At 56.8% G+C, this 115,343-nt stretch carries 103 protein-coding genes, 1 tRNA gene, 1 other RNA gene and 1 riboswitch (1 of these 106 running past the window's edge); of the genes, 50 read left to right on the top strand and 55 right to left on the bottom strand.

Annotation, left to right across the window (positions count from 1 at the left end):
* On the bottom strand, positions 1-1,135 hold the 5' portion of the coding sequence (gene degQ, locus H5P17_RS07685; RefSeq protein WP_182822168.1) for a serine endoprotease DegQ. Its footprint begins 236 nt before the window's first position; only the first 1,135 of its 1,371 coding nucleotides appear in the window; its start codon is at positions 1,133-1,135; the stop codon falls past the left edge of the window.
* 195 nt (positions 1,136-1,330) lie between these two features.
* Positions 1,331-1,732, bottom strand: coding sequence for a Z-ring associated protein ZapG (gene zapG, locus H5P17_RS07680; RefSeq protein WP_020831844.1), 402 nt, complete (start codon positions 1,730-1,732; stop codon positions 1,331-1,333).
* Between the two features lie 231 nt (positions 1,733-1,963).
* Between zapG and zapE the strand changes: the two genes are divergently transcribed.
* The 5 genes from zapE (at position 1,964) to sspB (ending at position 5,683) form a co-directional block, all read left to right on the top strand.
* Complete coding sequence (gene zapE / locus H5P17_RS07675; RefSeq protein ID WP_182822167.1) at positions 1,964-3,091, top strand: cell division protein ZapE; 1,128 nt, start codon at positions 1,964-1,966, stop codon at positions 3,089-3,091.
* Between the two features lie 274 nt (positions 3,092-3,365).
* Positions 3,366-3,794 (top strand): 50S ribosomal protein L13, encoded by a 429-nt coding sequence (gene rplM / locus H5P17_RS07670; protein WP_020831840.1) that lies wholly within the window; start codon positions 3,366-3,368, stop codon positions 3,792-3,794.
* A gap of 15 nt (positions 3,795-3,809) precedes the next feature.
* Positions 3,810-4,202 (top strand): 30S ribosomal protein S9, encoded by a 393-nt coding sequence (gene rpsI / locus H5P17_RS07665; RefSeq protein ID WP_020831838.1) that lies wholly within the window; start codon positions 3,810-3,812, stop codon positions 4,200-4,202.
* A gap of 336 nt (positions 4,203-4,538) precedes the next feature.
* Positions 4,539-5,180, top strand: a complete 642-nt coding sequence (gene sspA / locus H5P17_RS07660; RefSeq protein ID WP_012147043.1) for a stringent starvation protein SspA — start codon at positions 4,539-4,541, stop codon at positions 5,178-5,180.
* Between the two features lie 5 nt (positions 5,181-5,185).
* Positions 5,186-5,683: a ClpXP protease specificity-enhancing factor gene (gene sspB / locus H5P17_RS07655; RefSeq protein WP_044553654.1), complete on the top strand. Its 498-nt coding sequence runs from the start codon at positions 5,186-5,188 to the stop codon at positions 5,681-5,683.
* 66 nt (positions 5,684-5,749) lie between these two features.
* On the opposite strand, the gene H5P17_RS07650 is transcribed toward sspB, so the two are convergent.
* From H5P17_RS07650 to gltB, 3 genes are all read right to left on the bottom strand, one after another.
* Positions 5,750-6,229, bottom strand: a complete 480-nt coding sequence (locus H5P17_RS07650) for a hypothetical protein (protein ID WP_044553652.1) — start codon at positions 6,227-6,229, stop codon at positions 5,750-5,752.
* A 171-nt stretch (positions 6,230-6,400) separates the two neighbouring features.
* On the bottom strand, positions 6,401-7,819 hold the full coding sequence (locus tag H5P17_RS07645) for a glutamate synthase small subunit (protein ID WP_044553650.1): 1,419 nt from the start codon (positions 7,817-7,819) through the stop codon (positions 6,401-6,403).
* A gap of 11 nt (positions 7,820-7,830) precedes the next feature.
* A complete protein-coding gene (gene gltB / locus H5P17_RS07640; protein ID WP_182822166.1) occupies positions 7,831-12,291 on the bottom strand; it encodes a glutamate synthase large subunit in 4,461 nt (1,486 codons plus the stop codon).
* 695 nt (positions 12,292-12,986) lie between these two features.
* On the opposite strand from gltB, the gene H5P17_RS07635 reads away from it, so the two are divergent.
* The 4 genes from H5P17_RS07635 (at position 12,987) to mtgA (ending at position 17,976) form a co-directional block, all read left to right on the top strand.
* Positions 12,987-13,913 (top strand): TIGR01212 family radical SAM protein, encoded by a 927-nt coding sequence (locus H5P17_RS07635; protein WP_182822240.1) that lies wholly within the window; start codon positions 12,987-12,989, stop codon positions 13,911-13,913.
* A gap of 104 nt (positions 13,914-14,017) precedes the next feature.
* Positions 14,018-16,357 (top strand): aerobic respiration two-component sensor histidine kinase ArcB, encoded by a 2,340-nt coding sequence (gene arcB / locus H5P17_RS07630; RefSeq protein ID WP_182822165.1) that lies wholly within the window; start codon positions 14,018-14,020, stop codon positions 16,355-16,357.
* A gap of 237 nt (positions 16,358-16,594) precedes the next feature.
* Positions 16,595-17,248, top strand: coding sequence for an isoprenoid biosynthesis glyoxalase ElbB (gene elbB, locus H5P17_RS07625; RefSeq protein ID WP_182822238.1), 654 nt, complete (start codon positions 16,595-16,597; stop codon positions 17,246-17,248).
* Positions 17,245-17,976: a monofunctional biosynthetic peptidoglycan transglycosylase gene (gene mtgA / locus H5P17_RS07620; protein WP_044553640.1), complete on the top strand. Its 732-nt coding sequence runs from the start codon at positions 17,245-17,247 to the stop codon at positions 17,974-17,976. Before elbB ends, mtgA begins: the two co-directional genes overlap by 4 nt.
* A gap of 56 nt (positions 17,977-18,032) precedes the next feature.
* Here the strand turns inward: mtgA and H5P17_RS07615 are convergent, their stop codons facing one another.
* The 5 genes from H5P17_RS07615 to H5P17_RS07595 form a co-directional block, all read right to left on the bottom strand.
* A complete protein-coding gene (locus H5P17_RS07615; protein ID WP_220496741.1) occupies positions 18,033-19,595 on the bottom strand; it encodes a S10 family peptidase in 1,563 nt (520 codons plus the stop codon).
* 116 nt (positions 19,596-19,711) lie between these two features.
* Positions 19,712-20,287, bottom strand: coding sequence for a division/outer membrane stress-associated lipid-binding lipoprotein (gene dolP, locus H5P17_RS07610; RefSeq protein WP_020831822.1), 576 nt, complete (start codon positions 20,285-20,287; stop codon positions 19,712-19,714).
* Positions 20,288-20,296: 9 nt separating this feature from the next.
* Positions 20,297-20,887, bottom strand: coding sequence for a DnaA initiator-associating protein DiaA (gene diaA, locus H5P17_RS07605; RefSeq protein WP_020831820.1), 591 nt, complete (start codon positions 20,885-20,887; stop codon positions 20,297-20,299).
* Positions 20,888-20,938: 51 nt separating this feature from the next.
* Positions 20,939-21,292 carry a YraN family protein gene (locus tag H5P17_RS07600; protein WP_156033860.1) on the bottom strand — a complete coding sequence of 118 codons (354 nt, stop codon included), beginning with the start codon at positions 21,290-21,292 and terminating at the stop codon, positions 20,939-20,941.
* Entirely contained in the window at positions 21,289-23,319 is a 2,031-nt protein-coding gene (locus H5P17_RS07595; RefSeq protein WP_182822164.1) for a penicillin-binding protein activator, read from the bottom strand. Before H5P17_RS07595 ends, H5P17_RS07600 begins: the two co-directional genes overlap by 4 nt.
* Positions 23,320-23,381: 62 nt before the next feature.
* Here H5P17_RS07595 and rsmI point away from each other — a divergent pair, with 62 nt between their 5' ends.
* Together rsmI and rnpB are read left to right on the top strand one after the other, a co-directional pair.
* A complete protein-coding gene (gene rsmI / locus H5P17_RS07590) occupies positions 23,382-24,245 on the top strand; it encodes a 16S rRNA (cytidine(1402)-2'-O)-methyltransferase (RefSeq protein WP_044553632.1) in 864 nt (287 codons plus the stop codon).
* Between the two features lie 41 nt (positions 24,246-24,286).
* An RNA gene (gene rnpB / locus H5P17_RS07585) (RNase P RNA component class A) lies at positions 24,287-24,665 on the top strand.
* A gap of 58 nt (positions 24,666-24,723) precedes the next feature.
* Here rnpB and H5P17_RS07580 read toward each other — a convergent pair.
* Positions 24,724-25,425, bottom strand: a complete 702-nt coding sequence (locus H5P17_RS07580; RefSeq protein ID WP_044553631.1) for a pirin family protein — start codon at positions 25,423-25,425, stop codon at positions 24,724-24,726.
* Between the two features lie 107 nt (positions 25,426-25,532).
* Here H5P17_RS07580 and H5P17_RS07575 point away from each other — a divergent pair, with 107 nt between their 5' ends.
* Positions 25,533-26,438, top strand: coding sequence for a LysR family transcriptional regulator (locus H5P17_RS07575; protein ID WP_041414994.1), 906 nt, complete (start codon positions 25,533-25,535; stop codon positions 26,436-26,438).
* 36 nt (positions 26,439-26,474) lie between these two features.
* Here the strand turns inward: H5P17_RS07575 and H5P17_RS07570 are convergent, their stop codons facing one another.
* From H5P17_RS07570 to H5P17_RS07520, 11 genes are all read right to left on the bottom strand, one after another.
* Positions 26,475-27,461, bottom strand: coding sequence for a glutathione S-transferase family protein (locus tag H5P17_RS07570; protein ID WP_122080287.1), 987 nt, complete (start codon positions 27,459-27,461; stop codon positions 26,475-26,477).
* A 74-nt stretch (positions 27,462-27,535) separates the two neighbouring features.
* Entirely contained in the window at positions 27,536-27,931 is a 396-nt protein-coding gene (locus H5P17_RS07565) for a DoxX family protein (protein WP_044553627.1), read from the bottom strand.
* Positions 27,932-28,225: 294 nt separating this feature from the next.
* Complete coding sequence (locus H5P17_RS07560; RefSeq protein WP_044553626.1) at positions 28,226-28,513, bottom strand: YqjK-like family protein; 288 nt, start codon at positions 28,511-28,513, stop codon at positions 28,226-28,228.
* Complete coding sequence (locus H5P17_RS07555) at positions 28,510-28,914, bottom strand: phage holin family protein (RefSeq protein ID WP_044553624.1); 405 nt, start codon at positions 28,912-28,914, stop codon at positions 28,510-28,512. The genes H5P17_RS07560 and H5P17_RS07555 overlap by 4 nt, the downstream gene beginning before the upstream one ends.
* A gap of 2 nt (positions 28,915-28,916) precedes the next feature.
* Positions 28,917-29,222 (bottom strand): YqjD family protein, encoded by a 306-nt coding sequence (locus H5P17_RS07550; RefSeq protein ID WP_020831805.1) that lies wholly within the window; start codon positions 29,220-29,222, stop codon positions 28,917-28,919.
* Between the two features lie 164 nt (positions 29,223-29,386).
* Positions 29,387-29,758, bottom strand: a complete 372-nt coding sequence (locus tag H5P17_RS07545; RefSeq protein ID WP_044553622.1) for a DUF1090 domain-containing protein — start codon at positions 29,756-29,758, stop codon at positions 29,387-29,389.
* Between the two features lie 220 nt (positions 29,759-29,978).
* Positions 29,979-30,350 (bottom strand): EnvZ/OmpR regulon moderator MzrA, encoded by a 372-nt coding sequence (gene mzrA, locus H5P17_RS07540; protein ID WP_020831802.1) that lies wholly within the window; start codon positions 30,348-30,350, stop codon positions 29,979-29,981.
* Entirely contained in the window at positions 30,350-31,030 is a 681-nt protein-coding gene (locus H5P17_RS07535; RefSeq protein WP_020831800.1) for a DedA family protein, read from the bottom strand. The genes mzrA and H5P17_RS07535 overlap by 1 nt, the downstream gene beginning before the upstream one ends.
* A 140-nt stretch (positions 31,031-31,170) precedes the next feature.
* Entirely contained in the window at positions 31,171-31,617 is a 447-nt protein-coding gene (locus tag H5P17_RS07530; RefSeq protein WP_020831799.1) for a hypothetical protein, read from the bottom strand.
* Positions 31,618-31,802: 185 nt separating this feature from the next.
* A complete protein-coding gene (exuR, locus tag H5P17_RS07525; protein ID WP_182822163.1) occupies positions 31,803-32,579 on the bottom strand; it encodes a transcriptional regulator ExuR in 777 nt (258 codons plus the stop codon).
* Positions 32,580-32,695: 116 nt separating this feature from the next.
* Positions 32,696-33,994 carry an MFS transporter gene (locus tag H5P17_RS07520; RefSeq protein ID WP_182822161.1) on the bottom strand — a complete coding sequence of 433 codons (1,299 nt, stop codon included), beginning with the start codon at positions 33,992-33,994 and terminating at the stop codon, positions 32,696-32,698.
* A 388-nt stretch (positions 33,995-34,382) separates the two neighbouring features.
* Here H5P17_RS07520 and uxaC point away from each other — a divergent pair, with 388 nt between their 5' ends.
* Positions 34,383-35,795 carry a glucuronate isomerase gene (uxaC, locus tag H5P17_RS07515; RefSeq protein ID WP_182822159.1) on the top strand — a complete coding sequence of 471 codons (1,413 nt, stop codon included), beginning with the start codon at positions 34,383-34,385 and terminating at the stop codon, positions 35,793-35,795.
* Between the two features lie 20 nt (positions 35,796-35,815).
* Complete coding sequence (locus tag H5P17_RS07510; RefSeq protein ID WP_182822157.1) at positions 35,816-37,306, top strand: UxaA family hydrolase; 1,491 nt, start codon at positions 35,816-35,818, stop codon at positions 37,304-37,306.
* A gap of 58 nt (positions 37,307-37,364) precedes the next feature.
* Here H5P17_RS07510 and sstT read toward each other — a convergent pair whose 3' ends face one another.
* The 7 genes from sstT to H5P17_RS07475 all read right to left on the bottom strand — a co-directional run bounded on the left by sstT (position 37,365) and on the right by H5P17_RS07475 (position 43,058).
* Positions 37,365-38,600, bottom strand: coding sequence for a serine/threonine transporter SstT (sstT, locus tag H5P17_RS07505; RefSeq protein ID WP_182822156.1), 1,236 nt, complete (start codon positions 38,598-38,600; stop codon positions 37,365-37,367).
* Positions 38,601-38,868: 268 nt separating this feature from the next.
* Positions 38,869-39,846 (bottom strand): TerC family protein, encoded by a 978-nt coding sequence (locus H5P17_RS07500; protein ID WP_304621577.1) that lies wholly within the window; start codon positions 39,844-39,846, stop codon positions 38,869-38,871.
* Positions 39,847-40,104: 258 nt separating this feature from the next.
* The gene (locus tag H5P17_RS07495; RefSeq protein WP_044553609.1) at positions 40,105-40,836 is read right to left on the bottom strand and encodes a glutamine amidotransferase; all 732 of its coding nucleotides are present in this window, start codon (positions 40,834-40,836) and stop codon (positions 40,105-40,107) included.
* A 1-nt stretch (position 40,837) separates the two neighbouring features.
* Complete coding sequence (locus H5P17_RS07490; protein WP_182822154.1) at positions 40,838-41,818, bottom strand: Gfo/Idh/MocA family protein; 981 nt, start codon at positions 41,816-41,818, stop codon at positions 40,838-40,840.
* A 100-nt stretch (positions 41,819-41,918) separates the two neighbouring features.
* Entirely contained in the window at positions 41,919-42,431 is a 513-nt protein-coding gene (locus tag H5P17_RS07485) for a M48 family metallopeptidase (RefSeq protein WP_044553605.1), read from the bottom strand.
* Positions 42,424-42,747, bottom strand: coding sequence for a HigA family addiction module antitoxin (locus H5P17_RS07480; RefSeq protein ID WP_041414990.1), 324 nt, complete (start codon positions 42,745-42,747; stop codon positions 42,424-42,426). The genes H5P17_RS07485 and H5P17_RS07480 overlap by 8 nt, the downstream gene beginning before the upstream one ends.
* 14 nt (positions 42,748-42,761) lie before the next feature.
* Positions 42,762-43,058, bottom strand: coding sequence for a type II toxin-antitoxin system RelE/ParE family toxin (locus H5P17_RS07475; protein WP_255477866.1), 297 nt, complete (start codon positions 43,056-43,058; stop codon positions 42,762-42,764).
* A 224-nt stretch (positions 43,059-43,282) separates the two neighbouring features.
* Here H5P17_RS07475 and rlmG point away from each other — a divergent pair, with 224 nt between their 5' ends.
* A complete protein-coding gene (gene rlmG, locus H5P17_RS07470) occupies positions 43,283-44,422 on the top strand; it encodes a 23S rRNA (guanine(1835)-N(2))-methyltransferase RlmG (protein ID WP_182822152.1) in 1,140 nt (379 codons plus the stop codon).
* Here the strand turns inward: rlmG and H5P17_RS07465 are convergent.
* The 3 genes from H5P17_RS07465 to H5P17_RS07455 all read right to left on the bottom strand — a co-directional run bounded on the left by H5P17_RS07465 (position 44,416) and on the right by H5P17_RS07455 (position 48,047).
* Positions 44,416-45,672, bottom strand: a complete 1,257-nt coding sequence (locus tag H5P17_RS07465; protein WP_182822150.1) for a type II toxin-antitoxin system HipA family toxin — start codon at positions 45,670-45,672, stop codon at positions 44,416-44,418. The genes rlmG and H5P17_RS07465 overlap by 7 nt on opposite strands.
* Entirely contained in the window at positions 45,665-45,937 is a 273-nt protein-coding gene (locus H5P17_RS07460; RefSeq protein WP_182822149.1) for a helix-turn-helix domain-containing protein, read from the bottom strand. The genes H5P17_RS07465 and H5P17_RS07460 overlap by 8 nt, the downstream gene beginning before the upstream one ends.
* A gap of 88 nt (positions 45,938-46,025) precedes the next feature.
* The gene (locus H5P17_RS07455; protein WP_182822148.1) at positions 46,026-48,047 is read right to left on the bottom strand and encodes an FAD-dependent oxidoreductase; all 2,022 of its coding nucleotides are present in this window, start codon (positions 48,045-48,047) and stop codon (positions 46,026-46,028) included.
* Positions 48,048-48,348: 301 nt separating this feature from the next.
* Here H5P17_RS07455 and H5P17_RS07450 point away from each other — a divergent pair, with 301 nt between their 5' ends.
* Entirely contained in the window at positions 48,349-49,968 is a 1,620-nt protein-coding gene (locus H5P17_RS07450) for an ABC-F family ATP-binding cassette domain-containing protein (RefSeq protein WP_182822147.1), read from the top strand.
* Positions 49,969-50,002: 34 nt separating this feature from the next.
* Here the strand turns inward: H5P17_RS07450 and H5P17_RS07445 are convergent, their stop codons facing one another.
* Positions 50,003-51,469: a PLP-dependent aminotransferase family protein gene (locus H5P17_RS07445; protein ID WP_182822146.1), complete on the bottom strand. Its 1,467-nt coding sequence runs from the start codon at positions 51,467-51,469 to the stop codon at positions 50,003-50,005.
* Between the two features lie 128 nt (positions 51,470-51,597).
* On the opposite strand from H5P17_RS07445, the gene H5P17_RS07440 reads away from it, so the two are divergent.
* The 3 genes from H5P17_RS07440 to H5P17_RS07430 are packed head-to-tail and all read left to right on the top strand — an operon-like array spanning position 51,598 to position 55,633.
* Positions 51,598-52,863, top strand: coding sequence for a 4-aminobutyrate--2-oxoglutarate transaminase (locus H5P17_RS07440; RefSeq protein WP_182822145.1), 1,266 nt, complete (start codon positions 51,598-51,600; stop codon positions 52,861-52,863).
* A 12-nt stretch (positions 52,864-52,875) separates the two neighbouring features.
* Positions 52,876-54,330 carry an NAD-dependent succinate-semialdehyde dehydrogenase gene (locus H5P17_RS07435; RefSeq protein ID WP_182822144.1) on the top strand — a complete coding sequence of 485 codons (1,455 nt, stop codon included), beginning with the start codon at positions 52,876-52,878 and terminating at the stop codon, positions 54,328-54,330.
* A 58-nt stretch (positions 54,331-54,388) separates the two neighbouring features.
* Complete coding sequence (locus H5P17_RS07430) at positions 54,389-55,633, top strand: amino acid permease (protein ID WP_182822143.1); 1,245 nt, start codon at positions 54,389-54,391, stop codon at positions 55,631-55,633.
* A gap of 70 nt (positions 55,634-55,703) precedes the next feature.
* Here the strand turns inward: H5P17_RS07430 and yfcF are convergent, their stop codons facing one another.
* A complete protein-coding gene (gene yfcF, locus H5P17_RS07425; protein WP_182822142.1) occupies positions 55,704-56,339 on the bottom strand; it encodes a glutathione transferase in 636 nt (211 codons plus the stop codon).
* Between the two features lie 172 nt (positions 56,340-56,511).
* Between yfcF and H5P17_RS07420 the strand changes: the two genes are divergently transcribed.
* Positions 56,512-57,228 (top strand): HPP family protein, encoded by a 717-nt coding sequence (locus tag H5P17_RS07420; RefSeq protein ID WP_182822141.1) that lies wholly within the window; start codon positions 56,512-56,514, stop codon positions 57,226-57,228.
* A gap of 73 nt (positions 57,229-57,301) precedes the next feature.
* Here the strand turns inward: H5P17_RS07420 and H5P17_RS07415 are convergent.
* Positions 57,302-57,378: transfer RNA gene (locus H5P17_RS07415), tRNA-Ile, on the bottom strand.
* 148 nt (positions 57,379-57,526) lie between these two features.
* On the opposite strand from H5P17_RS07415, the gene mug reads away from it, so the two are divergent.
* Both mug and H5P17_RS07405 read left to right on the top strand, forming a co-directional pair.
* Positions 57,527-58,015 (top strand): G/U mismatch-specific DNA glycosylase, encoded by a 489-nt coding sequence (gene mug, locus H5P17_RS07410; RefSeq protein ID WP_044553579.1) that lies wholly within the window; start codon positions 57,527-57,529, stop codon positions 58,013-58,015.
* Positions 58,016-58,043: 28 nt separating this feature from the next.
* Positions 58,044-58,487 carry a nuclear transport factor 2 family protein gene (locus tag H5P17_RS07405; RefSeq protein WP_182822230.1) on the top strand — a complete coding sequence of 148 codons (444 nt, stop codon included), beginning with the start codon at positions 58,044-58,046 and terminating at the stop codon, positions 58,485-58,487.
* A gap of 48 nt (positions 58,488-58,535) precedes the next feature.
* Here H5P17_RS07405 and rpoD read toward each other — a convergent pair whose 3' ends face one another.
* From rpoD to rpsU, 3 genes are all read right to left on the bottom strand, one after another.
* Positions 58,536-60,371, bottom strand: coding sequence for an RNA polymerase sigma factor RpoD (gene rpoD / locus H5P17_RS07400; protein ID WP_020831770.1), 1,836 nt, complete (start codon positions 60,369-60,371; stop codon positions 58,536-58,538).
* Between the two features lie 157 nt (positions 60,372-60,528).
* A complete protein-coding gene (gene dnaG / locus H5P17_RS07395; protein ID WP_044553570.1) occupies positions 60,529-62,277 on the bottom strand; it encodes a DNA primase in 1,749 nt (582 codons plus the stop codon).
* A 136-nt stretch (positions 62,278-62,413) separates the two neighbouring features.
* Positions 62,414-62,629, bottom strand: coding sequence for a 30S ribosomal protein S21 (gene rpsU, locus H5P17_RS07390; RefSeq protein WP_001144069.1), 216 nt, complete (start codon positions 62,627-62,629; stop codon positions 62,414-62,416).
* A gap of 327 nt (positions 62,630-62,956) precedes the next feature.
* Between rpsU and tsaD the strand changes: the two genes are divergently transcribed.
* Positions 62,957-63,970: a tRNA (adenosine(37)-N6)-threonylcarbamoyltransferase complex transferase subunit TsaD gene (gene tsaD, locus H5P17_RS07385; RefSeq protein ID WP_182822140.1), complete on the top strand. Its 1,014-nt coding sequence runs from the start codon at positions 62,957-62,959 to the stop codon at positions 63,968-63,970.
* 70 nt (positions 63,971-64,040) lie between these two features.
* Here tsaD and H5P17_RS07380 read toward each other — a convergent pair whose 3' ends face one another.
* From H5P17_RS07380 to plsY, 4 genes are all read right to left on the bottom strand, one after another.
* Complete coding sequence (locus tag H5P17_RS07380; protein ID WP_182822139.1) at positions 64,041-65,783, bottom strand: ABC transporter ATP-binding protein; 1,743 nt, start codon at positions 65,781-65,783, stop codon at positions 64,041-64,043.
* Positions 65,777-67,573, bottom strand: a complete 1,797-nt coding sequence (locus H5P17_RS07375) for an ABC transporter ATP-binding protein (protein ID WP_182822138.1) — start codon at positions 67,571-67,573, stop codon at positions 65,777-65,779. The genes H5P17_RS07380 and H5P17_RS07375 overlap by 7 nt, the downstream gene beginning before the upstream one ends.
* 142 nt (positions 67,574-67,715) lie before the next feature.
* Entirely contained in the window at positions 67,716-69,866 is a 2,151-nt protein-coding gene (gene fhuA, locus H5P17_RS07370) for a ferrichrome porin FhuA (RefSeq protein ID WP_255477865.1), read from the bottom strand.
* A 296-nt stretch (positions 69,867-70,162) separates the two neighbouring features.
* Positions 70,163-70,801 (bottom strand): glycerol-3-phosphate 1-O-acyltransferase PlsY, encoded by a 639-nt coding sequence (gene plsY / locus H5P17_RS07365; RefSeq protein WP_044553562.1) that lies wholly within the window; start codon positions 70,799-70,801, stop codon positions 70,163-70,165.
* 107 nt (positions 70,802-70,908) lie between these two features.
* On the opposite strand from plsY, the gene folB reads away from it, so the two are divergent.
* Together folB and bacA are read left to right on the top strand one after the other, a co-directional pair.
* Entirely contained in the window at positions 70,909-71,268 is a 360-nt protein-coding gene (gene folB / locus H5P17_RS07360) for a bifunctional dihydroneopterin aldolase/7,8-dihydroneopterin epimerase (protein WP_006320572.1), read from the top strand.
* 131 nt (positions 71,269-71,399) lie between these two features.
* Positions 71,400-72,224, top strand: a complete 825-nt coding sequence (gene bacA / locus H5P17_RS07355) for an undecaprenyl-diphosphate phosphatase (protein ID WP_004948342.1) — start codon at positions 71,400-71,402, stop codon at positions 72,222-72,224.
* A 39-nt stretch (positions 72,225-72,263) separates the two neighbouring features.
* Here bacA and H5P17_RS07350 read toward each other — a convergent pair whose 3' ends face one another.
* Positions 72,264-73,508 carry a multifunctional CCA addition/repair protein gene (locus tag H5P17_RS07350; protein ID WP_130016999.1) on the bottom strand — a complete coding sequence of 415 codons (1,245 nt, stop codon included), beginning with the start codon at positions 73,506-73,508 and terminating at the stop codon, positions 72,264-72,266.
* Between the two features lie 123 nt (positions 73,509-73,631).
* Entirely contained in the window at positions 73,632-74,252 is a 621-nt protein-coding gene (locus tag H5P17_RS07345) for a TIGR04211 family SH3 domain-containing protein (RefSeq protein ID WP_020828715.1), read from the bottom strand.
* A gap of 280 nt (positions 74,253-74,532) precedes the next feature.
* Here H5P17_RS07345 and H5P17_RS07340 point away from each other — a divergent pair, with 280 nt between their 5' ends.
* The 4 genes from H5P17_RS07340 to yjeH all read left to right on the top strand — a co-directional run bounded on the left by H5P17_RS07340 (position 74,533) and on the right by yjeH (position 81,649).
* A complete protein-coding gene (locus tag H5P17_RS07340) occupies positions 74,533-75,840 on the top strand; it encodes an inorganic triphosphatase (RefSeq protein WP_182822137.1) in 1,308 nt (435 codons plus the stop codon).
* A 45-nt stretch (positions 75,841-75,885) separates the two neighbouring features.
* Positions 75,886-78,723 (top strand): bifunctional [glutamate--ammonia ligase]-adenylyl-L-tyrosine phosphorylase/[glutamate--ammonia-ligase] adenylyltransferase, encoded by a 2,838-nt coding sequence (gene glnE / locus H5P17_RS07335; protein WP_128864542.1) that lies wholly within the window; start codon positions 75,886-75,888, stop codon positions 78,721-78,723.
* 93 nt (positions 78,724-78,816) lie between these two features.
* Complete coding sequence (gene hldE / locus H5P17_RS07330; protein WP_020828712.1) at positions 78,817-80,247, top strand: bifunctional D-glycero-beta-D-manno-heptose-7-phosphate kinase/D-glycero-beta-D-manno-heptose 1-phosphate adenylyltransferase HldE; 1,431 nt, start codon at positions 78,817-78,819, stop codon at positions 80,245-80,247.
* A gap of 148 nt (positions 80,248-80,395) precedes the next feature.
* Positions 80,396-81,649, top strand: coding sequence for an L-methionine/branched-chain amino acid transporter (gene yjeH / locus H5P17_RS07325; protein WP_182822226.1), 1,254 nt, complete (start codon positions 80,396-80,398; stop codon positions 81,647-81,649).
* Positions 81,650-81,677: 28 nt separating this feature from the next.
* Here the strand turns inward: yjeH and ubiK are convergent, their stop codons facing one another.
* On the bottom strand, positions 81,678-81,956 hold the full coding sequence (gene ubiK, locus H5P17_RS07320; protein ID WP_020828710.1) for a ubiquinone biosynthesis accessory factor UbiK: 279 nt from the start codon (positions 81,954-81,956) through the stop codon (positions 81,678-81,680).
* A 145-nt stretch (positions 81,957-82,101) separates the two neighbouring features.
* A riboswitch (FMN riboswitch) is annotated at positions 82,102-82,263 on the top strand.
* A 110-nt stretch (positions 82,264-82,373) separates the two neighbouring features.
* Here ubiK and ribB point away from each other — a divergent pair.
* Entirely contained in the window at positions 82,374-83,027 is a 654-nt protein-coding gene (ribB, locus tag H5P17_RS07315; protein ID WP_020828709.1) for a 3,4-dihydroxy-2-butanone-4-phosphate synthase, read from the top strand.
* Between the two features lie 66 nt (positions 83,028-83,093).
* On the opposite strand, the gene zupT is transcribed toward ribB, so the two are convergent.
* On the bottom strand, positions 83,094-83,861 hold the full coding sequence (gene zupT, locus H5P17_RS07310; RefSeq protein WP_182822136.1) for a zinc transporter ZupT: 768 nt from the start codon (positions 83,859-83,861) through the stop codon (positions 83,094-83,096).
* Positions 83,862-84,067: 206 nt separating this feature from the next.
* Here zupT and ygiD point away from each other — a divergent pair, with 206 nt between their 5' ends.
* Positions 84,068-84,850 (top strand): 4,5-DOPA dioxygenase extradiol, encoded by a 783-nt coding sequence (ygiD, locus tag H5P17_RS07305; RefSeq protein ID WP_174574801.1) that lies wholly within the window; start codon positions 84,068-84,070, stop codon positions 84,848-84,850.
* A 16-nt stretch (positions 84,851-84,866) separates the two neighbouring features.
* On the opposite strand, the gene H5P17_RS07300 is transcribed toward ygiD, so the two are convergent.
* A complete protein-coding gene (locus H5P17_RS07300; protein ID WP_020828706.1) occupies positions 84,867-85,892 on the bottom strand; it encodes a LacI family DNA-binding transcriptional regulator in 1,026 nt (341 codons plus the stop codon).
* A 215-nt stretch (positions 85,893-86,107) separates the two neighbouring features.
* Between H5P17_RS07300 and H5P17_RS07295 the strand changes: the two genes are divergently transcribed.
* The 5 genes from H5P17_RS07295 to H5P17_RS07275 are packed head-to-tail and all read left to right on the top strand — an operon-like array spanning position 86,108 to position 90,459.
* Complete coding sequence (locus H5P17_RS07295; RefSeq protein ID WP_182822135.1) at positions 86,108-87,877, top strand: class I mannose-6-phosphate isomerase; 1,770 nt, start codon at positions 86,108-86,110, stop codon at positions 87,875-87,877.
* A 5-nt stretch (positions 87,878-87,882) separates the two neighbouring features.
* The gene (locus H5P17_RS07290; RefSeq protein ID WP_182822134.1) at positions 87,883-88,311 is read left to right on the top strand and encodes a PTS sugar transporter subunit IIA; all 429 of its coding nucleotides are present in this window, start codon (positions 87,883-87,885) and stop codon (positions 88,309-88,311) included.
* Between the two features lie 9 nt (positions 88,312-88,320).
* Positions 88,321-88,815 (top strand): PTS sugar transporter subunit IIB, encoded by a 495-nt coding sequence (locus H5P17_RS07285; RefSeq protein ID WP_020828703.1) that lies wholly within the window; start codon positions 88,321-88,323, stop codon positions 88,813-88,815.
* Positions 88,816-88,837: 22 nt separating this feature from the next.
* Positions 88,838-89,638 carry a PTS sugar transporter subunit IIC gene (locus tag H5P17_RS07280; protein ID WP_182822133.1) on the top strand — a complete coding sequence of 267 codons (801 nt, stop codon included), beginning with the start codon at positions 88,838-88,840 and terminating at the stop codon, positions 89,636-89,638.
* Entirely contained in the window at positions 89,638-90,459 is an 822-nt protein-coding gene (locus H5P17_RS07275; RefSeq protein ID WP_182822131.1) for a PTS system mannose/fructose/sorbose family transporter subunit IID, read from the top strand. Before H5P17_RS07280 ends, H5P17_RS07275 begins: the two co-directional genes overlap by 1 nt.
* 56 nt (positions 90,460-90,515) lie before the next feature.
* Here the strand turns inward: H5P17_RS07275 and H5P17_RS07270 are convergent, their stop codons facing one another.
* From H5P17_RS07270 to H5P17_RS07255, 4 genes are all read right to left on the bottom strand, one after another.
* Positions 90,516-91,298: a glucose-6-phosphate isomerase family protein gene (locus H5P17_RS07270; RefSeq protein WP_182822130.1), complete on the bottom strand. Its 783-nt coding sequence runs from the start codon at positions 91,296-91,298 to the stop codon at positions 90,516-90,518.
* Complete coding sequence (locus H5P17_RS07265; protein ID WP_182822128.1) at positions 91,291-91,854, bottom strand: glucose-6-phosphate isomerase family protein; 564 nt, start codon at positions 91,852-91,854, stop codon at positions 91,291-91,293. The genes H5P17_RS07270 and H5P17_RS07265 overlap by 8 nt, the downstream gene beginning before the upstream one ends.
* 123 nt (positions 91,855-91,977) lie before the next feature.
* Complete coding sequence (locus tag H5P17_RS07260; RefSeq protein WP_020828698.1) at positions 91,978-93,138, bottom strand: glutathionylspermidine synthase family protein; 1,161 nt, start codon at positions 93,136-93,138, stop codon at positions 91,978-91,980.
* Between the two features lie 3 nt (positions 93,139-93,141).
* A complete protein-coding gene (locus H5P17_RS07255) occupies positions 93,142-93,810 on the bottom strand; it encodes a DUF1190 family protein (protein ID WP_020828697.1) in 669 nt (222 codons plus the stop codon).
* Positions 93,811-94,162: 352 nt separating this feature from the next.
* Here H5P17_RS07255 and H5P17_RS07250 point away from each other — a divergent pair, with 352 nt between their 5' ends.
* Genes H5P17_RS07250 through dhaM form a run of 4 tightly spaced genes read left to right on the top strand, consistent with a single transcriptional unit; the run spans position 94,163 to position 98,479 of the window.
* Entirely contained in the window at positions 94,163-95,269 is a 1,107-nt protein-coding gene (locus H5P17_RS07250) for a glycerol dehydrogenase (RefSeq protein WP_182822126.1), read from the top strand.
* A gap of 52 nt (positions 95,270-95,321) precedes the next feature.
* On the top strand, positions 95,322-96,392 hold the full coding sequence (dhaK, locus tag H5P17_RS07245; RefSeq protein ID WP_182822124.1) for a dihydroxyacetone kinase subunit DhaK: 1,071 nt from the start codon (positions 95,322-95,324) through the stop codon (positions 96,390-96,392).
* A gap of 9 nt (positions 96,393-96,401) precedes the next feature.
* On the top strand, positions 96,402-97,034 hold the full coding sequence (dhaL, locus tag H5P17_RS07240; RefSeq protein WP_182822123.1) for a dihydroxyacetone kinase subunit DhaL: 633 nt from the start codon (positions 96,402-96,404) through the stop codon (positions 97,032-97,034).
* Positions 97,035-97,045: 11 nt separating this feature from the next.
* Entirely contained in the window at positions 97,046-98,479 is a 1,434-nt protein-coding gene (dhaM, locus tag H5P17_RS07235) for a dihydroxyacetone kinase phosphoryl donor subunit DhaM (RefSeq protein WP_182822121.1), read from the top strand.
* A gap of 8 nt (positions 98,480-98,487) precedes the next feature.
* Here the strand turns inward: dhaM and dhaR are convergent, their stop codons facing one another.
* Entirely contained in the window at positions 98,488-100,434 is a 1,947-nt protein-coding gene (gene dhaR / locus H5P17_RS07230) for a dihydroxyacetone kinase operon transcriptional regulator DhaR (protein ID WP_182822120.1), read from the bottom strand.
* A gap of 232 nt (positions 100,435-100,666) precedes the next feature.
* Between dhaR and H5P17_RS07225 the strand changes: the two genes are divergently transcribed.
* A complete protein-coding gene (locus H5P17_RS07225; protein WP_182822224.1) occupies positions 100,667-101,728 on the top strand; it encodes a mannonate dehydratase in 1,062 nt (353 codons plus the stop codon).
* A 147-nt stretch (positions 101,729-101,875) separates the two neighbouring features.
* Here H5P17_RS07225 and tolC read toward each other — a convergent pair whose 3' ends face one another.
* On the bottom strand, positions 101,876-103,378 hold the full coding sequence (gene tolC, locus H5P17_RS07220; protein ID WP_182822118.1) for an outer membrane channel protein TolC: 1,503 nt from the start codon (positions 103,376-103,378) through the stop codon (positions 101,876-101,878).
* Positions 103,379-103,664: 286 nt separating this feature from the next.
* Between tolC and nudF the strand changes: the two genes are divergently transcribed.
* The 6 genes from nudF to H5P17_RS07190 all read left to right on the top strand — a co-directional run bounded on the left by nudF (position 103,665) and on the right by H5P17_RS07190 (position 109,078).
* Positions 103,665-104,297: an ADP-ribose diphosphatase gene (gene nudF, locus H5P17_RS07215; RefSeq protein ID WP_044553528.1), complete on the top strand. Its 633-nt coding sequence runs from the start codon at positions 103,665-103,667 to the stop codon at positions 104,295-104,297.
* Positions 104,297-104,722 (top strand): DUF1249 family protein, encoded by a 426-nt coding sequence (locus H5P17_RS07210; RefSeq protein ID WP_044553527.1) that lies wholly within the window; start codon positions 104,297-104,299, stop codon positions 104,720-104,722. Before nudF ends, H5P17_RS07210 begins: the two co-directional genes overlap by 1 nt.
* Positions 104,723-104,749: 27 nt before the next feature.
* On the top strand, positions 104,750-105,577 hold the full coding sequence (gene cpdA / locus H5P17_RS07205) for a 3',5'-cyclic-AMP phosphodiesterase (protein ID WP_044553525.1): 828 nt from the start codon (positions 104,750-104,752) through the stop codon (positions 105,575-105,577).
* Positions 105,577-106,161, top strand: a complete 585-nt coding sequence (yqiA, locus tag H5P17_RS07200) for an esterase YqiA (RefSeq protein WP_020828686.1) — start codon at positions 105,577-105,579, stop codon at positions 106,159-106,161. Before cpdA ends, yqiA begins: the two co-directional genes overlap by 1 nt.
* Positions 106,162-106,205: 44 nt before the next feature.
* Positions 106,206-108,101 (top strand): DNA topoisomerase IV subunit B, encoded by a 1,896-nt coding sequence (gene parE / locus H5P17_RS07195; protein WP_020828685.1) that lies wholly within the window; start codon positions 106,206-106,208, stop codon positions 108,099-108,101.
* 80 nt (positions 108,102-108,181) lie between these two features.
* A complete protein-coding gene (locus H5P17_RS07190) occupies positions 108,182-109,078 on the top strand; it encodes a LysR substrate-binding domain-containing protein (RefSeq protein WP_044553523.1) in 897 nt (298 codons plus the stop codon).
* A 26-nt stretch (positions 109,079-109,104) separates the two neighbouring features.
* On the opposite strand, the gene H5P17_RS07185 is transcribed toward H5P17_RS07190, so the two are convergent.
* Both H5P17_RS07185 and H5P17_RS07180 read right to left on the bottom strand, forming a co-directional pair.
* Positions 109,105-109,413, bottom strand: a complete 309-nt coding sequence (locus H5P17_RS07185) for a putative quinol monooxygenase (RefSeq protein WP_020828683.1) — start codon at positions 109,411-109,413, stop codon at positions 109,105-109,107.
* A 33-nt stretch (positions 109,414-109,446) separates the two neighbouring features.
* Positions 109,447-110,028, bottom strand: a complete 582-nt coding sequence (locus tag H5P17_RS07180; protein WP_044553522.1) for an NAD(P)H-dependent oxidoreductase — start codon at positions 110,026-110,028, stop codon at positions 109,447-109,449.
* Between the two features lie 315 nt (positions 110,029-110,343).
* Here H5P17_RS07180 and parC point away from each other — a divergent pair, with 315 nt between their 5' ends.
* The 3 genes from parC to ftsP all read left to right on the top strand — a co-directional run bounded on the left by parC (position 110,344) and on the right by ftsP (position 115,119).
* Positions 110,344-112,617 carry a DNA topoisomerase IV subunit A gene (parC, locus tag H5P17_RS07175; protein WP_044553520.1) on the top strand — a complete coding sequence of 758 codons (2,274 nt, stop codon included), beginning with the start codon at positions 110,344-110,346 and terminating at the stop codon, positions 112,615-112,617.
* 234 nt (positions 112,618-112,851) lie between these two features.
* Positions 112,852-113,586, top strand: coding sequence for a 1-acylglycerol-3-phosphate O-acyltransferase (locus H5P17_RS07170; protein ID WP_182822117.1), 735 nt, complete (start codon positions 112,852-112,854; stop codon positions 113,584-113,586).
* Positions 113,587-113,703: 117 nt separating this feature from the next.
* On the top strand, positions 113,704-115,119 hold the full coding sequence (gene ftsP / locus H5P17_RS07165) for a cell division protein FtsP (protein ID WP_182822115.1): 1,416 nt from the start codon (positions 113,704-113,706) through the stop codon (positions 115,117-115,119).
* The last annotated feature ends 224 nt before the right edge of the window (positions 115,120-115,343 follow it).

Genomic DNA, 115,343 nt, shown 5'->3' with positions numbered 1-115,343 from the left:
CCCCCTGCAGGGCTGGGGAAAGCGTTTCGGCATTGGTTGAGGCGCTTTCGCTGTTATCCAGCGTAACGGAAACTTCCTGCGGTTTGCCGTCGCGCAGCAGGCCGACCTTGATGGTTTTCCCCGGTGCGGTGGTACCGACCTTGGCGCGCAGTTCGGCGAAACTGCTGACGGGCTTGCCGTCGACCGAAACCAGGATGTCGCCGGCCTTGATACCCGCCTTGGCCGCGGCGGATTTCGGTAGCACCTCACTGACGAATGCCCCGCGTTGCGCGTCGGTATTAAAGGCTTTGGCCATATCAGCCGTCATTTCACTGCCTTTAATGCCCAGCAGCCCGCGTTTCACTTCGCCAAATTCTATCAACTGCTGGCTGAGGTTCTGCGCCATGTTGCTCGGAATGGCAAAACCGATACCGACGTTGCCGCCGCTTGGCGCCAAAATGGCGGTGTTGATGCCGATCAGCTCACCATTGAGGTTAACCAGTGCGCCACCGGAGTTACCGCGGTTGATGGACGCATCGGTCTGAATAAAGTTTTCCAACCCTTCCAGGTTCAGGCCGCTGCGGCCCAAGGCGGAAATGATGCCGGAAGTGGCGGTTTGGCCCAGGCCAAACGGGTTGCCGACGGCCACGGCGAAATCGCCGACCCGCAGTTTATCGGAGTCCGCTATTTTGATAGCGGTCAGGTTTTTCACGTCGTTGAGCTGCAGCAGGGCGATATCGGACTGTTCGTCACGGCCTACCAGCTTGGCATCTACTTCACGGCCATCGTTCAACTGCACGCTGATTTTGTCGGCATTGTTGATCACGTGGTTGTTGGTCAGCACATAACCCTTGGCGGCGTCGATGATGACGCCGGAACCCAAGCCTTCAAACGGGCGTGAGCTTTGTTGTTGCCCAGGGCCGCCTGGGCCAAAGAAGCGTCTGAACTCCTCCGGAACTTGCTGGCGCTGTACCTGGGTTCCTTCAACATGCACGCTGACCACTGCGGGCAAGACCTTCTCCAGCATCGGCGCCAGGCTTGGCAGCGGCTGCCCCTGAACGGCGACGGGCATCGCGGCGGTGGCAGCCGGTACGGAGGTCAGTGTGAGGCCAATACTCATTGCCAATGCACTAAGAATTAACGACTTTTTCTTCATTGATAATAGCTCTCTCAATACCTGCCGGTGGAATAGTGATGATAAAGCAGCAGCAATACCATAGTGAAGGGTAAGACCGTGAATTTGCGTGAAAAGTTCACTCAATCGTCAGCGTTAAGGATAGCTCAGTGCAGGGGAATAAGTATGAGGGGGATCAAAAACCCGTGGGGCTGGCCCACGGGCGAAGAACGGCTTTTAGTCGCGACGTGGACGTTCGCCACGCAGCAGGCCTGATGCACCTTCGGAGTAGTCGCGCGGCATTTCTACCGGCGCCTGGTCGTTATCCGCTTCGGCTTCGGTCAGGCGATAGCGGAACGGATTTTCCTGCATCGGCAGATCCGGCAGCAGGTTGTTGGAGCTTTTCGCCATATGCTGATACAACTGGCGATAATCGCGTGCCATGTTGTCCAGCAGCTCGGCGCTGCGGGCAAAGTGACCGACCAACTCCTGACGATACTCTTCCAGCTCGGTTTTGCTCTTATCCAACTCGTTCTGCAAAACTTGTTGTTGACGTAATTTACGGTTACCAAAACGCATCGCTACCGCACCAATGACGATACCGACCACCAAACCAATCAGCGCATACTCCCAGGTCATGATGACTCCTATTTTGACTTCGTTGTTCCGCAGGGATTTTTCACTTAATAATATCCACTATAACCGTTAACCTTGTCCGAGTGGAATCCTGATGAGCTTTGACCTGATTTTTGCAGGGTTTTCAGCGCCGCTCAGAGTGGGCATTTGTGGCGATATGAGGGCTAACCGGCCGTAATATGTCGCGAAAATGGGCTAAATAATTTCTAAGCGTTCTTAGGGAACATCGAACAGATGCAGGCACAATCACCGTTATCACGCTACCAGCGGCTGCTTGCTGCGGGGGAATACCAGGCCGATGAGGTTCAACGCCAGGCCGTGACTCAGCTGGATCATATTTATCAGGCCTTGCAGCAAATACCGGTTGCCAGTGCCCCGGTCGGCGGTCTGCGCGGCAAGCTGAGCCGTCTGCTGGGTAAAAGCAGCGAAACGGCAAAACAGCGCCCGGTACAGGGCTTATATATGTGGGGCGGGGTCGGGCGTGGCAAAACCTGGCTGATGGATATGTTCTTCCACAGCCTGCCGGGTGAGCGCAAGCTACGGCTGCATTTCCACCGATTCATGCTGCGGGTGCACGAAGAGCTGACCGAATTACAGGGGCAGGAAAACCCACTGGAAATCATCGCTGATGGGTTCAAGGCGCAAACCGATGTGCTGTGTTTCGACGAGTTCTTTGTTTCAGACATCACCGACGCCATGCTGCTGGCGACGCTGTTACAGGCGCTGTTTGCCCGTGGCATCACGCTGGTCGCTACCTCCAATATTCCGCCGGACGATTTGTATCGCAACGGTCTGCAGCGCGCGCGCTTCCTGCCGGCGATCGATTTGATTAACGAATATTGCGATGTGATGAACGTTGACGCCGGCATTGATTATCGTCTGCGCACCCTGACTCAGGCGCACCTGTATCTGACGCCGCTGGATGAACAAACCCGACAGGCCATGGACCAGATGTTCGTGAAACTGGCCGGCAAGAAAGGCGAAGCGGCACCGGTATTGCAGATCAATCACCGGCCGCTGCAGGTTATTCACGCGGTAGACGGCGTGCTGGCCGTAGATTTTCACACCTTGTGCGAGGAAGCACGCAGCCAGCTTGATTACATCGCCTTATCGCGCCTCTACCACAGCGTTATCCTGTATAATGTGCGCGTGATGGGGCCGCTAAAGGAAAATACCGCACGCCGCTTCCTGGCGTTGGTGGACGAATTTTACGAGCGCCACGTTAAGTTGGTGATCGCCGCCGAAGCCTCGATGTTCGAGATTTACCAGGGCGAGCGGCTGAAGTTCGAGTACCAGCGCTGCCTGTCACGCCTGCAGGAGATGCAAAGCGAGGAGTATCTCAAGTTGCCGCATCTGCCGTGATTGCCCGGGGGCGCTACTGCTGGCGCCCCGATTTTCCGCTGCTGGCGATTAATTGCGTTTCCATTCAAAAAGCGTTCGATCTTTGTGAGCTACTTCTCTATAATCTTGCGACCCCACGTTACAACAAAGTTTTTTTTCCCAAAAACTTTATAGTGCCGGCAATGGCTATTCGAAGGGGTAGGTTTGCTGGACTTGTATGGTCGTGTGAGCCTCAACTGTTTTCGAGCGTTTGGGTGTTCACCAACGTGTAACTAATTATTGGGTAAGCTTTCTAATGAAAACTTTTACAGCTAAACCAGAGAGCGTTCAACGCGACTGGTACGTTGTTGATGCAGATGGTAAAACTTTAGGCCGTCTCGCTACTGAACTGGCTCGTCGTCTGCGCGGCAAGCATAAAGCGGAATACACCCCGCACGTTGATACCGGTGACTACATCATCGTTCTGAACGCAGAAAAAGTTGCTGTAACCGGCAACAAGCGTACAGACAAGGTGTATTACCACCACACCGGCCACATCGGTGGTATCAAGCAAGCGACCTTTGAAGAGATGATTGCCCGCCGTCCTGAGCGCGTGATTGAAATCGCGGTTAAAGGCATGCTGCCAAAGGGTCCGTTGGGTCGTGCAATGTTCCGTAAACTGAAAGTTTACGCGGGCAACGAGCACACTCATGCGGCACAGCAACCGCAAGTTCTTGACATCTAATCGGGATTATAGGCAATGGCTGAAAATCAATACTACGGCACTGGTCGCCGCAAAAGCTCCGCCGCTCGCGTTTTCATCAAGCCGGGCAGTGGTAACATCGTAATTAACCAGCGCAGCCTGGAACAGTACTTCGGTCGCGAAACTGCCCGCATGGTAGTTCGTCAACCGCTGGAACTGACTGACATGGTTGGTAAATTTGACCTGTACATCACCGTTAAAGGTGGTGGTATCTCTGGTCAAGCTGGTGCTATCCGTCACGGTATCACCCGTGCACTGATGGAGTACGACGAGACTCTGCGTGCAGAATTGCGTAAAGCTGGCTTCGTCACTCGTGACGCCCGTCAGGTTGAACGTAAGAAAGTCGGTCTGCGTAAAGCACGTCGCCGTCCGCAGTTCTCCAAGCGTTAATTTTTTACTGCTACGGCAGTGGAATTTACGCCAAAAACCCGGTGCTTCACCGGGTTTTTTTATGCCTGAAAATCACGTTGCTGCTACTAAAATCTTTGGTATATCAGACAATTCAATACGAATTCGCCGCACAGCCCCCACAAAACAAGCAAAATCTGGTAAACTATCATCCACTTTTGCGCCTGTTCGCCATGCAGCAGTTATCAGTTTACCTCCGAGGCCGGTTTTATGACCTAAGGTTTAGCTGCGAGTTGCTGGCCTGCGGTCAAGATCATTCAGGATAGCAGCCTGTCAGTGGGCTATTCGCAGTATTTTCTAGATAACTTGGAGGTTTTCATGGCTGTCGCTGCCAACAAACGTTCGGTAATGACGCTGTTCTCTGGCCCGACCGACATTTTTAGCCATCAAGTACGTATCGTACTGGCGGAGAAAGGTGTCAGCGTCGAGATTGAGCAGGTTGAGTTGGATAACCTGCCGCAGGATCTGATTGACCTCAATCCGTACCAGACGGTGCCTACGCTGGTCGATCGCGAACTGACCCTGTATGAATCCCGTATCATCATGGAATACCTTGATGAGCGCTTCCCGCACCCGCCGTTGATGCCGGTTTATCCGGTCGCGCGTGGCGAGAGCCGCCTGATGATGCTGCGTATCGAGAAAAACTGGTATTCGCTGATGTACAAAATCGAGCAGAGCAACGGCCAGGAAGCTGAATCAGCTCGCCGGCAACTGCGCGAAGAGCTGCTGGCGATTGCCCCTATCTTTGGCCAGACGCCGTATTTCATGAGCGAAGAGTTCAGCCTGGTGGATTGCTACCTGGCGCCGCTGCTGTGGCGTTTGCCGCAGTTAGGCATTGAACTGAGCGGTGCTGGCTCCAAAGAGCTGAAAGGCTACATGACTCGCGTGTTCGAACGCGATGCCTTCCTGGCCTCCCTGACCGAAGCCGAGCGCGAAATGCGCCTGCAGACTCGGGGCTAAGCGTCATGGATATGTCTCAGATGACCCCACGCCGTCCGTACTTGCTGCGGGCGTTCTACGACTGGTTGCTGGACAATCAGCTAACACCGCACCTGGTGGTAGATGTGACGCGTCCTGATGTGCAAGTGCCGATGGAATTCGCCCGCGATGGACAGATTGTTCTGAACATTGCGCCGCGTGCGGTGGGCAATTTGGAACTGGGCAACGACGAAGTGCATTTCAACGCACGTTTCGGCGGTGTGCCGCGTCAGGTTTCCGTGCCAATGGCAGCCGTGCTGGCGATCTATGCGCGTGAGAACGGTGCAGGTACCATGTTTGAACCGGAAGCCGCTTATGAAGTGGAAGGCACGTTTGAAGGCCTGGACAATGAGACGATCCCATCGGAAAGCCTGATGTCGGTGATTGATGGCGATCGGCCGGATCTGAGTGAAGATAACGATTCGGACGATGAACCGCCTCCGCCGCCACGTGGTGGCCGCCCGGCACTGCGCGTGGTGAAATAACCCCGCGGTAGTGAGCATGAAAGGTCGCTTCGGCGACCTTTTTTATTGCCTGCGATCCAGCTTGGCTTAGCTTTTCAATGAGGCGATACAGGCGTCACGTGGTGCACTGAGGTCGCCGATACGCACGGTGGTGAGTGCATGGGTGGCGCGCTGCTTGAACGTGGTGATAGCGGTATCGCCTTGCACTTCCGGCGGCGCGGTACAGATATCGTTGATCGGTAAGTTGTTGCCTTTGTCGAGAGCATGCAGCACCGCCGCGGGGTTATAGACCAACGCGGAAGACAGGGCTGACTTCACGCCGGCGGTAAAGGAGGCATTGCCGCCGTTGGCCAGTTTAGGGGCCAACGCGATCCAGTTATCGTCGCCCAGTTTGATATTTTTTTCTACCGCGGCAAGCTGGCCTGCTTTAGCCAATTGAGCGACCACCGACGCCGCACCGCGTGCCTCAATGTTGTAACCCACTTCCTGAGAGTCGAGCGACATGGCCAGTGAATTGAAGCTGACAACCAGCAGTGCGCCGGTCAGTAAGGGAAAGGAGAATTTCATGGTTAGCTATCCTTATCAAGATATCAGACGCAGCAGCGCCCCTGAGTGATGCTAACTCAATACTATAGCGCGTTGGGTTAAAGGGGGTGTTACAAAGCGTGTGGGCAGCAGTGAAAAAACAAAGGCCCGGCAGTTTTGGCTGCGGGCCCTTGGGGGGAGGTCAGCGGAAGATTACACTTCCAGATAGCTCATGATGCCATCGGCGGCTTTACGCCCCTCGGCAATCGCCGTGACCACCAGGTCAGAACCGCGAACCGCATCGCCACCGGCGAAGATTTTCGGGTTGCTGGTTTGGAAGGCATTATCCGTGCTCTCCGGTGCCACGATGCGGCCTTGCTTGTCGAGTTCGACGTCGTGGGCAGCCAGCCAGTCCATCTGGTGCGGACGGAAACCAAACGCCATGACCACAGCATCGGCATCGATGACGTGCTCGGAGCCTGGCACCTGTTCTGCAACCTGACGACCATTGGCGTCTGGCGCACCCAGTTGGGTACGAACCATTTTCACACCGGCGACGCGGCCGGCGCTGTTCAGTTCGATGCTCAGCGGCTGCAGGTTGAATTTGAAATCAACCCCTTCCTCACGCGCGTTTTTCACTTCGCGCTTGGAGCCTGGCATGTTGGCTTCATCACGACGGTAGGCGCAGATAACCTCGGTGGCGCCCTGGCGGATAGAGGTGCGTACGCAGTCCATCGCGGTATCACCGCCGCCCAGCACCACGACGCGCTTGCCTTCCATGCTGACATACGGCTCATGCTGCTCGGCTTGATAACCCATCAGCTGCTTGGTGTTGGCAATCAGGAACGGCAATGCGTCGTAGACCCCCGGCGCGTCTTCATTCTCCAGGCCACCGCGCATCGACTGATAGGTACCGACACCAAGGAACACCGCGTCAAACTCACTCAGCAGCGTTTCCATGGCGATGTCTTTGCCCACTTCAGTGTTGAGCTGGAATTCAATGCCCATCTCGCTGAAGATGCCACGGCGCTTCACCATCACTTCTTTTTCCAGCTTGAAGGCCGGAATGCCGAAGGTCAGCAGGCCACCGATCTCGGGATGGCGATCGTAAACCACCGCTTTCACACCGTTACGGGTCAGCACATCGGCACAGGCCAAGCCGGCAGGACCGGCACCGATGACCGCCACCCGTTTGCCGGTAGGCAGCACATGGGACATGTCCGGTTTCCAGCCCATTTCGATCGCTTTATCGCTGATATAGCGCTCGATATTACCGATGGTCACCGCACCGAACTCATCGTTGAGGGTACAAGAGCCTTCACACAGGCGATCCTGTGGGCAAACGCGGCCGCAGACTTCCGGCAGGCTGTTGGTCTGGTGCGCCAGATCCGCCGCCTCCATGATGCGGCCTTCATTCGCCAGCTTCAGCCAGTTCGGAATGTAGTTATGAACCGGGCATTTCCATTCGCAATAAGGGTTACCGCAAGACAGGCAGCGGTCCGCCTGCGCTTTCGCCTGAGTTTCCGAAAACGGCTCGTAAATCTCTACAAACTCAATTTTACGGATCTTCAGCGGTTTCTTTGGCGGATCAACGCGCTGCAGGTCGATAAATTGATAAACATTCTGACTCATTTAATGACCTCTTACTGCGCCTGAACCCGCAGCTCGGCTGCGGAACGACTACGGTGACCCAACAATGCTTTGACATCACTGGACTTCGGCTTGACCAGAGCAAACTTCGGTGCCCATTCCGGCCAGTTGGCCAGGATCTCTTCCGCACGCGAAGAACCGGTCGCCTGCACGTGCTCGGTAATCAATCCGCGCAGGTGCTCTTCATGAATTGCCAGTTGGTCGACATCCAACACTTCCACCAGTTCTGGGTTCACACGTTTACGGAACTCGCCGTCTTCATCCAACACGTAGGCGAAGCCGCCGGTCATGCCCGCACCAAAGTTGATGCCGGTTTTGCCCAACACGCAGACGATGCCGCCGGTCATGTATTCACAACCGTTGTCGCCGATGCCTTCTACCACGGTGATGGCACCGGAGTTGCGTACGGCGAAGCGCTCACCCGCACGGCCCGCAGCGAACAGCTTGCCGCCGGTAGCGCCGTACAGGCAGGTGTTGCCGATGATGCTGGCTTCATGACTGCGGAACGCGGAGCCAATCGGTGGACGCACGGCGATACGGCCGCCGGCCATGCCTTTGCCGACGTAGTCGTTGGCGTCGCCGGTCAGGGTCAGTTCTACGCCGCCCGCATTCCATACGCCGAAGCTCTGGCCGGCGGTACCGGAGAAGTAGGCCTTGATCGGATCGGCCGCCATGCCCTGGTCGCCGTGCACGGTAGCGATGGCTCCGGACAGGGTAGCGCCGACAGAGCGGTCGGTGTTGCGGATATCGAAGTAGAAGGTTTTGCTGCTTTTCGCTTCAATATGCGGTTCCGCCTGCGCCAGCAGATCCTTGTTCATCAACCCTTGGTCGAACGGTGGGTTACTGCTTTCGGTGCAATGCAGCGCGTTGCCCGGATGCGGCGTGGCGGTTTTCAGCAACGGCGACAGATCCAGCTTGTTCTGCTTGGCGGAGATACCGTCCAGCTCGGTAAGGAAATCGGTACGACCAATCAGATCCACCAGTTGGCTGACCCCTAATTGCGCCATGATCTCGCGGGTTTCGCGCGCGATAAACTGGAAGTAATTGGTCACGCGTTCCGGCAGGCCGTGGTAATGATCGCGGCGCAGTTTTTCATCCTGAGTTGCCACGCCGGTTGCGCAGTTGTTCAGGTGGCAGATACGCAGGTACTTACAACCCAGCGCCACCATAGGACCGGTGCCGAAGCCGAAGCTTTCCGCACCCAGAATTGCCGCTTTAACGATATCCACGCCGGTTTTCAGGCCACCGTCCACCTGCAGGCGGATTTTATGGCGCAGGCCGTTGGCCACCAGCGCTTGCTGGGTTTCTACCAACCCCAATTCCCACGGGCAGCCGGCATATTTCACCGAAGAAAGTGGGCTGGCGCCGGTACCGCCGTCGTAGCCGGCAATGGTGATCAGATCCGCATAGGCTTTTGCCACGCCGGTCGCGATGGTGCCCACGCCCGGTTCGGAAACCAGCTTCACCGAAATCATGGCCTTCGGGTTGACCTGTTTCAGGTCGAAGATCAGCTGTGCCAGATCTTCAATCGAGTAGATGTCGTGGTGCGGTGGCGGCGAGATCAGCGTCACGCCCGGTACCGAATAACGCAGCTTGGCGATATAAGGGGTGACCTTATCCCCCGGCAACTGGCCACCTTCACCCGGCTTGGCTCCTTGCGCCACTTTAATTTGGATCACATCGGCATTCACCAGATAAGCCGGCGTCACGCCGAAACGGCCGGATGCCACCTGCTTGATGCGCGACACCTTATTGGTGCCGTAGCGGGCCGGATCTTCACCACCTTCGCCGGAGTTGGAGAAACCGCCGAGGCTGTTCATGGCAATGGCCAAGGACTCGTGCGCTTCAGGGCTCAGGGCACCGATGGACATCGCCGCGGTATCGAAACGTTTGAACAGCGACTCGGCAGGTTCAACCTGATCAACCGGAATTGGCGTGCCCTTCGGCGTGATGGCCAACAGGTCGCGCAGCATGGCCACCGGACGCTCGTTCACCAGCTTGGCATAAGTCTGATAGTCGCTGTACTTGCCGCTGTGCACTGCCGTTTGCAACGTGCTCACCACGTCAGGGTTGTACGCATGGTACTCGCCGTCGTGGACGAACTTCAGCAGGCCGCCCTGTTCCAGCGGTTTACGTTTCAACCACGCACGCTTGGACAGGTTCTGCAGATCCTGTTGGATGTCGCTGAAGCTGGCACCGCCGATGCGGCTGACCACGCCCTGGAAACACAAATCGGACAGATCGCGGTGCAGGCCGACGGCCTCGAACAGTTTGGCGCAGCGGTAAGAGGCGATAGTAGATATGCCCATTTTGGACATGATCTTGTACAAGCCTTTATTGATGCCGTTACGGTAGTTCAGCATCACTTCACGGTATTTCTTGTCGATTGCCTGGGTATCTACCAACTTGGCCAGCGTTTCGTAAGCCAGGTAAGGGTAGACCGCCGTCGCACCAAAGCCTAACAGTACGGCGAAATGGTGCGGATCGCGGGCACTGGCGGTTTCAACAATGATGTTGGCATCGCAGCGCAGGCTTTTCTCGACCAGACGGGTCTGGATCGCACCGACGGCCATTGGTGCAGGCACCGGCAGGCGTTGGGGGGTGATGGCACGGTCTGACAGCACCAGCAGCACGGCACCGTCGCGAACTTTACGTTCCGCTTCGTCGCACAGCGAACGGATGGTCTGTTCCAGATCCTGCTCCGCCGGATCAAAGGTCAGATCGAGCGTGTCGGCCCGATAGTATTCGCCTTCCAGCGTAGTGAGCTGTTTGAAATCGGAGTACAGCAGGATCGGCGATTTAAAGCTTAAACGGTGTGCCTGGCCTTCGGCCTCGCAAAACACGTTCATTTCACGGCCGATACTGGTGGCCAGCGACATGACGTGCGCTTCGCGCAGCGGATCGATAGGCGGGTTGGTCACCTGAGCGAACTGCTGACGGAAATAGTCATAGATGATGCGTGGGCGGCTGGACAGCACGGCAAAAGGGGTATCGTCACCCATTGAGCCGGTAGCTTCCTGGCCAATCTCGCCCAGCACACGGATCACCTGATCCAGTTCTTCGCTGCTGTAGCCGAACTGTTTCTGGTAAGTCTCGAGCTGCGAGTCGTCGAGCTCACGACTGCCGACCTGATCGGCCGGCAGGTCTTCGAACGGCACCAGCCGCTTGACGTTCTTTTCCATCCACTCCTTATACGGGTGGCGGCTTTTGAGATCGTCGTCGGTTTCGGCAGAGTGCAGGATCTTGCCGCTGCGGGTATCGATCACCATCAGCTCGCCAGGGCCCACGCGGCCTTTCTCTACCACTTCATCCGGCTGGTAATCCCAGATGCCGACTTCAGAGGCACAGGTAATCAGCTTGTCTTTGGTGATGACGTAGCGTGCCGGACGCAGACCGTTACGGTCCAGGTTACAGGCGGCGTAGCGGCCATCGGACATCACAATACCCGCAGGGCCGTCCCACGGCTCCATGTGCATCGAGTTGAAATCGAAGAAGGCGCGCAGATCGGTGTCCATATCTGGGTTGTTCTGCCAGGCCGGCGGAACCAGCAGGCGCATGGCGCGGATCAAATCCATACCGCCAGCCAGCAACAGCTCCAGCATGTTATCCAGCGAGCTGGAGTCGGAACCGGTTTCGTTAACGAACGGCGCTGCCGTTTGCAGATCCGGGATCAGCGGCGTCTGGAATTTATAAGTACGGGCGCGGGCCCATTGGCGGTTGCCGGTGATGGTGTTGATTTCGCCGTTGTGCGCCAGATAGCGGAACGGCTGCGCCAGCGGCCAGCGCGGTACGGTATTGGTGGAAAAACGCTGGTGGAACAGGCAGATGGCCGACTCCAGACGCAGGTCCGCCAAATCAAGATAGAAACGGGGCAGATCCGCAGGCATGCACAGGCCTTTATAGATCGTCACCAGATTCGAAAAGCTGCAAACATAGAAGCTGTCGTCCTGGACGCGCTTCTCGATACGGCGACGCGCGATAAACAGGCGGCGTTCCATATCGCGTGGACGCCAACCGGCCGGGGCGTTAACGAAAATCTGTTCAATACGCGGCAGGGAGGAGAGGGCGATTTCACCCAAAACGTCCGGGTTGGTCGGCACTTCACGCCAGCCAACAACCGACAGCGTTTCGTTCTGCAGCTCTTCTTCTACAATGCGGCGGCTGGCACGGGCTTCCTCTTCGTTCTGGCTGAGGAACATCATGCCAACGGCGTAGTTCTTGGCTAAGCGCCAGCTGCGCTCTTCCGCCACCATGCGGAAAAAGCGGTCGGGCTTTTGTAATAACAGGCCGCAACCGTCGCCAGTCTTGCCGTCAGCAAGGATTGCGCCACGGTGCTGCATGCGGGCCAGTGCGTGAATAGCGGTACGCACGACCTTATGGCTAGGTTCGCCTTCTATGTGGGCGATCAGGCCGAAACCACAGTTGTCCCGCTCTTGGGATTTATCGTACAACATATCAGTGAACCTCCCCAGGCTCTGCGTGACTCTCACAACCGACTCACGAGCGGGCTTCTCAACGTCAGGCAGAAGTCCAATCAGCAAGCTGAATATCGCCGATCTGCTTTTCCGCCCTCCGTCAATGGCCTCTCGTGATGGTGCTCACAAGTGGTAAATGACTTGTTTTAAGAGGGAGTCTTAAATTACTGCATAAATATGACGAGACGTTTGCCCGTCCAGAAAGCTTCCAGCGGACTTCCAACTTAGCGAGAAAGAATACGCAGGTCAAATATAGGCCTAAGGGGGTTTTCTAATGAAATAACTGCATTTAATTATTTGATATTCATTGTTTTTTGGCGTTTTTTGAGCTTGCGCAGAGGAGCGTCGCCCCCCGAAGAAATGTGAGCTGTCTCACTATAGTGCAACGCCTGAATCTCTGCACCATGCTAGTGCGGGTAGGAATGTCAGAGTTTTATTCTAATAACTTATTCTTTTTTGTTGTTTGCAACTATTTTTCATCGCAATGTCATACTGGCGTTAACGGTTGCGTAGAAATAAGAAAAATTCATCTCGGTCAGGATGATTTTATTTGCATTTATAGTGAATAGTTATGCTTGGTGAAGCCTTGCGGAGAAAGCGTTGATCTCTGTCATCGCGGGAAAAGCCGTTTTTTATTAGCATCACGGGCTTTGAGCACAGAGACCCCCAAGATTATGCAGTTGCCGCAATTAGTCAATATGTTTGGTGCCGACCTTCAGCGGCGATACGGCGAAAAGATCCATAAACTCACGTTGCACGGCGGGTTCAGTTGCCCGAACCGCGACGGCCAGCTTGGGCGCGGTGGCTGTACCTTCTGCAATGTCGCTTCATTTGCCGATGAACAGATGCAGCATCAAAGCATCGCCGAACAGTTGGCATTGCAGGCCGGCAGGGTGAATCGCGCAAAGCGCTACCTGGCCTATTTCCAGGCCTATACCAGTACTTATGCAGAAGTGAATCTGCTGGCGGAGATGTATCGCCAGGCGTTGGGGCAGGCAGATATGGTCGGCATTTGTGTCGGAACCCGGCCGGACTGCGTACCACCTGCCGCCCTGGATCTGCTGGCGAGTTACCGCGAAAAAGGCTACGAAGTGTGGCTGGAGCTCGGGTTGCAGACGGCGCACGATAAAACGCTAAAGCGCATCAACCGCGGCCATAATTTCTCCTGTTATCAGCACACCGCCCAACGGGCACGCGAGCGCGGGCTGAAGGTATGCAGCCATCTGATTGTCGGGCTGCCCGGGGAAACCGCAGCCGACCACTTGACCACCTTACAACGGGTGGTGGACAGCGGTGTGGATGGCATCAAGCTGCATCCGCTGCATATCGTGACCGGCAGCACGCTGGCGCGGGCCTGGCAGGCGGGCCGGCTGCCTGAACTGCCGCTTGAGGCCTATGCCGCCAGCGCCGGGGAGATGATCCGCCATACGCCGAAGGAGGTGGTGTATCACCGTATTTCCGCCAGCGCGCGGCGGCCGACGCTGTTGGCACCGTTATGGTGCGAAAACCGCTGGAACGGCATGCAGGCGGTCGGCGGCTATTTGCAACGCCATGGCGGGCAGGGCAGCCGATTGGATGAAAAGCAGCAATATCGCCCTTGATCGCTGTTTTGATTTGCAATCTTTCCCACACTTCGGCGTTTGCTTCCTTATCTCCTCGGTGTTTTACGGTATGATTTAGACGATTCTGTCTGATGGGAGCGGCTATGAAGCAAATCCGGGTGTTAGCCCAGTACTACGTTGATTTAATGGTAAAACTGGGGCTGGTACGCTTTTCGCTGCTGCTGGCGTCGGCGCTGGTGGTGCTGGCGATGGTGGTGCAGATGGCGGTGACCATGCTGCTGCGCGGCGAAGTGGAAAGCATCGACGTGGTGCGCTCAATCTTCTTCGGCCTGTTGATTACGCCCTGGGCAGTCTACTTTCTGTCGGTGGTGGTCGAACAGCTTGAAGAATCACGCCAGCGCCTGGCGCGGCTGGTGGATAAGCTGGAAGAAATGCGCCACCGCGACCTGGAGCTGAACCAGCAGCTTAAAGACAACATCAGCCAGCTGAATCAGGAAATTGCCGACCGTATCAAGGCGGAAGAAGAGCGCCAGCAGGTGATGGACAAGCTGACGGAAGAGATGGAACAGCGTGAACTGGCGCAAATCGAACTGGGCCAGCAGTCGGCGCTGTTGCGTTCTTTCCTCGATGCCTCACCGGACCTGGTGTATTACCGCAACGAAGACAAAGAATTCTCCGGCTGTAACCGGGCGATGGAGCTGCTGACCGGCAAAAGCGAAAAACAGCTGATTGGCCTGACGCCGTACGACGTTTACGGCCAGGAAATCGCCGAAAAGGTGATAGAAACCGATGAGAAAGTGTTCCGCCACAACGTTTCGCTGACCTATGAACAGTGGCTGGTCTATCCGGACGGGCGCAAGGCCTGTTTTGAGCTGCGCAAAGTGCCGTTTTACGACCGCGTTGGCAAACGGCATGGGCTGATGGGCTTTGGCCGCGATATAACCGAGCGTAAGCGCTATCAGGACGCGTTGGAGAACGCCAGCAGGGACAAGACCACCTTCATCTCCACGATCAGCCACGAGCTTCGTACGCCGCTTAACGGCATTGTCGGGCTGAGCCGCATTCTGCTCGATACCGAGTTAAACGACGAACAGCTGAAATACCTCAAAACCATCCATGTCAGCGCCATTACCCTGGGCAATATCTTCAACGACATTATCGAGATGGACAAGCTTGAGCGGCGCAAGGTGCAGCTCGACAATCAACCGGTAGATTTCACCGGCTTCCTGGCGGACCTGGAAAACCTCTCCGGCCTGTTGGCTCAGCCGAAAGGCCTGCAGTTTGTGATGGAGCCGCAGCCACCGCTGCCGCAGCAAATCATTACCGATGGTACTCGCCTGCGGCAGATCCTATGGAACCTGATCGGTAATGCGGTGAAATTCACACCGCAGGGGCAAATTGTGGTCCGCGTGCGGCGTGAGGAGCAGGATCGGCTGGTGTTTGAGGTGGAAGACTCCGGCATGGGCATTCCGCAGGATGAACAGGACAAGATCTTCGCCATGTATTATCAGGTCAAGGACCAGCACGGCGGTCGTCCGGCAACCGGCACCGGCATTGGGCTGGCGGTTTCCAAGCGCCTGGCGCAGAGCATGGGCGGCGATATCACCGTCAACAGCGTGCAAGGGCACGGTTCTTGCTTCACATTGACCATCCAGGCGCCGGCGGTGCAGGAAGCGGAAAGTGAAACGCAGGCGGAAGAGGCCTTGCCATTACCGGCGTTGCATATCCTGCTGGTCGAAGATATCGAGCTGAACGTGATTGTGGCGCGTTCGGTGCTGGAGAAGCTGGGCAACAGCGTCGAAGTGGCGATGAACGGCAAGGATGCGCTGGCGATGTTTGATCCGGACGAGTTCGATCTGGTGTTGCTGGATATCCAATTGCCGGATATGACCGGGCTGGATATCGCCCGGGTGCTGCGAGAGCGCTATGCCGGGCAGGCGTTGCCGCCGCTGGTTGCATTGACCGCCAACGTGCTGAAAGACAAAAAAGAGTATCTCGACGCGGGGATGGACGACGTGCTGAGCAAGCCGCTGTCGGTGCCGGCGCTGACCAAGGTGATTAAACATTACTGGGATCATCAACCCTCTCACACCACAAAGAAAATGGAGCAAAAGACGATGCAAATTAATGAGTCTTTACTGGATACCACCATGCTGGAACAGTACATGGACCTGGTGGGGCCGCAGTTGATCCATCAGAGCCTGGAGATGTTTGAGCAAATGATGCCGGGCTATCTGGCGGTGCTGGATTCCAATATGACCGCGCGCGACCAGAAAGGCATCACGGAAGAAGGGCACAAGATTAAAGGCGCTGCGGGTTCGGTGGGGCTGCGCCATCTGCAACAGCTGGCACAACAAATTCAAACCCCGACGTTGCCGGCATGGTGGGATAACGTGCAGGACTGGGTGGATGAGCTGAAGCAGGAGTGGCGTAACGATGTGCAGGTACTGCGAGCGTGGGTAGCGGAAGCTGAAAAAAAATGACCCCGACCTAGGCCGGGGTGCGCGAATATTGCGCCAACACCAGGGAAATTGTGAACCTGCGTATTGGATTTAGTGTTCTGGTCGAGCAGGTTGTAGAGAATTCCTAAACATCATACAGCCAACAACATACCAAATGTAAGCGCTCTTGTTAGAAGATTCATTAAAATGTGTGATGTAGATTAGTGTTTGTCTACTCCGAGCACTAACCAGTTGACAGTATCAACAGGAGGAAGGGTGATGAAAAACGTGGGCGTAGTGCTGAGCGGCTGTGGGGTTTATGACGGTACGGAGATCCATGAGGCCGTCCTGACGCTGCTGGCGTTGGACCGGGCAGGCACGCAGGCGGTGTGCTTTGCGCCTGACAAACCTCAACTTCATGTTATTAATCACTTATCTGGCGATGAAATGCCGGAGGTACGCAATGTTTTGCTGGAGTCCGCACGCATTGCGAGAGGCAAGATCCAGCCGCTTTCACAGGCCGATGCCGACCAACTGGACGCCCTGATCGTCCCCGGCGGGTTTGGTGCGGCAAAGAACCTCAGCAGTTTTGCCAGCGAAGGGGCGGAATGCTGGATTGATAAAGATTTGGCGAAGCTAACGCAAGAAATGCATAAGGCAAATAAACCAATCGGTTTTATGTGCATTGCACCGGCGCTGCTGCCAAAGCTGCTGGATCAACAAGTGCGGCTGACCATTGGCAACGATCCTGACCTCGGTGAAGTGATTGATGCCATGGGCGGTGAGCCGGTCATTTGCCCGGTTGACGATATCGTGGTGGATATTGAGAACAAAGTGGTGACCACGCCGGCCTATATGTTGGCGAAATCAATCGGTGAGGCTGCCCGCGGGATTGATAAGCTGGTTTCACGGGTGCTGGACTTGGCTGAATGAGAAAGTCTGTGGGCAAATCGATGCTATCCCGGCCATGGTTTTGGTTGAAACGCGCCGCGATCGCGGTGGTCGGGGTATGGCTGCTGGGCATCGTGGCCTTCGCTTTTTTGCCGGTGCCTTTTTCGGCGGTGATGGTAGAGCGACAGATCGGTGCCTGGCTGAGGGGCGATTTTGGCTATGTGGCGCATTCCGACTGGGTGTCGATGGATGAGATTTCCCCACAGATGGCGCTGGCGGTGATGGCGGCGGAAGATCAGAAGTTCCCGGATCACTGGGGTTTTGACGTGGCGGCGATAGAAAAGGCGTTCAGCCACAATGAGCGTCGACCTACGCGCATCCGCGGTGCTTCCACGTTGTCGCAACAAACTGCGAAGAACCTGTTTCTGTGGGATGGTCGCAGCTGGTTGCGCAAAGGATTGGAGGCCGGTTTGACCTCCGGCATTGAACTGGTGTGGACCAAGCGTCGGATCCTGACGGTATACCTGAATATCGTGGAGTTCGGTGACGGCGTGTTCGGCGTAGAGGAAGCATCACGGCGCTACTTCAATAAACCGGCCAAGCGCCTGACTGCCTCGGAGGCCGCGTTGCTGGCAGCCGTGCTGCCCAATCCGCATCGCTTCAAGGCCAATGCGCCTTCCGGCTATGTCATACAGCGACAGCAGTGGATCATGCGCCAGATGCGTCAGTTGGGTGGGGAAGGTTTCCTGAAAGAGAATAAGTTGGATTAACCAAGAGATACCCTGCTTTCGGGCAAGGTATCTCTCTCTTCAGCGGCTAGTCCGCATCAGAGCTTATTGCTGATAAATGCACTTAAATCCGCATGCATCTTTTTGAGCGATGGCTCATCCACGTACGGCATATGCCCGGTGTCATACCAATAGAAACGGATATTGTCGCGTAATTTGGGCGACACGGGCAGGTGGCTCATCTCATATTTGGCGACGAAGTAAGGAGTGGCCAGGTCGTAAACTCCGCCTATCACCATCACTCTCATTGCCGGGTTCATTTTCATCACCCGTGACAGGCTCGGCAACACGTTAAATGATCTGTCCCGGCTGTTGCTGGACATGTTCCAGTCATATGTCTCATCGGAAAATACGCGATAGTTTTGATCGGCGCTAAAATGCAGCGTTTTGCCAAGATAATCGTGGAATTGCGCGACGTAGGCGGAAGTAATTGCACTGATGTTGGGATCGTAATTGGACGTTTCAGCGATATTATCCAGCGACGGTCCACGATAGCGGGTATCGATTCTGCCAATGGTCTCGTCCTGACGGCTCAACAGTTGCTTGGCGAAAACCGGCCCACTCAGGCGCAGATTGGCCTTGAGCCAATAATCGGCCGGAATGCCGGTAAATTGGTAAAGCTGCTCGGCGAGCATTTGGCGATCTTTTTCAGGCAGATTGGCGCCTTGCAGCAATGCCTGGGCATAAGTCCCCAGCGCAAACTGCTCGGCCTGGTCTAGCAAGGTTTGCAGGCTCTGGTGTTTGCCCGGCAGCCGCTGGTGGTACCATGCGCTGGCTGCGTAGGTTGGTAGCGCCAGATAGTAAGGCTGATCGACGCCGGGGTTTTGATTGGGATCGTCGACATTATTGTCGTAGTTCAGAAACTGCGACATCAGGATAATGCCGTTAAGATCGATATTCTGATTTTTTAGCGTCTCGGCCAATACCACCGAGCGGGTAGTACCGTAGCTTTCACCCAATAAATATTTAGGTGAGTTCCAGCGTTGGTAATGCGTTAGAAACTGAACGATAAATTGAGAAAAGGCCTGAGCATCGCCGTTGACGCCATAAACGTTGCTGGCACTCTGTGATTTTTGCTGCGCTCTCTCCGGCTGGCTGGCGGCGCTGCTGGAAAAGCGGCTGTAACCCGTCCCGGGGGCATCGATAAACACCAGATCGCTGACGTTGAGCAGGCTGTATTGGTTATCGGTTAGTTGGTAAGGCGCCAGCTGTGTTTTTTCTGGCTGAGTAGCGATAACCCGTTTAGGCCCCAGAGCTCCCATATGCAGCCAAAGCGAGGCAGAGCCGGGCCCGCCGTTGTAGATAAAGGTAATCGGCCTGCTCTCGCTCTTATTCTCATTCTTTTTGAAATACGCGACATAGAACATGCCGGTCACGGGATCTTCCGGGTCGTCTTTACTCAATTCCAGCACCCCGGTTTGCGCCTGATAATTGATTTTTACCTGGTTGACCGTGATCGCGCCTTCAGTGGTAACGGTTTGATCGGCCATCGAAGCCGGGGCATGCTCGGCACGGGGAACTTCCTGTGGGGGATTGGCGGCGGAAACGTCGGCGGTGAATAAAGAAACGGCAGTGAGAAAACCGATTAAAATTCTGTCCATTTGAATTTTATCCGTAATGAAGTGAGAGGTTACTTTAAACGCGACTCATTAAACCAGGGTAAAACAGCAGGGAGCGTGCAGAAAAGCGGCAAGGGGAAGGCCCCTTGCCTGAAGGATCATTTCACGAAGGTAAAGGCGGTGGTGACGTGTTTTACGCCGCTCACCTGGCTGGCGATCTGCGCCGCAGACTGGCCTTCCTGTTGCGTGACCAGGCCCAGCAAGAACACTTCGCCATTTTCAGTGGTCACTTTCACGTTGGATGACTTCACCGTATCGCTGGTGAGCAGTTGTGAACGGACCTTGGTGGTGATCCAGGTATCTGAAGAGGCGGTGCTCAGGCTAACCGGCGTCCCCTGACGGATCTCGTTATACACTTCGGTGGTGCCTTCAACACCCATAGCAATCTGCTTGGCACGGGCCGCCAGATCGGTGCTTGGCGATTGGCCGGTCAGCAGGACTTTACCCTGATAGGCGGTTGCAACCACCCGGGCTTCTTTCTTCAACTGCTGATCTTTGCTCAGGGCATTTTCAACCCGGGCTTCCAGCGTCCCATCGTCTACCTGAGTCCCCACGCTGCGTGGGTCGGTGGCCGTTTTAGTGGCGACGGCGGCGCTGCCAACGACAACGCCAGCAATACAACCTTGTAACAGCAGGGCGCTGGACAGCACTGCAAATGTGGCTTTTAGCTTCATCTCAGTTCCTTAATCGTCCTGGTGGGGAAACAACGTATTATCTATCAGGTCGCATAGGCAATTTACAGTCAGCATATGCATTTCCTGAATGCGTGCACTGCGGTGGGAAGGGATACGGATCTCGACATCCTGTTGGCCAAGCAAGCCGGCCAGCTCCCCACCGTCGTAACCGGTAAGTGCGACAATCGTCATGTCACGCGTCACGGCGGCTTCGACCGCTTTCACAATATCACGGCTGTTGCCGCGGGTGGAAATTGCCAGCAGCACGTCGCCGGCGTGGCCGAGCGCGCGAACCTGTTTGGCATAGACTTCATCGTGCAGGCGATCGTTGGTGATCGCGGTCAGCACCACGTTATCGGCATTCAGTGCAATGGCCGGCAGGCTTGGGCGCTCGGTTTCAAAGCGGTTGATCATGCTGGCGGCGAAATGCTGCGCATTGGCTGCCGAGGTGCCGTTACCGCAGCACAGAATTTTATTGCCGTTGAGTAAGGATTGAACCAGCGTCATTGCTGCACGCGAGATGGCGTCGGGCAAAGCTTCCGCCGCCGCAATCTGGGTTTGGATGCTTTCGGTAAAACAGGCTTTAATTCTATCCAGCACGTTGTATTAATCCACTAAGTCAAAGGGCCGGTCTGCACCGGTAAACCGCGTTTAATCCGCATTGAAGGCATTGGGTATCCATTCTAACTGGTTACCGGTAATGGCCAAAACATCAAAACGGCAAGACGATGTGTCAAAACTGGCTCCGCGCCCCGCCAGCCAAACGGCGGCGGTATGCAGCAACCGCTGTTGCTTGCGATAGGTAACGCTGGCGGCGGCACCGCCAAACGCATCGCTGCGTCGGTAGCGTACTTCAACGAACACCCAGGTTTGGCCATCGCGCATGATGAGGTCGAGCTCACCGCCGCGCAGCGTAACATTGGCGGCGAAGAAGGTGAGCCCGGCGCGTTCCAGATAGTGGCGGGCCTGTAATTCATAGCCCGCCCCTGTGGCGCGTTGACTCAAGAGACCGGGACGACCATGCCCTGGCGGTATTGCAGCCAAGGCAGTTTTCTGTTGATGACGCAACCGGGTGAGGCGGTCAGCATGCCAGTGGTGCCGGAGACCTGGAAGCCGGGCAACTGGCGCATTTCAGCAAAGTGGTTGGACAATGTCCAGGCATCCATCCCCATGGCGTAGAGGCGCACCAGCGAGTAGTCGTTGCGGAACTGGTTGCTTGCCTGCTGCAACAGCTGCGGGTTGGCACCGGCCAGCAACGGGATATCGCTGAACTGCAGGCCTTCCATTTCCAGGCGGAAATCCGGACCGGCACCGGCCTGATAGCTGCGCGAACTGGCGTACATCGCCGGCTTGCTGCGCGAGTTGGTGGCCATGTCGATCATCGGTTTAATCAACGTCAGCTGGGACTGGGTCGCGACGATATAGACCGAATCTACGCTGCCGCCGCTGGCTGCTGGCGTATCACTAGGTGGCGCAGGAATGGTCAGCCCGGCAATGGTGACCGCCTGCGGTGCCGGTGCGGTGGAGATTGGCGTGCCCGACATGCGAATGCCGCCGCTGTTCACCATTTGGCGCAGTTCACCGGCGGAGCCGATATTTTGCTGCAGCACCGTTTGGCCGCCCAGTTTCTGCCACTCCTGATTAAAGGCTTTGGCAACGCGATCGCCGAAGGCGCCGCGCGGGATCAACAGCAGCGGTTGCCGTTTCTGCTGTTCCCAAATGTGGCGGGCAGCATCGCGGGCTTCATCTTCCGGTGAAAGCGCGAAGTAGCAAATGTTCGGATTGTCTTTCGGCGTTTCCGGCTGGTTGAGCGCCAAGACGTTCAGGGTGGTGGTGCTGCCGGCCAATTGATCGACATTTTCTTTCAGCAGCGGGCCGACCACCAGGGTGGCTCCATCCTGCTGGGCCTGCGTCAGCAGCGCGGCCAGTGGCTGGCTGGAGGTATCATACACTTTAATCTGCGCGTTAGCGGCCTGCGGCGGCGTAATCGGCGCGGTGGATGGGGCTGAAGGCTGAGCGGCCGTTACCGGGGCAGCATCTGCTGACGGCGCCGACGTGCTGACTGCGCCGTTGGCATTAGGGTCCGTCGAAGCAGGAGCCTGCACCGGCTCGCTGGTAGGCTGTTGCTGCTGTTGTTGCACCGGAGCGGAAGGCGTCACGCCGTTTTTCGCCGCTTCAAACCCTTTTTGGATCGCATCGGCGAACACTTTTGCCTGGCCGTTCAACGGCAGCAGCAGCGCGATTTTTGAAGTGGAAGCCTGGGTAAAGTTCAACACCTGGTTCAACTGAGTGGGCAGGGTTTTCGCCGCCGGGTTCTGCGGGTAGCGATTCTGCCAATCTTTAATACCGGCCTTCAGCAGATCGGGATCCTGCTTGTTGTCCTGATAAACGCGCAGCAGATCCAACCAGCCCTGCAGTACATTCTCATTGGCGTTGATCACCAGACTGTTCATGTCCTGCGACGTCAGTTGCAGCAGGGACAGCCAGGTTTGGTCCAGATTGGTTTGATGCGCTTTGCCGGTTACCAGCGGTTCTTGCTCGATATAAGCGCGGATCAGCGGCAGGGAAGGTTTACCCTGGTTGGCAGCAATCTGCGCCTGGTAGAAGCGCACTCGTTGGTTGGTCGACAACGATCCGGTATCCAGATGGCTCAGCGTAGTGCGGGCCGCGACATAGCTTTTGTTCGCCACCTGCAGCTCGGCGCTCAATAACTGGCGCTCCACCAGTTGAACGCTGCTGAGGTTTTTCGGCAACTGGTTCAGTTGTTCACTGGCCTGAGGCAGTTTCCCTTCGCGCAGTAACGCGCGAATAGCAAGTAATTGCCAGTCAGCCTTGTTATCATTGCTGCTTTGCTGCAGCTGCTGCAGATAGTAATCGGAACTGGCGCTCGCTTCGTCCTGTATGTTAGCGGGCGGCGTCTGCGGGGCCTGACTCGGGCAGCCTGCAAGGAAAAGGGCTGCCGCGATAACTGCGGTAAGTCGGACAGGCTTTGAACGCCCTGCTTTGGTACGAACGAATGTTGAGGAAAGCATACTGTATCCAGTGATGTTTTTTTCAAGATGCTTAATATTAAATCGGCAATCCGGATGAAACAATGAATCAACACCAACAATCAGTCATTTCTGCATCAACGCTGTATGTGGTGCCCACCCCAATCGGCAATTTAGGGGATATTACCCACCGTGCGTTAGAGGTACTGAAAAGCGTTGATCTGATTGCGGCGGAGGACACGCGCCATACCGGGTTGCTGTTGCAACACTTTGCGATTAGCGCGCGGTTGTTTGCGTTGCATGACCATAACGAACAGCAAAAGGCAGATCAACTGCTGGCGAAATTGCAGGAAGGCCAGAGCATTGCGCTGGTTTCCGACGCCGGTACGCCTTTGATTAACGATCCCGGATACCACCTGGTGCGCCGCTGCCGCGAAGCCGGTATCCGCGTGGTGCCCTTACCGGGCGCCTGTGCGGCAACCACCGCGCTGTGCGCTGCCGGTTTGGCTTCAGACCGCTTCTGTTACGAAGGGTTCCTGCCGGCGAAAACCAAGGGGCGTAAGGATACGCTGATGGCGCTGGCAGAGGAACCGCGCACGCTGATTTTCTACGAATCAACCCACCGCCTGCTGGAAAGTTTGCAGGACATGGTGACCGTGTGGGGGCCGCAGCGTTACGTGGTGCTGGCGCGTGAGCTGACCAAAACCTGGGAGTCCATTACCGGTGCGCCGGTCGGTGAATTGTTGGCCTGGGTGCAGGAAGACGAAGTACGTCGTCGTGGCGAGATGGTGCTGATTGTTGAAGGCCATAAAGTGCAGGAAGATGCACTGCCGTTGGAGGCGTTGCGGACGTTGGCGCTATTACAAAAAGAGTTGCCGTTGAAAAAGGCGGCGGCGCTGGCGGCGGAGATCCACGGCGTGAAGAAAAATGCGTTGTATAAACACGCATTGGAGCAACAAGAACAGTAAAGCGGTTGACCTGCCGTGAGCGCAACGCTACTATCCGCGCCGGAGTTGACCAGACAGTCGCCGCTTCACTGCCGTCCCTTTCGGGGGAGACAGGTGGAGGGGAGGAAAGTCCGGGCTCCATAGGGCAGGGTGCCAGGTAACGCCTGGGAGGCGCAAGCCTACGACTAGTGCAACAGAGAGCAAACCGCCGATGGCCCGCGCAAGCGGGATCAGGTAAGGGTGAAAGGGTGCGGTAAGAGCGCACCGCGCGACTGGCAACAGTTCGTGGCACGGTAAACTCCACCCGGAGCAAGGCCAAATAGGGGTTCACATGGTACGGCCCGTACTGAACCCGGGTAGGCTGCTTGAGCCAGTGAGCGATTGCTGGCCTAGAGGAATGACTGTCCACGACAGAACCCGGCTTACCGGTCAGCTCCCTCTATAAAGAAAACCCCGCGTGACGCAAGTTACGCGGGGTTTTTTCCTTTCAGGATGTGACTCAGACCGGCAGGTCGATCAGCAACGCGCGCAGTGGCGTTTTGGCGCGGATCGTCAGACGGTTCTCTTCATGGATAAACGCTCCGTCACCGCACGTCAGGTTCTGGCCATCGTGGTGATTGCCTTGGGCTTCGATGGTGCCGTGAATCGACTGCAGGTACGCACGGGGCCCGTTCAACGCCAGCGTCTGCTGCTCGCCGGCCTGTAAATCCAGATGGTGGATCCACACCTGCTGACGCAGTTGCAGGCTCCCCTGAGCACCGTCCGGCGAGGCCAGCAGCGTCAGGCCGCTGGTCGGCAGTACCAGGCGTTGCACACGCTCGTTATTGGTATCTGGGCAGGCATCCAACCACAGTTGCAGACGGGTCAGCGGCGTGTCGTTGCTGGCGTTCTGTTCGCTGTAACTCAGCCCTGGCTGGGTGGCCAGCAGTAAAGCCTCGCCGGCCTTGGCGCTCACCGTGTTGCCCTCGCTATCGCGGTATTCCGCCTGGCCTTGCAGGATCAGATTCAGAATGTCCACGCTCGGATAAGTACGCGGCTGCAAGGCTGCGCCCGGCGCCAGGACTTCCTGGTTGAGCACCCGTAAAGAGGCGTAACCCATCAGCTTGGGATCGAAGTAATGTCCAAAAGAAAAGGTGTAGCGAGCCTGCAGCCAACCAAAGTCAGCTTGCCCGCATTGTTTTGCTGTTCTGCATGTGATCATGGCAATTGGCTCTCTAAATTCATTATCTAAATGGTAAGCATCTGGACGCCGGATTGTTAGCCAGTTAATCTGGTCGGCATATTCAAATTTCCTGACAGAGAGATTCGATGGCCAGAGATCGGGCGTTAACGCTTGAGGCGTTAAGGGTTATGGATGCGATCGACCGACGTGGCAGCTTTGCTGCGGCAGCCGATGAGCTGGGGCGCGTACCCTCGGCGCTCAGCTACACCATGCAAAAATTGGAAGAAGAATTGGACGTGGTGCTGTTCGACCGCTCCGGCCACCGAACCAAATTCACCAATGTCGGCCGCATGCTGCTGGATCGTGGACGAGTGCTGCTGGAGGCGGCGGATAAGTTGACCACCGACGCCGAGGCACTGGCGCGCGGCTGGGAAACGCATCTGACTATCGTCAGCGAGGCATTGTCGCCGCCAAGCAAGCTGTTTCCGCTGGTCGATAAGCTGGCGCTGAAAGCCAATACCCAGGTGTCTATCTTCACTGAGGTGCTGGCCGGGGCCTGGGAGCGGTTGGAGCAGGGGCGCGCCGATATCGTTATCGCCCCGGACATGCACTTTCGTGCCTCGTCAGAAATCAACACTCGTAAATTGTACAAAGTGACGAGCATGTACGTGGCCGCGCCAGACCATCCGATCCATCTGGAGCCGGAGCCGCTGGCTGAGGCCACGCGGGTGAAATACCGTGGTATTGCGGTAGCGGATACCGCCAGGGAACGCCCGGTATTGACCGTACAATTACTGGATAAGCAGCAGCGTCTGACGGTGAGCACCATTGAAGACAAACGCCTGGCGCTGTTGGCCGGTTTGGGCGTGGCGACCATGCCTTACCCAATGGTCGAGAAAGATATCGAAGAAGGGCGCTTGCGAGTGGTGGGGCCGGAATACAGCCGTGAAGTTGACATTATCATGGCCTGGCGGCGCGACAGCATGGGGGAGGCGAAAGCCTGGTTCCTGCGCGAGATCCCAAGGCTGTTCACCCAATTGGAGCGTCAGTAAGCGCTCCCCCTTGCCGCAGGCAAAGGGGAGTTTGCGTTAACCGAAACGCGTGTCGCGACCGTGTGGTTCATCGAGATCCTGCGCCGGCCCAATAGAAATGATGCCGTGCGGATTGATGGTGGCGTGGCTGCGATAATAGTGATTGCGGATGTGCGGCAGACTGACCGTTTCGGCCATGCCCGGCATCTGGTAGATGTCACGCAGGAAGCCGTACAGGTTGAGGTAATCGCTGATGCGGTGTTTGTCACACTTAAAGTGGGTGACATACACCGGATCGAAGCGTATCAACGTGGTCCACAGGCGCAGGTCAGCCTCAGTCAGGCGATCGCCCGTCAGATAACGCTGTTGTCCCAGAATTTGCTCCAGCCGCGCCAGCGCGTCGAATACCCCGTGTACCGCCTCGTCATAGGCTTCCTGGCTGGTGGCAAAGCCGGCCTTATACACCCCGTTGTTCACCAGGTCGTAAATCCAGCCGTTCAGCTCATCAATTTCCCCGCGTAACTCTGCAGGATAATAATCGCCGGCGCGGGCGCCAACGCCATCGAATGCGCTGTTGAACATGCGAATGATATCGGCGGATTCATTGCTGACGATGGTCTGCTGCTGCTTGTCCCACAGCACCGGTACGGTCACACGACCGGTGTAGTGCGGGTCGGCGCGCAGGTAAAGCTGGTAGAGGAAATCTGAGTGATAGAGGTCGTCGCCGGTCGCTTCAGGGAAATCGGTGCCGAAGGTCCAGCCGTTTTCCAGCATCAGCGGATGTACCACAGAAACAGGAACGATCTGCTCCAGCCCTTTCAATTTACGCATCAGCAGAGTGCGATGTGCCCAAGGGCAGGCAAGTGAAACGTACAGGTGATAACGATCTTTCTCCGCTTTAAAACCTCCGACGCCGTGTTCGCCCGGCTGACCGTCGGCGGTCACCCAGTTGCGGAACTGAGAGGTTGAGCGCTTGAAACGGCCTCCGGTGGATGAGGTGTCATACCAGATGTCTTGCCAAACGCCATCGACGAGTTGTCCCATGGGAATCTCCTTCGTGTCCGAGTGAAAAAGCAGAGGGGTCCGGCATGCCGGACCCCTGTGTCGGTATTAAAAGCTTACCACTTTTTGTTCAAAAGACGGTCGATGCTGAAACCGCCCGGGCCGGCAATGCCCAGTACCAGGAAACCACCGGCGATGGTCAGGTTCTTCATGAACATCAGCTGGTTTACGCCTTCAGCAAAGTTAGTATGGAACAGTAACGCGGTCAGCACGGTAAAACCGGCGGTGAACAGCGCCACGGTGCGAGTCAGGAAACCGAACAGAATTGCCAGACCGCCGCCAAATTCCAGCAGGATGGTCAGTGGCAGCAAGAAGCCAGGCACGCCCATCGATTGCATGTACTGTTGGGTTCCGGCATAGGCATCACCCATTTTGCCGTAGCCTGCCACGATAAACAGAATCGGCATCAAAATACGCGCAACCAGCAAACCTGTATCTTCTAATTTTTTCATCATTTACTCCAAAGTGATTTTTGTTTGCCAGTCTTGGCGTTTTCATGTCGATGGGCGGTATGACGGGTATCTGACCCTGTCCTACCCGTTTCGTGTCGATGGAATGAATGTTAATCGGGAAGCGCACGCTTTGTTAGCAAGTAAAACTGTCGTATTTTTTCAAAAAAACTGAATCTTTAGCCTGCTAACAAAGAGAGGGGAATCAGAATGTTGCCCAGCCTTCACCGACAGAAACGGGCATTTTCTGTGAAAAGGCGGGCTTAACAACGGAAGAATTGAAGGAACTGCGAAAGGTTATTTGTTGGAAAAGGTTTTCTGGATCAAACGGATAGTGCCAAAAGCACCGAAGGCGCGACGCGACCAGCGGATCAGCTTACTCGGATGGCGAATACCGTACAGGGCCATCACGCTGGAACCGATCACCAGGTATTTGCGCAGGCCGAAAATCGTTTGCCATCCGCGGTCAATGCGCTCGGTCTTTTCCAGCCACAAGGTTTTGTTTTCCGCAAGATCCAGCCTTTGCTGCTGGATCTTGCGGATGAGCTTCTCTTTTCTCCATTCCAGATAGCGGCGACGATTCATTTTTCGTCCTCCAGCTCGGAACGGTCGATTTCCAGCTGTTTGCGCGTGGCACCCAGCAACGTGGAGCGGCGGGCCTTGACCAGTGTCCAAATGGCACCGAATACCGCCAGGAACAACAGCACCCCGGTAGTGGCCCCTAACGCCATCAGACGGTAGATAGGATCGATGGCCCAGAAAATCAGGATCAACAGGCTCATCAGGCCAAACGCGGTGAACAACAGCGTCATGCCGGCCATGATCAGCAACTGAATGAGGTTGGCTTTCTCCTCTTCCAGCTCGACCACTGCCAGACGGACACGGGTTTCCACCATACCGACCAGAATAGTGATGATGCGCTGGCCGACGTCCAGGACCCCCTTGGCGGGGCCCTGTGCACGAACTTGCGGTTGTTGTTCAGCCATAATTAGCGGCGCGCTAACAGAACGCCCAGCACCACACCGACGGCAGCGCCGATACCGATACCGGTCCACGGATTATCACGAACATACTCGTCCGCCTGGCCGGCGATCTGTTTGGTTTGAGAAGCCAGTTTGTCCCCAGCATCGCTCAGGCGAGCACGGGTATCCTTCAGAGCGCCTTCAGCTTTGGAGCGTAGCTTTTCCAGTTCGGCTTTTGGCTTATCGGTGGAAGAGTTCAACACTTCTTCCAGCGTATCAGCTAAGGATTTAAGTTCAGCGCGTAAGTTTTCTGCATTTGAATCATGTGCCATGTGATAATTCCTTAACGTTAACTGAGACAGACTTTTAACATAGCGGATTTTTTCGCCGGAGCAAAGGGTCGATTGGTAGCTGATATCACTAAGCATCTATTTTAAATGCGGTAAAAATCCCGCATGGTGCGGCTCTCAGCGATAAATCCGCTAGTGTAAAAAAATTATTCCGCTTGGGCTTGCTTAAGCTCGGCTTGAGCTTCAGCCAGCTTTTTCTGTTTCTTGGCCACTTTGTCCAGATTGCCGGTCTGCTGAGCTTCTTTCAGCTCCTGCTGACGTTCGGCTACCTTGCTTTGCTTCTCATCGATTTTTTTCTGGCGATCGGCCTGCAGACCGGCTTCGGTGCAATTTGTCTGCACTTCGCTCAGCGCCGTTTTCAACCCGGCGACGCGGTGAGTATTGCCGTGCTGGGTGGCGTAATCGATCTGTTTTTGAATCTCTTGCGCTTTGGCGGCACAGCCGCCCTCAGCCGCAAATGACAGGGCCGGGAAGACGAAGAATGGGAGAGCCAGTAACATAGATTGGCGTAATTTCATGCTATCAATTCCTTGTTATTGGGATGCGTTGGCACGTATCCGCTTTCCTGACTGCCGACAGGGGCAGTGCGACAGGAGTCTTACGTGGCTGACTGACGCTAACCTTGAGCATAGCCATAAATCGTGAAGACCCCAAAGAATCCGCCCCGGTTCAGTGTTGAGTGATGGTTAATTGAACAGGGCGATGATATGAAAGGAAACCCCTTCATATGAAAGGGTATTATCCCAGATTAAGGGGAGATCGCGCAAATTCGCGCACCCAGTGAGTGGGCACTGGGGATTCGCTCAGGGCAATGATGTACCCCGGCGGCAGAATAGTTTGCAAGGCCTCGCGCGCCAGCAACTGCTGTTCCGGCGAGTCCAGGCGGATCACCAGGCCGTCGCCTTCCGGGGTAATGCTCTTGATGCGAATACCGCGCTGATCCAGCCGCTGATAAACATAAAAACCGTCAGGCAGCGAAAGGCCTTGCTGACCCGCACGGATGCGCAGTTCGCTCTCGGTGCGCACCATGCAGGGCACCAACAGCGTGGCAAGCGCCAACAAGGCGAGCGCAATCAGCAACACGTACTGCCAGCGCGGGCGCTTGATCATCACGCCCCTTTCCCCTGATCCTGGCTGTCGGCGCGTTTCTTGCGCCACAGGACGATCAGCGAGCCGACTAATCCGACGACCAGCAGCACCAGCGGTAACAGCATCAAGCAGAACATCAGTTGATCTTCATACTTGCGAAATACTGGGGTTTTGCCCAACGCAAAGCCCAGCGAGGTGAGGATCACCACCCACAGCAGGCCGCTCATCCAGTTAAAGAACTGGAAGCGGGCATTGCTCAGGCCAGACAGGCCGGCAATGGTCGGCAGCAGGGTGCGGACAAACGCCAGGAAACGACCGACCAGCAGGGCGGAAAGCCCGTGGCGGTGGAACAGCTGGTGTGCCCGTTGATGATAGTGAGCCGGCAGATGCGATAGCCAGCCCTGTACCGTCCGGGTATTGCCGAGCCACTTGCCCTGTATGTAGCTGACCCAGCACCCCAGGCTGGCGGCGACGGTCAGGATCAGGATGGTGAGCGGGAAATTCATGGTGCCTTTGGCGATCAGGACGCCGACCAGGATCAGCAGGCTGTCCCCAGGCAGAAAGGCGGCCGGCAGCAGACCGTTTTCCAAAAACAGGATCATAAACAGCAGCACGTAGAGGGTCCAGACCAGCGAAGGGTTCGCCAGCGTCTCAAAATCCTGCTGCCATAAGGCATGTAACAGTTCTTTAATGATGTCCATCCGGTGTTCCTAAAACGTCATTGTTTGTTTTTATCTCAGCGGCTGATCGGGTGTGGGCCGAAAACGCGCGGGCGATGCTGGCTGCTGATAATGATGAAACGGCGTTGCTTTTTAGTGGATTCTAGTCGGTGCGACACCGGTCATGAGTGGTAAGTCAGCGTGCCACGGTAAAGCATATTACTTTCTTTCCAGCCGCCTAGCCTGTTTTGCTGCTGCGGGGTGTGCAGCGTCCAGTTGACCTGGGCAAGCCGGTTGAGCGCAGGTGAGTTCTGGCGCGGGAGTTTGGTGCGGTGGCCCAGCTCTGCGGCCAGGGTATAGACCGGCGGCAGTTGGGCGCAGGTCGACAGCGAGCCGGAGAAGGAATGCAGCCGCGGCAATAACAACGGCAATTTACCCGGTTTTTTTCGCTGCAGCTCTGCCGGTGACCGATAAACCTGGTCGTAAGGGGAAAGCAGCGGATCGGAGAGCGAGGGTAAACTGCTCAGCGACGTAGGGGTTGCTTTGGAAGGTGCCGCGCATAGCTTTTGGCCGGAGACCGAACCGGTCCAGCAAAAAAGAGCAATAAGCATGGCAAACAACCAGCGCATGTATTCGCGTCCCGCCCCGTAGCAGAGGGTAAAAAAGTGGCTCAACTTTACCAAAATAGCACGATTGGCAACAGGGAAATCTACGTTGCCAGCGGTGAAATACTACACGGCAAATCGCCGTTCAGGCATCGATTCAGCGGATTTTACAATACCTGACATAACCCGACGATTTTTGACCGCCTGGGCTATTTATTTTCGGCGGCTAGGCCATCGAGATGCACTACCGGGTTATCGGCGAACAGGTAGCGGTCGGCGTTATATTCAAAATCGTCGCTGGTGGCGTTGAACAGCATTTGCTTGGTGTTTTCCAGGTGCTGCCACATGGCCAACTTGGCGGCGTAAGGATCTTTACGTATCAATGCCTTGAGGATCTGATCGTGATCGTCGCACCAGCTGGCGATCGAACGATTGTCGATGTGCTCATGCAGCTTGATCCAGTAAGGATTATTCACCCGCTGAACCCACATTTTTTCCACGATGGTAGCCATGGCGGTGTTCTGAGTGGCCAGCGCCACCTGCACATGGAATTTCAAATCCCACTGCGAGTCGCGGAAGCGATCTTCCTTGCGCGCCTGTTCCTGGATCTCCATCAGTTGGACGATGTCCTGCTTGGTAACCTGGGTCGCGGCGAATTCGGCGATGTTGCTTTCAATCAGCTGGCGCGCCTGCAGCAGCTCGAAGGGCCCGGCGGTGGCAAACTCAATGCTGTCGCCCGGCACCACCAGATGCTTTTGCTGGTTGGACATCACGTGGATCCCGGAGCCTTTGCGTACGTCGACGTAGCCTTCCACTTCCAGCATGATGATCGCTTCGCGCACTACGGTACGGCTGACGTTCATCTCTTCGGCAATGTAGCGCTCGGCCGGCAGCTTATCGCCCACCGGGTATCGGCCGCTTTCGATACGCTGTTTAAGCTCGGCGGCCAGTTGCTGATACAGGCGTCTGGTTTCAGTGAATTCCATAGTGAATGCTCTTTGGATAGGGAGGGGCGCGTGGCCATGGATTTGTTATACCACTTATCCGGCAGAGCTGCCAGTGGCCTCCGGGGAACGCCCGGCGCGATGGCCGGGCGGTGGGGTTAATGGCGTGCGGGGGAGGGCTCCAATACTTGCTCTTCGGGTTGTGTGGCGGGCCGATTTTGCAGGACGGTCCAGATCACGATGGCGCCGAGAATATCGAATACCGACAGTGCGGCAAACAGCGGGCTGAAGCCCAGGGTGTCCGCCAGGGCGCCGACCACCAGGGCAAACAGGGTGCTGGCGGTCCAGGCCGCCATGCCGGTGAGGCCGTTGGCGGTAGCTACCTCGTTGCGACCGAATACGTCAGAAGACAGGGTAATCAGTGCGCCAGACAGCGCCTGATGGGCAAAACCGCCGACGCACAATAGCGCGATAGCTGCATAGGGGCTGGTAAACAGACCTATCATGCCAGGGCCAATCATCAGCACGGCGCCCAGGGTGACCACCAGCTTACGTGAAACAATCAGGTTTACCTTGAAGTGTTTCTGGAAAAACGGCGGCAGGTACCCGCCGACGATACAGCCCAGATCGGCGAACAGCATCGGCATCCAGGCGAACATGGCGATCTCTTTCAGGTTGAAGCCGTAGGCTTTGAACATGAATAACGGGATCCAGGCATTGAAGGTGCCCCAGGCCGGTTCTGCCAGAAAACGCGGCAGCGCGATGCCCCAGAACTGGCGGTTACGAACAATCTGCCAGGCGGACATTTTCTTGGCATTGCCGGTTTGGTGCTGCGCTTCCTGGCCCCCCAGGATGTAATCGCGCTCTTCGTCGCTGAGTTTCTTCTGGTCTTTCGGATGTTTATAGAAAATCAGCCAGCAGACAGCCCAGATCAGGCTCAGCACGCCGGTGATGATGAACGCCATTTCCCAACTGTGCGCGACGATCGCCCACACCACCAGCGGCGGCGCCAGCATGCCGCCTATCGATGAGCCGACGTTGAAGTAACCGACGGCGATGGAACGCTCTTTGGCCGGGAACCACTCGCTGCTGGCCTTCAGACCGGCGGGGATCATTGCCGCTTCCGCCATACCCACGGCTCCGCGTGCCAGTGCCAGCCCGCCCCAACTGTTGGCCAGAGCCGTGCCCATGCAAAACAGCGCCCACAGGATGGCGAACATGGCGTATCCGACTTTGGTGCCCAAGACGTCCAGCACATATCCCGCCACCGGTTGCATCAGGGTGTAACAGGCAGAATAGGCCGCGACGATGTAAGAGTACTGTTGCGTAGTGATGTGTAAGGTGTCTTCTAGCGTGGGTGCTGCGACGGCAATGGCGTTACGCGTCAGGTAACCCAGCACGGTGCCGATGGTCACCAGTCCGATCATGTACCAGCGTAACCCTTTAATTTTACGCATCCGAAATATCTCCCAGTCTTGAATAGGCGGCGCCGTGTCGGCGTCAGCGTTTTAAGGGGCTATCCCTTTATCGTTGATTTGCGCCGGCCTGTTCATCACCGGCGTATTCCCGCCGCAAGCACGACTGGGTGGCGAGACAATAACTTGTCATACAGATTTAAAAGTTGAGTGATATCACAAAAGCCATTTTTCAATTCGGCAATACTGTTTGCCGCATGATGAGTCAATTTAGGCGCGATTTTGCCGCAAAAATGCCGGTAAACGGCTTTTGTAGGGCTATGACGCCGTAGCGTAAGGCAATATTTCGCTGGACGCTCAATAAAATTGGTGTGATAACTTTGTCGCATTGAACACTGTGTCGAACGGCAAGCAAGGTGAGGAGCCAGCTATGGCGACGTTTTTAAACGAAGATTTCTTGCTGGGCAGCGAATTCGCCCGGCGTTTGTATCATGACTATGCGGCGGAGCAACCGATCTTTGACTATCACTGCCACCTGCCGCCGGAACAGATCGCCGAGAACACCCGCTTCAAAAATTTATACGAAATCTGGCTCAAGGGTGACCACTACAAATGGCGGGCGATGCGGACCAACGGGGTGGCCGAACGGCTGTGCACCGGCGATGCCGGCGATCGTGAAAAATTCGATGCCTGGGCTGCCACCGTACCGCACACCCTGGGTAACCCACTTTATCACTGGACCCACCTGGAGCTGCGTCGTCCGTTCGGTATCACCGACACGCTGCTGTCCCCGGCGACGGCGGACGATATCTGGCAGCGCGGCAATGCCCTGCTGGCGCAGGACGATTTCAGGGCGCGCGGCATCATGCAGCAGATGAATGTGAAGATGGTCGGCACCACTGACGATCCTGTCGACGATCTGCGCCACCATAAAGCCATTGCCGCCGACAGCAGTTTCGCTATCAAGGTGTTGCCAAGCTGGCGACCGGACAAGGCATTCAATATCGACGCGCCGGGCTTCAATGATTATCTGCAAAAGCTGGAAGCGGCAGCGGATATTCATATCGGTCGCTTCAGCGCGCTGTGTGACGCGTTGAAAAAGCGCATGGATCATTTTGCCGCCCATGGCTGCAAGGTGGCTGACCATGCGTTGGACGTGGTGGTCTATGGAGAGGCGGATGAAGCTGCATTGGACGCGATTTTAACGGCGCGCCTGAGCGGTAAGTTGCCTGCGCCAGAGCAGAGCGCCCAGTTCAAAAGTGCGGTGCTGCTGTTCCTGGCGGCCGAATATCAACGCCGTGAATGGGTGCAGCAATATCACATCGGCGCTCTGCGCAATAATAACAGCCGCATGCTGGCCAGTGTCGGCCCGGACATCGGCTTCGATTCGATTAATGACCGACCGCTGGCGGAGCCACTTTCACGCCTGCTGGATGCCCAGGCACGTCAAGGCGCCCTGCCGAAGACCATCCTGTACTGCCTTAACCCGCGTGACAATGAGGTGATCGCCACCATGGTCGGCAACTTCCAGGGGGAAGGCACGCCAGGCAAGATGCAGTTCGGTTCCGGCTGGTGGTTCAACGATCAGAAAAACGGCATGCAACGTCAGATGACGCAATTGGCGCAGCTCGGCTTGTTGAGCCGCTTTGTCGGTATGCTGACCGACAGTCGTAGCTTCCTGTCTTATACCCGCCATGAATACTTCCGCCGCATCCTTTGTCAGATGATGGGACGTTGGGTGGCCGACGGCGAAGCACCGGCAGATATCGCGCTGCTGGGCGAGATGGTGAAAAACATCTGTTTCGACAATGCCAAAAACTATTTCGCCATTGAACTGGCGTAGCCACTGCCCGAGGTGGGTTTATGCAAAGCATGGTAAAAATTCATTCGCTGGATAATGTCGCGGTGGCACTGCGCGATCTGGCGGCCGATGAAACGTTGATGCTGGACGGCATGGCTATTCGGCTTGCGCAGCCGGTAGCGCGCGGGCATAAGTTCGCGCTACGGCCGATTGCCGCCGGTGAGGCAATCATCAAATATGGGCTGCCGATCGGCCATGCGCTGGAGGCTATTGCTTCCGGTGAGCATATTCACTCGCAAAATGCCAAAACCAACCTGAGCGACCTGGATAGCTATCAGTATCAGCCGCAATTTCTCGCATTGCCGCCGCAGGCTGCGGATCGGGAAGTGCAGCTTTATCGCCGTAGCAACGGGGAAGTGGGGATCCGCAACGAGCTGTGGATCATACCGACCGTTGGCTGCGTCAATGGCATTGCCCGACAGATCCAGCAGCGTTTTCTGAAGGAAACTGCGGATGCGCAGGGGATCGACGGCGTGCACCTGTTCAGCCATCCGTTTGGTTGTTCGCAACTGGGGCAAGATCACGAGAACACCCGCACCATGCTGCAAAACATGGTGCGCCATCCGAACGCCGGGGCGGTATTGGTGATTGGCCTGGGGTGCGAGAACAATCAGGTGGATGTTTTCCGCAGTACGCTGGGGACGACCGATGAGCAGCGGGTACGCTTTATGGTTTGCCAGCAGCAGGATGATGAAGTGGAGGCCGGGCTGGAGCAACTGCACGCGCTGTACCGGGTGATGCGCGATGACCGTCGCCAGCCGGGTAAGCTGAGTGAATTGAAATTTGGGTTGGAGTGCGGTGGGTCTGACGGCCTGTCCGGTATCACCGCCAATCCGCTGCTGGGGCGTTTTTCCGACTATCTGATTGCCAACGGCGGCACGACGGTACTGACCGAAGTGCCGGAGATGTTCGGCGCGGAAAGGATCCTGATGAGCCGTTGCCGCGATTGGGAGACTTTCGAAAAGACCGTCAGCATGGTCAACGATTTCAAACAGTACTTTATCGCCCATAACCAGCCGATTTATGAAAACCCTTCACCGGGCAACAAAGCCGGCGGGATCACCACGCTGGAGGAGAAATCGCTCGGCTGCACGCAAAAAGCCGGGCACAGCCAGGTGGTGGACGTGCTCAAATATGGCGAACGGCTGCGGCAACCCGGTTTAAACCTGCTGAGTGCGCCAGGTAATGACGCGGTGGCGACCAGCGCGCTGGCCGGCGCCGGCTGCCATATGGTGTTGTTCAGCACCGGGCGCGGTACGCCCTATGGCGGCTTTGTGCCGACGGTGAAGCTGGCGACCAACAGCGAACTGGCGGCGAAGAAACCGCACTGGATCGACTTCGATGCCGGTCGGCTGATCCACGGCACCCCGATGGAAAGTCTGCTGGAACAGTTTGTCGATCTGATCGTGGCGATTGCCAATGGCCAGCCAGCACGCAACGAAACCAATGATTTCCGTGAACTGGCGATTTTTAAGAGCGGAGTGACATTGTAAGGCGGCAGTCGTAAAAAAGGCGCCCGATCACGAGCGCCCTTGTGGCGTTATGGGCGGATTAACGCACTTTCAGGGGATCTTCATCCGCTAAACGCTGGTCTTCCGCCTGACAGGCGGCTGCGGTAAACAGCACGTCGGTCGAGGAGTTCAGCGCGGTTTCGGCGGAATCTTGCAGTACGCCGATGATAAAGCCGACCGCCACCACCTGCATTGCTACGTCGTTCGGAATGCCGAACATGTTGCACGCTAATGGGATCAACAGCAGCGATCCACCGGCCACGCCGGAAGCGCCGCAGGCACAGATAGCCGCGACGACGCTGAGCAGCAGTGCCGTTGGCACATCAACCGGGATCCCCAGAGTATGCACCGCCGCCAGCGTCAGCACGGTAATGGTGATGGCGGCACCGGCCATGTTGATGGTGGCGCCCAGCGGGATGGAAACTGAATAGGTGTCTTCGTTCAGATTCAGCTTTTTGCACAGTTCCATATTCACCGGGATGTTGGCGGCTGAGCTGCGGGTGAAGAAGGCGGTCACGCCGCTTTCGCGCAGGCAGGCAAACACCAGCGGATAAGGGTTGCGACGGATTTTCCAGTAAACGATCAGCGGGTTCAGCACCAGCGCCACCAACAGCATACAGCCGATCAGCACCACCAGCAGTTGGGCATAGCCCCAAAGTACGCCAAAGCCAGTATCCGCCAGAGTCGAGGCCACCAGTCCGAAAATACCGAGCGGAGCACAACGGATCACCGCGCGTACCACCAGGGTGACCGCATGCGACATATCGTTAATCAGCGATTTGGTGGTTTCAGAGGCGTGGCGCAGCGCCAACCCCAGACCCACGGCCCAGGCCAGAATGCCGATATAGTTGGCGTTAATCAGCGCATGGAACGGGTTGGCAACCACGCTCATCAGCAGGCCCTTCAGCACCTCAATAATGCCGCCCGGCGGATTGATATCCGCATTGCCGGTCACCAGCGCCAGGTTGGACGGGAACATAAAGCTGACCACCACCGCTACCAGCGCCGCGGCGAAGGTCCCCAGCAGATAGAGGAACAGGATCGGACGGATATTGGTTTTTTGCCCGTGCTTGTGGTTGGCGATCGAGGCCATGACCAGCACCAGCACCAATACCGGCGCTACCGCTTTTAGTGCCCCGACGAACAGGGCGCCAAGCAGGCCCACCGCAGAAGCCGTCGCCGGTGAGATCAGCGCCACGATAATACCGGCCACCAGGCCGATCATGATTTGTTTAACCAGACTGCCCTGTACGATCCTTTGTAGTAATTTTTGCATAATGCTTTTTTCCCCGATGATGTTGCGTACAGACTTTGTCACCTCGGTGGGAACGCCACCGGACAACTTTATAAGGATCTGTAACCAAGTGTGTTTGCCGAATCAGTATTCAGTAAACCCATAGTGTTGGAAAGGGGAGAGGATGAAATTCTGAGCGCGGATCAACTCTTGATAACATGCTGGTTACATTTGTGTGATCGCAATAACATTTGGCGTTTGGGGGCAATTGCCAAACAATCGCGGGGCGACTAGCGCCCCGGATAACAGATTATGGTGCTTTATTATTGGCCAAACGGTCGTTACGGCGGTTAACCCAGGCGTTGATCACCAGCGTTAACGTCAGGATACCGGCCACCACGCCAAGCGAAACGCCAATCGGGATATGGAAGAAGTCGATAATCAACATCTTGACGCCGATAAACATCAGGATAATCGACAGGCCGTATTTCAGCATCGAGAAGCGTTCTGCCACGTTAGCCAGCAAGAAGTACATGGCGCGCAGACCCATGATGGCGAACAGGTTGGAGGTCAGGACGATGAACGGATCCGTGGTCACGGCAAAAATTGCCGGGATGCTGTCGACCGCAAAGATCACGTCGCTCAGTTCGACCAGGATCAGCACCAGCACCAGCGGCGTAGCGAACAGCAGGCCGTTGCGGCGCACGAAGAAGCGCTCGCCTTCCAGATTGTCGGTCATGCGCAGGTGGCTGCGCAGCCATTTCACCAACGGCTTGTCGCCAATCGCCGAATCATCTTCCTTCGCCAGCGCCATCTTGATACCGGTAAACAGCAGGAACGCGCCGAACAGGTACAGCAGCCACTGGAATTGAGTCACCAGCCAGCTGCCGGCGAAGATCATGATGGTACGCAGCACAATCGCGCCCAGCACGCCAAAAATCAGCAACCGGCGCTGCAGGTTGGCCGGCACGGCAAAGTAGCTGAACAGCATCAGCCAGACGAAGACGTTATCAACCGCCAGCGCTTTTTCGATCAGATAACCGGTGAGGAAGGCCAGCGCCTGGGTATCGGCGACGGCACGCCCGGCGGTTTGGTTCAGGTAGTACCAAAAGCCCAGGTTGAACAGCAAAGAGAGGCTGACCCACACCAGCGACCAACTGGCGGCCTGCTTCAGCGTCATGGTGTGTGCGCCTTTGCGGCCTTGCAGCAGTAAGTCGATTGCGAGCATCACAACTATGATGGCGGCAAAGCTGCCCCATAACCAAGGTGTGCCAACGGTATTCATCATCAGAGGTATCCTTCAAAAACAAAAACGGCCAACGTCGGAAGACGCTAGCCGCTCTTATGAACGCTGCAAGCAAACCTCGCCTTCCGGCAAGGTCTCACTTACAACGTTGATGAAGGTGCACTGAACGTGCCCGTCACATCATGTTGCCCGGTAACCGGATGCTTGCGCATCGTAATGACGATTGACCGGCAATGAAGTTACTCCCCTTTGCACGGCAGAAAGTAATGCAAAATATGTCAGCGGTCAACGTTTATTAAGTTACCCGGCCAGGGCTTTTTGCGCACCGAGGCTGACGACAAATCCCTGCAGCAGCAGCCGACTGAATGGCGTGTCGCTAACCTGCTGTTGCTTAAGCTGATACGCTGCCTGCTGCTCTGGATACAGCTCACCGAGCCAGCTCAGATACTGGTGCATCACCGCGCCGTTAAATTCCGGATGGAACTGCGTCGTCAGCACGCGATCGCCATAACTGAGGATCTGATAGGCATCCTGCTGCGATCGGGCCAACGCGACTGCGCCAACGGGGGGCGTCAACACGCTCTGCGAGTGGATCAGATTGGCCTTGAAGCGCGGCGGTAACATCGCCATTCGTCGGTCGTTGGCGGCGGCGGGCAGCAACTCGACGTCCAATGTGCCGACTTCCATGCCCTGCGGGTGATAACCGACTTCACCGCCAAGCGCATAGGCCAGCAGCTGGTGCCCGTAGCAGGCACCGAAGATCGGCAGTTGAATCTGCATCGCCTGGCGCAGCCACTCGGCGGCTTGCTCGCTCCACGGCAGCTGTTCGGTCACCATCGCCGGTGAACCGGTGATCACCACGCCGGCGTAATTGTGCGGCGGCAGCGGTTGCTCGCCTGCAGGAAGGTGCACGATCTGCACGCGATCGGCATCAATGTTCCCCTGTTGCAAGAACATGCCGTCGAAGTTGGCTTTTTCCCGACGGATGACCTCTGGGGCATCGCCGGTTTGCATCAGTAATAAGGGTTTCATGTCACTCTCCGTCTGCAGGGAAGACTACGCCGGTCTGGCGGCGAATTTCGGTCAGCAGGCGGGCGATAATCAGCGAATTCTTCAGCCCCGGGTGTTCCACCTGCCGTTTTTCCACCAGGTCGGCGAACACCTGTGCCTCATACAGCATGGTATTGATGTGCTGAGGCTGGGCCAGATCCTGACGATGGCCGCCGCGCGGGGTCAGCACCACGCCCTGGCATTCAGAAATTTTCTCAATCACCAGCGTCCCTTCTTCGCCCTGGATCTCACTGGGAATGTCCGAGTTGCTGACCTTGGAGTGGGAGAGGGTGACGTCAAAATCGCCGTAGTTGAGGCAAGCGGTACCGTGGGCATCCACACCGGTATCCAGCAACGCCGCGCTGGCAATGACCGATTTCGGTTCGCCGAACAGGGCTACGGCGCTGGCCAGGCAGTAATAGCCAATGTCCATGATTGAGCCGTTGGAAAACTGCGGATTGAAGGTATTCGGATTTTCGCCAGCCAGATAACGCGGGTAGCGTGACGAGTATTGGCAGTAGTTGAGGAAGGCTTTACGTAACCGGCCGATTTGCGGCAGCGCCTGTTGCAGGGCCAGGAAATTCGGCAGATGAGCGCTTTTGAAGGCTTCGAACAGCACCACTTGATTTTCACGCGCGCAGGCCACCAGTTTTTCGGCTTCACGCAGGTTGGACACCAGCGGCTTTTCGCAAATCACATGCTTTTTATGGCTGAGGAACAGTAAAGATTGTTGGCAGTGAAGGGCGTTGGGGCTGGCAATGTAAACCGCATCGATAGCATCGGATTGGGCCAGCGCCTCGAGGGAATCGAAAAACAGGCTGACGTGGTAGTTGGCGCCAAATTCCTGCGCTTTTTCCAGCTTGCGCGAATAGACGGCGGTCAGTTTCAGCTTGCCGCTTTCGTGCGCGGCGTCGATAAAGCGTTCCGTAATCCAGTTGGTGCCCACAACGGCAAAGCGAATCATAGATATCTCCGGTTCCCATGCGCTATACCCCATGAGTTTCACGTACCGCACAGGGTAGAAAGAACCAGATTATCACGGCATTTACAGAAGGCGAATCTCGCTATGCATACAGATCGCCAAACACCGAAAGGTGGGTCAGATACAGCCGGGTGTCGAACTCCAGCTGATGGTAATTGGGTTCCATATGGCAGCACAGGCTGTAAAAGGCCTTGTTGTGGTCTTTCTCTTTCAGATGTGCCAACTCATGCACCACGATCATGCGTAGAAACGGCTCCGGCGCCAGCTTGAAGACCGTCGCCACGCGGATTTCCGCCTTGGCCTTCAGTTTGCCGCCCTGCACGCGGGAAATGGCGGTGTGCATGCCCAGCGCGTGTTTCATCACCTGAATTTTACCGTCGTAGGCCACCTTGCTCAGCGGTTGGGCATTACGCAAATACTGGTTTTTCAGATCGACGGTAAACTGATAAAGCGACTTGTCGGTGGTGCAGTCATGCACTTGCGGATAGCGCTGCAACAACACATCCCCCAGGCGCCCCTGGTCGATCAGTTGCTGCACCTGGCTTTGCAGATGTTCAGGGTAGCCCTGCAGGTAGGTCAGTTCGATTTCACGCATGGGTAATATTACGCCCCAATATTTCCATAATCGGACGCAGACGCTCGCGCTGCACATTGGCCTGTCGGGCTTCCCAACGGTCGTGGGCCGCCTGCAGGTTCAGCCAGAAATCGGCGGTGGTTTCGAACAGGTCGGCAAACAAGTTCGCTTCCGCAACGCTAAGACGACGATGCCCATTGCACAAGCGATTTACCGTGGCGCGGGTGACACCCAAGACCTTCGCAAGATCCTCCTGGCCAATGCCCAGCGGTGTTAAATACTCTTCTTGCAGCACTTCCCCCACCGTGGTGGGTTTCCGGCTTGTAGTCTCTAACATATGTTCTCCGTTACCTAGGTATCTTGGTGCGGATCCAGATAAATCTGCTCAGCAGCATCGTGGCGCCATTGAAACATTAGTCGCCATTGAAGATTCACCCGCATGCTGGACCAGCCTTGAAAGGGGCCGGACAGGCGTTTGTAATAATTACCGGTTGGGTTATGTAAATCACATTCTTTTTGTGCAGCAGCCAGCATATCGAGTTTTCTGGCCAGCTGGCGCTCAATGGTCGAGGGGATCAAACGATTGCGCCGACCCTCCCTATAGAATTGCGCCAGGTATCCGTCTCGGAACGATGAAATCATTTTCATCCCCATTCCATTGGGTGAATGAGTGTAACATTTAAAGTTACATCAGGTCAGGTGAAAAATTGCCCAGTTCGGAATAAGCGGAATGAATGCTATAGCTTTAAGGAGTGAAAAGCGGGATTGGCTTTCCACGATGCGAATTAATGCGCAATTTATCCGAAAAAACATTTTACTGCCGGACGTTTTTAGGGGATAAACAGCCCAAATTTTATCAGTCAGGAGGGGCAATGAGCCAACTCGATCTGGGAACACAGCACCTTGAGCTGGAACGTTATCCCCAACAGGAAGAATCCACCCAATTGCAGGCTTGGGAAGCGGCGGACGAATATCTGCTGCAACAGCTTGAAAATATAACCATTGGCGATCGCCCAGTGCTGATTTTCAACGACAACTTTGGCACGCTGGCCTGCGCACTGCACGCTCATCAGCCTTACAGCATCAGCGACTCCTACATGAGTCAGTTGGCAACGCGCCATAACCTGAAGCTCAATGAACTGGATCCGGAGCAGGTGACGCTGCTGGACAGCCTGGCCGAACTGCCTGCATCACCGGCAGTGGTGCTGATCCGCATTCCTAAAGCGCTGGCACTGCTGGAACAGCAACTGCGCTCGTTGCGCAACGTGGTGGCGCCGGACACGGTTATCATCGCCGGAGCCAAGGCGCGTGACGTTCACACCTCGACCATGCAGCTGTTTGAAAAGGTGCTCGGCCCAACGCGCACCAGCCTGGCATGGAAGAAAGCGCGTCTGATCCACTGCGAAGTGACGGACATTGTGCCGCCGCCGGCCCCGGAAACCACCAACTGGACGCTGGACGGCACGGATTGGCTTATCCACAACCATGCCAACGTGTTCTCGCGCAGCAATCTGGACATCGGCGCGCGCCTGTTCCTGGAGCATCTGCCGAAGGATCTGGAAGGGCATATTGTCGATCTCGGCTGTGGTAACGGCGTGATTGGCCTGACGGCGCTGGCGCAGAACCCGCAGGCTCAGATGACGTTTGTCGATGAGTCTTATATGGCGGTGGCATCCAGCGAGTTGAACGTGGAGCACAACCTGCCGCAGGATCTGGATCGTTGTCAGTTTGAGGTGAACAACTCACTGGCGGGGATTGAGCGTGAAAGCGTGCAGGCGGTACTGTGCAACCCACCGTTCCACCAACAGCATGCGATCACCGATCACACCGCCTGGCAGATGTTCTGCGACGCCAAGCGTTGCCTGCAGGTCGGTGGCGAGTTGCGCATCGTCGGCAACCGTCATCTGGATTACCACCATAAGCTGAAGCGCCTGTTTGGCAACTGCACCGTGGTGGCATCCAACAAGAAGTTTGTGATCCTCAGAGCGGTGAAATCCGGCGCACGTTACTGATTGGCGGCCCGTAGGGCCAGCCATTTTCCGTCAATGTCGCGTTGAATCTCCTTGGCTAATGTGGTCGGCACACCGACCACATTAGCCTGTTGTTGGAAGTGGCTTACCACGTTGTAAATCTCTTCGGCTACATTCATCGCGGCTTTGGCATTTGCCAGCCCGGCCTGACCGGCCATGAGTGCCATTGCTGAACGGGAGATTTGCGAGCCGTTACCGTTAAATGCCGTCATATGCTCGCCATAAGGCGATGGGCTATAAACGATGTCGTAACAGGGGGAAAGTCGCCAGTTGTCGCGGTCATCGGCCAGGAAAGCAAAGTTTTTTGCGTGATCATCCTGATTTACCGTCAGATAATTGAACAAGGCTTGGCGCAGTAGCTTCCTGGCATCATCAACACCGCATAATAGGCGGGTCGCTTTAATCAGATCGATATAATCCAGTGAAGGTTCGCGGAACGGGGCATCCAATAATCCGCTGGCAGAAATCATGTGCCAACGACCTTGTTCGCCTGTGCAGTCAAAGCGATCTTGCTGGAGCCAATGGTGATTTTTTCCGATATCGATCAAAGTAAAGTCGGCGACTTCAATACCTGCTTGTCGCGCCATCATCATATAAACGTATTCGATCTGACTTTCATGATGTCCAAGGGCAAATTTCTCGGACGTTAGCTTAACCAAAAGCTTTTTGCCGACAGCATCTTGTTGGGTAGAAAAAGTACCGTCAGCTAAACGAGTGACACTCAATTTAGGGCGTGCCCCTCCGGAACCTCCCGCATTCATCAAATGGGCTATCAGGTGTGATTCAGTCCCTTCAAACTCCTTAACGGCTTCGTTCCCCAGTGTTATCAACGTTAACTCAGGGGACGTGTCCTGATGGGTAAGGGGGAATTCAGGCTCATAAAACAAGGCGCCCAGACCACGATCAGCGACAAATGCCAACCTCTCCAATACGCTAATTGCTCTGGGATTGTAGCCATTTTGGCGGAATACTCGATCCATCAAGTAAAGCCCCCAACCATCCGGCAGGCTGTCGGCGAAAACACCCTGTAGCCCGTAATGCGGCTGTTTTGGCGCCTGATGTAAATAGTTATCCCAGGGTAAATTGAAAGGGGACAGTGAACTTTGATGGGCGGCCAAATAGCTCTCGTCATAACGAAAATAAACGCCGCTGCCGTTTTCCGCCAATTGTCCGACATTTTGAACTTTGCCATCGCTTAGGCGGCGCTTTACCAAGAGGGGGATATTAAGCATTCTTCAGTACCTCCTCGATTGTTTGCGGCCTATTTTGGCTTTTGGTCAGTTGATGAAGTTCATTCAGATTGCCAAGGGCATCATAGAGCATCAGGAACTGACGTAATGAGATGTTGCCGCTGGCTTCGAATTTGCGAATGGTGCTGTTGGGCACGCCAGAAGCTTTAGCCAGAGCGGTTACTGATAATTTGCGGTTTTTGCGCAATTGCTTTAGGAAGCCTTGCAGGGCAAGTTGCGTATCATAGGGAGTATGTAGGGAAATCATAGCGCACCCGTGACGATCTTAATTGCTACTATTATAGCAATTAAGGTCATCATTAGGCTTATTTTGCCACTATAGTAGCAATATTTATTTAGAGTGACATTGCCAGCCGCGTGCCCTGATCGATAGCGCGGCGGGCATCCAGCTCGGCGGCGATGTCCGCCCCGCCAATCAAATGCACGGTTTTTCCCATCTCCAGCAGCGGTTGCTGCAGCTCGCGTCTGGGTTCCTGTCCGGCGCAGATAATCACCGTATCCACCGGCAGACAGCTTTCCTGTTCGGCGCGTGAAATATGCAGGCCTTCATCATCAATGCGTTGATAGTTCACGCTGTTGAGCATTTTTACACCGCGCATCGCCAGGCTGGTGCGGTGGATCCAACCAGTGGTTTTTCCCAGGCCTTCGCCCACTTTGCTGGTTTTGCGTTGCAGCAGGTAGATCTGCCGAGCAGGGCGACTGACCACCGGCCCCTGCGCCGCCAGCCCACCGCGTTGGCCAAGCTGGTCATCGATACCCCATTCACGGTTAAATTCCGCCGGATCCAGACTGCTCGACACCCCGTGTTGGCTGAGGTATTCGGCGGTATCGAAGCCGATGCCGCCGGCACCGATGATCGCCACGCGCTGGCCGACCGGTTTTTTGTCGCGTAACACATCCAGATAGGTGAGTACCTTGGCGTTGTCGATGCCGGGGATCGCAGGGGTACGCGGCACGATACCGCAGGCAAGGATCACTTCATCGAACGCCGCCAGATCGGCCGCCGTCACCCAGACGCCGAGCTTCACTTCGACCTCTTGCAGCGTCAATTGGCGACGGAAATAACGCAGCGTTTCATGAAACTCCTCTTTACCGGGGATCTGCTTGGCGATATTGAACTGGCCGCCAATCTGATCGGCGGCATCGAATAGCGTCACCCGGTGGCCGCGGCTGGCAGCGGTGGTCGCAAACGCCAACCCGGCCGGCCCGGCACCAATCACCGCCAGCCTTTTCTGCTTCTCCGCGGCGACCAGCGGCATCTCGGTTTCGCGACAGGCGCGGGGGTTTACCAGGCAGGAGGTAAGCTTGCCTTCAAAAATTTGGTCGAGGCAAGCCTGGTTGCATCCAATGCAGGTATTGATTTCGTCGGCACGCCCTTCGGCGGCTTTCTGCACAAAAGCGGCGTCGGCCAGGAACGGGCGCGCCATTGATACCATGTCGGCGCAGCCGTCGGCCAGGACCTGTTCGGCTACCGCCGGGTCGTTGATGCGGTTGGTGGTGATCAGCGGGATTTGCACTTTACCCATCAGCTTTCGGGTCACCCAGCTGAATCCGGCGCGTGGCACCATGGTGGCAATGGTTGGGATACGCGCTTCATGCCAGCCAATGCCGGTGTTGATAATGGTGGCTCCGGCCTGCTCAACGGCTAGCGCCAACTGCTCGATTTCCTGCCAACTGGAGCCGTCTTCAACCAGATCGAGCATCGAAAGGCGGTAAATCAGGATAAATTCGCGGCCGACCGCCTGGCGTACCGCCCGGACGATCTCCACAGCAAATCGCATGCGGTTGCTGAAGCTGCCGCCCCATTGGTCATCTCGCTGGTTGGTGCGCGCGACCAGAAATTGGTTGATCAAATAGCCTTCGGAGCCCATCACTTCGACGCCGTCGTAGCCGGCCTGCTGGGCCAAAGCCGCACAACGCGCGAAGTCCGCGATGGTCTGCAAGATATCCGCTTCGCTCAGTGCGGTAGGGGCAAAGGGATTGATCGGCGCCTGCAGCGCGGAGGGGGCTACCGGTTGCGGCTGGTAGCTGTAGCGACCGGCATGCAGGATCTGCAGCGCAATTTTACCGCCGGCCTGGTGGACGGCGTCGGTGACGATGCGGTGATGGTCGACCTGCTCCGGGTGGCTAAGGGTTGAGCCGCCGCGATACACCACACCTTTTTCATTGGGGGCGATGCCGCCGGTGACGATTAGCGCTACGCCGGCTGCGGCACGCTCGGCATAGAAAGCGGCCATGCGCTCGGGGCCATTCGGCAGTTCTTCCAGGCCGGTGTGCATCGATCCCATCAGTACCCGGTTTTTCAGGGTGGTGAAGCCGAGATCCAGCGGTGCCAGCAGGTGTGGGTAATTGCTCATTGCAGTCTCCATCGCGTCTTTCATCGTTATTATTATGTGCGACCTCAAGTGGTCGGATGAGATAAATCTAGCCGTTGTCTCTGCCGTTGGGAATCTGCGTTGCGCTGAATGTGATAGATGTCATGAATCTGTGCCCCTGTTTGCATTGTGAACAACAAATGGGTTAGCATTTGCCCGTTATAAATTCCCTCTCTCTGCGGAGCCATCACCGAAAATGAACACACACGCCTGCTGATATCTTGTCCCACGTCGCGCACACCCGTGCCTGGTGGGGATGTTTTGATTTCATTCAGGAGTGCTTATGGCTCATTTTGCGCAGTCCCCTCATTTTGTTTTACATCACCTGATCTGCCAGTTCGCTGACGGCGAAACGCTGTTCGGCCCCTTGGATCTGACTTTTGATCGGCAACGCTGCGGCCTGGTTGGGCGCAATGGCGTCGGAAAAACGCGCTTGCTGCGTTTGATCGCCGGGCAGGATCTTCCCGGTGGCGGGCATGTTGAAGCCCATGCATCGCTGGCTTACGTCGCGCAACAGCCGGAGCTCTCTCCACAGACTACGCTGGCCCAGCTACTGGGCTACGGCGAGATGTTTGCCGCATTGGCCCGCCTTGAGCAGGGGCAACCGCAAGCGGACGATCTCGATCTTTTGGAAGGTCAGTGGGATCTGCGCGATCGTCTGCAGGCTGCCTTTGTCGCCGCCGGGTTACCGGCGTTCGATGCGCAACGCCCGGTGAGCGATCTGAGCGGCGGTGAACGAATGCGTGCCGCGCTGTGCGGGGCGATACTGAGCAACGCGGATTTTTTGTTGCTCGACGAACCGACCAACCACCTCGACGGCCGGGGCCGCGACTGGCTTTATCAACAGGTGGAACAGTGGCGCGGCGGCTTGCTGGTGGCCAGCCACGATCGGCAGCTGTTGGCGCGTATGCAGCGCATTGTCGAACTGACGCCGGGCGCACTGCACAGCTACGGCGGCAACTACGATGACTATCGCCGCCAGCGTGATTTGGAGCAGCAGGCCGCACGAGCCGGGCTGGAACACGCGCGCCAGGAACGTCGGCGCACCCGGGCCCGGCAGCAGAAAGAACATGACATCAGCCAACGGCGCTCTGCGCAAACGCTGAAAACCGTCGATACGCTCAATATCGCTTCCTTTGAGCGCACTGCTTATAAGGCGGCGGCCAAAGAAAGCCTCGGTACGCTGCGCAAACAGCATCAGGACCAGAAGGATGCTCTCGATGCCGCCGTCCGCGATGCCTATCAGCGAGTGGAGGACGATTGTCCGGTGATGCTCACGCTGCCGGGAAGCGCCGTGGGGGCGGGCAAGCAGGTGCTGGTGCTCGAACAGTTGGAACTGCCTTTTATCGCCATGCCGCCGCTGGATTTTCGCATTGATGGCCCGATGCGCGTGGCGCTGGCCGGCCCGAACGGCTGCGGGAAATCCACGTTGCTGAAGGTGATCCTGGGGCAGTTGGCGGCCAAAGCGGGGAGCTGTCACTGCCCACTGCCGACGGCTTACCTCGATCAAACCCTTTCACAGCTCGATCTTTCGCTGTCTGTGGTTGAGCATCTGGGGCTGCAGGATTCACCGCTCAATGAGGGTACGGTCCGCAGTCAACTGGCGCAGTTGCAGCTAAACGCCGAACGCGTACTGTTGCCAATGGCAGCGCTGAGCGGCGGCGAACGACTGAAGGCGGCGCTGGCCTGCATGCTGTGGCGTCGGGAGCCGGCGCAGTTGCTGTTGCTGGATGAGCCGACTAACCATTTGGATCTGGCGTCGTCAGTGGCGATCGAGGCTTCGCTGGCCAGTTTCCCCGGCGAGATGTTGGTGGTTTCTCACGATGAAAACTTTTTGCAGGCGCTGAAATTGACCCATCGTTTGCAGTGGCGGACGGGAGAATGGCATCTTCAGACCTTATGAAGTTCGTTCGTGCTCTTGGGGCCGCCTTTTGTTTTCAGGGGTTGATGCACTCCAACAGCAGGGTAAAAGCGGCGGCCATCTGCTCTTCCGGTACGCAGGCAAAGCCCATCAGCAGGCCGCGGCGATGGTTGGGCAACATGTAGTAACGCGACAGCGGCCGCACCAGTACGCCGCGCGTATTGGCTGCGGCGGCAATCGCCACATCGTCCGCCTGGTCCGGCAGGTTGAGGATCAGGTGCAGCCCGGCATTGTTATTGAACTCACTCAGCGCCTGTTTACCCAGATGCTGCTCGATCAGAGCGGTGAGGAAGGCGCGTCGCCGGGCGTACAGCAGGCGCATACGGCGGATATGCGCGCTGTAGTGGCCTTCCTGGATAAACTGCGCCAGCGCGGTCTGGATCAGCAAATGGCCGCCGCGATACAGTTCCGCATGGGCGGTTTTCAGCGCCGCCATTAGCGGCTTAGGCAGCACCACATAACCCAGTCGCAGCGCCGGATACAGCGTTTTGCTGAAGGTGCCGATATAGATCACCGGCGCGTCGGCTTCCAACCCCTGCAACGCCGGGATCGGCTGACCGGAAAAGCGAAACTCGCTGTCGTAGTCATCTTCAACAATCCAACTGCCGGCGTTGCGCGCCAAGGCCAATAACCGTTGCCGACGCGCCAGGCTCATTACCGATCCCAGTGGGTATTGGTGCGACGGCGTGACGAAAATCAGCCGCGGCGCCTCGGCAGGCTGTTCCGGTGGCACCATACCGGCTTCATCCACCGCCAACGGGCAGATATTCACGTCGTTCATTCGCAGGATATTGCGGATCCCCCAATAGCCCGGTTCTTCAATCCACGCGTCGTCGCCTGGATTGCACAGCAGGCGCGTCACCAGATCTATCGCCTGATGGATGCCTTCGGTAATCAGAATTTGCTCTGGTGAACAGCGTACCGAGCGCGCTACGCGCAGATAGTCCACCAGCGCATGCTGCAGCTCCGGGCTGCCGCCCTGGTTGCTGTAGGTCAACTTCTGCGGGGCCGGACGACGGCTGATACGCGCCTGGATCTTGCTGAATAACTGGTGTGGGAAAGCATTGACGTCAGGCACGCCGGGGATAAAGGCTCCCCACTGTTTGGGGCTGGCGCTGGCGTGGTGCAGCAGGGTAGCACCGCGCGCCGACAGTTCAATGCGCCGCTGTTCCCCGTCACTGCCTGCCGGGGCGCTGACGGTGGATAAACAGCTGTCCGGGACGGTTTCGGCGACGAATGTGCCGCTTCCGGCACGCGCCAGGACATAGCCTTCCGCCAAGAGTTGTTCATAAACGGTTAATACAGTGTTACGAGAAAGGCTAAGCTCCTGAGCCAAATCCCGTGAGGCGGGCAGACGGCTGGAGGGCGGCAGGCTGCCGTCCAAAATGCTGGTGCGGATCGCATTGTAAAGCCGCTTATGCAGCTTATCATCCGGCTGTTCGCCAAGGCGTTGCAACAGCAGGTCACCACTCAGTGAGCGCAATTGGATCCCTCAATTAATCGTAACTGGCTCTCGATTATAGGGCCACACCCTGTGTAAATAAACGTCATTGTTTCACGAATGTGAACAAACCGTTTAGCTGGCACCGACTACCGACCGGAGAGAACAACATGAAAAACGCAGAATTGAATCAACGTCGTCAGGATGCCACCCCACGTGGGGTTGGCGTGATGTGCGGTTTTTACGCCGAACGCGCCGAGAACGCCACGCTGTGGGATGTCGAAGGGAATGAAGTTATCGATTTTGCCTCCGGTATCGCCGTGCTGAATACCGGACATCGTCACCCGAAGGTGATCGCTGCCATTGAGAAGCAGCTGAAGGCCTTCACCCATACCGCTTACCAGATTGTCCCTTACGAAAGCTACGTTTCGCTGGCCGAACGCATTAACCAGTGTGCGCCGATCGAAGGGCCATGTAAAACCGCGTTCTTCACCACCGGGGCGGAAGCGGTAGAGAACGCCGTCAAAATTGCCCGCGCCCACACTGGTCGTCCGGGTCTGATCACCTTTGGCGGTGGCTTCCACGGCCGCACCTACATGACCATGGCGCTGACCGGTAAAGTGGCACCTTACAAACTGGGCTTCGGACCATTCCCGGGATCGGTGTTCCACGGCCAGTATCCTAATGCGCTGTACGGCGTGACCACCGAAGATGCGATGAACAGCCTGGAGCGCATCTTTAAAGCGGATATCGATCCCAAGCAGGTTGCCGCCATCGTACTGGAGCCGGTGCAAGGTGAAGGCGGTTTCAACGTCGCACCGGCCGAGTTTATGCAGGCATTGCGCACCTTGTGTGACGAGCACGGCATTTTGCTGATTGCCGATGAAGTGCAGACCGGTTTTGCCCGTACCGGCAAGCTGTTTGCCATGGATCATTACAGCGTCAAACCCGATCTGATCACCATGGCGAAAAGCCTGGCGGGCGGCATGCCGTTGTCGGCCGTAGCCGGTCGTGCAGCGGTGATGGATGCCCCTGCACCGGGCGGGCTGGGCGGCACCTACGCCGGTAACCCGCTGGCGGTGGCGGCAGCGTTGGCGGTGCTGGATGTGATTGAGGAAGAGCAGCTGTGCCAACGTTCCCAACGCCTGGGCCAGCATCTGGTGGAAGTGTTGCAGCAGGCGCGCCAGACCAGCCCGGCGATTGCGGATATCCGGGCGCAGGGTTCGATGGTGGCGGTGGAGTTCAACGATCCCAAGACCGGCAAACCCTCTGCCGAGATCACCCGTCAGGTGCAGCAGAAAGCGCTGGAAGAAGGCCTGCTGCTGCTGAGCTGCGGTGTTAACGGCAACGTGATCCGCTTCCTGTACCCACTGACCATTCCTGAAGACCAGTTCACCAAGGCGCTGGGCATTCTTTCCCGCGCACTGGCTCAATAAGGAGTGACCGGCATGAAATTGAATAACCCCGAGCTGCTGCGCAGCCAGTGTCTGATTAACGGTGAGTGGTGCGATGCGCTGAGCGGTAAACGTGAAGCGGTCATCAATCCGGCGACCGGCGTTGAGCTGGCCAGTATTCCGCTAGTCAGCGGCGAAGAAACTCAACAGGCGATTAACGCCGCGCAGGTTGCGCAGCAAGGTTGGAAACAACTGACCGCCAAACAGCGTTCCGCTCTGATGCTGACCTGGGCCGACAAGGTGCTGGCGGCCCAGGAAGATCTGGCGCAGTTGATGACCGCGGAGCAGGGCAAATCGCTGGCGGAAGCGCGCGGTGAAGTGGCCTACGCCGCCTCGTTTATCACCTGGTTTGCCGAAGAGGCCAAGCGAGTGGACGGCGCGGTGCTGCAAGCGCCGCAGGCCTCACAACGACTGGTGGTGGTGAAGCAGCCCATCGGCGTTTGCGCGGCGATCACTCCGTGGAACTTCCCGGCGGCGATGATCACCCGCAAGGTGGCGCCGGCGCTGGCGGCAGGTTGCGCAATTATCGTTAAACCGGCCGAACAAACGCCGCTAACCGCGCTGGCGTTGGGCAAGCTGGCGCAGGACGCCGGTATCCCGGCAGGGGTGTTGCAGGTGGTGACCGGCGACGCCGCTCAGGTGGGCAAAGTACTGTGTGACAGCCCGGTGGTGCGCAAATTGAGCTTTACCGGTTCGACCGAGGTTGGCCGCATTCTGATGGCACAGTGCGCACCAACCATCAAAAAGCTGTCGCTGGAGCTGGGCGGCAATGCGCCGGTGATCGTTTTCGACGACGCCAACCTGGACGCGGCCGTGGCAGGCATTATGGCCTCCAAATTCCGCAATAGCGGCCAGACCTGCGTCTGCGCCAACCGCATCTACGTGCAGGACGGCATCTATGACCGCCTGGTGGATAAGCTGGTGGCGGCGGTTGAGCAACTGAAGGTCGGTGACGGCAGTCAGGCGGGTACCACTCAGGGCCCGTTGATTGACCAGGATGCGGTGGAAAAAGTGCAGAGCCATATCGACGATGCATTGATCAAGGGCGCGCAAATCGCTATCGGCGGTCAGCCGCACGAACTGGGACGCACCTTCTTCCAGCCTACGGTGGTGACCGGCGTGACGCAGAAAATGCGCTTCGCCAAAGAGGAAACTTTTGGCCCGGTGGCACCGCTGTTCCGTTTCCATGACGAGGCGGAAGCTATCGCCATGGCCAACGATACCGAGTTCGGTTTGGCCGCTTACCTGTTCACGCAGAACGCCTCGCGTCAATGGCGAGTGCCTGAGGCGTTGGAATACGGCATGGTCGGCATCAATACCGGGCTGATTTCCAATGAAGTGGCACCTTTTGGCGGCGTGAAGCAGTCAGGACTCGGGCGTGAAGGATCGCGTTACGGGATTGAAGAATATCTGGAGCTGAAATACCTGTGTATCGATGTGAGCTGTTAACCCCTGGGAAATTAACCAACCCCGGTGGCCAGCGCCGCCGGGAGCCAAAGGATGCTGCATGTCTTCTGAAAACATCTCTATTTCTCCGGCGCTTGCCGCCGGGGTGCGAACGCCTGCACCCGCCAAATCACTGAGTTTCCTCGAAGGGGTGGCGATGATTGTCGGCACCAACATCGGCGCCGGCGTGCTGTCCATCGCCTACGCCTCCAGCAAGGCCGGTTTCCTGCCGCTGTTGTTCTGGCTGGTGCTGGTGGGCAGCCTGACCACCATCACCATGCTGTACGTCGCTGAATCTACCCTGCGCACCCGTGCCCATCTGCAATTGAGCGGATTGGCGAAACGCTATGTCGGCGGTATCGGTGCCTGGCTGATGTTTGCTTCGGTTTGCGTTAACAGCATTGGGGCGTTGACCGCCTACATGAGCGGCAGCGGCAAGCTGTTGCAGTCCCTGTTTGGCATTTCCCCGGCCATAGGCAGCCTGCTGTTTTTTGTGCCTGCTGCAGGGGTCTTGTACCTGGGGTTAAAGGCGATTGGCCGCGGGGAGAAGTTTATCAGCATCGGCATGGTGGCCATGCTGAGTGCGCTGGTGGCGGCCACGCTGCTCAAAGACACCACCCAGATGCGCAACCTGCTGGACGGTGACTGGCGCTTTATGGTGCCGGTATTCAACGTGGTGGTGTTCTGCTTCTCTGCGCAGTATATCGTGCCGGAAATGGCGCGCGGCTTTTCGGACAAGCCAGAACAACTGCCCAAGGCGATTATGGTCGGAATGGCCGTGACCTTTGTGCTGCTGGCGGCGGTGCCGATGTCGGTGATTGCGCTCAGCGGGCTGAATAACATTTCTGACGTGGCGACCATTTCATGGGGGCAGGCGTTAGGGCAGTGGGCCTTCTTCTCCGCCAATATTTTTGCCCTGTGCGCGATGCTGACCTCTTACTGGGGCCTTGGCGGCAGCTTCCTGACCAATATTTTCGACCAGTTCAGACTGGGCAACGACGAACAGCCGCTGCGCCGTTTCGGCGTGCTGATGCTGGTGGTGCTGCCACCGTTCGCGCTGGCCTACAGCGGGTTGGTGTCATTCGTTAACGCGCTCTATTTCGCCGGGGTTTTCAGCGGGGTGATTTTGTCGATTATGCCGATGCTGATCCTGCGTGGGGCGCGCAAGCATGGCGATCAGACACCACGTTGGCAGTGTAACTGGATCACCCACCCGCTGTTGCAGATCAGCATCGTGTTGCTGTATCTGGCCAGCGCGGTGTATGCCATCGCGTCGCTGTTAGGCTATCTGCCCGCGGGATGGTGATTTGCCTTCCCTCAAGAAGTGATGTTGTTTCTCAGTTGAGAACGGCGGCGTCGTGGCCGCCGATTTTTTATCACCCGCGCATTTTCTCTGGCAGCGCCAACCAGGCCTGCACGGAAGGACGTTGCCACTGTTTGTGAGCGTAGTGGCGAATATTTTCCGGTACCGGATCACCATGTATCACCAGCCGATTCAGCATCAAAGCCAAATCGGTGTCGGCAATGCACCATTCCCTGAACAGATTATCCTGGCCGTGACTCAGCAGCTTTTCGACGGCGGCAATCAACTTGTTGGCGGCCCCCTGCGCGGCGTTGGACAACGGAGGAAACTTGCCGTTAATGAACACCGCCTCGGTTGGCCGCTCGGCGCGTAGCTGTAGCAGATCGCTGCGCAGCCATGCCTGAACTTCGCGGGCTTTGGCACGGTGTTTTACATCGCGTGGGTACACCGGATGGGCAGGGTGGATCTCATCCAGGTACTCATCAATCGCCGAGGACTCCGAAAGTTGAAACTCACCGACCACCAGCGTCGGCACCCGGCGCGTCAATGACAGGGCCGCATAGGCCGGCTCATGGTTTTTCCCCTGCGACAAATCGACCGGCTTCACGGTGAAGGGAATGCCTTTTTCCGTCAGGGTAACAAACGCCGACATGGCATAAGGACTGAAAAATTCGGCGTCGGTATAGAGTTCGGCAATCGGCTGAGACATTGGAGTTTTCCTCAAGGCAAAGGGAGGCGAACTTTGATAATTGACGAGGAGTGGCTAAAGATCAATCTGTTAGCCGAAAGTTATTTTTGCAGTGAAAAGCGCGGCGAGCGGCGACGCCTGGCGTTGTGATATATTTGTTGCCATTAAGTTGAATTTGGCAGCACGAAGTAACATGAAAATGCCGTTGTTGGAAAGAGTAAAAGTAGGGTGCGCACGTTTGTGGCCGCACCCATTGGCGGTGGGCAAAAAAGAGATTTTGCTTTCCAGCGTCGGTGCCGGGCTGGGGCTGATGATTTCCGGCTGGATCAGCCATTTTGTTTTGGGCGAGGTGAACCTGTGGTTTATCGCCCCGATGGGGGCCTCGGCCGTATTGCTGTTTGGCGTGCCGAACAGCCCGTTGGCGCAGCCCTGGTCGATTGTGGGCGGCAATATGTCGGCTGCGGCAGTGGGGGTCAGCACCAGTTTGCTGATTGCCGACCCTGGGCTGGCTTGCGGCGTGGCGGCCGCACTGGCAATTGGCTTGATGTTTAAGCTGCGTTGCCTGCACCCGCCCGGCGGCGCGGTGGCGCTGACCGCCATTCTCGGTGGCCCGGGTATTCATCAACTGGGCTATAGCTTTGTGCTGTACCCGGTGTTGCTGAACTCGGTGCTATTGGCGTTGCTGGCGATCGTCTTCAATAATCTGGCCGGGCGACGCTACCCGCACCCTTTGGCGCCGACCGAGGCGAAGCCGGCCAATCTGCCGATTGATGCGGTGTCTATCACCCGCGCCGATCTGCACGAGGCGCTGATGCAGGGCGAACTGTTTGATATCGACGAGGACGATCTGCAGGAAATTCTGCTGCGTGCCGAACAGTTGGCGCATCAACGGCAGAGCGGTGGAGGCTGATCACTCGGGAGGATGGAAATAAAAAAGCCACCTTTGGGAAGGTGGCTTTTTTGGCTGTGAAAACAGCGAGATTTGGTGGCCCCTACTGGACTTGAACCAGTGACCAAGCGATTATGAGTCGCGTGCTCTAACCAACTGAGCTAAGGGGCCAAGCGGCGAGATTATACGGCAATCCTCCGACGCAGGTCTACAGTTAACCATCCGTATGTTGCTTTTATGCGCAGTTCTAGCCTGTTGTAATTACTGGCGGATTTTGCGATAACCGCTGTAAATCCCCTTTAATGGACTCCCGAACCCTATGGAACTCCTGGCGCCAAACCTGCGGGTGGTGTTTTGCGGCATCAACCCCGGCCTCTCCTCTGCCCACCAAGGCTACCCTTTTGCCAACGGCAGCAACCGCTTCTGGAAGGTGGTGCATCAGGCCGGCTTTACCGAACGTCAACTGGCGCCGGAGCAGTGGCAACAGCTGCAGGATACCGGCTGCGGCATCACCGCGCTGGTGGCGCGGCCAACGGTAGCGGCCAGCGAAGTGACGCGTGACGAATTGCTCAGCGGCGGCGAGGCGTTAAAAGAAAAAATCTTGCGCTATCAGCCGCGCGCATTGGCGATTCTGGGCAAGCAGGCGTTCAGTAGCGCCTTTGGGGTAAAAAATGCGGCCTGGGGCCGTCAGGAGATGACGATCGGTAAAACTGAGGTTTGGGTATTGCCGAACCCCAGCGGATTGAATCGTGCCACGCTGGAGCAGCTTACAGAGAGTTATCGCGAGCTGTTTCTGGCATTGAAATAATCTGAGAGGGAGTAGCGAGATGAAAGCGATGATTAAAGCGGGGTTGGTCGCTCTGCTGTTGGCGACCGGCGCTGCCCATGCGGGCAACAGCGCGCAGGAACTGAAGAACAAAAATAACGTGCTGGAGTTTTATCAGCAGGGGCTGAATAACAAAGATTTTGCGGCGGCGCGGCCCTTTCTGGGCGACGAGTACAAACAGCACAATCCCAATGCGCAGGATGGGGTGGAAGGGTTCCGCAAGTTTGTCGAGTTGCTCAAAGCTCGTTACCCCGATTCTCACAGTGAAATCAAACAGGCGTTTGTCGACGGTAACTATGTGATTTTGCACGTAGAGACCAGCGGGCGTGAAAAGGGCAAGACGGCCGCGATTATCGATATTTTCCGGCTTGATGACGCAGGCAAAATCGTGGAGCACTGGGACGTGACCCAGCCGGTGCCGGAGAAAACGGCCAGCGGCAACAGCATGTTTTAGGCAATAAAAAACCCCGGCAAGCCGGGGTTTTTTGCGAACAGCTGAACCTTAGTCGTCCAGGAAGCTGCGCAGCACTTCGGAACGGCTTGGGTGGCGCAGTTTACGCAGTGCTTTGGCTTCGATCTGACGAATACGCTCACGGGTAACGTCGAACTGTTTGCCCACTTCTTCCAAAGTGTGGTCAGTGTTCATGTCGATGCCGAAACGCATACGCAGCACTTTCGCTTCACGGGCGGTCAGGCCGGCCAATACGTCGTGCGTTGCGGAGCGCAGGCTTTCCGAGGTGGCAGAATCCAGCGGTAGCTCGAGGGTGGTATCCTCGATGAAATCGCCCAGATGTGAATCTTCATCATCACCGATCGGCGTTTCCATGGAGATCGGCTCTTTGGCGATCTTCAGCACTTTGCGGATTTTGTCTTCCGGCATCAGCATGCGTTCAGCCAGCTCTTCCGGCGTCGGTTCGCGGCCCATCTCTTGCAGCATCTGGCGCGAAATACGGTTGAGCTTGTTGATGGTCTCAATCATATGCACCGGAATACGGATGGTACGCGCCTGGTCGGCGATAGAACGGGTGATAGCCTGACGGATCCACCAGGTGGCGTAAGTCGAGAACTTATAACCACGACGGTATTCAAACTTGTCTACCGCTTTCATCAGACCGATGTTGCCTTCCTGGATCAGATCCAGGAACTGCAGGCCGCGGTTGGTGTATTTCTTGGCGATAGAAATAACCAGACGCAAGTTCGCTTCAACCATCTCTTTCTTCGCACGGCGGGCTTTCGCTTCACCGATAGACATGCGGCGGTTAATGTCCTTCACCTGCTCGATGGTCAAGCCGGTCTCTTCTTCGATCTGACGCAGTTTCTGCAGGCTGCGTTGCACGTCTTCGGCGACGTCTTTCAGCTTCTCTGACCATGGCTTGGCCATTGCCAGCGCTGCTTCAAACCAGGTGGTGCTGGTTTCGTTGCCGGCGAACAGAGTCACGAAGTTTTTCTTCGGCATTTTGCACTGTTCAACGCACAGCTTCATGATGATACGTTCTTGAGTACGAACGCGGTCCATCATGGTACGCATGCTGTTGACCAGGAAGTCGAACTGTTTCGGCACCAGGCGGAACTGCTTGAACACTTCAGACAGCTTCAGAATTTCTTCTGCTGCGCTGGCGTGGCTGCGGCCGTTCTTTTTGATGACGACACGAGTCGCTTCGTACTGATCGCGCAGGTCGGCGAATTTCTGACGGGCCAGCTCAGGATCGATGCTGTTGTCGTCTTCTTCTTCGTCTTCATCTTCTTCTTCGTCGTCGTCATTCTGCTCTTCGGTAGACAGCTCAGAACCCACGTGGGTAGCGGTAGGGGCGATGTCCTCTTCCGCATTAGGATCGACGAAGCCGGTGATCAGATCGGACAGACGGGCTTCGCCCGCTTCGACGCGATCGTACTGTTCCAGCAAATAGGTAATGGCTTCCGGGTACTCGGCAACCGAGCACTGCACCTGGTTGATGCCGTCTTCAATGCGCTTGGCGATGTCGATTTCGCCTTCGCGCGTCAGCAGTTCAACGGTCCCCATTTCGCGCATGTACATGCGCACCGGGTCGGTGGTACGGCCGATTTCAGACTCAACGCTGGACAATACCTGAGCGGCAGCTTCTTCCGCATCTTCGTCTGTGCTGTTTGAGTTTTCAGCAAGCAACAGGTCGTCGGCGTCCGGCGCTTCTTCCAGAACCTGGATGCCCATGTCGTTAATCATCTGGATGATGTCTTCGATCTGGTCGGAGTCGACGATATCTTCCGGCAGATGGTCATTGACCTCAGCATAGGTCAGATAGCCTTGCTCCTTACCACGGGTGACAAGTAGCTTTAGCTGTGACTGCGGGTTTTGCTCCATAAGACGGTATCCACACTTCAGAGTATTTGGGTTGGTGTCGGTCGGCGAAACCGCCAACAATAGCATTTGGGGCGTTTTTGTTGTTGCCGCGGCCCACTGTGGCGGCATATTGCAGGGCTCTGCCCTCGCATTTATCGGCACTTAAGCCGTTTGGTATTCAGTTTTTCTTCGCCAGCACCTGATTCAAAGAACGGACTTCTTCACGTTCTTCCGGGCTGAGGCCATGGGTTCTGGCCTGTGCGATCAATGTCTCCAGCCGTTGTTCCAGTACCGAGTCGTACAGGCTGGCTAAAGTATCCAAAAAAGTCTGTTCAACCATATCCTCAACGATCATATGGTTCCATGTTGCCAAGGTTTCAAGCTGTTGGCTCAATTTGTTGTCGCGATACTGCTCCAACAGCTGGCCGGTCGTCAGCCCCGGCTGAGCCAGGCAGGTCTGCACCAGCTCGACAAACAGCGGCAAACCCGCCTGTTTGGTCTGCTCCAATCCCTCTAGCGAAGGGATAAGTGTAGCCAGCTGCGGATTTTGTACCAGTAACCCTATCAGTATACGCATGGTTGTGCGTTTTAGCTGGGGCGCCTGATAAGTATTCGCATTTTCGGCTTGCTTGGGCATCAGCTTGTCGAGCTGGCTGTCGTCCAGCAAACCCAGCTTGCTGCCGAGCTGTTGGCGCAGGTACAAGCGCAACGTTTCGCCCGGTACCTGAGTAATCAGCGGCAGTGCCAGTGTGCTCAGCTTGGCGCGGCCGTCCGGGCTGCTCAGGTCTACCTGCGGCATCAGGGTTTCGAACAGGAAAGTGGAAAGCGGCTGCGCCAGCTCCATTCGCTGTTCGAAGGCCTCTTTGCCTTCTTTGCGTACCAATGTGTCCGGGTCTTCGCCGTCGGGCAAAAACATAAACCGCAGCTGACGCCCGTCATTGAGATAGGGCAGCGCGGTTTCCAGTGCGCGCCAGGCCGCTTCGCGACCGGCTCTGTCACCGTCATAGCAACAGACGACGTTGTCGGTGGCGCGGAACAGCAGCTGAATATGTTCGGCCGTTGTCGAGGTGCCAAGCGAGGCGACGGCATAATCGATGCCGTATTGCGCCAGCGCCACCACGTCCATATAGCCTTCCACTACCAGCAAGCGCTGCGGGGTAGGGTGGCTCTGTTGCGCTTCATACAGGCCGTACAACTGACGACCCTTGTGGAAGACTTCGGTTTCCGGTGAGTTCAGGTATTTCGGCATGCCGTCACCCAACACACGTCCGCCAAAGGCGATTACTCGCCCGCGCTTGTCGCGGATAGGGAACATTACGCGCTCACGGAAACGATCGTACGAGCGTCCTTGATCGTTAGTCACCAGCATGCCTGCATCGTTCAATGCCAGGCGTGACTCGGCGTCGCGACCAAAACGCTTTAAGGCGTTATCCCAACCGGCAGGTGCAAAGCCGATGGCGAAATGGCGGATAACATCGTCACTCAGTCCGCGCTGTTGCAGATAATTGCGTGCCGGCGTGCCGGAGGACTGATGCAGTGACTGTTGATAGAACGCGCTGAGCTGTTCCATCAGTTGATACAGGCTTTGACGCTGATGGCGTTCGATTTGCGTCGGCCCGGAACCCGCCTCGTAAGGCACTTCCAGTCCGTGCATGGTTGCCAGCTCTTCGATGGTTTCGACAAACTCGAGCCTGTCGTAATTCATCAGAAAGTCGACGGCGTTACCGTGCGCACCACAACCAAAACAGTGGTAAAACTGCTTTTCGCCATTAACCGTAAATGAAGGCGTTTTTTCGTGGTGGAACGGACAGCACGCGTGATAGTTCTTGCCCTGCTTTTTGAGCTTTACCCGGGCATCGATCAGATCGACGATGTCGGTGCGAGCCAGCAAGTCATTGATAAATACGCGCGGAATTCGTCCAGCCATAAGCCCTTACTTTACTAGCCTATAAACGAGAACAAGCCGCGCATTCCTTTCGGAAAGCACGGCCTTCGTATGCAACTACTCGGTCTGCGCGATTTTTAAAATCAGAAATTCACGCGGCGGGGTTACCCCCGAAGAATTAATACAGACGAGTGCGGCGTGCGTTTTCGCGAGCCAGTTTCTTCGCGTGACGTTTCACAGCAGAAGCTTTAGCGCGCTTACGTTCGGTAGTCGGTTTTTCATAGAACTCACGACGACGAACTTCAGCCAGAACGCCCGCTTTTTCGCAAGAGCGTTTGAAACGACGCAGAGCAACGTCAAATGGCTCGTTTTCACGTACTTTAATTACAGGCATGTGCCTCTCACCTCAATAAAATTCGGTTTGCTGCTGGCCAAGCGCCAGCAATTTCAAAATGGTGCGGAATTTTACTTCAACGGATGCTGCTTTGTAAAGCACCACAGCAAATTGAAACCTGCGGCCACCCTGGTAAAACATGCGCAATTTTGCATCGGGCGCTGATTATAGACTAATCAGAAAAAAATGCTCGTTTTTAATCAAATCGGCATTTGTGGCTGTAATCATAAACATAGCCCAATAATGGTGACAAGCGTGTGCCACGCTGGCGGTAAACAGGCTCGATTGTGCTAAACTGGCGGCCGCACGTGAATGATGGGAAATGTAATGCGAGTACTGGGCATAGAAACCTCCTGCGATGAAACCGGAATTGCAGTGTATGACGATCAGGCCGGTTTATTAGCCAACCAATTGTACAGCCAGGTGAAGCTGCATGCCGACTACGGCGGCGTGGTACCGGAGCTGGCCTCCCGCGATCACGTGCGCAAAACCGTGCCGTTGATTCAGGCGGCATTGAAGGAAGCGAACCTGACCGCGGCGGATATCGACGGCGTTGCCTACACCGCCGGGCCGGGTCTGGTGGGGGCGCTGCTGGTCGGGGCGACCATTGGCCGCGCACTGGCGTTTGCCTGGAATGTGCCGGCGGTGCCGGTGCATCATATGGAAGGCCACCTGCTGGCGCCGATGCTGGAAGATAACCCGCCGGCGTTCCCGTTTGTCGCGCTGCTGGTGTCTGGCGGGCATACGCAGCTGATCAGCGTGACCGGTATTGGCGAATATCAACTGCTGGGCGAATCGGTCGACGATGCGGCCGGTGAGGCTTTCGATAAAACCGCCAAGCTGCTTGGGCTGGACTACCCCGGCGGGCCGATGCTGTCGAAGATGGCGCAACAGGGTACGGCGGGGCGTTTCACCTTCCCGCGCCCGATGACCGACCGTCCTGGGCTGGATTTCAGCTTCTCCGGACTGAAGACCTTTGCCGCCAATACCATTCGCTCCAACGGCAATGACGATCAGACGCGTGCTGACATTGCCCGGGCGTTTGAGGATGCGGTGGTGGATACGCTGGCGATCAAATGCAAACGCGCACTGGAGCAAACCGGCTTTAAACGTCTGGTGATGGCCGGTGGCGTCAGCGCCAACCGTACGCTGCGTACCAAAATGGCAGAAATGATGCATAAGCGCGGCGGTGAAGTGTTTTACGCCCGACCGGAGTTCTGTACCGATAATGGCGCGATGATCGCCTACGCAGGCATGGTGCGGCTGAAAAGCGGCGCTAATCCGGAGCTGAGCGTTTCGGTACGGCCGCGCTGGCCGTTGGCTGAGCTGCCTGCCGTCTAATTGGCCCGGACAGTGCCATAGCCAGACAAAAGGCTCCCTCGTGGGAGCCTTTTCAGTTTTCAGTTTTCAGTCAGGCAATACGCCAACCTTTGGTTCGCTGCCGCTGAGTCAGGAAATGCGCGTAGCGTCCCCCCAGGGCTTCAAGCTGGGTGTGGGTGCCGCGTTCAGCAATTTTACCGTCTTGCAGAACCAGGATTTGATCGGCCATCGCTACCGTCGACAGCTGGTGCGCAATGACAATCAACGTCTTCTTGCCACGCAGCCGTGCAAGGGTGTCGGCAATGATTGCTTGATTCTCGGGATCCAGTGCCGCAGTGGCTTCATCGACCAGCAGAACAGGGGCATCCTTAATCAGCGCGCGGGCAATAGAAATACGCTGGCGTTCGCCGCCGGAAAGCCGAGCGCCGCCTTCGCCTACCGGGGTATCCAGCCCCTGGGGCAGCCGTTCGATGATTTCCGCCGCCCCGGCCTGTTCGATGGCCATCAATACTTCCTCATCGCTGGCCATCGGTTTACCCAGACGGATGTTTTCGCCAATGCTGCCCTGGAACAGATAGGTATTTTGGAAAATCTGGCTGATCTGATCCGTCAATTGTTCGTTAGGGATCTGGCGTACGTCGGCTCCGCCAATCATCACAGCCCCGCCCGTGACGTCAAAGAAACGCGCAATCAAACGAACCAAACTGGTTTTACCCGAGCCGGATGCGCCAACCAGTGCGGTCATGGTGCCGGGTTCAACCTTAAAGCTGACCCCGCGCAGTACGGCAGCCTGTTCTGGCGAATAGCTGAACGAAACATCGCGCAACTCCAGCGAAGCGTCGTTCGGCTGCTGAGCCTGCTGCGGTTCCGGCAAGGGGGTAATGGCTAAAATTTCGCTGACGGCATTTAACTGGCCACGAGCGTTTCGCAGGGCTTCGCCATAGCTGGCAACGTCCAACAACGGGTCGATAAAGCGGCTAACCAGCATCAGGGCGATCACCGTTCCCACCGCGTTACCGATAGCCGGCAGGCTCCCCTGAGTGTGACTCAGTAGCGTTGCCCCGATGACCAACAGGGTGGCGAACACCAGTTGCACTACCCAGGAGTTGAGCACCACAGAGGCCGTGGAGATATAGATAAGCCGCTTGCCTGACTGATACTGCCGGTCGATGGCCTGTTCGAGGAAACGGGTCCCGCCGCCTTCACCGTTGAAGGCGCGCAGTACTGACTGTGCCTGCGCAAATTCCACCATACGTTGGCTGGTGTGGGCGGATGCCTGATGGAAGGCTTCGTCAGCCTGGGTACCGAGCCGCGCCGAGAGCAGGAAAATGCCGGCAATCAGGGGCAGGGCCGCCAGCGCCAGCAGCCCCATTTGCCACTGCAAGGTGCAAAGCGCTATCACCAGTACCAGCGGCGTGACAACACCGCTGACGATCGGTGTAAAAAGGTGCGCCGGGAGTTGCGCCACATCCATCATCCCCTGAGAAACCACATGACTGAGTCGCGCCGTATTATCAGGAGTGAACCAGCCGATAGGCAAGGTAGCCACATGGTCGCCAATGCGTTGACGGGCCGTCAGTAACAGCGATGAACCTACGTTCATGCCGGCGAAATCGACGCGCCTGCGCAACAGCCAGCTCAAAAGTACGCCGGCGAAAAGCGCCATCAGCCAACCGGCCGCTGTGTAGACTTCACCTTGCAGCAGATAGCCGACAACAGGCACCAAGGTGGTGACCGTCAGGCCACAACACACCCCGTAAAGCACAGCCATGCCGATATAACGACGGAATATGGGTGCATCGTCGCCGAGCAACTGCATAAATGTTTTTAACATGGTTGATCCGCCTGTTTCGTCATGTTTTCGTAACCCCCCGCAGCCCAGAGACGCGCATAGCGGCCTTGGCCGGCCAACAACTCGGCATGGTTGCCTTGTTCACGGATCGTGCCGTCCTCAAGCACAACGATATGGTCGGCGTGCATGATGGTGTCTAACCTGTGGGCAATCACCAGCAACGTGCGATTTTTGGCAAAGTTGGAAAGGGCTTCCTGGATCAGGTATTCGTTCTCCGCGTCAGCGGCGGCGGTGGCTTCATCCAGCACCAAAATCGGTGGGTTCAACAACACGGCGCGTGCGATGCTTACGCGCTGCTGTTCACCCCCGGAGAGTTTTGCATCCTCCCCGACTACCGAGTCGTAACCCCGTGGCAAGCTCAGGATGTGATCGTGAATATTGGCTGCTATGGCGGCGGCTTCGATTTCTTGCATGCTGGCATTGGGGCGACCCAACGCAATGTTTTCTCGCAGGCTGGCGTGGATCAGCTTCACTTCCTGCAGCACGAAACCAATGTGTTGATAAAGCAGGGTCGAGCTCAATTCGCGCAGATCGACACCGCCGAGCGTAATGCGCCCTTGGGTCGGGTCGAAGAAACGTAACAGCAAGCGTGCCAGGGTGGATTTACCCGCGCCGGATGGGCCGACGATGGCGGTTACGCTGCCGGGTTTCAGGCTGAGGTTGATGTCTGCCAGCACGTGACCGTCACTATTGTAGGAATAGCCCGTTTGCTCGAAACGGATCTCCGCATCTTGCAGCACGGGTTGTCTCTCTGGCTGCGTGAGGATCGGCGTGTCCAGCAGCGATTGTATGCGTTCCGCCGCCCCTGTGGCATTACGCAGGCCGTGGGTAATAAAGCCCATTAGCAGCAGCGGGGCGGAAATACCCGGTGCGACCAGGGCGAACGGCAAGACGTTAAGCGGTTCAAGCCAGCCCAGTGCCACAAACAAGGTACCGAAAACCAACACCACACCCAATACGGTAACCGGAGCAACGATGGCATTCGCCAGCGCTATGGTCTTGATCACCGGGCTCATGGTACGGGTGAATACCTGGGTAAAGGAGGCGATCGCTTTACGGTAGCTGCTGTGCGCTTTGCCGCCGCCGCTGAAGGTTTTGATCACCGGGATGCCGTTAACGAATTCGGCCACGGCATTATTGATACGGCCTAGCCCCTTAACAAACTCACCCATATGCGGCGCGCCGGCTTTTTGAGCCTTGCCGAAAATGAAGAAGAACAGGAAGAAAGGAATAATCGAGACGATCGCCATCCGCCAGTCCATGACGAACATGTAGATAACCGAGATCAGCATCGCGCCGATTGTGCGTCCCAAGGTGGTGAAAAAGTGGGCGGTGAGATCGTGCAGGGTGCCAATATCGTCCTGCATCGCCTGTTTCACTTCGCCTGAAGCACGGTCGCTAAACCACCCCAGGGGCACCTGCGCCAGGCGTCGGGCCGCCGAAATGCGCAGGCCGTGGGTAATGCGGTTATCGGCCAGGTGTGCGAGCACTTCGGCCAGGGTAACAATAATTAAGCCGGCAAACAGGCTGACCAGGCAGACGACGACGCTGTCGCCAATCCCACCTGCCGCCAGAAACGGAGTAGCGGCTCCTGTTTGTTCCTGATGACCCAAAACAATGACGGCAATATGGGCAATGCCCGCCAACGGCACCAGCGTGAATATTGTGCCGATAGCTGCCAGTACCCCGGCAACAATAAGGCTCCCACGTATAGGCCGTAGCAGTCGCCCGATAGGGCCAGGCTTACCGGCCCCCGTTTGATGACTACTCATAATAACTCCCCTGAGGAATATAAATAAGGTTTCTTGGCCAAGACTGACCAAGAAATAAAATGGCGAAAATTAAACGCCATCGCTAAGGCACGACAAATAGCTCAATATAATTTGAAAAGAATAATTCTGTAATCGAGTGTTATTACCAATGTAGCGTTAACGTGGTGAGGATTTGTCGTTCTGCACCCCATGAACAGGTATTATTGGTAAAGCAAGAGGAAACATAGTGCTTATCAAAAAGATTGTTTACGTTTAAAGCAATTTCTGCGTTTTCCAGTCCGGGAATATTGTCCAGTTGATATTTTATGGCGGTGTCAAAAACCGTATAGCTCGGGACTTTGAAATTATTGCCGTCGTCACCAGGGGTGCTGGACACATAACGTGCGCCGCCGCCGAGGCTCAGCCCATTTAACCAGCCTTGATTAAAGGTGTAATCAGTCCACAAATTAGCCATATGTTTAGGCACCATGGCGGGAGTATGGCCATTATTACCGGAGTTATCGCGGAACTCAGCATTAGTATAGGTATAGCTTGCGATTAAATTAAGGTTATAGGTGAGTGCGGCCTTGCCTTCAATTTCAATGCCGCGAGAGCGAATTTTACCCTCTTGCACATTGTAATAAGGGTTAAGGGCATCCCGGCGCAAATTATTGTCTTTGGTCAGTTGGAATGCGGCGATAGAAGCAGAAACCGCTGCGTTATCAGGGATGAATTTAATTCCGGCTTCATATTGCTTCCCACGGGAAGGTTTGAAAGCCTGGCCTGATAAACTGTTGCCGCTATTGGGTTCAAATGATTCGCTATAGCTCACGTAAGGTGCGATGCCGTTATTGAAGACATAATTAACGCCGCCACGCCAGGTGAATTCATTATCCGTGATGCTGGATGAGGATCCTGCGCCGGTTATATTACTGCTTTCGTGGGTTTTTACGACGCTGTGGTCAAAGCGGCCGCCCAGCGTGAATACCCAGTTCTGCCATTCGGCCTGATCCTGCAGATAAGCGCCTAACTGGTGGTTTTTGTTAATCGTATGGGTGTCGCCAAAATAAAGCACGTCATGGTTGCCATACTGCGGGTTTACCAGATTGAGCGGCGCGGCAGAACCCATCTTGTTTTGCAGATCGTTGCGCAGCTGCGAATAGTCAATCCCCATCAACAGGGTGTGGCGCCAACTGCCGGCGTTCAGTTTCCCTTCCAGCCGGGTATCGGTGGTTAACCCATTCAATCTCTCGTCGCTGACTATCGCAGCGCGGGACAATGTGGTGCCATACTGCTGAGGAGCAACCCCCATGCAGGTCATTGGGTTGCAGAGGCCGTTGCCATAGATGCTGCGCCAGTTGACCTTGGTATGCTGATAGCGGACGGCCTGATGGAAGGACCAGGTATCGTTGAAGGCATGATCGAGCTGATAGCCCACCATGCGCTGTTGGCGTTCGAAACGGTTAAAGCTGGGCTCGCCCTCGTTAAACGAAGGGGAGAATTTGCCGAATTCACCGGAAGTCAGAGTTCCTTCGCTCGGCAGCCAGCCGTAATAACCGGTGCGTGGCTCGTTTTGCAAAGACAGCTGGAGTAACAGCGATGTTTTTTCTGAAGGTTGCCAAAGCAAAGAAGGCGCAATGGCATAGCGTTTTTCCCGCTCCCCTTTTTGCTGGCTATGCGCTTCGTAATAATTACCGGTTAAGCGGTAAGCCAAGGCTTCTTCATCATCAAGAGCGTCGCTGAAATCGAATTGGGTTTTCCATTCATGATGATTGCCGGCCTGTAGTTGTAATTCATGCAATGGCTGTTTTTGTGGACGCTTGCTGACGCTGGAAATAACACCGCCGGGATTGCTTTTGCCATACAGCACCGAGGCTGGACCACGCAAAACTTCTACCCGTTGTAAAAAATACGGATCCACTTTGCTGTCGGCATACATATCCCCCTGTAATTTCAAACCGTCCAAATAGATATTCTGGCTGACATTATTGAAACCACGGATCATGACGCTATCAAATATGCTCGAACTGCCGCTATTGCCTGTGACTACACCCGGCGTGTAGTTGAGCGCATTTTTAATGGTGGCGGGGCGTTTGGTTTGTAATTCTTCTTCCGTAATAACGGAAATAGACTGGGGAGTTTTGATTAATGGCGTGCTGGTTTTGGTTGCCGTAACGCTTTGTTTTGCGGCATAGGTCCCATTGGACCCTATGGCTTCTTCTGCCGTATTTCCCTCGCCGTAAACGGTAATGACACTTTCGTTTTCCCCCGCGGCATAAGCCAATGAACTGGTACATATTCCTGCCAGCAGCATAAAAAGGTTAGGCTGTTTTATTATCAGGCGCCGAATAGTCTTCATAGGCATGTTATTGATGATCCATCTTAGGGAATGACAATATTTAATTGTCGCTAATGATAATCATTAGCGATGGGGTGATTTGGCAATTCATGCGATTTTGAACGAGGGGTATTATTGCCGCAGAAACGTCACCCAGGCGGGAGAACGCAATATATTCACGACGATAGAGTGATAACTCAAAAAACCGGGCACCGTGGGGAACAGAACCCGGGCTAATTCGGGGCAGGCTGACCTGCCTCAGGCGTTATGAATCACTCTTCTTTTTTGGTTTCCTGCTCAACCGTTTCAGGCTTTTTCTTGCGGAATTTGCCCCAAATTTTGCCTTCCTGGCCACGCCAAAGGCGCTGAATGTTGTCGTGGTGCCGCATCAGAATCAGGCATGACAGCATGGCTACCGGGAAGGTGAACTGCGGTTTGAACCACCAAACGTAGAAGGGGGCAATCAGCGCGCTGACAATCGCGCCCAGCGAAGAGTAACCGCTGAGCAACACGGTCAGCAACCAGGTGCCGGTCATCAGACCGGTCAGATCCCAGCCTATCGGCGCTATGGCGCCAAATGCCGTTGCCACGCCCTTGCCGCCGCGGAAATGGAAGAACACCGGATAGATGTGCCCGACGCAGGCGGCAATCGCCGTCAGCCCCAGGTACAGCGGCGGGACATTAAGCTTGTATGCCAGCCAGACCGGCAGCATTCCTTTGAGAATATCGAAAACCAGCACCGCCGCCGCCGCCAGGCGACCGCCGATGCGCAGGACGTTGGTAGCCCCTGGATTCCCTGAGCCATGTTCACGCGGATCGGGCAGCCTGGCGATCCGACAAACCAGGATCGCACTGGAAATTGAGCCACACAGATACGCGAAGATAATCATGCCAAGCGCGGTAGCACTCATAACGCGGTTCCGTTTAATAAGGGTCGTTTTACTCGCAACATAAAGGGATAATACGCATATTCCGCTGGAAGTGGTATCCGGCAAGGCCAAAAACAGAGAATGACGTGATGGATATCGTATTTATAGAAGAACTTACCGTAATCACCACCATTGGCGTTTATGACTGGGAACAAAACATTCGCCAGAAGCTGGTGTTCGATATCGAAATGGGCTGGGATAACCGCCAGGCAGCTGCCAGCGACGACGTGAACGACTGTCTGAGCTATGCCGATATCAGTGAAGCCATCATCCAGCACGTGGAGCCAAATCGCTTTGCGTTGGTGGAGCGGGTGGCAGAGGAAATATCTGAAATATTGCTCCAGCGCTTCAATTCCCCCTGGGTCCGTATTAAGGTCAGCAAACCGGGCGCTGTTGCACATGCCAGCCGGGTTGGGGTGATTATTGAGCGTGGTACCCGTCCGGTGTGATGTTCTGTCATACAGGTGCAACTAAAGGCCGTTAACCTGGTCTGAACCTGAGAATTGTTTTAGCGGCAATGTATTGAGCACTGCCGCTTTTTTATGTTTATAGCCGTAAATTTATGGGGTGATCGAAGCACATGGCGGACATGCATTCACTGTTTATTGCGTTTGTTCTTGGGGTGGTTGAAGGGTTAACTGAATTTTTGCCGGTATCTTCTACCGGGCACATGATCATCGTTGGCGAGTGGCTGGGTTTTACCGGCGATAAGGCCAAAACCTTTGAAGTGATCATTCAGTTGGGGTCGATTCTTGCGGTGGTGGTGATGTTCTGGCGCCGTCTGTTCGGGCTGATCGGCATTCATTTCGGCGGTAAGCCGGTTGAGCATGAAGGCAAAACGGCGGGCCGGTTGAAACTGGGCCATATCCTGCTGGCGATGATCCCCGCAGTAGTGCTGGGACTGTTGCTCCATGATTTCATCAAATCGCTGTTCGCACCGAAAAACGTGATGTATGCGTTGGTGGTCGGTGGTTTCCTGTTGCTGGCGGCGGAATGGCTGAAGCCGAAAAAACCGAGCGCTGAAGGGCTGGATGACATCACCTACCGCCAGGCGTTTATGATTGGTTGCTTCCAGTGTCTGGCGCTGTGGCCGGGCTTTTCCCGTTCAGGTTCGACCATTGCCGGCGGTATGCTGGTGGGCGTGAACCGTTATGCGGCCTCCGAGTTCTCCTTCATTCTGGCGGTGCCGATGATGATCGGTGCCAGCGGGCTGGACTTGTACAAGAGCCTGCACTTCCTGACGATGGGCGATTTACCGATGTTCGCCGTCGGTTTTGCTACCGCTTTCGTCGTAGCGCTGATCGCGATAAAAACCTTCCTGTCGCTGATCAAACGCATTTCGTTTGTGCCGTTCGCCATCTATCGTTTTATCGTTGCCGCCGTGGTTTACATGGTCTTCATGTAAGCGGCATGCCAATTAAAAACCCCGCGCTGCGGGGTTTTTTTATGCCTGGTCTTTCAGAATATCCTGGGTTTGTTTCCAGTCGGCCAACGCCTGTTGACGACGGCGTTTGAGCTCATCGCGGATCGCCAGCCCTTGCAGGCCGCTGGCCACCACTTCTTTTACCGAGACGGCATTCGCCACCTGAAACGCCTGGCGCAGATAGTCACCCTGCGGGTAGGGATTGTTTTCAAATCCGGTACGGCCGCGAGCATCGGCTTCGCTGGTGAGGATCATCTGCTCCAGCCGCTGAGGCTTGCGCCAGACATCGACCGCATCAAACAGTTTCAACAGGGTCTCCGGGCGCAGTTTGTTAACGGTGTGGATCAGGTCGTGATACTCGGCCACCAGTTTGGCCAGGTCGCGTACCGGGTTGGGGACGCGCAACCGCTGACATAAGGCCTCTACCAGCACAACACCGGCAGGCCCATGGCCGTGGTGGTGAGGCCACAGCTCTTTTGGCGTCTGCCCTTTACCCAAATCATGGCACAGCGCCGAAAAGCGCACGTCGACCTCGGGGCTGAGTTGGGCGGCAATAGCCAGCGTCATCAGCGTGTGAATGCCGGTGTCGATCTCCGGGTGCCACTTGGCGGGGGCCGGAACGCCAAATAAAGCATCGATCTCCGGGAACAGTACGCTGAGCGCCTCGCAGTCGCGCAGCACCTGGAAATAGACCTGCGGGCTTTGGCTCTGCAGCGCCTTCTCGGTTTCTTTCCAGACCCGTTCCGGGGTCAGCGCCGCCAGTTCGCCGCTGTTCGCCATCTGACGCATCAACTCCGCGGTTTCCGGGGCGACGGTAAAACCCAGATGAGCGAAGCGGGCGGCAAAGCGCGCCACGCGCAGCACGCGTAACGGATCTTCACCAAAAGCTTCAGATACATGGCGTAACACCCGCGCTTGCAGGTCGGCCACGCCGTTGAAAGGATCGATTAACTCCCCGTCGGCGCTGCGGGCGATGGCGTTGATGGTCAGATCCCGGCGCTGCAGATCTTGTTCCAACGTCACGTCCGGCGCGGCGTAACAGGTAAAACCGGTATAGCCCTGGCCGGATTTCCGCTCGGTGCGCGCCAGCGCATATTCTTCATGGGTCTTGGGATTAAGAAACACCGGGAAGTCTTTACCGACCTGTTGATATCCCAGCGCGATCAGCTCTGACGGCGCGGCGCCCACCACCACCCAGTCGCGGTCGAATACCGGTATCTCAAGCAGGCTGTCGCGGACGGCGCCGCCGACCAGGTAAGTCTTCACTGTTAACTCCTGAATTTATCTTAAGGCTCTGCTGACCAGATTACCTCAATTAGCCGGGCGGTGCCGCAGCCAATAAAAAGGGCGCCCCGCAGGCGCCCGATCTCAAACAGAAGGAGACTGAAATCAGTTCATCCAGCGGTTGTTGCTTTTGCGCCGCGGGATCAGGTGTGGCAACAACAAGCCAAGCAGCAGGCCTACGCCGGCTACGCCACCGCCGTACATGAACCACTGCAGGATGATGGTGCGCTGTTTGTCGTCGAGCTGCAGATTAACCGCGTTAACCTTTTTCTGTGCGACCACCAGCTGATTTTTCAGATCCTGGTTTTCCTGCTGCAGACCGCTGATGGTGCTGTCGCTGCCGGCCACTTTCTGCTGCATTTCTGCCGTGCGCTGGTTCCAGCTGTTGTCGATGTTGGCCAGCTTGTCGGTCAGGGTTTTTACCTGTTGCTCCAGCGCCGGCACTTGGGTGCGCAGGCTTGGCGTCTGGCTCAGCTGATTGAGCGGGATCCAGGTCGTGCGGCCTTTCGCATCGCGGATCTGGCCATAGTTGGTGCTGTCATTTACGCTCAACAGGGTGACTTCTTCACCGGCGTTCAGGGTACCGACGATACGGTACTGATTACCCGGGCCGCTATGGACGTAAGTATTCAATTCATCGGAGATATAGCGTTTATCTTCGGCATGGGCGCCCCAAGTGATGCTGAAGCTCAGCACGGCAAGGCAAATTAGGCGTAATTTCTGCATTAGTTCATCGTTTCTGTGTGAATTTATGGGAACGATAGTAGAGCGTTCAGTCTGACGACGCAACGCAAAAACCGGAATGAGAACTATCTTACTGTGGCAGATTCTGTGAGTTGCGCAGTGTTTTATAACGTAACAGGTTTTTTCTGCAGTTAGCAGGGTTAAGGTGCAGGGAATCGCGGTAAGATAACGGCAACTGTGCGTCATCGGGCAGAGCGCGGCAGGCGAGGCCCGCCGCCGTGAAGGCTGACGCGAATGCGTAACTTATTGGTGTAAAAGACTTATGACCGTTGAAATAGAACTGAAATTTATTGCTATCCCGGATGCGGTTGCCGCTTTGCCGCAGCAGTTGGCTGCCTGGCCTCATCAGCATTCCGCGCCGCAAAAACTGACCAATATCTACTTCGAAACCGCCGATAATTTCCTGCGCAGTCAGGATATGGGGCTGCGTATCCGCGGTTTCGACGACAGTTATGAAATGACCATCAAAACCGCCGGTAAGGTGGTGGCGGGTTTGCATCAGCGCCCGGAATATAATGTGGCTATCACCACGCCGGAGCTGGCGTTGGAACGGTTCCCGGCGGATATCTGGCCGCAAGGCTGTGATGTCGACGCGCTGCAGCAGGCTTTGCAGCCCCTGTTCCGCACCGACTTCGTGCGTGAGAAGTGGGTGGTCACTTACGGTAAGAGCGAGATTGAGGTTGGGCTTGACCAGGGCGAGGTCAGCGCCGGTGAGCTGAGTGAAGCGCTGTGCGAGATTGAGCTGGAGCTTAAAACGGGTAATACCGACGATCTGCTGGCGCTCGCCAACGAATTGGCGATGCACGGCGGCCTGCGTCAGGGCAACCTGAGCAAAGCGGCGCGCGGCTATCATCTGGCGCAGGGCAATGCTCCGCGTGAGCGCCGCCCGCTGGCGGTATTGAAGCCTGCGGCCAAATCCAGCGTAGAACAGGGTATGGTTGCCAGCTTCGAACTGGGCCTGAGCCACTGGCAGTATCACGAAGAGCTGTGGCTGCGCGGTGATACCCAGGCCCGTCGCTCGGTTATGGAGGCGATTGCGCTGATCCGTCAGGCACTGGTGATCTTCGGTGGTCTGGTACCACGCAAAGCCAGCGCCGATCTGCGCGCCCGCCTGACCGCACTGGAGCCGCTGTTGATTGATAAGAGCACTCAGCCGCAGGTGTTGTGTTACAGCGCAGAATACCTGCAGTGTAAGTTAGCGCTCACATCATGGTTGGTGACCGGCGCCTGGAAACCCTTTATCGACGCCAAGGCGCAAACCAAGCTCGACGGTTCATTCAAACGTTTCAGCGACATTATGCTGGGACGCAGCGCGGCCGAGTTGAAAGAGGCCTTCACGCGCACGTTGAACGAGGATGAATACGAGGAACAGCTGCCGCGCCTGACCCGTCAGGTGTCGGCATTTATCCTGCTGTCCGGTGCTTATCCCGATGACGAAACCGGCCCTTATATCGAAAGCTGGCGCGAACTGCAGCAGGCGCTGGCCGAACGTCGTCAAGGCTGGTACGAATCCAGCCGCAAGCAGGCCTTATCGCATGCGCCATTCTGGTTAAACGGCGCGCTCCGCTAATAAAGCTGGCCTGCGAGGCGCAGGCCGCAGAACGGATCCTTCACTATGTTGCCACTCTCGAGCAGGTTACAGGTTCAGGCACAGAGCATCGTGCAGCGTTTTCAGGAAACTCAGGGCGCGGACTGCGTGCTCAGCAGCCAGGAACAGCGGGTTTTGGCGTCGAGCGATTTTGTCTGCGACATGTTGCTCAGTCAGCCGCAATGGCTGGAGACGTTGCGCAAACAGCCACCGGTCGCGGACGAGTGGCAACATTACGCCGCCTGGTTGCAAGACACGCTGGAAGATGTGCGCGACGAAGCGCAACTGATGCGCGCGTTACGTCTGTTCCGCCGCGAGACGCTGGTGAGGATCGCCTGGGCGCAAGCGCAGAATCTGTGCAGCACGCAAGAGACGCTGTTGCAGCTGAGCGGGCTGGCGGAAACGCTGATCGTCAGCGCTCGCGACTGGCTGTATCAAACCTGCTGCCGTGAGTGGGGCACCCCGTGCAACGCCCAGGGCGTACCCCAGCCGTTGCTGATCCTCGGCATGGGGAAACTGGGCGGCGGCGAGCTGAACTTCTCGTCCGATATAGACCTGATTTTTGCCTACCCGGAAAACGGTCAGACCCAGGGAGGACGGCGCGAGTTGGATAACGCGCAGTTCTTTACCCGTCTGGGGCAGCGGCTGATCAAGGCACTGGATCAGCAAACCATCGACGGCTTTGTTTATCGTGTGGATATGCGGCTGCGGCCCTTCGGCGACAGTGGTCCGCTGGTCATGAGCTTCGCCGCCCTAGAGGACTACTACCAGGAGCAGGGGCGCGACTGGGAACGTTACGCGATGGTGAAAGCGCGGCTGATGGGCGGCTCGGAAGACGCCTACAGTGAAGAGTTGCGCAAAACCCTGCGGCCGTTCGTTTTTCGTCGCTATATCGATTTCAGCGTGATCCAGTCGCTGCGCAATATGAAAGGCATGATTGCCCGCGAAGTGCGGCGGCGTGGGCTGAAAGACAACATCAAGCTGGGTGCCGGCGGCATCCGCGAAATTGAATTTATCACTCAGGTATTCCAATTGATCCGCGGCGGGCGAGAGCCGGCACTGCAGGGGCGATCGCTGCTGCCCACGCTGCAGGCGGTGGGGGAACTGGGGTTGCTGGAGCCGCAACAGGTACAGGCGATGAGCGCCAGCTACTTGTTCCTGCGCCGGCTGGAAAACCTGCTGCAGGCCATTGCCGACCAACAAACGCAGACGCTGCCACAAGATGAGCTCGATCAGGCCCGTTTGGCCTGGGGCATGGGGTTCGACGACTGGTCGACGCTGCTCGCGGCGCTGGACGAGCATATGCAGGCGGTGAGAGCGGTATTTAACGACCTGATTGGCGACGATAGCCCCGATGTGGGCGAAGATCCCGATTATCAGCACTACCACAGCCTGTGGCAGGATGCACTGGAAGAACACGAGCTGGCGCCGTTGACGCCACACCTGGATGAAGAAGCGCGCAGGCAGATGTTGCGTACCATCGCCGAGTTTCGTCACGACGTCGACAAACGCACTATCGGCCCGCGCGGTCGCGATGTGCTTGATCAATTGATGCCGCGTCTGCTGGCGGAAGTGTGTCCACGTCAGGATGCGCCGACGGCGCTGCTGCGGTTGACTCAGCTGCTGTTGAGCATCGTAACGCGTACCACCTACCTTGAGCTGCTGGTGGAATACCACGCTGCGCTCAGCCATCTGATTCGCCTGTGCGCCGCTTCGCCGATGGTCGCCAACCAGCTGTCGCGCTATCCGCTGTTGCTGGACGAACTGCTGGATCCGGCGACGCTGTATCAGCCGGTGGCCCCGGATGCTTACCGCAGCGAACTGCGCCAGTACCTGTTGCGGGTACCGGAAGATGACGAAGAGCAGAAACTTGAGGCATTGCGTCAATTCAAACAGGCGCAGCAGTTACGCATCGCCGCCGGGGATATCTCTGGGGCGCTGCCGGTGATGAAAGTGAGCGATCACCTCACCTATCTGGCCGAGGCCATTATCGACGCGGTGGTGCAGCAAGCGTGGAACGACATGGTGGCGCGCTATGGTCAACCGACCCATTTGCAGGAGCGGGAAGGGCGCGGTTTTGCCGTGATTGGCTACGGAAAACTGGGCGGTTGGGAGCTGGGCTACAGTTCCGATCTTGATCTGGTGTTTATTCTGGATTGTCCACCGGACGTGATGACCGACGGCGATCGCTGCATCGACGGCCGTCAGTTTTATCTGCGTTTGGCGCAGCGCGTCATGCACCTGTTCAGTACCCGCACCTCCTCCGGCATTTTGTACGAGGTGGACGCTCGCCTGCGGCCTTCGGGCGCAGCAGGCATGTTGGTCAGCACGGTTGAAGCCTTTGCCGATTATCAGCAGAACGAGGCCTGGACCTGGGAGCACCAGGCACTGGTGCGGGCGCGTATCGTCCATGGCGATCCGGCGCTGCATCAGCAGTTTGACGCGATCCGCCGTGAGATCTTGTGCAAACCACGCGACGGCGAAACGCTGCGGCTGGAGGTACGCGAGATGCGCGAGAAAATGCGTAATCACCTCGGCAACAAGCAGCGTGAACTCTTTGATATCAAAGCCGACGAGGGCGGTATCACCGATATCGAATTTATTGCCCAGTATCTGGTCTTAGGCTATGCAAGCACCGAGCCCCGTCTGACGCGTTGGTCTGATAACGTACGCATTTTCGAGTTGATGGCCAATTACGGCATCATGCCGGAAGAAGAGGCGCAGGCGCTCACTCAGGCCTACGTCACCATGCGCGATGAAATTCACCACCTGGCGTTGCAGGAGCATTCCGGCAAGGTCGCCAAGGGGCAATTTGCCGCCGAGCGTGAACAGGTTCGCACCAGTTGGGCGAAGTGGCTGGGTTAGGCAGGCCGGTTGCGCAATACGTTTTGCAGCTATTACAGACGTCTGTGGTAATATCTGCGCCACTAAAATTTTGTACTTTTTTGGAGTTATCGGATGAAAGTTACACTGCCTGATTTTCGCCGCGCCGGGGTATTGGTGGTGGGTGACGTCATGTTGGATCGCTATTGGTATGGGCCGACCAGCCGTATTTCACCGGAAGCGCCGGTGCCGGTGGTCAAGGTTGAAACCATTGAAGAGCGTCCCGGCGGTGCAGCAAACGTGGCGATGAATATCGCTTCGCTGGGTGCCAACTCACGCCTGGTGGGCTTGACCGGTATTGATGACGCGGCGCGTGCACTGAGCGCCAAGCTGAACGAAGTGAACGTGCGCTGTGATTTCGTTTCGGTACCGACGCATCCGACCATCACCAAGCTGCGCGTGCTGTCACGCAACCAGCAACTGATCCGTCTCGACTTCGAAGAAGGGTTCTCCAACGTCGATTCGCAACCCATGCTGGAACGCATCCAGCAGGCGCTGCCGCAAATTGGTGCGCTGGTGCTGTCTGACTACGCCAAAGGCGCGCTGAGCCAGGTACAGAGCATGATCCAACTGGCGCGGGCCGCCAAGGTGCCGGTGCTGATCGATCCAAAGGGTTCCGATTTTGAGCGCTATCGCGGCGCGACGCTGCTGACGCCCAACCTGTCTGAGTTCGAAGCGGTCGTAGGGCACTGCAAAGACGAAGCCGAGCTGGTCGAACGCGGCATGAAGCTGGTGGCGGACTTTGAGCTCTCCGCGCTGCTGGTCACCCGTTCCGAACACGGCATGACGTTGCTGCAATTGGGCGTTCCGCCACTGCACCTGCCAACCCAGGCGCAGGAAGTGTTTGACGTTACCGGTGCTGGCGATACCGTGATTGGCGTGCTGGCTGCCGCGTTGGCCGCCGGTAACACCTTGGAAGAGTCCTGTTTCCTGGCCAATGCCGCCGCCGGCGTGGTGGTGGGCAAACTGGGGACCTCTACCGTTTCCCCGATCGAGCTGGAAAACGCGGTGCGTGGCCGTGCCGAAACCGGCTTTGGCGTCATGACCGAAGCCCAGCTGAAAACCGCCGTGGCGCAAGCACGTCAGCGCGGTGAAAAAGTGGTGATGACCAACGGTATCTTCGACATTCTGCATGCCGGTCACGTTTCCTATCTGGCGAATGCCCGCAAACTGGGCGACCGCCTGATTGTGGCGGTCAACAGCGACGCTTCCACCAAGCGCCTGAAAGGCGAGACCCGTCCGGTCAACGCGCTGGAAAACCGCATGATCGTATTGGGGGCGTTGGAAGCGGTGGATTGGGTTGTGGCATTCGAAGAAGACACGCCGCAACGCCTGATCGCCGATATCCTGCCGGATCTGCTGGTGAAAGGCGGCGACTACAAACCTGAAGATATTGCCGGCAGCGCCGAGGTTTGGGCCAACGGCGGCGACGTCAAGGTGCTGAACTTTGAAGACGGCCTGTCGACCACCAATATTATCAAGGCAATCAAAGACGGGCGTGGCTAACAGACTCTTTTTAGCCTAAATAATTCGAGCTGCATTCAGGCGGTAATCGAGCAACTCGCGATGAGCTTACATAAGTCAGCGATCCGGGGGAGCAAGAGCCGCGAACGCGGATGCAACTTGAAGTATGGCGGATAAAACGGCGGTGGCAGTGAGTGGACTGAAGCAGGAACTGAGTTTGGCGCAGGGCGTTGGGCTATTGTCCACTTCATTGCTGGGAACGGGGGTGTTCGCCGTTCCTGCACTGGCGGCTCAGGTGGCTCAGGGCGACAGCCTATGGGCCTGGCCGGTATTGATTGCGCTGGTGTTTCCGATTGCCATCGCTTTTGCGGCTTTGGGCCGGCATTTCCCCAGCGCCGGTGGCGCCGCGCATTTTGTCGGTCTGGCTTTTGGCCCGCGTATGGCGAAAGTGACCGGCTGGCTGTTTTTGTCGGTGATCCCGGTGGGCCTGCCTGCGGCATTACAGATTGCCGCCGGTTTTTGGCAGGCCGCGTTCGGCTGGAACGCTAATGGCCTGCTGCTGGTGCAAATAGCCACGCTGATGGTGATTTGGCTGCTGGGCACGCGCAGCGCCGGTTCCAGCGCCAATATTCAAACGCTGATCGCCATGCTGGTGGTGGCGCTGGTGGCCGCAATTTGGTGGCGTGGCGGCATCTCTCCTGCTCAAATCCCCTGGCCAGCACTCGACGAAGTATCTCCCCCTAATTTGTTCCACGCGCTGGCGGTCATGTTCTGGTGCTTTGTCGGTTTGGAAGCCTTTGCGCATCTGGCAACCGAGTTTCGTAACCCGGAGCGCGACTTCCCGCGTGCCCTGCTGTTTGGCCTGCTGGTCGCCGGGGCGGTGTACTGGGGCTGTACCGTGGCGGTGTTGCACTTTCATGCGTACGGTGAGCATCAGGCGGCGGCTGCGTCGTTGCCGGGTATCGTGGTGCAACTGTTTGGGCAACATGCGTTGTGGGTGGCCTGCGTCATTGGCTATCTGGCCTGCTTTGCCAGCGTGAATATCTACACCCAAAGCTTCGCCCGGCTGGTGTGGTCGCAGGCGCAGGAGCGGCCAGCCAGCGCGTTGGCTAAACTGTCCGCTGGCCAGGCACCGGTCAATGCATTAAGCGCGGTGGTGGGCTGTTGCCTGTTGTTCACCCTGCTGATTTATACGCTGAAACTGCCGTTGGATATGCTGCTGGTGTATGCCAATGGCATCTTTGTGCTGATCTACCTGCTGTGCATGTTGGCGGGCTGCCGAATTTTGCACGGGCGTTCGCGGTTAATGGCGGCGGTAGGGCTGGTGCTGTGTTTGCTGCTGATGGTCATTATCGGCTGGAAAAGCCTGTATGCGCTGGGGATGTTCGCGTTGATTTGGCTGGTGTTGCCGCGCAGGCCGAAGGCGGCGCTAAAACGGCAATAAGGGCGCGATGCCGCGCCCTTAGCGATAACTATTCTGCGTCTGGCTGTTGCGTGGCTGGTGCTGCGTTCAGCTTGCTTTCCAACTCGTTCATGCGCTGTTCCAGCAACGCCAGCTTTTCACGGGTGCGCAGCAGCACCTGTGTCTGTACGTCGAACTCTTCGCGGTTGACCAAATCCAAACGGGTTAACTGCGACTGCAGCACCTGACGGATTTTCTTCTCAACGTCTTCCCCGAATTCACGTACGCCTTTAGGCATGGATTCATGCACCTGGCGTGCGATCTGTTCAATTTTTTTCGGGTCAATCATGGCGTATCCCTTTCAGAGTTTAATAGCTGTCGCCTAGTGTAATGCGAGTTGCCCGCGGGATAAACTAATAACCGCATTCCCTGTGATTGGCCGAATTGTGCTTTTGCCAATTGCCCTGATTAATCATTAGCGTTATAGTCGAGACGCTTATTCTCAGGGCGGGGTGCAAGTCCCCACCGGCGGTAAATCACCTTCTACGGTGAAAGCCCGCGAGCGCTCAGCCAGACTCTTGCAGTTTGGTTAGAGGTCAGCAGATCCGGTGTAATTCCGGGGCCGACGGTTATAGTCCGGATGGGAGAGAGTAACGGTATCTGCCGGGTTTGCGCCCGCTTGCGTTATTTTTTTAGCTATTGCTAGCTACTCCTCAAGATCGCCCTGGTTCTGGTAATCCATAATTTTTTAATGAGGTTTTTTACCATGAATCAGACCCTACTTTCAGATTTCGGCACGCCGGTAGAACGCGTAGAGCGAGCTATTGAAGCATTGCGCAATGGCCGCGGTGTAATGGTGCTCGATGATGAAAATCGTGAAAACGAAGGTGATATGATCTTCGCCGCAGAAACCATGACCGTTGAGCAGATGGCACTGACCATTCGCCACGGCAGCGGTATTGTGTGTCTGTGTCTCACCGAAGAACGTCGTCAGCAGCTCGAACTGCCGATGATGGTGACCAACAACTCCAGCCAGTTCCAGACGGCCTTCACCGTGACTATCGAAGCGGCGCAGGGCGTGACCACCGGCGTGTCCGCTTCCGATCGCCTGACCACTATCCGTGCGGCCGTGGCCGATAACGCCAAGCCAAGCGATCTGAATCGTCCTGGGCACGTTTTCCCGCTGCGCGCGCAGCCAGGTGGCGTGCTGAGCCGTCGTGGTCACACTGAAGCGACTATCGATCTGGTCTCTATGGCCGGTTTCAAACCTGCCGGTGTGCTGTGTGAACTGACTAACGACGATGGCAGCATGGCGCATGCGCCGGAAGTGATCGTGTTTGCCAAACAGCATGATATGACCGTATTGACCATCGAAGATCTGGTGGCTTACCGCCAGGCTCACGAAAAGAAAGCCAGCTGATAACGAACTGACTTTCTGACGATGAAAAAAGCCGCGTAATGCGGCTTTTTTTGTGGCTGAAAACCGTTAACCTATGCCGCCGCTTTGCAACAGCGTCAGGCTGAATCCCATCACCGCCATCCCACACAGCACGCCGTAGCTCGGGTTATTGTGCGGATCGATTTCTTTCGCCAACGGCATCAGTTCATCAACCGACAGCGCCACCATGATGCCGGCAACCGCCGCCATAATCGACGCCATTACCACCGGCGAAATCATCGGGCCAAGCAGCAGGAACGCCAATACGCCGCCGAGAATCTCCGCCATGCCGGAAATACCGGACCACAGCAGGGCTTTGGTCTTGGAGCCGGTTGCGGCATACACCGGGCCAGCCACCGCCAGACCTTCAGGAATATTGTGGATAGCCACGGCCAACGCAATGCCCATGCCCAGTTCCAGGTCGGCGCTGGCGGTGACGAAGGTAGCGATGCCTTCCGGGAAGTTGTGCAGGCTGATGCCCAGCGTCAACAGCACCGCGGTGCGCTTCAGGTTGTGCGGTTTCAGCGGTTGCTGCATCAGATCCTGCGGGTGCTGGTGCGGCAGCATGCGGTCCAGCGCGAAATACCCCAGCAGCCCAAGCATGAACATGCCGTAACCCATCATCGACGACATGCCGACGGTGTGCAGCGCCGCGGGCAGCATTTCCATCAGCGATATCAGCAGCATAATCCCGGCGGCAAATCCAAGAGCAAAAGCCAGCATTCGGTTGGAAGGCTTCTGGCCAATAATGCCGAACAGGGCGCCGACAAAGGTGGCGCCGCCGGCCAGCAAGGTCAGGAGCAGCGGTACGGACATGGTCGTCTCCTTATATGCTGAAATTATCGTTTATTTTCTGATACTAACAGAGTAAAGGCATAAATCGAGTGGATTTGGCTGATTGTTTCTATCGTTTTAACCGTTCAAATTTATTGAAGATCATCATCACGGTTATCCGGCTGTGTCGCCGTGGCAAACGGCGTAGTCTAGTCCCCATCATGTTTGCGACTGACCAAGGATCTTGTATGAACAGCTCTCGTATGCCTGCACTTTTTCTCGGCCACGGTAGCCCGATGAACGCGCTGGAAGAAAACCGCTATACCCAGGCCTGGCGTCATCTGGGTGAAACGCTGCCGCGCCCGAAGGCCATCATTGCCGTTTCTGCTCACTGGTACACCCGTGGCACCGCGGTGACTGCGATGGAAAAACCAAGAACCATCCATGACTTTGGCGGTTTTCCGCAGGCGCTGTTCGATACCCGGTATCCGGCGCCAGGATCCCCTGCGCTGGCGGCGCAGATCCAGCAAGTGTTGGCGCCGATTACTGTCACGGCAGACGACAGCGAATGGGGCCTGGACCACGGCACCTGGGGCGTGTTGATCAAAATGTATCCCGAGGCGGATATTCCGATCGTGCAGCTCAGCATCGACGGCACCAAACCGGCGGAATACCATTATGAACTGGGCCGTAAACTGGCGGTGTTGCGTGACCAGGGGGTGATGATCGTCGCCAGCGGCAACGTGGTGCATAACCTGCGGATGGTAAAATGGCAGGGGGACGCCACCCCTTATCCGTGGGCCACTTCGTTTGACCGGTTTGTGCGTGATAACCTGAATTATCAGGGAGATAACCACCCGCTGGTCAATTTTATGCAGCACGAAGGCGCAGCGCTGTCTAACCCGACGCCGGAACACTACCTGCCGCTGTTATACGTACTGGGCAGTTGGGACGGCAAAGAGGCGATAACCCTTCCGGTGGAGGGCATCGAGATGAGCGCACTGAGTATGCTGTCGGTGCAGGTTGGCTAAAGGCTCTACGCCGGCCTCAGGCCGGCGTAGATTGATCGGCAAAGCCACAGGATTGGCGGATCACCAGCGAAGGCGGCAGGATGATGCGTTTTGGCGGTTCATCATTGCCTTGAATGCGGCTATACAGTAGTTCCCCCGCCTTGCGGCCGATCTCGCGTGAGGCCACCGATACGGTGGTCAAACCCGGCTGCACCAGCGACGCTTCGGTAATATCATCAAACCCTATCAGCGCGAAATCACGGCCAATCTGGCGGTCGAGTTTGCGTAATGTCTGCATCACGCCCAACGCGACAATGTCCTGATAGCATAATGCCGCCGTGATTTCCGGATGGGCCATCAACAACTGTTCCGCGGCCTTGGCGCCGGAGCTTTGGCTGGCTTCGCTGTCCACGATCCATTCGCCCTTGACCACAATCCCCCGTTCCAGCAGCTTGCTGGTGTAACCCCCCAACCGCTGCGCGCGGGTGGTGGAGTTGATGGATCCCCCGATGAAAGCGATATTGCGATGGCCAAGATCCAACAGATGCTGGGTTGCCAACTGCGTACCGAGGAAGTTATCGGTGCCGACAAAGTCAAAGTGCGCATCGGCTACCGGCCTGACCACCATGATGGCCGGGATCTTGCGGCGTTTCAGCGTTTCAAAAAACAGGCTCGGCGTTTGTCGGGCGGCACACAGCACCATGCCGCTGGCGCTGTTTTGCAGCAGCGAGTCGACAAATTTTTGTTGCCTGTCGGCCGATTCTTCACTGTTGGCCAGAAACAGCATCAGTTGATGGCGTTCCATTTCCTGGCTTAGCCCGGCGGTCATCTCGGCATAAAAGGGGTTGGTGATATCGTGCAGCAGCAGGCCGACCTGATTGCTGCTGCGATTGCGCAGGTTTGCCGCGGTCTGATTGTAAACGTAGCCCAGATGATCGATGGCGCTCAGCACACGCTTGCGTGTTTCATCCGATATGCGACCACGGTTGCGCAATACCATCGAAACCGTAGCGGTGGAGACTTTTGCGTATGCGGCGACATCCGCCAAGGTTATGGTGCTCATTTCATCTCCTGTCGATACTGGTTCTTGCATTAAGGTATATCGATTAACCTTTTTCTGCGTAATTCCGTTAAATAGAGTGTGACGGCGATCGCGATTTATAAGCTTTTTAGCAGATTATTATCAGTTATATGAAGTTAATCTCGTTAATCAGCCTGTTTGTTATGAGGTTAATCGATTAATCTTTTTCTATCTATTCAGTGCATAGGCAGAAGGATATGACAGAGCAACAGCGCAACGCAACAAGCTATGACAAACACCCGGAAGTGGCGGTTCAGGGGTTTGATCATGCCGCCTGGCAAGGTTGGCCGGCGGTGGTCGAGGCTGTCAGCCGCAAGGTTGCCGCCCTCGGATTACGCAAAACCCTGTTAGTGGTGGATTGCTACCCTGGGGTGAATTTGGCAGAGCTGAGCGAGAATTTTATCCATCCGCTGCAGCCAGCCAGCAGTATTAACGCCGAGTTTGCCAAATATGATGAATCGCATATTCACGCGATGATTGAGCGCAACTTAACCGATGATCGTGTTTTTGGCGTGCTGTCATGCCATCAACTGCCTGAGTTTTTTGATGATGAGCGTGTGCAGCAACTGCGCGATCAAATTGCGAGCGTCGAAAGTGGTCTGGTCGTGATTTATGGGCCCGGCGCGGCGTTGATCACCGAGGGCGATGTGCTGGTGTATGCCGACATGGCTCGCTGGGAAATCCAGCAGCGTTTTCGCCGTGGCGAACTGGGCAACTGGGGCGTAACCAATGTTGACGAAGACGTGTTGCGTCGTTACAAGCGGGCCTTTTTTGTGGAGTGGCGGGTATTTGATCGCCATAAAACCCCGTTGTTGCAGCGTGCGGACCTGGTGTTGGACACCAACCTGGCGGGTGAGCCCAAGGCCGTGAGCGGCGAAGCATTCCACGCTGGTTTGCAGCAGGTTACCCAACGCCCGTTCCGCGTCGTGCCCTTTTTTGACCCCGGCATCTGGGGCGGTCAATGGATGAAACAACAGTTCGATCTCGACCCGACGGCAGCCAACTACGCGTGGTGTTTTGACTGCGTGCCCGAGGAAAACAGCCTGCTAATGCGTTTTGGTGACGTCCGGGTCGAGATCCCCTCACAGGATTTGGTGCTGTTATACCCGAGACCCCTGCTGGGCGATCGTGTACACGCCCGTTTCGGCGCCGAATTCCCGATCCGTTTTGACCTGCTGGATACCGTCGGCGGGCAAAACCTCAGCTTCCAGGTGCACCCGCTGACGGAATACATCCAACAGCATTTCGGTATGCACTACACCCAGGATGAAAGCTATTACATTCTGGCGGCAGAGCAGAATGCCGAAGTGTATCTGGGGATTAAAAACGGCACCGATCCGCAGGCGATGATGATCGATCTGGCCGCCGCCCAAAGAAGCGAAAAGGCGTTCGACGATCGCCGTTTTGTGAACCGCTTCCCGGCGCGCAAACACGACCACTTCCTGATCCCGGCAGGAACGGTGCACTGCTCAGGTGCGGGTACCATGGTGCTGGAGATCAGCGCTACGCCGTACATTTTCACCTTCAAACTGTGGGACTGGGGCCGTGTGGGGTTAGATGGCCTGCCGCGCCCGGTGCATCTGCAGCACGGTGAGCAGGTGATCAACTGGCAATGCGACACCGACTGGGCAACGGAGCATCTGGTCAACCGCATTGAACCGGTTGCTGAAGGGCAAGGCTGGCAGGAAGAGCGAACCGGCCTGCACGAGCGCGAATTTATCGAAACCCGTCGTCACTGGTTCAGTGAACCGGTGTTGCACCATACCGAAGGGCGAGTGAACGTGCTGAACCTGGTGGAAGGGGAAGAGGCCGTGGTTGAAAGCCCTGAGGGCCATTTTGCTCCCTTTGTGGTGCATTACGCGGAAACCTTCATCGTCCCGGCTGCGGTAGGGGCGTATCGCATCAGTCCTCATGGCCGCAGCCTGGGTAAAACCCTGGGTACCATCAAAGCCTGGGTAAGGGGATAAACATTATGTTGAGAGTGATTGTGACTTCTCATGGGCCGCTGGCCGAGGCGTTACTGAGCAGCGCGCGCATGGTTTACGGCGAGTTGCCGGGGACCAGCCATGTCGGTCTGAGTGAAGGCGCCGGTATCGAGGCTTTCAAGCAGGATTTTGCTGACGAACTGCTCCGGGTGAGCGACGGGGCCGATGGCGTGTTGGTGCTGTGCGACATGCTGTGCGGTACGCCGTACAACGTGGCCTGCCGTCACGCCTTTGATCCCAATACGTCAGTGCCGATAGCGGTGGTGACCGGCGTGAATTTCCCGATGTTGCTGATGAGTGCCGAATTGCTGGAAGGAAAGGATGTTCAACTGGCGGCACAGGAGCTGGTGGCGCAGGGCGGTGAGGCGATTGCGCTTGCCCGTCCTGCGGTGACGGCGCAAATGGACGATTTCTGAGGAGAGAGTATGGCTATTTCATTCGTACGTATCGACGACCGGGTCATTCACGGTCAACTGGTGACCCGCTGGGCGAAAGAGCTGCCCTGCGATGGCATCGTGGCGATTGATGATGAGGTCGCTGCGGATCCGCTGTTGTCATCGGTGATGAAAGGGGCAGTGCAGGACACCAAGGTATGGCTGTTCACCGTACAGCAGGCGATAGAAAAATTGCCGAAGGTGATCGCCAGCGACAAGCAGTACTTCGTGATTGGAAAATCGCCGGTCACGCTGCGCCGACTGATGGAGGCAGGGATCGATCTCAGCAATCGCAACAAGAAAATCAACGTCGGCCCGATGTCTGCCCGCAAGGACACGGTGACTATCGGTCCGAATCAATCCGTGACTGTGACAGAGTCGGAAGCCTTCGATTTTCTGACCGAACACGGCCATGCCATCGAATTCCGTTTAGTCCCGGATGCCAGCCATTTCAGTTGGCTGGACGCAAAAAAGAAACTCAAATAAGCCTGAACGGCAGGAGTGAACTATGTGGTTTGAAGCGACGCTTATCGGGATACTTTGCTATCTCGGCGCGCTGAGCAGCCCCTGGCTGCTGGGACTGACCGGAGGCTGGTATATTCTCAGCCGTCCGCTGGTCTCCGGCATGCTGGTGGGGGCTATCCTCGGCGATGTACAGACCGGCATCATCATCGGTGTGGCGGTACAGGCGGTTTATATCGCCATGGTGACACCGGGCGGATCGATGCCGGCCGACCTCAACTTTGTGGCCTTCCCGGCGATTGCGCTGGGCATTCTTTCCGGTAAAGGGCCCGAGGTGGCCGTCGCCCTGGCGGCAACTATCGGCATCATGGGCACCGTGCTGTTCAATGCCATGATGGTACTCAATTCCTACTGGAACCACCGTGCGGATCTGGCGGTGGAACGCGGGGATGAACAGGGCATTTACCTCAACAGCGCCATCTGGCCGCAGGTCACCAACTTCCTGCTGCGCTTTGTGCCGACGTTTATCGCCGTCTTTTTCGGGGCGCGCTATATCAACGCCTTTATGGACAGCTTGCCGACGCTGGTGCTGACTACCATGAACGTGGTCGGCGGCATTCTGCCTGCGGTCGGTATCGCCATTCTTCTTAAGCAGATTATTAAAAGCTACAGCATGCTGATTTACTTCCTGGTGGGGTTCATCTGCATTGTTTTCCTCAAGCTGAATATGGTGGCGCTGGTGATTGTCGGCGCGCTGCTGGCATTGATTCACTACAACTATAAGCCAGAGCCGCAGGTGGCTGCCGCACAGGCCGCGCCTCAGGCTGACGATGAGGATGAATTCTGATGGATACGCCAACACCAAAATTGAATAAGCAGGACCTGCGTCGTTGCTGGCGCAGCTGGATGATGTACAACCTGTCATCGATGAGCTTTGAACGTCTTGAATCTTACGGTTTCTGCCTGAGCATGATGCCGGCGCTGAAAAAGCTGTATCCGGAAAAACAACAGCGCATTGAGGCCATTCGCCGCCATACCTCGTTCTATAACACCGAGCCGCAGCTGGGCGCGATTGTTAACGGCATGGTTATCGGGCTGGAGGAAAAACGTGCCAACGGCGAACCGATCGACGGTGAAACCATCAATACGCTCAAGGTCGGCCTGATGGGGCCGGTGGCCGGTATCGGCGACTCCATGGTGCCGGGCATGCTGTTGCCCATTTTGTTGAGCATCGGTATGGCGCTGGCAGCCGGCGGCAGCGTGATTGGCCCGTTATTCTATATTATGGCGTTCAGCCTGATCGTCATTCCCGGCTCTTACTGGCTGTTTATGAAGGGCTACCATATGGGCTCCGGCTCGGTGGAAATGCTGGTCAGCAGCAAGTCCTCACGCCTGCGGGAAGCGCTTTCCCTGCTGGGAGTGTTCGTTATGGGTGGCGTAGCCGCGAGCTACGTCAAGCTGGGCACCGGTCTGGAATTTGTCACCAAAGACGGGGTGAATATTCACCTGCAGCAAATGCTGGACGGCATTTTCCCTAACCTGATGCCGCTGATCGTGGTGCTGATGACCTGGTATCTGATGGCCAAGCGGGGATTGTCACCGGTGAAAGCGATGTTGGGGCTGCTGGCCCTGGCGGCGGCAGGGGTGGCCTGCGGTTTGTTCTCTTAATCTGTCGTTGAATAGAGAAGTGGGGGCGAATGTACCTGTATTCGCCCCCGCTTTTGTTATGGCTCAAACCGCTGCCATTTTTCCGCTACGCTGCCCGGTTTGGAAATGAACTGGAAGCGCGCCGGATCGGCCTCAAACTGCAAGTATAACGGGGCATCACTCAGACCGAATTCATGGTATTGGCGTGGGCCGATGGCGTGCAGCCGGCCGGATTGATAACGCGGGTTCTGTTGCCAGATAATATTGTCGCCCTGCAACAGCGGGTACCACGCCAGTCCTTTGTATTCACGCACGGCATCGTATTCAAAGCCATATTCACGATCGCACCAGGCAGCGAAGGTCAGCGGCTGGTGAGGGTCGGCAGAAATCGTGGCGTGGGCCCAGCCCGGCGGCACCAGCACCTTCTCGCCAGGCCCGGCGTGGACGGCGAAGCAGCGGCCCGGTTCATATTCCACCCGTTCCTGCATGTAAATGATCGCCTTTCCCTGCCAGATTTCATACAGCTCCGGTGGTGACCAACCGCTGTGCGCGCTGATACGGTGCACGTGTCCCTGGCTGCGTATCGGCTCCTGACCCAACTGACCTTTGGCATAGGTGACAATGCCGAACAGCAACATGCGTTTCTTCAATTCGGCCAAATGTTGCTGTTTGGCGACGTCCATCGCGATGGCATACACCTGCTCTGGTCCCTGGCAGTCAGGATCGCGCAGGGAGCGGCGGATTTGCTCCAGCGTGCGGATCTCCGGCAAAGGGCCAATGACGTCATCGCCATAGCCGAACCCCATCGGGCTGTCGCTAATGCGGACATCAAGCCCAAATCGCAGCATCGAGTCACTCATATTGCGCCTCCGCCTTCCAACCTTTGCCGTCGGCAAAGACCCGCAGCTTGAACCCCTGGGGCTGCAACGCATCGTAGTTGTGGCCGGCGACCGTTGGCCAGACCGCCAGCGCAGAGAGCACGTCATTACCGGTGTTGATCAAACGGTGGGCGGTAAAGGAAGGGATATGGTGAACGCTACCGGGGGAAACCTGTTCCAGCGAACAAGCGCCGTCCTGGTGTTGCAGCAACAGCAAGCCTTGACCCCGTAGGCCAAAATAGAACTCGGCCTGTTCTGGCCGCTGGTGGAAATGCCCACGGGTCATAAAGAATTCGTCGCCCACCCGGCCGGGTTGCAGATGAGTGGTGCCGACAAACAGCTCGCCCTCCTGCTGAACGGAAGGCAACATTTCTACCTGGTAGACGGCAAGCTCCGCCGGCAAGCTTTGCCAGGCCACGGGATCGGCAAAGATCCCTGCCAGGCTGCCCAGCGTCGTGGATTTGCGTTGGATATCAGGTGCGGTAAAGCATCCGTCCGCCAGGTTGACCTGCGGTGGGATCATGGACGTCAGTTTCATATCTGGTTGCTCCGCCCGAGGAGAACAGACGCTTCGATTATAGGAGGTTAATCGATTAATCACCAGGCGAAAAGCATAAAAAAAGCGCGATAAGATCGCGCTTTTTACTCAAGAACAGAGCCGTTAGCCGAGAATGATATGCGGATAGAAACGCGACAGATCCTGGGTGATCAGTTCACGATCTTCGCGCAGGCCGATCCCGCAGGGTTGATCGTCGACCAGCCAACTGCCGATCAGCGTATAGCTGCCTTCGAACTGGGGCAGCGGGTGGAACTGCTGCACGATCATGCCTTCTTCGCCGTAAGGGCCATCGACGCTCGCGACTTGCTGGCCGTTTTGCACGATCTGGATATTGGCACCTTCGCGTGAGAACAGCGGCTTGGTGACGTAGTGGTCAAGCTGCGGATGCTCGTCTTCAGCAAAGTAGGCCGCCAGCAGATTTGGATGATCCGGGAACATTTCCCACAGCATCGGCAGCAGCGCCTTGTTGGAAATGATGCTTTTCCATGCCGGCTCCAGCCAGCGTACGCCGGCGTCTTCCAGCTTGGTGGAAAACATCTCGCGCAGCATGAACTCCCACGGGTAAAGCTTGAACAGGTTACCGATGACCTGATTCTGCAGGTCGGTAAACTGACCTTTCTCACCCAGGCCAATCTCTTCCATAAACAGGAATTCGGTCGGCACACCAGCTTCCAGCGCGCAATCTTGCAGATACTGCACTGTCCCGCGATCTTCTTCACTGTCCTGGCAGCAGGCCATGTGCAGCAGGCCAAAACCGTGGTGCGCTTTCAGATCGGCGAAACGCTCGATCAGCTTTTCCTGCAGGCTGTTGTACTGATCGGATTCCGGGCTGAGGTTGCCCGCATTGATCTGATCTTCCAGCCACAGCCATTGGAAAAAGGCCGCTTCATACAATGAGGTCGGCGTATCGGCGTTGTTTTCCAGCAGCTTGGGCGGGTTAACGCCGTCGTAGGCCAGATCGAGACGCGAATACAGCGAAGGCTGGTTGGTGCGCCATGAACTGCGCACGAATTCCCAGGTGTGTTTCGGGATGCGGAACTTGGTCATCAGCGCATCGCTGCTGACCACTTTCTCTACCACCTGCAGGCACATCTGGTGCAATTCGGCGGTGGCGTTTTCAATTTCTTCGATTTGCGCCAGCGTGAATTGGTAATAGGCGTCTTCACACCAGTAGGGTTCGCCGTACATGGTGTGGAAGCGGAAGCCAAATTCGGTGGCTTTTTCGCGCCAGTCCGGACGCTCGGTAATCGCAACGCGTTTCATGCATTAACCGCCCATGCTGCGTGAGCCGGAATTGGACGTCGCGCTGCTGCGCTGCATGCTGGTTTGCTTGGCCACGGATTCGCCAAAGCCGCCACGGGTGACGGTATTGGTCACTGCCGGTTTAGGTGCCATCGCGGTTTTCGGCACCGTCATGGTGCGGCCGCCAGCGGTGGCGGGGCCGTAGCTCTTGCCGCTGGCGTCAACGAACTTGCCGTTTGCCGGGCTGGCTGCATTTTTGGAGGTGAACAGCGGTTGCTGAGCAAAACCGGAGCCACCCATCATGCGGCCCATCATGTAACCGGCCATCAGCGGCATCCAGAAGCTGCCGCTGCTCTGTGACTCTGCGGCCATGCCGGCCTGGGCCGGAGCAGGTGCCTGGGTACACTGAGCTTCGCCGAACTCGGCGACGCAGTCTTCGCGGGTCGCGTATTTCGGCGCCGTTTTCTCGGCTTCTTTCAGGGCGTTGTTATAGGCGGTGGTGCACTGCTCGCTCATGGAAGGGTTGTTGCGCGAACAGTCGTCGGCATTCTGATACATGGAGACAGTTTCATCGCTCTTCTCGCAGCCGGCCAGCATAAAGACTGCGCTGATCGCCAAAGCAACGGGGGCAACACGGTAGTTGCGCCAGGATTTGCGGAACGTCTCTTGGTTGATGTTTTTTGTCCGTTTCATCGTTAGTAATCCCATCAGTCGGGCTGTTTTCGCCCTTTCCCAGTAGTGGCCGTAAGAATAGGGGAAAGATGGTCAAAATTAAAGCTGAAACGCCCGCAGAATCCACTCTTTACGCAGTTATACGTTGGGCTGTGCGCCAGCTCGCTTTACTGACGAAAAAAGCGGCGTCAGGGTTTCATTATGGAACGTCATGGGGAGAGTAATGTTCCATAATGAAACGAAAAATCCCGAGATCGCAAAGCGAGCGGCAAGCCCTATAGTCAGTCCATAACAACGCGGCGGCACAAGACCGACGCAGCATCACCTGATATCTGAACGTTACCATCGCCAATTTCCCTACAAGGATCCGGTTATGTTGAGAATCATCCAGTCTCCAGGCAAGTACATTCAAGGCGCCAACGCATTGGCCGCCGTGGGCGAATACGCCAAAAACCTTGCCGACCATTATTTCGTGATTGCCGACGACTTCGTGATGAAGCTGGCGGGCGATACCCTGATGGGCAGCCTGCAACAGCACGGGGTGAAGCACCATGCCTGCGTGTTCAACGGCGAATGCTGCCATAAGGAAATCGACCGGCTCGGCCAGGAGCTCAAGGCTCACGGCTGTCACGGTGTGATTGGCATCGGCGGCGGCAAAACGCTGGATACTGCCAAAGCGATTGCGTATTACCAGCACCTGCCGGTGGTGCTGATCCCGACGATTGCCTCTACCGATGCGCCGACCAGCGCGCTGTCGGTGATTTATACCGAACAGGGCGAATTTGCCGAATACCTGATTTATCCGCGCAATCCGGACATGGTGGTGATGGACAGTGCCATTATCGCCAAGGCCCCGGTGCGGCTGCTGGTGGCGGGCATGGGCGATGCGCTGTCGACTTATTTTGAGGCGCAGGCGTGTTTCGATGCGCAGGCCACCAGTATGGCGGGCGGAAAATCGACGCTGGCGGCCCTCAGCCTGGCGCGCCTGTGTTATGAGACACTGTTGGCGGAGGGCGTCAAGGCCAAGCTGGCGGTCGAGGCCGGGGTGGTGACGGAGGCGGTCGAACGCATTATCGAGGCCAATACCTACCTGAGCGGCATCGGCTTTGAAAGCAGCGGGTTGGCGGGGGCGCATGCCATCCACAACGGCTTTACCGTGCTCGAAGAGTGCCATCATCTGTACCACGGCGAGAAAGTGGCTTTTGGCACGCTGTCGCAACTGGTGTTGCAAAACAGCAGCATGGAGCAGATCGAAACGGTGCTGGATTTCTGTCAGCAGCTCGGTTTGCCGATCACGCTGGCGCAAATGGGGGTTAGCGGCGATGCGGCAGAGAAAATCATGGCGGTTGCCGAAGCCAGCTGCGCCGCCGGCGAAACAATTCACAACATGCCGTTCAAGGTCACGCCGGCAAGCGTTCAGGCGGCCATTCTGACGGCAGATCGGCTGGGCAATGCCTGGCTGCAACGACACTCAAGCTGATACCGCAGGGGCGCAGCAGGCTGCGTCCCGTGGGCCAAACGAGGAAATAACCGTGAAGAAACTGATTAATAAGGTGGAATCGGTACTGGAAGAGCAACTGCTGGGGCTGGCGGAGGCGCACCCGGAGCTGTTGGTGCATCAGGAGCCGGTGTTTGTCACTCGCGCCGACGCGCCGGTCGCGGGCAAAGTGGCGATCCTGTCCGGCGGCGGTAGCGGCCATGAGCCGATGCACTGCGGTTTTGTTGGCGAAGGTATGCTCGACGGCGCCTGCCCGGGCGAAATTTTCACCTCGCCAACGCCGGACAAAATGTACGAGTGTGGCCAGGCGATCGACGGCGGTGCCGGGGTGCTGCTGCTGATAAAAAACTACACCGGCGACGTGCTGAACTTTGAAACCGCCACCGAGCTGCTGCACGACAGCGGCGTCCAGGTGGCGACGGTGCTGGTGGACGATGACGTGGCGGTCAAAGACAGCCTGTTCACCGCCGGACGTCGTGGGGTGGCCAATACCGTGCTGATGGAAAAACTGCTCGGTGCGGCAGCGGCGCGCGGCGACGATCTGGATAGCCTGGTGACGTTGGGTCACAGCATCAATAATCACGGGCATTCGATCGGCATCGCATTGGGGGCCTGTACCGTACCGGCCGCCGGCAAGCCCTCGTTCGTGCTGGCGGAAAACGAGATGGAGTTTGGCGTCGGCATTCATGGCGAGCCGGGCATTGCGCGGCGTCAGTTTACCACCCTCAATGCGGCGGTGGACGACATGTTCCATACCCTGATAGACCATGGCCACTACCAGCGCACCCTCCGCGTCTGGGATCGTCAGCAGGGAGAATGGCGTGATGAAGCGCAAACCAAACAGCCGCTGACGCGTGGCGATCGCGTGATTGCATTGGTGAACAACCTGGGCGCGACGCCCCTGTCCGAGCTGTATGGCGTCTATCACCGTCTGGCGGAACGCTGTGCCGAAGCGGGGATGATCGTCGAACGCAGCCTGATCGGTTCCTACTGCACGTCGCTGGATATGCAAGGGGTTTCAATCACGCTGCTGAAGGTGGATGACGAACTGTTGTCCCTGTGGGATGCGCCGGTGAAAACGCCTGCGCTGCGTTGGGGTTGCTGAGGAGGAATTATGGCGTTAACCAAACAACAAGTGGTCGATTGGCTGATGCGTTGCGGCGAAGTGTTCACTCAGCAGCGCGATTTCTTGACCCGGCTGGATACCGAGATCGGCGACGCCGACCACGGGCTGAACATGAACCGCGGCTTCAACAAGGTGGTGGAGAAACTGCCTTCGGTGGCGGACAAAGACATTGGTTTTATCCTGAAAAACACCGGCATGACGCTGCTTTCCAGCGTGGGCGGCGCCAGCGGTCCGCTGTTTGGCACCTTCTTCATCCGTGCGGCACAGGCGGCCAACGCCAAGCAGAGCCTGGATCTGGCGGAGCTGCATCAACTGATGCAGGAAGGCGTTGACGGCGTAGTGATGCGCGGCAAGGCGGAACCGGGTGATAAAACCATGTGCGACGCCTGGTGGGCGGTGGTGGACAGCCTTGGTCAATCGGTTGAGCAGCAGCTCAGCGTGGCGGAAGCCCTGCAGCGCGCCAGTGAGCGGGCGGAGCAGGCGGTCGAAAGCACCATCACCATGCAGGCACGCAAAGGGCGAGCCAGCTACCTGGGTGAGCGCAGCATTGGCCATCAGGACCCGGGCGCGACTTCGGTGATGCTGATGATGAAAACGCTGGCAGAGGTCGCCGGCCAATAGCAGGAGGCGAGATGATCAATATCGTTGTAGTTTCACACAGCGCGCAATTGGCTCGCGGCGTTGAGGAACTGGCATTGCAGATGATGCGAGGCGACGGCTGCAAGCTGGCGCTGGCGGCGGGTGTCGATGATGCGGAGCACCCGATTGGCACCGACGCGATCAAGGTGATGGAGGCGATAGAGTCGGTGGCCGAGGGCGCGGGCATTGTTGTGCTGATGGACTTGGGCAGCGCGCTGTTGAGCGCCGAAACCGCCATCGATCTGCTGGATCCGGCGCTGGCTGCCAAAGTCAGGCTGTGTTCGGCACCGTTGGTGGAAGGGACGCTGGCCGCCGTGGTCGCCGCCAATGCCGGCGCGGGGTTGGAGCAGGTGCTGGCCGAGGCGCAGGGCGCGCTGCAGGCCAAACAGGCGCAGCTGGGCGAGGCCGCTCCTCCCGTGGTCAAAAACGTTGAATTACCGCTGACGCAGGGGAAAAGCGTCAGTTGGACGGTGCAGAACCCCCATGGGCTGCACGCCCGCCCGGCGGCGCGGCTGGCGGAAACGCTGGCGCCGTTCGATGCCGAACTGGTGCTGGAAAAGCAGGGGCAGTGCGCCAACCCTCGCAGCCTTAACCAGCTGGCATTGTTGCAGGTGCGTCATGGCGACACCATCCGGCTGATTGCCGACGGGGAGCAGGCCGATCAGGCGTTAGCGGCCTTTAGCGCACTGGCGGAGCAACACTTTGGCGAGACGGTTTCTGAGCAAAGCTTGCCTTCGCTGCACGGTATCCCGGTGGCGGAAAGCGTCACCAGCGGCCCGGTATGGCAGGCGCACAGCTTCTGTCCTAAGGTCATCGAACGCCAGATTGGCGCCGACGACGTACTGAACGAACAGCAGCGGCTCCGTGAAGCACTGCAGCACACCTTGGGTGATTTGAACCGCCTGGCGGAACGCACCGGTTCGTTGATTGGCAAGCCGCAGGCGGCGATTTTCGGCGCGCACAGCATGCTGGTGGACGATCCGGACCTGCAGCAGGCGGCCTATACCCGCATTGCCCGTCAGCAATGCAGCGCCGAGCAGGCCTGGCAGCAGGAAATGGAGGCGATAGCCGAGGAGTATCGCGCGCTGGACGACGAATATATGCGGGCGCGCGAGTTGGATGTGCGCGACATGCTGCGCCGCACCTTGAGCCATCTGCAGCAGCAGCCGTTGCCGTTAATCACGCTGACCGCTCCGTCGATCCTGGTCATGGACGAACTGATGCCGTCTGACGTGGTGATGTTAGATCGCCGGCTGGTGCTTGGCATCTGCCTGAGCGGTGGCAATGCGCTGTCGCACAGCGCGATCCTCGCGAAGGCGATGGGGATCCCGATGGTGATTGGCATGCATGACTGCATGAGCAAAACCCGCAACGGCCAAAAAGCGATGCTGGATGCGGCGCGCGGGGTATTGCAGCTCAGCCACTGACGGCCGCCTCAGGCGCGCAGCTTAAACTGGCGGATATCAATCTGATACTGTTTGATTTTCCGCCACAGCGTAGTACGACCAATCCCCAGCAGCTGCGCCATTTCATTCAACTGTCCGCGGCTGACGTTGGCCGCGCGAATGATTGCCTGACGCTCCATTTCCGCCAATGTTAACAACGACATACCCGGCTGCGGATCGCTCTCCAGTAAGGGCTGTTGACCGAGCAGGTGCTCGGGCAGATCGGCCAGTTGCAGGTGGTGGCCGTGGCACATCATCGCCGTGCGCTCCACCACGCCTTTGAGCTCCAGATCGTTGCCGGGCCACAGATAGAGCCCAAGTTGGGCCATCACCTCGTCATCCACCCGGAATCGGCACTGGAAATGCTGTTCCAGCGTACGCAGATGATGTTTCACCAACAGCGGAATATCGCTCAGGCGCTGGCGTAACGCCGGGATCTGGATCTCGAACGCCTGCAGGCTGTAAAACAGCTGACGACGGAAGCGATTTTGCTGCACCAACAGCGGCAGATTGGCGGCGCTGCTGGCGATCACCCGCACGTCGACCGGGATCACCCGGTTCGAGTTGAGCCGCATTACCACACCGGTTTTCAGCACCTGCAGCAGCGCCGACTGCATTTCTACCGGCAGATACTCGATCTGCTCCAGGTACAGCGTCCCGCCGTTGGCCAGTTCAAACTTGCTGAGCTGGCCCGCTTCTTCTTCGTTGGCGTCGCTGCCCAGCAGCTCACGCAACCCCTGGGCCTCCGGCAATAGCTGGCAGTTGAGGGCGATATAAGGCCCGGCGGCGCGATCGCTGGCATTGTGGATCGCCTGGCTGAGTTGTTCCTTGCCGACGCCTTCTTCGCCACACAGCAAAATGGGATGCTGCCCCTTCGCCGCCTGCTGGCCGTAGCGGATCAGCCGGCGCATTTCCAGCGAGGCGGACGGCATCTGTTCAAAGCTGTGGCTGACGCGCCCCAATTGGCTGCTGACATACTGGCGCAATCTTTCCAGCGGGTGCAGCAGGGCGATAAAGCTGCAGCGTTCGCCGTCGAAGATCGGCTTCAGGGTCAATAGCGTGGCGATAAACTGCCGTTGGCTTTCGAAGGTGACTTCAACGTGCTGCAGCGCCTGACGCTGGGCGATGGCTCGGTTGAGCAACGCGGGCAGCGTCAGCAATTGTGTCAGCGGTTTGCCCTGGCTTTGCTGCTCATCCAGTTTCAACAGGGTGGCGGCACGCTGGTTGATGTACTGCAGGTAGCCGCGATGGTCCCAGGCCATGACGCCGTCATCCACCCCGTCGAGCAGGCCGTAAAGCTGATTCAGGTGGCGGTTGGACTCGGCGAGGAGGCCGTCGGCATTCAGCGAATTACCGATTTCGCGTGCCAGTGCCAGCGTCAGAGACAGATCGCCGGCGGCGCAGTCGGCCAGCAGGCAGCCCAGCGCAATCGACCCGCGCTGGCGGCCGCTGTTGTCATAGACCGGGGTGGCGCAGAATGACCAGTCGTGCAGCGCCTGACGCACGTGCTCGCTACCGCGTACCTGTATCGGATGACCCTCCGCCGCCGCCAGCGACGGTGCATTGGTGCCGATATCACCTTCCGCCCAGTAGGCGCCGGGGATAAACCCCAACTGTTGCAGACGTTCGCGGGTCAGAGCATCGCCGCACAGCCACAGCATGCAGCCGCTTTCGTCGAGGATAGCCAGCAGGCAGCGGCGCTGTTCCATGTATTCACAGGCGTCTTCCAGCGCCGCCTGGCCCAGCGTCAGCAGATCGTTCTTACGCTGGCAGATTGACGTGAAAGTGGCGCCCAGCGCGCAGTGGGGCGCTTTCCACACCGCAGGCTGCATCAGGTTGCGACAACGCAGCCAGGAAGCATAGATTGCCGGCGCAGGGCGCTGTGCCGGCGGCAGTTCGCCTTCGATCAGGCGTTGCCAGCTTGAAGTGTTCTCCATCGGATCCCATCCAAACGAGATAAAGCGATAGCCGTGATGATATCACCCCCTCTTCTTTCCGACGGTTTGCCGTTGCCATATTGACGATGAAGATCACATCGCGGTGATTTGCCTCTTTTCTGTTATTTTTATTTCCCATAGCCTGTCCTACAGGTTGATAGCTTATGCCTGAGGGCAGGGTACGAATCCGTAATCGGTTATAAATAAAATTTTTTCTTCAGGAGATAACGTGATGAAACTGGGTTTCGGTCTGTACAAGCATATGCTGGATGATGAGCACTTTGCCTTTGCTCGCCAGTGCGGTGCGACGCATATCGTGGTGCACATGGTGGATTACTTTCATCGAAACGATCGCTTTTCTCGTTCGAATCAGCCCGTGGGCGACACTCAAGGGTGGGGAACGGCACAGGCGGAGATCTGGAGCACGGAAGAGCTGCTCGACATTCGTGCCCGGATGGAGAAATTCGGCCTGACATTTTTTGCCATCGAAAACTTCGATCCCTGCCATTGGGACGACATTCTGTTTGATGGCCCCAAAAAAACTCAGCAGATAGAAACGGTTAAACAAATTATTCGCAATGTGGGCGCCGCAGGTATTCCCGTTTTTGGCTATAACTTCAGCCTGGCCGGCGTCGCCGGTCGAATAGAGGAAAATAAAGCGCGGGGCGGAGCAAAAACCGTTGGGCTAAACGGGGCCAATGAGCAAACAGAAAGCCCGCTACCTGCCAGCATGGCGTGGAATATGGTGGTGGATGAAGAGGCTACAGGGTTGAGAGAGGTGACGACGACAGAGCAGCTTTGGCAGCGTCTTGAGTGGTTCCTGGCGCAGATTATCCCGGTAGCGGAAGAGGCTGGCGTCAGGCTGGCAGCGCATCCGGATGATCCGCCGCTCGAGTTTGTACGCGGTCAGCCGCGGTTGGTCAATCAACCGCATTTGTATCAAAAACTGCTGGATTTGCAACCCAGCCGCGCCAATGCCCTGGAATTCTGCCTTGGCACCATCGCCGAAATGTCAGAGGGGGATGTCTACCAGGCGGTGGAGCAGTATGCACAGCAGGATGCCATTGCCTATATCCACTTTCGCAATGTGAAAGGCAAAGTGCCGTACTACCATGAAACCTTTATCGATGAAGGCGACATAGACATGCCGAAGGTGTTGCGAGTGCTAAAAGAGTGCAAATTTGACGGCGTATTGATCCCCGATCATTCGCCGCAGATGAGCTGTGAGGCGCCATGGCACTCGGGTATGGCCTATGCGATGGGATACATGAAAGCACTTATGCAGGTTATTTGAGCCCTTTCTCGATCTTCAGCCAGATCTTCAGCCCAAACGCACGGAAGTGTACTCCTGCCATTGGGGCTGAGGATCCAAACCTATAAGCAGAGACAAAAAAAACGGGGCTGGCAGATGCCATCCCCCGTTTTCAATGCTGTGCGCGAATCAGTTGCGGAACGGATTGCCGCTGTTGCGAACAGGCGGAGTGGTTGTGCTCACCGGCGCAGATAACCGGGTGGCGGCAACCGGTGCCGGCGCTGCGCTTTGCTGCGCAGGGGCATTGTCCTGATAACCGTCAGCATAAGCGTCTTGTGCCGCGGTCGGTGGCGCTACCACGTCTTGCGAGGTAGAAATCGGTTTGCCTAATGCGCCGTTCAGCAACAGCAGGTCGTTCTCGTTCAAGGTGCCGAGCGCAGACTTGATGTTCAACTGGTTGATCAGATAGGTATAACGCGCGCTGGAGAGCTGTTGCTTGGCGTTATACAGCGTGGTGGTGGCATCCAACACGTCGACGATGGTACGGGTACCTACCTGATAACCGGCTTCCATCGCATCCAGTGAACTCTGGGCAGATACCACCGCCTGTTTGTAGGCGTTGATGCTGCTGATTGAGGCGTTCACGTTATTGAATGAGGAACGAACGGTCTGTACTACGCTGCGGTGTGCGCTTTCCAACTGCTCGCTGGCACCGACGAAGTTGTACTGCGCCTGTTGCACCTGCGAATTGGTCTGGCCGCCGCTGTACAGTGGCATATTGAAGCTCAGGCCCACTTTGTTCTGACCAATATCAGAGTCTGGCGTATTGTTGCGCGAGCCGTTGTTCTTGGTATTGGTCACCGCCGTAGAGGCGTTGAAGTCAATCGTCGGCATATAGCCGGTTTGCGCTGAGCGGATTTGCTCGCGGGCCAGGTCCTGGCTCAGACGAGCGGACAGCAGGCTCAGGTTACGGCTTTCCGCTTCTTTCAGCAGGTTATTGACCGCTTCCGGGCGCTGGGTGCTGAAACGGTCGGTATTCAGCGAAGCCAGCTCCGGGTAGAAGGTGCCGGTGACCTGACGCAGTTTTTCCAACGCGTTATCCAGGGTATTGCGGGCGGTTACTTCCGCCGCCAGCACCGTATCGTAGTTGGAACGGGCGTTCTGCACGTCGGTGATCGCTACCAGGCCAACGTTAAAGCGCTGGGTGGTTTGATCCAGGGTGCGATAAACCGCCTGTTTCTGCGCTTGGGTATAGGACAGTGAGTCGATGGCGCTCAACACGTTGAAATAGGCGGTGGCAGTATCGAGGATCAGCTGTTGTGACGAAGTCTGGAAAGTCACGTCGGAGATGCCGGCGGTTTTTTCCTGTAGCGTCAGCGCGCGCCATTTGGACATGTCGAAGATAGTCTGGGTCAACGCCAGAGAGCCACTGGTGGCATTGTTGTTCTGATCGCGACTGTCACGGTAACCATTGGTATGGGTATAACCCGCACTTAACCCCAACTGCGGCAGCAATGGGCTGCGCGCTTCGTTGATTTTTTCGAATGCGGCGTCACGGTCAGCGGCGGTTTTGCGCAGATCCGGGTTACTTTCCCTGGCCTGTTTGTAGACCTGCAGCAGGTTCTCTGCCTGGCTCATTGCACTGAAGCCGCCCAGGCTCAGTCCGATAAGAAGGGGGAGCAGTTTCTTCATTTGCATTCCTTGTTGTGCAGCAATATTGCTATGTAGTTAGCGCTGACGATAGACGAAATAGTTGCCGATTCTAACAGAGTCTGTTGTACGCATAAGGTGGCGGAATGTGCCATCTTGCGTAACTTTTACCTTTCAGGCCGCCTGTTTACCTTAGTTCAACTGGCTGCGTACGTCACACCTGATATCATGGCTCACAATCTATCATAAAGCCGCGGAAGATTATCCCGCCGTTTCTGTCATCAAAACTGTTTATTTTATCGGCATACTCACGCAGGAGAATTCGCTTATGAGCCACTCGCAGCCATCGCCCGTTACTCTCGATAAAAATGATGTAGAAATTATTGCACGTGAGACACTTTACCGTGGTTTTTTTTCACTCAATTTATATCGCTTTCGTCACCGTTTGTTCAACGGCGACATGAGCCCGGAGATTAAGCGCGAAATTTTCGAGCGTGGGCACGCGGCGGTGCTGCTGCCTTATGACCCGGTGCGTGACGAAGTGGTGCTGATTGAACAACTGCGTATCGCTGCGGTCGATACCAGTAGCTCGCCCTGGCTACTGGAAATGGTGGCGGGTATGATCGAAACCGGCGAGAGCGTTGAAGACGTATGCCGCCGCGAAGCGCAGGAAGAAGCCGGCGTGGTGGTCGGGCGTTGCAAGCCGGTGCTGAGCTATCTGGCGAGCCCCGGCGGCACCAGCGAGCGCTTGTCGATCATGGTCGGCGAGGTGGACGCCACCACGGCGGAAGGCATCCATGGACTGGAAGAAGAGCATGAAGATATCCGTGTCCATGTGGTCAGCCGCGAACAGGCTTACCGCTGGGTTGAAGAGGGCGCGATTGATAACGCGGCATCAGTGATTGCATTGCAGTGGCTGGCGTTGCACCATGAATCGTTGAGAAAAGAGTGGGCCAACTAATGAAACAGCGCTATACCCCTGATTTCCCCGAAATGATGAGATTGTGCGAAACCAACTTCGCGCAATTGCGCCGCTTGCTGCCGCGCAACGATGAAGTGGGTGAAACGGTGACTTATCAGGTGAGTGGCGCCAGTTATCGTCTGACTATTGTTGAATCCACGCGCTATACCTCGCTGGTGCAGATTGAGCAGACCGCCCCGGCGGTCAGCTATTGGAGCCTGCCTGCCATGACGGTGCGCCTGTATCATGACGCGATGGTTGCGGAAGTGTGTTCAAGTCAGCAGATCTATCGCTTTAAAGCGCGTTATGATTATCCCAACAAAAAGTTGCATCAACGCGACGAAAAGCATCAAATTAACCAGTTTCTTGCTGATTGGTTGCGCTACTGTTTGGCGCATGGAGCGATGGCGGTTCCGGTTTGTTAGACAGACTGAGATAACAAAGGACACCATTTGGAAAGCCTGTTTAAACCGACCGTGGCAAGTGGGGCCAGGGTCAGGATTCTGCAAATAACAGATACCCACCTTTTTGCCGGCGAAAACGAGACTTTGCTCGGCATCAATACCTATCGCAGCTATCACGCGGTGTTGGACGCCATTTTGGCGCAGCAGCGGGATTTTGATTTGGTCGTCGCCACCGGCGATTTGGCCCAGGATCATTCATTGGCTGCCTACCGGCACTTTGCCGAAGGTATTGCCCGTCTGCCGGCGCCTTGCGTCTGGTTGCCGGGTAATCATGATTTTCAGCCGGCGATGGTCGACGCATTGGCCGACGCCGGTATCACTCCGTCAAAGCAGGTGCTGGTGGGCGACCACTGGCAGGTGTTGCTGCTGGACAGTCAGGTTTTCGGCGTACCGCACGGCGAACTGAGCGAGTACCAGCTCGAGTGGATGGAGCGCTGCCTGCAGGCCTATCCCGAGCGCTATACCCTGATGCTGTTGCACCATCATCCGCTGCCTTCCGGCTGCACCTGGCTCGATCAGCACAGCCTGCGCAACCCACATATGCTGGGTGCGGTGCTGCTGCGCTACCCGAAAGTGAACACGCTGCTGTGCGGGCATATTCACCAGGAGCTGGATCTGGAGTGGCAGGGGCGTCGTCTGCTGGCGTCGCCGTCGACCTGCGTACAGTTCAAGCCGCACTGCACCAATTTTACCATCGACGATGTTTCGCCCGGCTGGCGCTATCTTGACCTGTTGCCGGACGGCCGTATCGAGACGCAGGTTTTCCGATTGGAAAACGACGATTTCCGCCCCGACATGGATTCGGATGGGTACTGATGCCTTCTACACTGCTCTATCTGCACGGTTTTAACAGTTCGCCGTACTCGGCCAAAGCGACGTCCTTCAAGGCGTGGCTGGCCGAGCATCATCCGCACATCGAAATGTTGGTGCCACAGCTGCCGGTTTTCCCGGCCGAAGCCGCCGAAATGATCGAAAATCTGGTGATGGAGCGTGCCGGGCAGACGATGGGCCTGGTCGGTTCCTCGCTGGGTGGCTACTACGCGACCTGGCTTTCGCAGTGTTTTTCACTGCCAGCGGTAGTGGTTAACCCTGCTGTGAAGCCGTTTGAGCTGCTGATTGACTACCTTGGCGAAAACGAGAACCCCTACACCGGCCAGCAATATGTGTTAGAGTCACGACACGTTTACGATCTGAAAACGATGCAGATCGATCCCTTGGAGTCACCGGATTTAATCTGGTTGCTGCAACAAACGGGCGATGAAATTCTCGATTATGGGCAAGCGGTGGCCTATTACACTGCGTGCCGTCAGACGGTGGAATCGGGTGGAAACCACGCTTTCGTCGGTTTCGAGCACTACTTCCCCCAGATTGTGGATTTTTTAGGGCTCAACGCTGTCTGAGCAGGCGGTTCCGGTTCCTTCCTTTAACCACGAAAAATTCAACGATGACTCAATCCAGCTATAACGCTGATGCCATTGAAGTACTCAGCGGTCTAGAACCAGTGCGCCGTCGTCCCGGCATGTATACCGACACGACGCGCCCCAATCACCTCGGCCAAGAGGTGATAGATAACAGTGTCGATGAAGCTTTGGCCGGTCACGCCAAGCGCATCGACGTGATTTTGCACGCCGATCAGTCACTGGAAGTGATCGACGACGGCCGCGGCATGCCGGTGGATATCCACCCTGAAGAAGGCGTACCTGCGGTTGAGTTGATCATGTGTCGTCTGCACGCCGGCGGTAAATTTTCCAATAAAAACTACCAGTTCTCCGGCGGCCTGCATGGCGTGGGGATCTCTGTGGTTAACGCCCTGTCGAAACGGGTGGAAGTCAACGTTAAGCGTGACGGTAACGTCTACAGCATTGCCTTCGAAAACGGCGACAAGGTGCAGGAATTGGCGGTGACCGGCAGCTGCGGCAAACGCAATACCGGCACCAGCATCCACTTCTGGCCTGACGAGCAGTTCTTCGACAGCCCGCGTTTCTCGGTATCGCGCCTCAGCCACCTGCTGAAGGCCAAAGCGGTGCTGTGCCCCGGGGTCGAAATTTACTTCATCGACAAGCTGAACAACACCGAGCAACGCTGGTGCTATCAGGACGGCCTGACCGATTACCTGATGGAAGCGGTCAACGGCCTGATCACCCTGCCGGAAGCGGCCTTTGTCGGTAACTTCTCCGGCGATACCGAAGCGGTGGACTGGGCGTTGCTGTGGCTGCCGGAGGGCGGTGAGCTGCTGACCGAAAGCTACGTCAACCTGATCCCGACCATGCAGGGCGGTACCCACGTCAACGGCCTGCGTCAGGGCCTGCTGGACGCGATGCGTGAGTTCTGCGAATTCCGCAACATTCTGCCGCGCGGCGTTAAGCTGTCTGCCGAAGATATCTGGGACCGTTGCGCCTACGTGCTGTCGGTCAAGATGCAGGATCCGCAGTTCGCCGGCCAGACCAAAGAACGTTTGTCATCGCGCCAGTGTGCGGCCTTCGTTTCCGGCGTGGTGAAAGACGCCTTCAGCCTGTGGTTGAACCAGAACGTTCAGGCGGCGGAACAGCTGGCCGAGTTGGCGATCTCCAGCGCCCAGCGTCGTTTGCGTGCCGCCAAAAAAGTGGTGCGCAAGAAGCTGACCAGCGGGCCGGCGCTGCCGGGCAAACTGGCCGACTGTACGTCGCAGGATCTGAACATGACCGAACTGTTCCTGGTAGAAGGGGACTCGGCGGGCGGTTCAGCCAAGCAGGCGCGCGATCGCGAATACCAGGCGATCATGCCGCTGAAAGGCAAAATCCTCAACACCTGGGAAGTCTCCTCGGACGAAGTGCTGGCCTCGCAGGAAGTGCACGACATCTCCGTGGCGATCGGCATTGACCCGGACAGCGAAGATCTTAGCCAACTGCGTTACGGTAAAATCTGTATCCTGGCGGATGCGGACTCCGACGGCTTGCACATCGCCACGCTGCTGTGCGCGCTGTTCGTACGTCACTTCCGTTCGCTGGTGAAGGGCGGTCACGTGTATGTGGCGATGCCGCCTCTGTACCGCATCGACCTCGGCAAAGAGGTGTACTACGCGCTGGACGAAGAAGAGAAAGCAGGCGTGCTGGAACAGCTGAAGCGCAAAAAAGGCAAGCCGAACGTTCAGCGCTTTAAAGGGCTGGGCGAGATGAACCCATTGCAGCTGCGTGAAACCACGCTCGATCCGAATACCCGCCGTCTGGTGCAACTGACGGTGAGTGACGACGATGTGGATCAGACGCTGGCGATGATGGACATGCTGCTGGCGAAGAAGCGTTCAGAAGACCGCCGTAACTGGCTGCAGGACAAAGGCGATATGGCCGAGCTTTCTGTCTGACTGTCAGGCCCGGCTTCCCCGCCGGGCCTTCTTTCCGCAGGGGCGCTGCGTACGGTACCCGACCACTCTGGGCGGCATGCATGAAAATCACCCTCGAAGAATTACTGGCCTTTACCACCGTCGTTGACAGCGGCTCCATCACTGCCGCAGCCGAACAGCTCGGTCAGACCACCTCCGGCATCAGCCGCGCACTCAGCCGGTTGGAAAAAAAACTCGATACGACCCTGATGCGCCGCACCACGCGTAGACTTGAGCTGACCGAAGAAGGTCAGAACTTTCTCAGCCACGCACGCGAGATTATCCACTCGGTGGAAAACGCCGAAGAGCAAATGGCGCTGCGCAGGTTAATCCCTGCCGGGAAACTGCGGGTCAACGCTGCCGCTCCGTTTATGGAGCATGTGATCGTGCCGCTGGTGGCCGGTTTCCGGCAAAGCTATCCGCAGATTGAGCTGGAGCTGAATACCGATAACCTGATCATCGATCTGCTGGAAAAGCGCACCGATATTGCCATTCGCATTGGTGCACTGCGGGATTCGACCATTCATGCGCGCCTGTTGGGTTCCAGCCGCTTACGCATTCTCGCCAGCCCGGCATATCTCGCGCGTTATGGTACGCCGGGCAGTGTGGAAGCGCTGCGCGAGCACTGCCTGCTTGGGTTCACCCAGCCGGAGTCGCTCAATCTGTGGCCGTTGCGCTATCAGCAGGCGCAGCATTTTGCCATTACCCCGACAATATCGGCTTCCAGCGGTGAGACCCTGCGTCAGTTGGCGCTGCGGGGGGAAGGGATAGTGCAATTGGCTGATTTCATGACGCGGGACGATCAACGAGCGGGGCGACTGATCCCCTTGCTGGAGCAGGAAACGCTGGACGTGCGCCAACCGATTAATGCGGTGTATTACCGCAATACCCAGTTGGCGGCGCGTATTACCTGTTTTCTGGACTACGTCAGTGCGCATATTGATGCGCAGACGCTGTAGGAACCGATTGACGGTCCCTACAGGGCTTACAGGGCGTTGCCCAGCACGTGAATGGTCACGCCCAGCACGCTGTCTTTGATGGTGTCACGATGGCGGTGCATGTGAGCGATATCCAGATGCTTTTCCAGATGCGCCTGACTGGCCCATTTCTCCAGCATAAACACCGAGTCCGGCGACAGCTTCTGCCATGGCGCCTGGGTGTGGCTGTCGATCATCGGCGTATATTCGCTACAGCCATCCTCTGCCAGTACCAGCGGAACCAGTTTCTCAATCGCCTTCAGAACCGTTTCACGGTGGCCCGGCTTGGTTTTGATTTCTGCAATTACGGTGATCATCATTACCTCATTGATTGACGTGCATAATGCCAGTTAAGCAAAAATTTCGGTCAGATGCGCGCGATAACGTGCGATGTCGCTGTCGATATCCGGTTGTTTAATCACATCATTACAGATAAAGGTCGGCAGCGCTTCCATTCCCAGGAACTGATTGGCCTTATGGAAATGCAGATACACGCCGTCGACGCCGACGCCATGGAAGAACTGATCCGGGTCGGTAAAGGCTTCCAGCGGGGCATTCCAGGTCAGGCTCAGCATGTATTTCTTGCCCTGGATCAGGCCGCCGGAGCCGTACTTCTTGCCGGCGTCTGAACGGGTGCGACCATCGCTGGCGTACAGGCTGCCGTGCCCGGCGGTGAACACTTCATCAATGTATTTTTTCAGGATCCACGGCTCGCCCATCCACCAGCCCGGCATCTGATAAATCACCACGTCGGCCCACAGGTATTTTTGCACCTCGGCATCGATGTCGTAACCGTCGTCGACGACGGTGACTTGCACCTGATGCTGTACATCGCGGAGGAAGCTTTCCGCCACGTCGCTCAGAGTTTGGTTGAGTTCGCCGTTGGAATGGCCAAACTGCTTTTTAGCATTGATAATCAGGATATTGCTCATCTTTCACGGCTCCTGTCAGAATTAAAATGTGTGATGTTCTCCGCGTCAGGGGCGGGAAACATTTCGCTGATAAGGAGTGTAATCGTTAGCAATACAGGTAAAAATGCGATCCAGCGCACAACAGTGTTGACTGTGAGTCAATAAATGCGTCGCCGCATAGCGCTATTTTGCATAAAACTGCCTGATACGCCGGCTTCGCCGGATGATTGCAGAGCCATCTGTGACAGCTACCCCGCTGATGGGTTACTATCGCAGGCAGAATCAACCCTTTGTCGTCCAGGGATTGCCAAGCCACGGTCTGAGGATAATTGAGTAATGAGTGATCTGACTCATGACGGTGTAGAGCGTTTACCGCTGCACACATTCACTGAAAACGCCTATCTGAACTATTCCATGTACGTCATCATGGATCGGGCGTTGCCGTACATCGGTGACGGTTTGAAGCCGGTACAGCGCCGCATCATCTACGCCATGTCGGAACTGGGGCTGAGCAACAGCGCCAAATTCAAAAAATCCGCCCGTACCGTAGGTGATGTGCTGGGTAAATACCATCCGCACGGCGACAGCGCCTGTTATGAAGCCATGGTATTGATGGCGCAGCCGTTCTCTTATCGCTATCCGCTGGTGGACGGCCAGGGGAACTGGGGGGCACCGGACGATCCGAAATCCTTCGCCGCGATGCGTTATACCGAATCGCGCCTGTCCAAATATGCGGAAGTGTTGCTGGCCGAGCTGGGCCAGGGCACCGTTGACTGGGTGCCGAACTTTGACGGCACGATGCAGGAACCGAAGATGTTGCCGGCACGCCTGCCCAACATTCTGCTGAACGGTACCACCGGCATTGCCGTGGGCATGGCGACCGATATCCCTCCGCACAACGTGCGTGAAGTGGCTGCCGCTGCGGTGGAGCTGCTTGAGCGACCGGGGGCTTCGCTTGAAGACCTGCTCGAATTCGTGCAGGGGCCGGACTTCCCGACCGAAGCCGAGATCATCACGCCGCGCGACGAAATTCGCAAAATTTATCAAAATGGCCGCGGTTCAGTACGTATGCGTGCCGTTTGGAAGAAAGAAGACGGCAGTGCGGTGATCACCGCCTTGCCGCATCAGGTTTCCGGCGCCAAGGTGCTGGAGCAGATCGCCAGCCAGATGCGCGCCAAAAAGCTGCCGATGGTTGAAGATCTGCGTGATGAATCCGATCACGAGAACCCAACGCGGCTGGTGGTTGTGCCGCGCTCCAACCGCATCGATCTGGATCAGGTGATGAACCACCTGTTCGCTACCACCGATCTGGAACGCAGCTACCGCATCAACATGAACATGATCGGTCTGGACAACCGCCCGCAGGTCAAAGGGCTGGTGGAAATCCTGACCGAGTGGCTGGCGTTCCGTCGCGACACGGTGCGCCGCCGCCTGAATTACCGCCTGGAAAAAGTGCTGAAACGCCTGCACATCCTCGAAGGTTTGCTGGTGGCGTTCCTCAATATCGATGAAGTGATCCACATCATCCGCAGTGAGGACGAGCCCAAACCGGTGCTGATGGCGCGTTTTGGCATTACAGACACTCAGGCCGAAGCGATACTCGAACTGAAACTTCGTCACTTGGCGAAGCTGGAAGAGTTCAAGATCCGCGGTGAGCAGGATGAACTGGCTAAAGAGCGGGATCAACTGCAGGCGCTGCTGGCCTCCGAGCGCAAGCTGAGCACCCTGATCAAGAAAGAAATCCAGGCCGATGCATTGGCCTACGGCGACGATCGCCGCTCGCCGATTACCGAGCGTGCGGAAGCCAAGGCGATGAGTGAGCACGACTTTGTGCCTTCTGAGCCGGTGACCATTGTGCTGTCTGAAATGGGCTGGGTGCGCAGCGCTAAGGGCCACGATATCGACCCAAGCGGCCTGAGCTACAAGGCGGGTGACAGCTTCCGCAGCGCGGCGCGCGGCAAAACCAACCAGCCGGTGGTGTTTATCGACTCCACCGGACGCAGCTACGCGCTGGATCCGTTGACGCTGCCTTCGGCACGCGGGCAGGGTGAGCCGCTGACCGGCAAGCTGACGCCACCGCCAGGTGCCACCATTGAGCAGGTGCTGATGGCAGCGGACGACCAAAAATTGCTGATGGCTTCCGACGCCGGTTACGGCTTCGTTTGTACCTTCAACGATTTGGTGGCGCGTAACCGTGCCGGCAAGGCGATGATAACCCTGCCGGACAACGCCAAAGCGCTGGCGCCGATGGAAATTCACGGCGACGACGATATGCTGCTGTCGATTACCGCGGCGGGCCGCATGCTGCTGTTCCCGGTTGCCGATCTGCCTCAGCTGTCGAAGGGCAAGGGCAACAAGATTGTCTCTATCCCATCGGCGCAGGCTGCCTCTGGTGAAGACAAGCTGACATGGCTGTTCGTGTTGCCGCCGCAGACCTCCGTGACGCTGCATGTGGGTAAACGCAAGCTGACGCTGCGTCCGGAAGATTTGCAGAAATTCCGTGCGGAGCGGGGCCGTAAAGGTACATCACTGCCACGTGGTCTGCAGCGTATCGATCGCGTGGAGATCGACGCCCCTGCGCGAGCGCCGACGGGCGACAGCGAAGAGTAACCCAGAGGGAATAACCAGCGGGCGCAGCATATTGCGCCCGCTTTTTTTCACGTAACCGGCAATTATTTTCAAATAGTTAACATTTCTCTGCATAAAATTATTGTGCGTATCGCCGGCTGGCGGGAAAATAGCAAAAAAATGCAGGGCAGGTTTTCAGCCCCTGCAATCAAAGAATGAGTAAAGGGATCTGCGCAGCGCTTCAGGCTGCGTCGGCAGTGTGCTAATGAGGTTGTTATGTTATTAATTTTGCGTGCCATTCTTGCCACTCTGTATTGTATTTTGGTGTGCATCTTCGGTTCTATCTACTGTTTGTTCAGCCCGCGCGATCCTCGTCATGTGGCGACCTTCGGTCATCTGTTTGGCCGCCTTTCCGGGTTATTCGGTTTAAAGGTGGAAGTCCGCGTACCGGCCGATGCGGCCAAAAATGGCAACTGCATTTACATCGCCAACCACCAGAATAACTACGATATGGTGACCGCCGCCAAAGCGGTACAGCCGCGTACCGTGACCGTGGGTAAAAAAAGCCTGCTGTGGGTGCCGTTCTTCGGCCCGCTGTATTGGCTGACCGGTAACCTGCTGATTGACCGTGATAATCGTGCCAAAGCGCACGGCACCATCGCACAGGTCGCCGAACAGTTTAAAAAACGCGACATTTCTATCTGGATGTTTCCGGAAGGCACCCGCAGCCGCGGGCGCGGGCTGATGCCGTTTAAAACCGGCGCATTCCATGCGGCAATCGCCGCCGGGGTGCCGATTGTGCCCATCTGCGTTTCTACCACCAGCGGTAAAATTAATCTTAACCGTTGGAATAATGGTCATGCGATCGTCGAAATGTTGGAGCCGGTCGATATCAGCGGCTATGGTAGAGAAAATGTGCGTAAGCTGGCGGCCCATTGTCATGAGCTGATGCTGGCGAAAATCGCCGAGCTGGATGCGGAAGTCGCCCAGCGCAATGCCGCCGGAAAATAATATTCCTACCGGCTTCAAAGAATGAACTTTTAAACGGCGCCAAATGCCGTTAACGCCCAACCCCTTCGGGGTTGGGTTTTTACACCAAGTTTAGTCATTGCTTTTCATGGAGAAAATATGTCACTCAGTCGACGTCAGTTTATTCAGGCATCGGGCTTGGCGCTGTGCGCGGGAGCCGTGCCGCTGAGGGCTGAGGCGAGCGGAACGCAGACCCCGTTACCTGTTCCCCCGTTGCTGGAATCCCGCCGTGGCCAACCGCTGTTTTTAACCTTGCAGCGCGCCCACTGGGCATTTATGGATAACCGCAAGGCGTCGGTGTGGGGCATCAACGGCATGTACCTTGGGCCGACGGTGCGGGTTTACAACGGTGATGACGTAAAGCTGATTTACAGCAACCGCCTGCCGGAGCCGGTGGCGATGACCATCAGCGGCCTGCAAGTGCCGGGTACGTTGATGGGCGGCGCACCGCGCATGATGTCTCCCAACGTAGACTGGTCGCCGGTGCTGCCGATCCGCCAGAACGCGGCGACGTGCTGGTATCACGCCAACACCCCCAACCGCATGGCTCCGCATGTTTACAATGGCTTGACCGGGCTGTGGCTGGTCGAGGACGAGGTCAGCAAATCGCTGCCGTTGCCGAATCACTATGGCGTAGATGACTTCCCGTTAATCATTCAGGACAAGCGACTCGATAATTTTGGTACCCCGGAATATGACCCGCCGTCGCAGGGGGGCTTTGTCGGCGATACGCTGTTGGTTAACGGCGTGCAAAATCCGTACATCGAAGTTTCCCGCGGTTGGGTGCGCCTGCGCCTGCTTAATGCTTCCAACTCACGTCGCTACATGCTGCAACTGAGCGACGGCCGACCGCTTAACGTGATCGCCAGCGATCAGGGCTTTTTACCTGCGCCGGTCGCGGTACAGCAGCTTTCGCTGGCACCGGGCGAACGCCGCGAAGTCTTGATCGACATGTCAAAAGGTGATGAGGTGACGATCACCGCCGGCGAAGCGGCAGGCATTATGGATCGCCTGCGCGGTCTGTTTGAGCCTTCGAGCATTCTGGTTTCAACCCAGGTGCTGACGTTGAAGCCGACCGGATTATTGCCGCTGGTGACCGATAACCTGCCGATGCGCCTGTTGGCGGATCAGCTGTTGGACGGCAGCGTCAGCCGCACCCGCGAATTCCGTTTGGGCGACAGCCAGGCCGGGATCAACGGGGCGATCTGGGACATGAACCGCATCGATGTGCAAACTCAGCAGGGGAGCTGGGAACGCTGGAATATCCATGCGGATACTCCGCAGGCGTTCCACATTCAGGGCGTACAGTTCCTGGTTAAACGCGTTAACGGTGCGCAACCAATGGCGGAAGATCGCGGTTGGAAAGACACGGTGTGGATCGACGGGGACGTTGAGCTGCTGGTTTACTTCAATCAGTCCACCTCGGAACATTTCCCGTTCCTCTACTACAGCCAGACGCTGGAAATGGCGGATCGCGGCAGCGCAGGCCAGTTTATGGTACAGCCGGCGCTGTAAATTCGCCGAGTATGATGGTCCCGCACAATTGCATGGTTCAATCTGTTCCCTGTGGCTCTAAAAGCCACAGGGGATTGTATGAACTATCGAATGATAATTATATAAAAATAAAATAAAATTCTTAAATATATATTTTTGATATTTCCTTTTTAATAAATATCTTAATTAAAAAAACACACTGCCAAATGGTATTATCCGCAGTCGTAAAAGGACCTGTATATGAC

This window comes from Serratia sp. OS31, assembly GCF_014164835.1.
Taxonomy (GTDB): Bacteria; Pseudomonadota; Gammaproteobacteria; order Enterobacterales; family Enterobacteriaceae; genus Serratia; species Serratia liquefaciens_A.
The sequence above is the reverse complement of the archived record's forward strand: the minus strand, read 5'-3'. Positions and strand labels throughout refer to the sequence as shown.

Bases quoted from the DNA above. Each gene is read 5' to 3' on its own strand.
- mtgA (WP_044553640.1), top strand. From the start codon at position 17,245: ATGAGAAAGTCTGTGGGCAAATCGATGCTATCCCGGCCATGGTTTTGG.
- dhaL (WP_182822123.1), top strand. From the start codon at position 96,402: ATGGCGTTAACCAAACAACAAGTGGTCGATTGGCTGATGCGTTGCGGC.
- dnaG (WP_044553570.1), bottom strand. From the start codon at position 62,277: ATGGCTGGACGAATTCCGCGCGTATTTATCAATGACTTGCTGGCTCGC.
- H5P17_RS07180 (WP_044553522.1), bottom strand. From the start codon at position 110,028: ATGAGCAATATCCTGATTATCAATGCTAAAAAGCAGTTTGGCCATTCC.
- H5P17_RS07285 (WP_020828703.1), top strand. From the start codon at position 88,321: ATGGCTATTTCATTCGTACGTATCGACGACCGGGTCATTCACGGTCAA.
- H5P17_RS07275 (WP_182822131.1), top strand. From the start codon at position 89,638: ATGGATACGCCAACACCAAAATTGAATAAGCAGGACCTGCGTCGTTGC.
- ribB (WP_020828709.1), top strand. From the start codon at position 82,374: ATGAATCAGACCCTACTTTCAGATTTCGGCACGCCGGTAGAACGCGTA.
- H5P17_RS07270 (WP_182822130.1), bottom strand. From the start codon at position 91,298: ATGAGTGACTCGATGCTGCGATTTGGGCTTGATGTCCGCATTAGCGAC.
- sstT (WP_182822156.1), bottom strand. From the start codon at position 38,600: ATGCAAAAATTACTACAAAGGATCGTACAGGGCAGTCTGGTTAAACAA.
- exuR (WP_182822163.1), bottom strand. From the start codon at position 32,579: ATGGAATTCACTGAAACCAGACGCCTGTATCAGCAACTGGCCGCCGAG.
- H5P17_RS07340 (WP_182822137.1), top strand. From the start codon at position 74,533: ATGACCGTTGAAATAGAACTGAAATTTATTGCTATCCCGGATGCGGTT.
- H5P17_RS07440 (WP_182822145.1), top strand. From the start codon at position 51,598: ATGAAAAACGCAGAATTGAATCAACGTCGTCAGGATGCCACCCCACGT.
- H5P17_RS07210 (WP_044553527.1), top strand. From the start codon at position 104,297: ATGAAACAGCGCTATACCCCTGATTTCCCCGAAATGATGAGATTGTGC.
- H5P17_RS07560 (WP_044553626.1), bottom strand. From the start codon at position 28,513: ATGAATCGTCGCCGCTATCTGGAATGGAGAAAAGAGAAGCTCATCCGC.
- H5P17_RS07480 (WP_041414990.1), bottom strand. From the start codon at position 42,747: ATGTTAGAGACTACAAGCCGGAAACCCACCACGGTGGGGGAAGTGCTG.
- folB (WP_006320572.1), top strand. From the start codon at position 70,909: ATGGATATCGTATTTATAGAAGAACTTACCGTAATCACCACCATTGGC.
- yfcF (WP_182822142.1), bottom strand. From the start codon at position 56,339: ATGTCTCAGCCGATTGCCGAACTCTATACCGACGCCGAATTTTTCAGT.
- elbB (WP_182822238.1), top strand. From the start codon at position 16,595: ATGAAAAACGTGGGCGTAGTGCTGAGCGGCTGTGGGGTTTATGACGGT.
- rlmG (WP_182822152.1), top strand. From the start codon at position 43,283: ATGAGCCAACTCGATCTGGGAACACAGCACCTTGAGCTGGAACGTTAT.
- H5P17_RS07580 (WP_044553631.1), bottom strand. From the start codon at position 25,425: ATGATCACATGCAGAACAGCAAAACAATGCGGGCAAGCTGACTTTGGT.
- dolP (WP_020831822.1), bottom strand. From the start codon at position 20,287: ATGAAGCTAAAAGCCACATTTGCAGTGCTGTCCAGCGCCCTGCTGTTA.
- H5P17_RS07510 (WP_182822157.1), top strand. From the start codon at position 35,816: ATGCAAAGCATGGTAAAAATTCATTCGCTGGATAATGTCGCGGTGGCA.
- H5P17_RS07615 (WP_220496741.1), bottom strand. From the start codon at position 19,595: ATGGACAGAATTTTAATCGGTTTTCTCACTGCCGTTTCTTTATTCACC.
- tolC (WP_182822118.1), bottom strand. From the start codon at position 103,378: ATGAAGAAACTGCTCCCCCTTCTTATCGGACTGAGCCTGGGCGGCTTC.
- dhaR (WP_182822120.1), bottom strand. From the start codon at position 100,434: ATGGAGAACACTTCAAGCTGGCAACGCCTGATCGAAGGCGAACTGCCG.
- rsmI (WP_044553632.1), top strand. From the start codon at position 23,382: ATGAATCAACACCAACAATCAGTCATTTCTGCATCAACGCTGTATGTG.
- zupT (WP_182822136.1), bottom strand. From the start codon at position 83,861: ATGTCCGTACCGCTGCTCCTGACCTTGCTGGCCGGCGGCGCCACCTTT.
- H5P17_RS07500 (WP_304621577.1), bottom strand. From the start codon at position 39,846: ATGATGAATACCGTTGGCACACCTTGGTTATGGGGCAGCTTTGCCGCC.
- H5P17_RS07565 (WP_044553627.1), bottom strand. From the start codon at position 27,931: ATGAAAAAATTAGAAGATACAGGTTTGCTGGTTGCGCGTATTTTGATG.
- nudF (WP_044553528.1), top strand. From the start codon at position 103,665: ATGAGCCACTCGCAGCCATCGCCCGTTACTCTCGATAAAAATGATGTA.
- H5P17_RS07255 (WP_020828697.1), bottom strand. From the start codon at position 93,810: ATGAAACGGACAAAAAACATCAACCAAGAGACGTTCCGCAAATCCTGG.
- H5P17_RS07535 (WP_020831800.1), bottom strand. From the start codon at position 31,030: ATGGACATCATTAAAGAACTGTTACATGCCTTATGGCAGCAGGATTTT.
- arcB (WP_182822165.1), top strand. From the start codon at position 14,018: ATGAAGCAAATCCGGGTGTTAGCCCAGTACTACGTTGATTTAATGGTA.
- zapG (WP_020831844.1), bottom strand. From the start codon at position 1,732: ATGACCTGGGAGTATGCGCTGATTGGTTTGGTGGTCGGTATCGTCATT.
- H5P17_RS07225 (WP_182822224.1), top strand. From the start codon at position 100,667: ATGAAACTGGGTTTCGGTCTGTACAAGCATATGCTGGATGATGAGCAC.
- H5P17_RS07555 (WP_044553624.1), bottom strand. From the start codon at position 28,914: ATGGCTGAACAACAACCGCAAGTTCGTGCACAGGGCCCCGCCAAGGGG.
- rplM (WP_020831840.1), top strand. From the start codon at position 3,366: ATGAAAACTTTTACAGCTAAACCAGAGAGCGTTCAACGCGACTGGTAC.
- H5P17_RS07550 (WP_020831805.1), bottom strand. From the start codon at position 29,222: ATGGCACATGATTCAAATGCAGAAAACTTACGCGCTGAACTTAAATCC.
- bacA (WP_004948342.1), top strand. From the start codon at position 71,400: ATGGCGGACATGCATTCACTGTTTATTGCGTTTGTTCTTGGGGTGGTT.
- dhaM (WP_182822121.1), top strand. From the start codon at position 97,046: ATGATCAATATCGTTGTAGTTTCACACAGCGCGCAATTGGCTCGCGGC.
- H5P17_RS07595 (WP_182822164.1), bottom strand. From the start codon at position 23,319: ATGCTTTCCTCAACATTCGTTCGTACCAAAGCAGGGCGTTCAAAGCCT.
- tsaD (WP_182822140.1), top strand. From the start codon at position 62,957: ATGCGAGTACTGGGCATAGAAACCTCCTGCGATGAAACCGGAATTGCA.
- yqiA (WP_020828686.1), top strand. From the start codon at position 105,577: ATGCCTTCTACACTGCTCTATCTGCACGGTTTTAACAGTTCGCCGTAC.
- H5P17_RS07295 (WP_182822135.1), top strand. From the start codon at position 86,108: ATGACAGAGCAACAGCGCAACGCAACAAGCTATGACAAACACCCGGAA.
- mzrA (WP_020831802.1), bottom strand. From the start codon at position 30,350: ATGATCAAGCGCCCGCGCTGGCAGTACGTGTTGCTGATTGCGCTCGCC.
- sspB (WP_044553654.1), top strand. From the start codon at position 5,186: ATGGATATGTCTCAGATGACCCCACGCCGTCCGTACTTGCTGCGGGCG.
- H5P17_RS07575 (WP_041414994.1), top strand. From the start codon at position 25,533: ATGGCCAGAGATCGGGCGTTAACGCTTGAGGCGTTAAGGGTTATGGAT.
- H5P17_RS07460 (WP_182822149.1), bottom strand. From the start codon at position 45,937: ATGATTTCCCTACATACTCCCTATGATACGCAACTTGCCCTGCAAGGC.
- rpsU (WP_001144069.1), bottom strand. From the start codon at position 62,629: ATGCCTGTAATTAAAGTACGTGAAAACGAGCCATTTGACGTTGCTCTG.
- uxaC (WP_182822159.1), top strand. From the start codon at position 34,383: ATGGCGACGTTTTTAAACGAAGATTTCTTGCTGGGCAGCGAATTCGCC.
- H5P17_RS07420 (WP_182822141.1), top strand. From the start codon at position 56,512: ATGAAAATGCCGTTGTTGGAAAGAGTAAAAGTAGGGTGCGCACGTTTG.
- H5P17_RS07520 (WP_182822161.1), bottom strand. From the start codon at position 33,994: ATGCGTAAAATTAAAGGGTTACGCTGGTACATGATCGGACTGGTGACC.
- zapE (WP_182822167.1), top strand. From the start codon at position 1,964: ATGCAGGCACAATCACCGTTATCACGCTACCAGCGGCTGCTTGCTGCG.
- H5P17_RS07185 (WP_020828683.1), bottom strand. From the start codon at position 109,413: ATGATCACCGTAATTGCAGAAATCAAAACCAAGCCGGGCCACCGTGAA.
- parC (WP_044553520.1), top strand. From the start codon at position 110,344: ATGAGTGATCTGACTCATGACGGTGTAGAGCGTTTACCGCTGCACACA.
- H5P17_RS07450 (WP_182822147.1), top strand. From the start codon at position 48,349: ATGGCTCATTTTGCGCAGTCCCCTCATTTTGTTTTACATCACCTGATC.
- gltB (WP_182822166.1), bottom strand. From the start codon at position 12,291: ATGTTGTACGATAAATCCCAAGAGCGGGACAACTGTGGTTTCGGCCTG.
- H5P17_RS07545 (WP_044553622.1), bottom strand. From the start codon at position 29,758: ATGAAATTACGCCAATCTATGTTACTGGCTCTCCCATTCTTCGTCTTC.
- sspA (WP_012147043.1), top strand. From the start codon at position 4,539: ATGGCTGTCGCTGCCAACAAACGTTCGGTAATGACGCTGTTCTCTGGC.
- H5P17_RS07345 (WP_020828715.1), bottom strand. From the start codon at position 74,252: ATGCAGAAATTACGCCTAATTTGCCTTGCCGTGCTGAGCTTCAGCATC.
- H5P17_RS07190 (WP_044553523.1), top strand. From the start codon at position 108,182: ATGAAAATCACCCTCGAAGAATTACTGGCCTTTACCACCGTCGTTGAC.
- H5P17_RS07435 (WP_182822144.1), top strand. From the start codon at position 52,876: ATGAAATTGAATAACCCCGAGCTGCTGCGCAGCCAGTGTCTGATTAAC.
- H5P17_RS07250 (WP_182822126.1), top strand. From the start codon at position 94,163: ATGTTGAGAATCATCCAGTCTCCAGGCAAGTACATTCAAGGCGCCAAC.
- parE (WP_020828685.1), top strand. From the start codon at position 106,206: ATGACTCAATCCAGCTATAACGCTGATGCCATTGAAGTACTCAGCGGT.
- fhuA (WP_255477865.1), bottom strand. From the start codon at position 69,866: ATGCTGCTGGCAGGAATATGTACCAGTTCATTGGCTTATGCCGCGGGG.
- ygiD (WP_174574801.1), top strand. From the start codon at position 84,068: ATGAACAGCTCTCGTATGCCTGCACTTTTTCTCGGCCACGGTAGCCCG.
- glnE (WP_128864542.1), top strand. From the start codon at position 75,886: ATGTTGCCACTCTCGAGCAGGTTACAGGTTCAGGCACAGAGCATCGTG.
- H5P17_RS07650 (WP_044553652.1), bottom strand. From the start codon at position 6,229: ATGAAATTCTCCTTTCCCTTACTGACCGGCGCACTGCTGGTTGTCAGC.
- H5P17_RS07645 (WP_044553650.1), bottom strand. From the start codon at position 7,819: ATGAGTCAGAATGTTTATCAATTTATCGACCTGCAGCGCGTTGATCCG.
- H5P17_RS07405 (WP_182822230.1), top strand. From the start codon at position 58,044: ATGATTAAAGCGGGGTTGGTCGCTCTGCTGTTGGCGACCGGCGCTGCC.
- ftsP (WP_182822115.1), top strand. From the start codon at position 113,704: ATGTCACTCAGTCGACGTCAGTTTATTCAGGCATCGGGCTTGGCGCTG.
- mug (WP_044553579.1), top strand. From the start codon at position 57,527: ATGGAACTCCTGGCGCCAAACCTGCGGGTGGTGTTTTGCGGCATCAAC.
- H5P17_RS07490 (WP_182822154.1), bottom strand. From the start codon at position 41,818: ATGATTCGCTTTGCCGTTGTGGGCACCAACTGGATTACGGAACGCTTT.
- H5P17_RS07375 (WP_182822138.1), bottom strand. From the start codon at position 67,573: ATGAGTAGTCATCAAACGGGGGCCGGTAAGCCTGGCCCTATCGGGCGA.
- H5P17_RS07265 (WP_182822128.1), bottom strand. From the start codon at position 91,854: ATGAAACTGACGTCCATGATCCCACCGCAGGTCAACCTGGCGGACGGA.
- H5P17_RS07380 (WP_182822139.1), bottom strand. From the start codon at position 65,783: ATGTTAAAAACATTTATGCAGTTGCTCGGCGACGATGCACCCATATTC.
- H5P17_RS07485 (WP_044553605.1), bottom strand. From the start codon at position 42,431: ATGCGTGAAATCGAACTGACCTACCTGCAGGGCTACCCTGAACATCTG.
- H5P17_RS07530 (WP_020831799.1), bottom strand. From the start codon at position 31,617: ATGCGCTGGTTGTTTGCCATGCTTATTGCTCTTTTTTGCTGGACCGGT.
- plsY (WP_044553562.1), bottom strand. From the start codon at position 70,801: ATGAGTGCTACCGCGCTTGGCATGATTATCTTCGCGTATCTGTGTGGC.
- H5P17_RS07280 (WP_182822133.1), top strand. From the start codon at position 88,838: ATGTGGTTTGAAGCGACGCTTATCGGGATACTTTGCTATCTCGGCGCG.
- H5P17_RS07635 (WP_182822240.1), top strand. From the start codon at position 12,987: ATGCAGTTGCCGCAATTAGTCAATATGTTTGGTGCCGACCTTCAGCGG.
- H5P17_RS07430 (WP_182822143.1), top strand. From the start codon at position 54,389: ATGTCTTCTGAAAACATCTCTATTTCTCCGGCGCTTGCCGCCGGGGTG.
- H5P17_RS07455 (WP_182822148.1), bottom strand. From the start codon at position 48,047: ATGAGCAATTACCCACACCTGCTGGCACCGCTGGATCTCGGCTTCACC.
- H5P17_RS07290 (WP_182822134.1), top strand. From the start codon at position 87,883: ATGTTGAGAGTGATTGTGACTTCTCATGGGCCGCTGGCCGAGGCGTTA.
- rpsI (WP_020831838.1), top strand. From the start codon at position 3,810: ATGGCTGAAAATCAATACTACGGCACTGGTCGCCGCAAAAGCTCCGCC.
- H5P17_RS07260 (WP_020828698.1), bottom strand. From the start codon at position 93,138: ATGAAACGCGTTGCGATTACCGAGCGTCCGGACTGGCGCGAAAAAGCC.
- H5P17_RS07475 (WP_255477866.1), bottom strand. From the start codon at position 43,058: ATGAAAATGATTTCATCGTTCCGAGACGGATACCTGGCGCAATTCTAT.
- rpoD (WP_020831770.1), bottom strand. From the start codon at position 60,371: ATGGAGCAAAACCCGCAGTCACAGCTAAAGCTACTTGTCACCCGTGGT.
- ubiK (WP_020828710.1), bottom strand. From the start codon at position 81,956: ATGATTGACCCGAAAAAAATTGAACAGATCGCACGCCAGGTGCATGAA.
- H5P17_RS07495 (WP_044553609.1), bottom strand. From the start codon at position 40,836: ATGAAACCCTTATTACTGATGCAAACCGGCGATGCCCCAGAGGTCATC.
- H5P17_RS07465 (WP_182822150.1), bottom strand. From the start codon at position 45,672: ATGCTTAATATCCCCCTCTTGGTAAAGCGCCGCCTAAGCGATGGCAAA.
- H5P17_RS07170 (WP_182822117.1), top strand. From the start codon at position 112,852: ATGTTATTAATTTTGCGTGCCATTCTTGCCACTCTGTATTGTATTTTG.
- hldE (WP_020828712.1), top strand. From the start codon at position 78,817: ATGAAAGTTACACTGCCTGATTTTCGCCGCGCCGGGGTATTGGTGGTG.
- H5P17_RS07300 (WP_020828706.1), bottom strand. From the start codon at position 85,892: ATGAGCACCATAACCTTGGCGGATGTCGCCGCATACGCAAAAGTCTCC.
- H5P17_RS07570 (WP_122080287.1), bottom strand. From the start codon at position 27,461: ATGGGACAACTCGTCGATGGCGTTTGGCAAGACATCTGGTATGACACC.